Origin of the sequence: Phaeovulum vinaykumarii (genome assembly GCF_900156695.1) — a bacterium.
GTDB lineage: Bacteria > Pseudomonadota > Alphaproteobacteria > Rhodobacterales > Rhodobacteraceae > Bieblia_A > Bieblia_A vinaykumarii.
Map to the genome: position 1 here is coordinate 55,758 of NZ_FTOM01000008.1, position 90,810 is coordinate 146,567.

The following is a 90,810-nucleotide window of genomic DNA, read 5'->3' on the forward strand; positions in this document are numbered from 1 at the left end:
GATTGTAGATCACCTCGATGTTGTTGACCTCGAGCAGCGTCTCGACCTGCGTCTCGGGCGTGGGCTTGGCGTCGAACATGGGGCCTCCGGGCGATGGGCGCGCCAGATGCGCGCCGGGTTCGGAAGGCACCGCCCGGGGGTCCGGGCGGTGCGAATGGCAGACGCGCCGCTTACTGGCAGCGCGGGGTGATGTTGTTCTCGGCCGCGAAGGCCGCCGAATCCTCGGCCACCAGCGGGTCGAGCACCGCGTCATCGGGCGCGATGAAGCCGGTGATCGAATTCCACGTGCCGGCCGCGGCATCCCATTGCTGGATCATCGCCGCGCCGGGGCCACCGTGGTCGGTGCACGAGGCCGCGAAGGGCGGACCGAATTGCGGCAGGCCCAGTTCGGCCATGCGCTCCTCGGTGATCTCGAGGTTCTCGAACCCGTCGCGGACCTGCGCGGCATTCACCGCCGAAGTGCCGTGGATCTCCTGACCCTTGCGGATGGCCTCGGCGATCACCATCGCCGCATACATCCCGCGCGAATAGAGCACGGTGCCGACCATGTCGCCCGCGCCGGCGGCCTTGCCCGCATCGACGACATATTTCTGGATGTCGGCATAGATCGGGTAATCCATCCCGGTGCCGTGCATGGTCAGCGCCTTGTAGCCGTTGGCGCCGTCACCCGCGGGCTTCACGTCGTTTTCCGAGCCCGACCACCAGATGCCGATGAAATGATCCATCGGATAGCGGATGTTCACCGCCTCCTGGATGGCGACCTGGTTCATGACGCCCCAGCCCCACATCAGCACGTAATCGGGCTTGTCACGACGGATCTGGAGCCACTGGCTCTTCTGCTCCTGGCCGGGGTGATCGACCGGCACCGCCTGCAGCTCGAAGCCGTGTTTCTCGGACAGCGCCTGAAGGGTGCGGATCGGCTCCTTGCCATAGGCCGAATTGTGATAGAGCAGCGTGACCTTCTTGCCGGCCAGATCGCCGCCGTTCTCGTCCAGAAGATACTTGATCGCCACCGAGGCGCCGTCCCAGTAGTTGGCCGGATAGTTGAACACCCATTCGAACACCGAGCCATTGGCCGCCGAGGTGCGCCCGTAGCCGGGGGTGTAGAGGGTGATGCCGTCGGCGGTGACCTTGGGGATCAGCTGATAGGTGATGCCGGTCGACAGCGGGTTATAGGCCAGCGCACCCATGCCCTTGGTCGACTCATAGCATTCGACGCCCTTTTCGGTGTTATAGGCGGTCTCGCATTCGGGCACCTGCACGATCTCGCCGCCGATGCCGCCGTCGCGCTCGTTCAGAAGCGTGAAATAGTCGTTGAAGCCGTCGGCATAGGGGATGCCGTTCGCCGCATAGGCGCCGGTGCGATAGCTCAGGTTCGGGACGACCAGATCGGCCATCGCCGGGCCCGCCAGCGCGATCGCGGTCACCACCGCGGTCGTGAACTTGGACTTCATGGATTCTCCTCCCAGAGATGTTGGTGTGCACGCCGCCTTGGGGCGGTCTTCGTCTTGGGCGGCCCCCGTCAAAGGGGGCCCCCGCCTAGTGCGGGAAGGGCCAGAGCCGGAGTTTCTCCTTGGTCAGGCGCCACAGCTGCGCCAGCCCGTGCGGCTCGACGATCAGGAAGATGATGATCAGCGCGCCGACGATCATCAGCTCGATATGGGCGGCCAGGTCGGTGGGCCATCCCAGCGTGCCGACCAGAACGTTCTTGAGAAGCACCGGCAGCAGCACCAGGAAGGCCGCGCCCGCGAAGCTTCCGAAGATCGACCCCAGCCCGCCGATGATGACCATGAACAGGATCAGGAAGGACTTCTGGATGCCGAAGGATTCGCCCACCTCGGCCGCGCCCAGATAGACCGAGAAGAACAGCGCCCCCGCCACCCCGATATAGAACGAGCTGACCGCAAAGGCCGACAGCTTGGTGGTCAGCGGGTTCACCCCGATGATCTCGGCGGCGATGTCCATGTCGCGGATGGCCATCCACTTGCGGCCGGTGGTGCCGCGGGTCAGGTTGCGCGCCACCAGCGCCAGCACGAAGACGAAGGCCAGGCAGAACAGGTATTTCGCCGAAGCCGAGGTCTGCGCGCCGGTCACGAACTGGCCCAGGAAGGTGCGTTCGGGCGCGGTGATCTGGCCCGAGGCCGAGTTGTTGTAGAACCACGGCACCTTGTTGAAGAGCCAGACCAGGAAGAACTGCGCCGCCAGCGTCGCCACGGCCAGATAGAACCCCTTGATCCGCAGGGACGGCAGCCCGAACAGCACCCCCACCCCGGCGGTGACCAGCCCCGCCAGCAGCACGTTGAGCACCATCGACATCTCGGGGAAGGCGGTCATCAGCTTGTAGCAGGCATAGGCCCCCACCGCCATGAACCCGCCCGTGCCCAAGCTGACCTGCCCGGCATACCCGGTCAGGATGTTCAGCCCCAGCGCCGCGATCGCATAGATCAGGAAGGGCACGAAGACCGCATTGGCCCAGTAGTCGTTGATGAAGAAGGGCACCACGGCAAAGGCCGCCGCGACGGTGGTGTAATAGGCGATCCGGTCGAAGCGGATCGGGAAGGTCTGGTTGTCCTCGCGGTAAGTGGTCTTGAAATCGCCGGCTTCACGGTAAAGCATGATGGACCTCCCTCAGACCCGTTCGATGATGCGTTCGCCGAACAGCCCCTGGGGCCGGAAGACGAGGAAAAGGAGCGCCAGCATGTAGGCGAACCAGTTTTCGGTGGCGCCGCCGATCATCGGACCGATGGAGAATTCGAAGAGCTTCTCGCCCACGCCGATGATGAGCCCGCCGACGATGGCGCCGGGGATCGAGGTGAAGCCGCCCAGCATCAGCACCGGCAGCGCCTTGAGCGCGATCAGCGACAGCGAGAATTGCACCCCCGACTTGGTGCCCCACATGATCCCCGCGACCAGCGCCACGAAGCCCGCGATCGACCAGACCAGCACCCAGATGAAGCGCAGGCTGATGCCGACCGACAGCGCCGCCTGGTGGTCATCGGCCACCGCACGCAGCGCCCGGCCCTGCTTGGAATACTGGCTGAAGACGGTCAGCGCCGTCACCAGGGCCACGGCCACGACCGTCGCCACGATGTCGAGATTGTCGATGAAGAAGCCATAGCCGAACCAGTCGGCGGTCACGCTCTCGATGGTCTCGGAGATGCCCTGCGGCAGGCCCACGTCCAGCTTCTTGATGTCGGCGCCCCACATGACGTCGCCGAAACCCTCAAGGAAATAGGCCAGCCCGATCGTGGCCATGAACAGGATGATCGGCGCCTGGTTGACCAGATGCTTGAGCACCAGCTTCTCGACCGCGATCGCCATCAGCACCATGACCCCCGCGGTCAGCGCGATCGCCACCACCGCCGGCAGGTGCCAGCCGAAATGGTGCAGATCGGTGCCGAAGACGGCGTTGATCAGATGCGCGAAGGGCACCTGGCCCTGTTGCAGGCCCACCAGCGTCAGCGCCGCGAACAGCGCCAGCACGCCCTGGGCGTAGTTGAAGATCCCGCTGGCCTTGAAGATCAGGACGAAACCCAGCGCCACGAGCGAATACATCACCCCGGCCATGAGGCCGTTGAGCGTGACCTCCATCGCATAAACGAGTTGATCCGGCATGCTGTCCCCCCTAGTCGTGCGCCACGCCGAGATAGGCGTCGATCACATCTTGATTGTTGCGCACCTCCTCGGGCGGCCCGTCACCGATCTTGCGGCCGTAATCCATGACCACCACGCGGTCGGACAGGTCCATGACCACGCCCATGTCATGCTCGATCAGAACGATCGTGGTGCCGAATTCGTCGTTCAGGTCGAGGATGAAGCGGGACATGTCCTCCTTTTCCTCGACGTTCATGCCCGCCATCGGTTCATCGAGCAGCAGAAGCTTGGGCTCGGCGGCCAGCGCCCGGGCCAGCTCGACCCGCTTCTTGAGGCCATAGGGCAGCCGGCCGACCGGCGTCTTGCGGATATTCTGGATTTCCAGGAAGTCGATGATGCGCTCGACCTTCTCGCGGTGCGCGATCTCCTCGCGCTCGGCCGCGCCATACCACAGCGCCTGTGACAGAAGCCCCGCCTTCATCCGCGTCAGCCGGCCGGTCATGATGTTGTCCAGCACCGTCATCCCGTCGAACAGCGCGATGTTCTGGAAGGTGCGGGCAACGCCCAGCCGCGCCACCTGATAGGGCTTCATCGGCCCGCGGCGCACGCCCTTGAACCAGACCTCGCCTTCGGTGGGCACATAGAACCCCGAGATGACGTTCAGCATCGAGGACTTGCCGGCGCCGTTCGGGCCGATGATCGCGCGGATCTCGCCGTCGCGGATGTCGAAGCTGATGTCCTTGATCGCCACCACGCCGCCGAAGCGCAGGGTGATGTTCTTCATCTCCATCAGCACGCCGCCGATCTGGCGTCCGTCTGCGGTGACGTAGCCTTCGCTCATGTCCTTCATTCCGCGGCCATCCTTCCCTCGGGGGCCACCACGGCGTCGGCGATGCGCAAGGTGGCCTTGATGGCACCCTTGCGACCGTCCTCATAGGTGACTTCGGTCTCGGTGTAGATGCTGTCGCGCCCGTCATAGAGGGCCGCGATCAGATCGGCATATTTCTCGGCGATGATGTTGCGGCGCACCTTGCGGGTGCGGGTCAGCTCGCCGTCGTCGGCATCCAGTTCCTTGTGCAGCACCAGGAAGCGGTGGACCTGGCAGCCCGACAGCATCGGATCGCGCGCCACCGAGGCATTCACCTCGGCCACATGTTCCGAGATCATCTGATAGACCTGCGGATGCCCGGCCAGCTCCTGATACGAGGCATAGGCGATGTTGTTGCGTTCAGCCCAGTTGCCCACCGCCGTCAGGTCGATGTTGATGAAGGCGGTGCAGCGGTCGCGCCCGGCGCCGAACACCACCGCCTCGAGGATGGCGGGATAGAACTTGAGCTTGTTCTCGACGTATTTGGGCGCGAACAGCCGCCCGTCGGACAGCTTGCCCACGTCCTTGGCGCGGTCGATGATGCGCAGATGGCCGGTGTCGTCCTCGAAGAAGCCCGCGTCACCCGTCGCCACCCAGCCCTCGGGATCCTTGGTCGAGGCCGTGCTTTCGGCATTCTTGAAATATTCGACAAAGGTGCCGGGGCTTCGGTAATAGACCTCGCCGCTATCGCCGATGCGGACCTCGACGCCGGGGCTGGGCACGCCCACCGTGTCCGAACGCACCTGGCCGTCGGGCTGCTGGGTGATGAACACCGAGGCCTCGGTCTGGCCATAGAGCTGCTTGAGGTTGATCCCCAGCGAGCGGTAGAATTCGAAGATCTCGGGGCCGATCGCCTCGCCGGCGGTATAGCCCACCCGGATGCGCGAGAAACCCAGCGTGTTCTTCAGCGGTCCATAGATCAGAAGGCCGCCCAGCGCATAGTTCAGCCGGTCCAGCACGCCCACGGGCTTGCCGTCCAGAATGGCCGGGCCGACGCGGCGGGCCAGCGCCATGTAGCGGTCGAACAGGCCCTTCTTGAAGCGGCCGGCGTCCTCCATGCGGATCATGACATTGGTCAGCTGGGTCTCGAACACCCGCGGCGGCGCGAAGAAATAGGTCGGCCCGATCTCGCGCAGGTCGGTCATCATCGTGCCGGGGCTTTCGGGGCAATTGACGCAAAAGCCCGTCCACATCGCCTGCCCGATCGAGAAGATGAAATCGCCCACCCAGGCCATCGGCAGATAGGCCAGCACCTCGTCGAGCGCGTTCAGGTTGTCGAAGGCGGCGGAATTCTTGGCCGTCTCGATGATGTTGCGGTTCGACAGCACCACGCCCTTGGGCCGGCCCGTGGTCCCCGAGGTATAGAGCATCACGCAGGTGCTGTCATAGTCCAGCTCGGCCATGCGCGCGTCCAGTTCCGCGTCATAGCGGTAATGGCCCGCCCGCCCCTCGGCTTGCAGGTCCGACAGCGCATTCATGCGGGAATGGTCGTATTTCCGCATCCCGCGCTTGTCGGTGTAAAGGATATGCTTGATCTCGGGCACGCGATCTTCGACCTCAAGCACCTTGTCGACCTGTTCCTGATCGCCGCAGACCACGAAGCGCGCGCCGCAATGGTCCAGCACATAGGCCATCTCCTCGGCCACCGCGTCCTGGTAAAGCGGCACCGGAACCGCGCCGCACATCTGCGCGGCCACCATCGACCAGTAATGCATCGGCCGGTTGCGCCCGATGATGGCGACGTGGTCGCCCCGCTCGACCCCGATCGACAGCATGCCCAGCGCCAGCGCGCGGATCTCTTCGGCGGCCTGGACCCAGGTCCAGCTCTGCCAGATGCCGAATTCCTTTTCGCGGTAAGCCGGCAAGCCGCCATGCAACTTCACGTTGCGCGCCAGCAGCGCCGGAATGGACCGGGGGGTGTCCCCGTCCGGATGTCGGTTGGCCAAGTTGTCCTCCCTCGCGCCGTTGACCGGCGTCCTCGCGCGCGCCCTGCGCAAGGGGGAAGGGCCCCTCCAGACCCTTCCCCTCGCGTGCCGCCGGGTTCCGTCCTCCTCCGGTTCCCGACAGCCGGCGCCTCCTCCGGGGATCACGCTCGCGGGAAAAACTTGCGTGATTTTTTCCCAATTCTTACGAATTCTTTCAGCCGCATTCCGGCGCTGGCGGCCCTGCGCGCGCGGTGCTAGCCATGACGCGGGAGGGCGGTCACATGGGCAATGACGACGGACGCGAACGGCTGATCCAGGCGGGGCTGAACCTGATCCAGCAGGCCCTGTCGATCTTTGACAGCGACCTGCGGCTGGCGGCGGCGAATCGCCCCTATCAGGTGATGTTCGACCTGCCCGACGCGCTGACCCAGCCCGGCACCAGCTTCGAGGACACGATACGCTTTCTGGTGATGCGCGGCGAATACGGGCCGCTGTCGGACCCCGAGGCGATGATCGCCGAGCGCGTCGAACAGGCCCGCACCTTCCGCGCCCATTACATGGAGCGCACCCGCGCCAACGGCCGCACCATCGCCGTCGAGGGCGCGCCGCTGCCGCAGGGCGGCTGGGTCACGGTCTATACCGACATCACCGACATCAAGGCGCAGGAAGCGCTGCTGCACGCGCGCTCGGAGGTGCTGTCGAGCCAGCTTCTGGCCCATGCCGAACGTCTGGCGCAGGCCAACCGCGAACTGGCCGCGACCAATGCAGCACTCGAGGAAGCCAAGCGCGAACTGACCGAGATCGAGGCCCGCACCCGGCAGGTGACCGAGATGATGCCGGCCCATATCGCGCATATGGACCGCGACTTCCACTATACCTATTCCAACCGCCAGCTCACGGCGGTGATGCCCGGATCGCTGTCCGAGATCGTCGGCCGGCCCGCGATCGAGGCCCTGGGCGCGGACACCTTCCACCGGATCGAACCGGGCCTGCGCCGCGCGCTGGAGGGCGAGGCCAACGTGATCGAGATCAGCCACACGCCCTCGGGGCGGCGCATCCGCATCGCGCTGACCCCGGACCGGGTGGGCGAGGGGGCGGTGAACGGCGTCTATATCCTGTCAACCGATGTCACCGGCGAGGCCCAGGCCCGCGCGGCCCTGGCCCAGAGCGCCAAGCGCGAGCTGGCCGCGCAGCTCACCTCGGGGCTGGCGCATGATTTCGCCAATCTGCTGACCATCATCCTGGGGCTTCAGGGGCGGCTCGAGCGCAGCCCCGGCCTGGGCCCCGAGGCGCTGGAACTGGTGCGCGCGACCCTGGCCGCGGCGCGGCGCGGCGGCACGCTGCTGGACCGGATCGCGGCGATTTCCGGGCCGCGGGCGCTGCGCCCCCAGCCCACCGATCTGCGCGCCTTCCTGGCCGATCTGGTGGCGATGGCGGCACCGACGCTGGGCGACGGGGTGCAGGTGCGCCAGGACGTGCAGGGGCTGGACGGCCCGCTTCTGCTGGACCCCGGCCCGCTTCAGGACAGCCTGCTGAACCTGATGCTGAACGCGCGCGACGCGATGGCCGGGCGCGGCGCGATCACCATCGCCGCGCATCCGGTGCGCGACACCTGGGTCGAGATCGCCGTCGCCGACAGCGGGCCGGGGTTTTCCCCCGAGGCGCTGGACCACGCGCTGGATCCGTTCTTCACCACCAAGGGCGGCGAGGGCTCGGGGCTGGGGCTGTCGATGGTCTATGACCAGACCAAGCTGGCCGGTGGCACCGTCAGCCTGGCCAATGCCCCCGGCGGCGGCGCCGAGGTGACCTTGCGCCTGCCGCTGCGCCCGGCCGAACCGCCGCCCCCCGAAATGCTGGTGCTGCTGGTCGAGGACAACGAGGACATCCGCCAGAACGTGCGCGAGATGCTGTGCGAGATGGGGCATTCCGTGCTCGAGACCACCTCGGCCGCCGAGGCGCTGGACCTTGCGGCCGTCGCCAATCCGGGCTTTGTTCTGTCCGACATCCAGCTTGCCGGCGGGCTGACCGGGCTGACCCTTCTCGAGGCGCTCGAGGCCGGCGGCATCGCCTGCGGGCGCGGGCTGATGACCTCGCTGCCGGCGGGGCATCCGCTGCGCGCGCGGGCGCCCTGCCCGGTGATCTCGAAACCCTTCGGGCCGGCCGAGCTGGCCAGCCTTCTTGCCGCCGGAGCCAATCGTTGAAAGCCCCCCATATCGCCATTCTCGACGATGAACCCGAAATCCGGCGGATGCTGTCGGATGCGCTCGAGGAAGCGGGGTTCCGCACCACCGCCTATGCGCGGGCGGGCGAGTTCGAGGTGGGGCTCAAGCGCTCGGCCCCCGATGTCTGTCTGGTGGATCTGGGCCTGCCCGACCGCGACGGGCTGGCGCTGGTGCATCGGCTGGCGCTCGAATCGGGGGCGGCGATCATCATCATCTCGGGGCGCGCGCAGGTGCAGGACCGGGTGACCGGCCTCGAACTGGGCGCCGACGATTACATCATCAAGCCCTTTGATCCCGCCGAGGTGGTGGCCCGCATCCGCGCCCGGCTGCGCAAGGGCCGCACCGAGGCCGCGCCCAGCCTGCAACGCGCGCGTTTCGCCGATTGGGTGGCCGAATTCGACCGCTATGTGCTGATCGCGCCCGACGGGACCGAAACCCCCTTTTCCCATGCCGAGGGCGAGGTGCTGCGCCTGTTTCTCGACAGCCCGAAACGCCTGATCTCGCGCGCGCAGATGCAAGAGGCGCTGGGCGGCGGCGCGGGCGAAAGCTTCGACCGGGCGATGGATGTGCGCATCTCGCGGTTGCGCACCAAGCTGGGCGAAGACCCCAAGAACCCCCGCCTGATCAAGACGATCTACGGCGCGGGCTATATCTTCCTGGGCGACGTGAGCTGGAACTGAGCCCCGACCTGGAGCTGAGCCGGGGCCCGGATCTGCGCCCGGCAGTTGAAAGGGCCGGAAGCGGTCGCCCGCCCCCGGCCCCTTTTTCTCGACACGATCTTCATCGCGCGGTGCGCGCGGGGCTCAGTGCACCGGCGCCCCTTCGCGTTCGGCCGCGGCCGCAACCGGCCGGCCGTTGAGCGTGAGCCCGCCCAGATCGGCGCCGACCGTCAGCACCTCGCCATCCTTGAGCCCGCCCGAAAGGATCATCTCGGCCAGCGGGTCCTGGATGTTGCGCTGGATCACCCGCTTGAGCGGGCGCGCCCCGAAGACCGGATCATAGCCCTCGTCGGCCAGCCACTTGCGGGCGTCGTCATCAAGCTCCAGCGCGATCTTGCGCGCCGCCAGCCGTTTTTCCAGCCGCTTGAGCTGGATCGTGACGATCCCGTCCATATCGGCCCGCGTGAGCCGGTCGAAGATGATCGTCTCATCCAGACGGTTCAGGAATTCGGGGCGGAAATGCATCCGCACCGCCTCCATCACCTCGGCACGGGCCGCGGCGCTGTCGGTGCCCTCGGGCAGCTGGCTCAGCGCCTGGCTGCCCAGGTTCGAGGTCAGCACGATCAGCGTCTGCTTGAAGTCGACCGTGCGCCCCTGCCCGTCGGTCAGCACCCCGTCGTCAAGCACCTGCAACAGCACGTTGAAGACATCCGGGTGCGCCTTCTCGACCTCGTCGAACAGAAGCACCTGATAGGGCCTGCGGCGGACGGCCTCGGTCAGAACGCCCCCCTCGTCATAGCCGACATAGCCGGGCGGCGCCCCGATCAGCCGGGCGACGGCATGTTTCTCCATGAATTCCGACATGTCGATGCGCACCATCGCCTGGTCGTCGTCAAAGAGATATTCGGCCACCGCCTTCGTCAGCTCGGTCTTGCCGACGCCGGTCGGCCCCAGGAACAGGAAGCTGCCCAGCGGGCGGTTCTCGTCGTTGAGCCCCGCACGCGCCCGGCGCACGGCATTGGCCACCGCCTTGACCGCCGCCGCCTGACCGACGACGCGCTTGTGAAGCTCCTCCTCCATCTTGAGGAGCTTCTCACGCTCGCCCTCCAGCATCTTCGACGTCGGAATGCCGGTCCAGCGTTCCACCACCTCGGCGATCTGCTCGGGGCGCACGGCTTCCTCGACCATCAGGCCGTCGGGTTCCTTCTCGGCCTCGGCCAGCTTCTTCTCCAGCTCGGGGATGCGGCCATATTGCAATTCGCCGGCGCGGCCGAAGTTGCCCTCGCGCTTGGCGGCCTCAAGCTCGGCGCGCGCCCGGTCGAGCTGCTCCTTGATCGTGCGCGCGGCATCCAGCCGGTCGCGTTCGCCCTGCCAGCGCGCCGTCATCTCGGCCGAACGCTGTTGCAGGTCGGCCAGTTCCTTCTCGAGCGTCTCGAGACGGTCCTGCGAGGCCGCATCGTCTTCCTTGCGCAGGGCCTCGGCCTCGATCTGCATCTGGAGGATCTGCCGATCCAGCGCGTCCAGCTCCTCGGGCTTGCTGTCCACTTCCATGCGCAGCCGCGACGCCGCCTCGTCGACAAGGTCGATCGCCTTGTCGGGCAGGAAGCGGTCGGTGATGTAGCGATGCGACAGCGTCGCTGCCGCCACCAGCGCCGAATCCGAGATCCGCACCCCGTGGTGAAGCTCGTATTTCTCCTTGATGCCGCGCAGGATCGACACCGTGTCCTCGACGGTGGGTTCCGCGACGAAGACCGGCTGGAAACGCCGGGCCAGGGCTGCGTCCTTCTCGACATACTTGCGGTATTCATCGAGCGTGGTCGCCCCGATGCAGTGCAATTCGCCCCGCGCCAGCGCCGGCTTGATGAGGTTGGCGGCATCCATCGCGCCGTCGGACTTGCCGGCGCCGACCAGGGTGTGCATCTCGTCGATGAACAGGATGATCTCGCCGGCGGCGGCCTCGATCTCCTTGAGGATGGCCTTCAGACGTTCCTCGAATTCACCGCGATACTTGGCCCCCGCGATCAGCGCGCCCATGTCCAGCGCCAGCAGCCGCTTGTTGCGCAGGCTCTCGGGCACGTCACCCGAGATGATGCGCAGCGCCAGCCCCTCGGCGATGGCGGTCTTGCCGACGCCGGGTTCCCCGATCAGGACCGGGTTGTTCTTGGTGCGCCGCGACAGCACCTGCATGGTGCGCCGGATTTCCTCGTCGCGGCCGATGATCGGGTCGATCTTGCCTTCCTCGGCGGCGGCGGTCAGGTCGCGGGCGTATTTCTTCAGCGCGTCATAGCCTTCCTCGGCCGAGGCCGAGTCGGCCGTGCGGCCCTTGCGGATGTCGTTCACCGCCGCGTTGAGCTTTTGCGCAGTCACCGCGCCGGCATCCAGCGCATCCTTGGCGCGGGTGTTCACCATCGCCAGCGCCATCAGCAGCCGTTCGACCGGCACGAAGCTGTCGCCGGCCTTCTTGGCCAGCTTCTCGGCCTCGTCGAGCACGCGCACCATCGAAGTATCGACATAGACCTGCCCGTCACCGCCCGACACCTTGGGCAGCCGCGCCACCGCGGCATCCACTGCCTCGGCCACGCGCTTGGGCTCGCCCCCGGCCCGGCTGATGAGATTGGCAGACAGGCCCTGGTCGTCATCCATCAGGGCCTTGAGAAGATGCTCGGGCACCACGCGCTGGTGACCTTCGCGCATCGCAATGGTCTGGGCGGATTGCAGGAAACCGCGCGACCGTTCCGTGAACTTTTCCAGGTTCATCGGCTACTCCTTCCATTGAAGCCCCCGAAGCTTCGTGCGCCCGTCATGGCACGCACTTCTCCGGGTCTTGAGGCAAAGGTGGCGATGCCGGCGCCCCGCTTCAAGAGGGGGGCAGGCTTGACCCGCACGCCCCTTCGGCGCAAGGGAAGGGCGCAACAGGGGACCACGCGAGGGAGATGACCCGATGAGCCGAACCGACGACCGCCTGATCGTGGCACTGGACGTGCCGGATGCGCATTCCGGGCTGGAGCTGGCCGCGCGGATCGGGGATGCGGTGTCGTTCTACAAGATCGGGCTTGGCATGCTGACCGGCGGCGGTCTGGCGCTGGCGCGCGAGCTGAAGGACGAGCACGACAAGCGCATCTTCCTGGACATGAAGCTCTTTGACATCGGCGCCACGGTCGAGGCGGCGGTGCGTGGCCTGGCCCGCTTCGATCTGGATTTCCTGACCGTGCACGGCGACCCCCATGTGGTGCGCGCCGCGCGCGAAGGGGCGGCGGGCAGCGCCACGAAGATCCTGGCGGTGACGATCCTGACCTCGCTTGATCGCGGGGATCTGGACGCCAGCCTGATCCGGGCGGGCGATCTGGCCGATCTGGTGGTGGAACGCGCCGGGCGCGCCTTCGAGGCCGGCGCCGATGGCGTGATCGCCAGCCCGCGCGAGGCGGCGCTGATCCGTGCCTTGCCGCAGGCCGCGGGCAAGCTGATCGTCACGCCGGGGGTGCGGCCCGCGGGGGCGGCGCTGGGCGACCAGAAGCGGGTCGAGACGCCGGCCGCCGCGATCGGGGCGGGCGCCGATCATATCGTGGTGGGCCGCCCGGTCTGGCAAGCCGCCGATCCGCGCGCCGCGGCGCAGGCGATCCTGGCCGAACTGCCCTGACCGCGCGTCTGCCCCCCAGGCGGCGTCAGGACGGGGGGTGGTCGTCGTTGATGTCGCGGGTCCAGATACGCGTCTGGCCCCGCGTCACCCCCATCACCCGGCGCAGCACCGCCCAGGCCAGCGCCGAGGCCAGCGCCAGCACCACCAGCGCCACCGGCAGCGAAGGGCCCAACACCCCGGCCCACAGAAGCCCCGCAACCCCCAGCGCCCCGATGCCGAAGCCCAGCAGGATCTGCCCCGGCATCACCATCTCGAGGCCCGCCAGCACCAGCCCGGCCACGGCCCAGACCCACGGCTGCTGCCAGATCATGCGCCCTTCCTCCCCTTGAGCAGGCCAAACGCATCGCCAAAGGCCTCGAGCGCCGAGGTCGGCATCAGCACGGTCTGCCGCCCCGCGCCATCGGCCACCTTGGCGATGGCCTCGACCTGTTTCAGCGCCACCTGATATTGCGCCGCTTCAAGACCGTTTTCCTTGATCGCCGCGGCCACGACACCGGTGGCATAGGCCTCGGCCTCGGCCAGGATGCGGCGCGCCTTGGCCTGCTGTTCGGCGGCATAAAGCTCGGCATCGGCGGCCAGCTCGACCGACCGCTTCTTGCCCTCGGCCTCGGTGACCTGCGCGCGCCGGGCGCGTTCGGCATTGAGCTGCTGGAGCATCGCCGCGCGCGTGGCCTCGTCAAGGTTCACGTCCAGGATCTCGGCCCGCGTCACCTCGATCCCCCAATCGTCCACGATATTGGCCAGATGCGCGCGGATGGATTCGATCAGCGCCGCGCGGTTCGATTGCACCGCATCCAGCTCCATCCGCCCGATTTCCGAGCGCACGATCCCGGCCACGGTGGTGGCGATCGCGGCATCCACGTCGCGGATGCGATAGACCGACTTCTCGGGTTCGATGATGCGATAGAAGACGCTCGTGTCCACGGCCACCAGCACGTTGTCCGAGGTGATCGCATCCTGCCGGTTGGTCGGCAATTGCCGTTCCAGCACCGAGATGCGATGCGCCACGCGGTCCAGGAAGGGCACGATGAAGTTGATCCCCGGCCCCAGCACCGACCGCAGCCGGCCAAAGCGTTCGACCACGTATTTCTCGGATTGCGGAACGATCCGCACCCCCTTGAAGACGGCAAGGATCACGATCCCCGCCAGAACCAGCAACGTCAGATCGCCGCCGCCCAGAAAAGCGCTCATCGGGTCCATGCCCGTCTCCTCGTTTCCAGATCCGTCGCTCAAGGATAGGACAGGTGACAATGGCGCAAAATGGGCGGGCATGCGAAAACTGCGCCATCCGGGGGAAAAGATGCCTGCATTGTGCCGAGATTGCCTGTCCACCTTCGAGACGCGGCCGCCGCGCTGTCCGCGCTGTGCCGGCCGGCGGCTGGTGGATGACCCCGAATTGCTTGATCTCGGCATCGCGCATCTGGATTGCGACGCCTTCTATGCCAGCGTCGAAAAGCGCGACGACCCCGCCCTGGCCGCGCGGCCCGTCATCGTGGGCGGGGGCGCGCGCGGGGTCGTGGCCACCTGCTGCTATGTCGCGCGGATCGCGGGCGTGCGCTCGGCGATGCCGATGTTCCGGGCGCTGAAGCTCTGCCCCGATGCGGTGGTGATCCGCCCGCGCATGGCCCATTACGCCGCCGTCTCGCGCCAGATCCGCGCGCGGATGGAGGCGCTGACCCCCGCGGTCGAGCCGCTCTCGCTCGACGAGGCGTTTCTGGACCTGCGCGGGACCGCGCGGCTGCATGGCGCGCCGCCGGCGGTGCTGCTGGCGCGTCTTGCGCGCGAGATCGAACAGGATCTGGGCGTGACCGTCTCGGTCGGGCTGTCGCACAACAAGTTCCTGGCCAAGATCGCCTCGGATCTCGACAAGCCGCGCGGTTTCTCGGTGATCGGGCAGGCCGCAACCCGGGACTTCCTGCGCGACCAGCCCGTCAGCCTGATCTGGGGCGTGGGCGAGGCCACCCGCCGCGCGCTGGCCGGGGCGGGGCTGCGCCGGCTGGCCGATGTGCGCGCGCGCGATCGCGCCTGGATGCAGGGGCGTTTCGGGGCCTCGGGGGCGCGGATCTGGGATCTGGCGCAGGGCCACGACAGCCGCCGGGTCGACCCCCGCCAGCCGATCAAGTCGGTCTCGCACGAGACCACCTTCGAGACCGACATCGGTGAGCGCGCCGCGCTCGAGGCGCATCTGTGGCACCTGTCCGAGAAGGTCTCGGACAGGCTCAAGGCGCGCGATCTGGCCGGGAACGTGGTCACGCTGAAGCTGCGGCGGGCCGATTTCAGCCTGTTGACCCGCCAGCACCGGCTGGCCGAGCCCAGCCAGCTGGGCGACACGATGTTCCGCACCGCGCGCGATCTGCTGGCCGCGCTGCCCGAGACCGGGCCCTTTCGGCTGATCGGTGTGGGCATGTCGGATCTGGGCCCCGCCACCGGCGATCCGGCCGGCGATCTGCTGGACCCGCAGGCGGGGATGCGTGCGCGCGCCGAACGCGCCCGCGACGCGATCCGCGCGCGGTTCGGGGCGCAGGCCATCACCACCGGCCGCGGCTGGCGCCCCGAGCGCGACTAGCCGCCCCCCGCGGGCGCCCCCTGCGTCATCCCGCCACACCTCCTCCGAAAGGCCGTGTTAAACACGCGCGTCCCAGAGTGTCCGCCGTGGGAACGAACGGATGAAGGGGGACACCATGTCCGAACATTTCGAAGACGGGATCAAGGTGGTGAAGCTGCACGACAAGCATCCCGTCCATGAGCTGGACGCCGAACAACGCGCCATCCTGGCGATCTGGCGGCAGATGAACGGCGCGCCCGATTTCGAGAACACCGCGGCCGACAAGCCGCAGGGCTGAGCCGGCCTCTGGGCTGAGGCCAGGCGCCCGCCGTCAAGCGGCCCGCCACCGGAACGCCCGCCGCCCGAACGCCAGTCATCGAAGAGCCAGTCATCGAAGAGCCAGGCGCGCGGGCGCGTGACGTTCCGTCATCTGCCCGCGCCCGCTCTTGGCGCCCCCCGCCCCGCCCGCCTAGTCTCGTCCGGCAAGGGATAATGGGAAGGGGGGAGCACCATGTCCGATATCGTCATCCTGTCCGGGGCGCGCACCGCCATCGGCACCTTTGGCGGCAGCCTGGCCGGCCAGCCGCCGATCGAGCTGGCCACCATCGCCGCGCGCGCCGCCATCGCCCGCGCCGGGCTCGAGGCTGCGCAGATCGACCAGGTGGTCTTCGGCCATATCCTGAACACCGAACCGCGCGACATGTATCTGTCGCGCGTGGCCGCCATGCAGGCCGGCGTCCCCGAAACGAGCCCCGCGATGAACGTCAACCGGCTGTGCGGATCGGGCGTGCAATCGGTGGTCTCGGCGGCGCAGGCGCTGGCCTTGGGCGAAGGCCAGATCGCGCTGGCCGGCGGCGCCGACGTGATGAGCCGCGCCCCCCATATCCTGCCCGCGGCCCGCTTCGGCCAGAAGATGGGCGATGTCTCGGCCGTCGACATGATGACCGGGGCGCTGTCGTGCCCCTTCGGCACCGGGCACATGGGCGTCACCGCCGAGAACATCGCGCGCGAGATGTCGATCAGCCGCGCCGATCAGGACGCCTTCGCGCTGGAAAGCCAGCGCCGGGCGGCCGCCGCCATCGCCGCGGGCCATTTCCGAGACGAGATCGTCCCCGTCGAGATCCGCAGCCGCAAGGGCGTGGTCATCTTCGACACCGACGAACACCCCAAGACCACCAGCCTCGAGGCGCTGGCCGCGCTCCGCCCCGCCTTCCAGCGCGACGGCACCGTCACCGCGGGCAATGCCTCGGGCCTGAACGACGCCGCCGCCGCGGTGGTGCTGGCGCGCGCGGATGCCGCGCAGGCGGCGGGGCTGACCCCCATGGCGCGGATCATCGGCTGGGCCGTGGCCGGCGTCCGCCCCGAGGTGATGGGCTATGGCCCGATCCCGGCGGTGCGGCTTCTGTGCACGCGCACGGGCCTTTCGGTTACGGATTTCGACGTGATCGAATCGAACGAGGCCTTCGCGGCACAGGCGCTGGCGGTGACGCGCGGGCTCGATCTTAACCCCGAGAAGGTCAACCCCGACGGCGGCGCCATTGCGCTGGGCCATCCGATCGGGGCCACCGGCACGATCCTGATCGTCAAGGCGCTCCATGCGCTCCGGCGGCGGGGCGGCGGGCGCGCGCTCGTGACCATGTGCATCGGCGGCGGGCAGGGCATCGCGCTGGCACTTGAGCACGGCTGACCCTGCGCGCTTGCAAGACGCCGGGGAAAGGCACAGACTTCCCCGCAGGGGGCCCGGCATCGCGGCCCCGGACAAGGGGGGAACATGCTTCCGATCAGCCCGGCCAAGGTGGCCCATGTCATCATCCGCGCGCGCCAGTTCGACGCCGGGATGGGGGCCTTCGAGGGGGGCGGCAGCCGCGCGGCCGGTGCCGAGCTGGCCGCCTTCGTCAAGGGCCTGAACGAGGAGGAGAAAGCCGCGCTGGTCGCGGTCTTCTGGATCGGGCGCGGCACCTATGGCCCGGACGAGCTGGCCGAGGCCATCGAGACCGCCCGCGCCGAGGCCAGCACCCCCACCGAGGATTACCTGATGGGGGTGCCGCTTCTGGCCGATTACCTCGAGGACGGGCTCGAGGCGCTGGGCCTCTCGGTCGAGGACGCCGAGGACAGCGTCCTGCGCATGACCTGAGCGGGCCGGCGCAGCCGGCACCTGCGCAGGGAGCCGGATCGGGCCTCGAACGGGGGCCCGCTCAGGCCCCCGGCACCGCCATGTGACGGGCGAATTCCGCCCGCGCCCGCGCCCAGATCGCCGAATTCGGATCGGCCAGTTCGCGCAGCGCCGGCAGCAGTTGGGCGGCGTAATCCTCGCTCGATTCCCGCGGCAGCATCGAGGGCAGGTTGTCGATGGCCGTCACGTCCAGCACCGGCTCGGTTGCCACGCGCAGCGCCGGCGCGGCCCAGTCGGTGGTGCGGTCATAGACCTTGACGGGCGAGAAATCCGAGGTCGGGTCGCAGGCGATATCGCCGATCACCCGCAGCGCCCGTGGCACCGTCAGCGCCGAACGCGGCACGAAGACCGGACAGCCCGGCCGCGCCAGGATGCAGTTGAGAAAGATCTCGTGGGCCAGAACTTCCGGGAAGGGGCCGCCATGCGCGGTCTCGGCCATGTCCCAGCGCGTGACCGGGGCGCCCATCTCGGTGCACAGATCCGCCGCCCCTGAGCCCACCCGGCCCAGCGCCCCGATGACCAGCGCGCGCGGCCGCGGGCCGTCGCCCAGATCGCGCGCCAGATCGGCCAGAAGCGCCGCCTTGTCGGGATAGGCCGCAACCGCCCCCGCAATGTCGCCGCGCGCCTGCGTCGCCCAGCATTTCAGCGCCACCGCCGCCCCGGCATAGCCCGCCCAATAGCCAAAGGCCGCCACCCGGCGCCCGGCATCATCGACCAGATATTCCAGATCCAGAAGCGTGCCGCCCCCGGCCCGGAACCGGCGCAGCAGCACCTGTCCCGCGGGCTGGCCCTTGAAGGCATGGCCGAACATGATGTGGACATGCGGCAGGGGCGTGCCATCCTCGGGCAGCTCCTTGAGGCCGAAGATGATGGCATCGCGCGGGGCCTCGGGCCAGCTTGCAAAGGGCGCGATCTCGCAGCCCGCCTCGGCATAGCCCGCGGTGGGGATCACGCGGTGGGGGCTGTCCTCCACCGTCACGCGCAGGCCCTGCGCAATCAGCGCCGCCGCGCCCGCAGGCGTCAGCCCCACGCGTTCCTCGTTGGGGCGCTGCTCGCCCCGGACCCACAGATGCACCATGTCGCCCCCCCCTGATTTGGCCCCTTCCTAGCCCGGCCCGCCCGCGGCCGAAAGGGCTCAGCGGGTCTGCGCGCGTTGCAGGGCGGGACGGGCGCGCATCCGCGCGAGATACTCCGACAGCCGCGCCTCCACGATCGGGAAGCGCGCCGAGATCGCCCAGATCCCGCAATGCGTCAGGATGATGTCGGGCACCGTCATCACCTCGCCCATGATGAAGGGCCCCTCGCCCATGCGCTGGACCAGGATGCGCTGGCTGCGCTCGAATTCCCAGCGCAGGGAATTCTTGATGCCGGCCATGCGCAGCTCCTCGGGCAGAACGAAGGAATGGCGCGCGGCCAGCCACAGCGCGGCGTCGAATTCGTCCAGCAGGAATTGCGTCAGGCTGTCCTGACGGGCGCGCTCCAGCGTGCCGGCGGGATGGGTCAGCGCGCCGTGGCGGTCGGCCAGGAACTGGATGATCGCAGTGGAATCGGTGATCGGCGTGCCATCGGCGATCAGCACCGGCACCTTGCCGGCGGGGTTGAAGGCCACGACCCCCTCGCTCTGCGGATTGGCGGGCACATGGGCGTAGTCCACGCCCAGCTCCTCGAGCATCCACAGCACGCGCAGCGCCCGGCTCTGGGCCGTTCCGATCACCTGATACATGGCAGTTCTCCCTTTGGGCCCATTGGGCCATGTCCGCGCGCGCAAGACAAGCCGCGCCCCGCAGCGTCACAGCCGGCGCGCGCGCGGCCCGCGCCCCCCTCGATGGGGGGCCGGGGCGCTCCTCCCCCCGCTTTCCGCCCCGCGCGAGGGGCCCGCCTTTCCGCCCCACGCCGCGCCATTGTCACCGGCACAAATCCCGCGTTGACGGCACGCGCCGCGATGCCCCACCCTCTCGACCTCAAATCATTCCAGGGCTGCCCGCCATGCATGCTCCGGCCAAGACACCCCTCTTCACGCCCGTCCTTCTGGCCGGGGCGCTGATCCTCATGCTGGGCTTTGCCGTGCGCGCCTCCTTCGGCGTGTTCCAGATCCCGATCGCGGCCGAATTCGGCTGGCCGCGGGCCGAATTCTCGCTGGCCATCGCCATCCAGAACCTGGCCTGGGGGATCGGCCAGCCGATCTTCGGCGCCCTGGCCGAGCGTTTCGGCGACCGCCGCGCCATCCTTCTGGGCGCGCTCTTCTATGCCGTGGGGCTGCTGGCCTCGGCCCATGCGATGACGCCCCTGGCCCATCAGCTGCTCGAGATCCTCGTGGGTTTCGGCGTCGCCGGCACGGGCTTCGGCGTCATCCTCGCGGTCGTGGGCCGCGCCAGCTCCGACGAGAACCGCTCGCTCGCGCTGGGGATCACCACCGCCGCGGGCTCCGCCGGGCAGGTCTTCGGCGCGCCGGTCGCCGCGGCGCTCCTTCAGGTCATGCCCTGGCAGACGATCTTCATGATCTTCGCCGCCGTGATCCTGGCCTCGATGGCCGCCCTTCCGGCCCTGCGCGCGCCCGAAGACACCGCCGATCCCACCGCAACGGGCCACCCCGCCGACCCCGAGCCGATGGGCCGCACCGTTGCCCGCGCCTTCCGCGACCCTTCCTTCACGCTGATCTTCCTCGGCTTCTTCTCCTGCGGCTATCAGCTGGCCTTCGTCACTGCCCATTTCCCCGCGCTGGTGACCGAGATGTGCGGCGCGGTCGATCCCACGGGGATGCTGGCGGCGCTGGGGATCTCCTCGACCAGCGCGCTGGGGGCGGCCTCGATCGCGCTGATCGGGCTGGCCAATATCGCCGGCACGATCACCGCCGGCTGGCTGGGCAAGCGGCACTCGAAGAAGCTTCTTCTGGCCGGGATCTATGCGCTGCGCACGCTGATCGCGGCGGCCTTCATCCTGGCGCCGATCACGCCTGCCAGCGTGCTCCTGTTTTCACTGCTGATGGGGCTCTTGTGGCTGGCCACGGTGCCGCTGACCTCGGGGCTCGTGGCCCAGATCTACGGGCTGCGCTACATGGGCACGCTCTATGGCTTCGTGTTCCTGTCCCACCAGATCGGGTCGTTCCTGGGCGTCTGGCTGGGCGGGCTGCTCTATGACATCTACGGCAATTACACGCTGGTCTGGTGGGTGGGCGTGGCGGTGGGCGCCTTCTCGGCGCTGGTCCACCTGCCCGTGCGCGAAACCCCGCGCCGCTTCGCCCCCGCCTGACGCAGGGCGCCAGCCCCGACACCCCGCGCCGGCCGGCCCCGCTGGGGCTGGCCCCGGCCCGAGGGCTCTCGATGGGCCCGAGGGGCGGCCCCCGCCCCCTCGCCCACCGGGGATCAGCCGCGCGCGACCTCCAGGATATGGCGCGCCATCATCAGATCCAGATGCGCCCCGCCGCCATTCTTGGCGACCGTGATCTCGTCTTCGGAACGGCGCGCAAAGCCCCCGCCCGGCAGATCATAGAAATCGGCCACGATATCTTCGGGCGTGATCACCCCGCGGCGCAAGGGATCCTCGATCTCGCCGATATGACCGATGGTCGTGGCGCGCGCGTCGACGAACAGCCGCGCCCGGCGCAGCACCGCGTCATCGGCCTCGCGCATGTCGGGCCGATAGGCCCCGATCAGATCGACATGCGTGCCGGGGCGCAGCCATTCGCCGTGCAGGACGGGGGTCGTCGACATCGTGGTCGTGGCGATGATCTCGGCCGCCGCCACCGCCTGCGCCAGATCCCCGGCCACCTCGGCCCCGATCCGCGCGGCCAGATCCTCGGCCGTGGCGCGGGTGCGGTTCCACAGCGTCACCTGCGCCCCCGGAAAGCCCGCCCGATAGGCCGCCGCCATCGACGCCGCCACCTTCCCCGCGCCGATGATCAGCACCCGCCGCGCCTCGGGCCGCGCCAGCCGCCGTGCCGCCAGCAGGCTGTCGGCCGCCGTCTTCCAGCGCGTCAGCAGGTGGAAATCAATGATCGCTTCCAGAAGCCCGGTCCGGTCGTCATACAGCGTCACGCCGCCGTTGACCTGCCCCAGCCCCTGCGCGCCATTGCCCGGAAAGATCGTGGCCGCCTTGACCGCCAGCCCCAGCCCGTCGATCCAGGCCGAACGCGTCAGCAGCGTGTCCTTGCCGCGATAGAGAAAGCTGTCGGCCACCTCGGCGCGCGGCAGCGCATGGCCCGCCGCCAGCGCATCCGAGGCCGCAATCCAGTCCATCCGGGCCTCGACCTCGGGCCCCACGATCGTCATGCTCATCAGATGTCCCCCGGCTCGAGCACCCCTTCCGCCACCAGCCGCGCGACCAGACCCTCGGCGCCCTCGAACAGGTGCCCGCGCCAGCCCCGCGCCTCGGCGGCGGCGACATTCTCGGGCTTGTCGTCGGTGAAGAAGAGCTCTGCCCCCGCATAGCCGGTTTCCCGTTCGAGCACGGCATAGATCTCGGGGTCGGGCTTGAGGGCCCGCAGATGCGCCGAGATGAAGCGCGCGTCGAACTCGCGCAGGGCGGGATACATGCTTTCGGCGCGCGCGAAGCTCTCGTCGCCGAAATTCGACAGCGCAAAGACCGGCACCCCGCGCCGGCGCAGGGCCCGCAGGGCCGCCACCGACCCCGATATCTCGGGGGCGAACATCTCGCCCCAATGGCTGTCCCACATCCTGATCAGCGCGGCATGCTCGGGATGCGCGGCGGCAAAATCGGCGATGGTCTGGGCAAAGGGCGCACCGGCGTCGATCGACAGGTTCATCGCATCGACCCCCACGACCTTCAGCAGATGCCGGCGCGCCGTCTCGCCGATCAGCGGATCATAGACGCGCTCGGGGTGCCATTCGACCAGCACATTGCCGATGTCGAAGACGATGGCGGCGGGCGGACGGGTCATGCCCACAGCGCCTCGGCATGGAAGCTCACATGGTCGGGCATGAAAGTCGAGATCATGAAATAGGAATGGTCATAGCCCTTCTGCATCCGCACCGCACCGGGCTGGCGGCGGGCACACATGGCCTCGGCCAGGGCCTCGGGCATCAGCGCATTGACGAAGGGATCGGTGGTGCCCTGATCGACCAGCACCTCGCCGTCGAAGCCGCGCTCGCGCATCAGCAGCGTGGCATCATGGCCCGCCCAGCCGCTTTCCTCGGCGCCCAGATAGTTCAGGAAATGCTTGCGCCCCCAGTCCGAGGCCGTGGGATGCGCGATCGGCGCGAAGGCCGAAACCGACCGATAACGCCCCGGCAGGCGCATGGCCAGCGTCAGCGCCCCATGCCCGCCCATCGAATGGCCGCAGATCGACTGGCGCTCGGGGTCGATGGGGAAGGTCGTGTCCAGAAGGCGCGGCAGATCCTCGGCGATGTAATCCCACATCTGGTAATGCTGCGCCCAAGGGTCTTGGGTGGCGTTGACGTAGAAGCCCGCGCCCTGGCCCAGGTCATAGGCCGGATCGTCGGGCACGTCGGTCCCGCGCGGCGAGGTATCGGGGAACACCAGCGCGATCCCGGCCTCGGCGGCCCATTTCTGCGCACCGGCCTTGGTCATGGCGTTTTCATGCGTGCAGGTCAGGCCCGACAGATACCACAGCACCGGCACCGGCGCGATCTCGGCCTCGGCGGGCAGGAACAGACCAAAGGTCATTTCGCAATTCGTGGCCGAGGAGGCATGGGCATAGACGCCCTGGACCCCTCCGAAACAGCGGTTTTCCGAAATCGTGCGCATGGGCCTCTCCTTCAGGAATGGATGGCGAGATGGGCAATCACCCAAGGAACCGTCAGGATGCTGACGGCGGTCGAGATCAGGATCGAGGCCGACACCCGCGACGGTGCAACCCCGTAATGGGCGGCCAGGATATAGACATTGCCCGCCACCGGCAGGGCGGCCGCGGCCACCATCACCCCGGCGTCGAAGGGGCGGACATCGAAGAGCATCGTCGCCGCGATCCAGACCGCGGCCGGATGCGCCACCAGCTTGAGCAGCGACAGCCACATCGCCGGGCGCAGCCGCTCGGCCGCGCGCGCCGCCAGCGAGGCGCCGATGGCAAAGAGCGCGCCGGGCGTTGCCGCCGCGCCCAGGATGGACACGAATTCCCCCAGCGGGCGCGGCATCGGCAGATCGGCCGCCGCCCAGGCCAGGCCGGCCAGCATCGACACGATCATCGGGTTGCGCACCAGCCCCAGGCCCAGCGCCGCAAACAGCGACGGCGACACCCGCCCGTGCCGGGCCTTGGTGACCAGCAGCGTGAAGACCGACGAGAACACGATCAGGTCGATGGCCAGCACCATCAGCACCGGCCCCACCGCATCGGGGCCCAGCAGCACGACCAGCATCGGCACGCCCAGAAAGCCCGTGTTCCCGGTCATGCCGGTATGGGCCTCCATCGCCGCCTCGGCCAGGCCCAGCCGGCGCCCCATCGCCCCGACCAGCCCCAGCAGCCAGACCGCCCCCGACCCCACCAGATAGGCCAGCACGAATTGCGTGTCGTAAAGCTCGCGCAGCGACAGGTTCGCCGAGAACGAGAACAGCATCGCCGACAGCGCGAAATAGAACACGAATTTCGTCAGCCAGGCCGTGGCCTCGGGCGGAAAGAAGCGCGTGCGGCCGGCGCCATAGCCGACCGCGATCAGACCGAAGAACGGCAGGGTCTTGAGAAAGATCTCCAGCATGCGAAAGGGCTAGCACGCGCCGGGCCCGCCGCCTAGGCCCCCCGGCGTCAGCCGGCGCCGATCAGGGCCCCCGCGGCAAAGACCAGCGCGCCGCCCAGCACCACCTGGAAGACGGCGCGGAAGAAGGGCGTCTCCATGTAGCGGTTCTGGATCCAGGCAATGGCCCAGAGCTCGACGAAGACGATGATCATGGCGATCGTGGTCGCGGTCCAGAAATCGGGGATCAGATAGGGCAGCGCGTGCCCCAGCCCGCCCAGCGTCGTCATCACCCCCGAGGCCAGGCCCCGCTTGACCGGCGAACCGCGCCCCGAGATCACGCCATCGTCATGCGCGGCCTCGGTGAAGCCCATCGAGATCCCCGCACCGACCGAAGCCGCAAGCCCGACCAGGAAGGTGGTCGAGGTGTCCTGCGTGGCAAAGGCGGTGGCAAAGATCGGCGCCAGCGTCGAGACCGACCCGTCCATCAGCCCCGCCAGGCCCGGCTGCACCCAGGTCAGCACGAACTGGCGATGCGCGGCGCGGTCTTCCTCGGCCTTGGCGTCTTCGTCCAGATGCCGTTCGACCAGCTTCTCGGCGCGTTTCTCGTGCCCGGCCTCGGCCGCGGCCAGATCGCCCAGCAGCTTGCGCGTGTCGGCATCGCTCGAGCGCTGCGCGGCGCGGGTGTAGAAGCGGGCCGAGGCGCGCTCCATCTCCTCGGCCTCGCCGCGGATCGTCTCGAGCGGCAGGTTCTCGGTCAGCCAGACGGGCCGGCGCGCGTAAAAGCCCGCGACATGCTCGCGCCGGATCGGCGGGATCACGTCGCCGAACCGCTTGCGATAGCGGTCGATCAGATGGCGGCGGTGGATGTCCTCTTCTTCGGCCATGCCCTCGAAGATCTTGGCCGAATCCGGATAATCCTCGCGCAGTTTCTCGGCGAAGAGGCGGTAGATCTGCGCATCTTCTTCCTCGGACGAGATCGCCAGCGCGAGAACCTCGCGTTCGGAGAGGTCGGAGAAGCGGCGGCGGGAGGCGAAACCAGGGATCATGCGTCACCTTTTCTGGAACGATTCCAATCTAGCGGCCCGAGCGCGCTCCGGCAAGCCGTCGTGAAATCCATGCGGGTCGATGCGCCCCGGCCACAAAGGGCCCGCGGGTCGCGTGGTCCATGCCGCGAAGGGGGGAGGAAGGCACCCCGCCCCGCGAATCGCCGGCAAATATGAGATGAATACTCACCTTTGTCGCGCGCCGCGCGCCGGGGGTGCGGTTTTGTCGCCCGGACCGGCGGCGCGCCGGGCCCGCGTTTTGGCCCATGGCCCGAATTTTCGGCAAGGATGCCCGCCGCTTGCGCGCCCTGCGACCCGCGGGCGGGGGGCGTGGCGCGGTTTCGCGGCCGGCGCCGGGCCCGACCCCGCCGCCATGGGCATGCGGCACGGCCGGGCATTGACGCCCGGTCCCGCCCCCCCTTAGGTGGACATCGGACCCGGCAAGCAAGGGAGGGGAAGATGCCCGCACCCCACGACGCCCTGATCGTCATTGATCTGCAAAACGATTTCTGCCCCGGCGGCGCGCTGGCCGTCAGCGGCGGCGACGAGATCGTCGGCCCTGTGAACGCGCTTCTGGATCAATATCCGATCCGCGTGCTGACGCAGGACTGGCACCCGGCCGATCATGCCTCGTTTGCGTCGAACCACCCCGGCGCCGCGCCCTTTTCGGTGACCGAAATGCCCTATGGCGCGCAGGTGCTCTGGCCGGGCCATTGCGTGCAGGGAACCCAAGGGGCGGCCTTCCATCCCGACCTGCACAGCGACCGCGCGGACCTGATCCTGCGCAAGGGCTTTCGCGCCGGGATCGACAGCTATTCGGCCTTCTTCGAGAATGACCGCGAAACGCCCACCGGCCTTGAGGGCTATCTGCGCACGCGCGGCGCCACGCATCTGACCTTTGTCGGACTGGCGCTGGATTTCTGCGTGGGCTGGTCGGCGATCGACGCCGCGCGGCTGGGCTTTTCGGTGACCGTTCTCGAAAGCGCCTGCCGTGCGATCGACCTCGACGGTTCGCTGGCCGCCGCACGCGCGGCGATGATCGAGGTCGGCGTGGTTCTGGAACCGGCCCATGGTTGATATTGCCAAGCGCGTCTACGACCACCGCTGGAAGATCGACCCGGTGGTGCGCTCGTTGCTGGACACCGACTTCTACAAACTGCTGATGTGCCAATCGGTGTATCGCAACCACCCCGACGCCGAGGTCACCTTCTCGCTGATCAACCGCTCGACCGACATCCGCCTGGCCGAGCTGATCGACGAAGGCGAATTGCGCGAGCAGCTCGACCATATCCGCACCTTGCGCCTGACCCGCGGCGAAAGCACCTGGCTGCGCGGCAACACCTTCTATGGCAAGCGCCAGATGTTCCGGCCCGATTTCATGGAATGGTTCGAGGGGCTGCAACTGCCGCCCTATCACCTGGAGATCCGCGACGGCCAGTTCGAGCTGACCTTCGAGGGGCGCTGGCCCGAGGTGATGATGTGGGAGATCCCGGCGCTGGCGGTGCTGATGGAGCTGCGCTCGCGCGTGGTGCTGGAGCGGCTGGGCAAGTTCGAGCTTCAGGTTCTCTATGCCCGCGCGATGACCAAGCTGTGGGAGAAGATCGAGCGCCTGCGCCAGCTGGACCACCTGAAGGTGGCCGATTTCGGCACCCGGCGGCGGCATTCCTTCCTGTGGCAGGATTGGTGCGTGCAGGCGATGATGGAGGGGCTGGGCCGCGCCTTCATCGGCACGTCGAATTGCCTGATCGCCATGCGCCACGACATCGAGGCCATCGGCACCAATGCGCATGAATTGCCGATGGTGACCGCCGCACTTGCCGAGACCGACGAAGACCTGCGCGAGGCCCCCTATCGCGTTCTGGCCGACTGGCACGAGGAACACGACGGCAACCTGCGCATCATCCTGCCAGACACCTATGGCACGAAAGGTTTCCTGGAGCATGCGCCCGACTGGCTGGCCGGCTGGACCGGCATCCGCATCGATTCGGGCGATCCCGCCGAGGGGACCGAGGCCGCCATCGCCTGGTGGAAGGCCCGCGGCGAGGATCCGACGCGCAAGCTGGTGATCTTCTCCGACGGGCTCGATGTCGAGAAGATCGAGGAATTGCACGCGCAATTCGCCGGAAGGGTGAAGGTGTCCTTTGGCTGGGGCACGCTTCTGACCAATGATTTCCGCGGGCTGGCGGCGGGCGACGGGCTGGCGCCCTTCAGCCTGGTCTGCAAGGCGGTGCGCGCCAACGGGCGGCCCACGGTCAAGCTGTCGGACAATCCGCTGAAGGCGATGGGCCCGCCCGAGGAGATCGCGCGTTACAAGCGGGTGTTCGGGGTCGGCGATCAGGTGGCGCGACCGGTCGTGGTCTGAGAGAGCCCCGCACGGAAGAGCGGCCCTTGGCCCCATCGAGGGGCCGCGGCCCGCGCGCGGCGGGGCCGGACGGCCCCACGCGCCGCCCGGACCGACGGGCGCGCGCATGTCAATCGACGCAGCGGCCCCAGAGGTCGTATTCGCCGGCCTCGTCCACCTCGACGGTGACGATCTGGCCGGGTTCCAGCCCCTCGAACCCTTCGTCGATGAAGAGGTTGCCGTCGATCTCGGGGGCGTCCCACATGGTGCGGCAGGTCGCGCCCTCGGCATCGACCGCATCCACGATCACCTCGATCCGGCGGCCCACCTTGGCGGCCAGGCGCGCCTCGGAGATGGCCTGCGCCTTTTCCATGAACCGCGCCCAGCGCTCGTGCTTGATCTCGGCCGGGACGTGATCGGGCAGGTCGTTGGCCGCTGCCCCCGCCACGTTCTCGTATTGGAAGCAGCCCACACGGTCGAGCTGGGCCTCCTCGAGCCAGTCGAGCAGATGCTGGAATTCGGCCTCGGTCTCGCCGGGGTAACCGACGATGAAGGTCGAACGGATCGCAAGGTCGGGGCAGTCACGCCGCCAGGCGGCGATCTCGTCGAGGGTCCTTGCCGCCGCGGCCGGGCGCGCCATGCGCCGCAGCGTGTCGGGATGGGCATGCTGGAACGGGATGTCGAGATAGGGCAGCACCAGCCCTTCGGCCATCAGCGGGATCAGCTCGCGCACATGCGGATAGGGATAGACGTAATGCAGCCGGACCCAGGCGCCCAGGCTGCCCAGATCGCGCGCCAGATCGGTGATATGGGCACGGTGGCCGCGGTCCTCGGCGTGGCGGATGTCGACGCCATAGGCCGAGGTGTCCTGCGAGATCACCATCAGCTCGCGCACGCCCTCGGCCACCAGCCGCTCGGCCTCGCGCAGGACGGCATGGGCGGGACGGCTGACCAGACGGCCGCGCAGATCGGGAATGATGCAGAAGCGGCAATGGTGATTGCAGCCCTCGGAAATCTTGAGATAGGCGAAATGCCGGGGCGTGAGCCGCACCGACGAGGCCGGCATCAGATCGACGAAGGGGTCGGGCGCGGGCGGCAGCGCGGCATGGACCGCGTCGATCACCGCCTCGTATTGATGCGGGCCCGTCACCGCCAGAACGCCCGGATGCGCGCCCGAGACATACTCGGGCTCGGCGCCCAGGCAGCCGGTCACGATCACGCGGCCGTTCTCGGCCAGGGCCTCACCGATGGCCTCGAGGCTTTCGGCCTTGGCGCTGTCGAGAAAGCCGCAGGTGTTGACGATGACGACGCCGGCGCCCTGATAGTCGGGGCTGATCGCATAGCCCTCGGCGCGCAGGCGGGTCAGAATGCGTTCGGAATCCACCAGCGCCTTGGGGCAGCCCAGCGAGACCATGCCCACCCGCGGCTGGCCGGGGCGGGGGGCGGTGTCGAAGCGCGGCGCGGGCGCCAGGTCGGGGCGGAGATTCGGAGGGTTGGTCATGGCGCGGCTATAGCCCGAGCCGGCGCGCGCGCCTAGCCCTTCAGATCCGGCCCCGCCAGACCCGGCGCGACGTTGGCCCAAGGGAAACAATGCACGCGCGCCGTGCCGCCGTCACGGGAACAGCGGCGCCAGGATGCCGGAGACCCAGAGCGTCAGCCCGTCGGCATGCATGATCCAGGCCCCCAGCTGTTCCAGCGCATTGCCCTGCGCCAGCTGATCCACCCGCAGGTCATAGACGCGCGCGCCCAGCCCCGCATGCATGCCGCCCTTGAACAGCAGGAACCCCGCCAGAAGCAGCGCCATAGGGCGCATCCACAGCCCGTCGCGCCGCGGCGACACGATCTGATCGAAGTCGGCACGGCTCAGCGCCCCGGATGCCTCGAACCCGCCGCCCGCGGCATGCGTGCGGTCGATGCGTTGCAGGCGGCGCTCAAACTCGGTCAGATCTCGATCCATCACATTACCCCACTGCGGCTTTCGCCGAACGCCCCTGACGGGCATTTGGCGTTAGCATTCGGTTAAGGAAATGTAACACGTCCGAGAGAATGACGCGAAAGGATCAACCGCCCAATCACGCGCTACTGTTTCCGCTGCATGACCAATGTCGACCACTCGCCCAGATCTTCGCGGGCATTCTGGTTAAAGCCCGCAGCCTCATAGGCGGTCACCACCTCGGGGGCTTGCTCGCACAGGATCCCGGAGAGAATCACCCGCCCGCCGGGCGCCACGGCCGCCGCCATCGCCGGGGCCAGCGTGATCAGAGGCCCCTTCAGGATATTGGCCAGCACCAGATCATAGGGCGCCGCGGCCTTCAGGCGGGGATGGTCGAACCCCGCCGCCTCGAGACAGATCACCCGCCCGCCCAGGCCGTTGGCCTCGACATTGGCGGCCGCGGTCTCGACCGCCACCGGGTCGATGTCCGAGGCCAGCATCTCGCCCGGCCAGAGCGTGGCCGCCGCCATCGCCAGGACCGCGGTGCCGCAGCCGATATCGGCCACCGCCTTCGGGGTCACCCCTTCCGCGGCCAGCCGGTCCAGCGCCAGCAGACAGCCCTTGGTGGTGCCGTGGTGCCCGGTGCCGAAGGCCATCGCGGCATCAATGCGCAGCGCGGTGACACCCGCGGGCACCTTGTCGGCGTCATGGCTGCCATAGACGAAGAAGCGCCCCGCCTCGACCGGGCAAAGCTCGCGCTTCACATGCGCGACCCAATCGGTCTCGGGCACCTCGGACAACGCAAAGGGCTCGGCCCCGAAGGCCGCCGCGGCCAGCGCCAGCGCGGTGTCGTCGGGGGCCTCCTCGTCGTAATAGGCGCCCACCTCGTAGCGGCCCGAGCCGTCCTCGATCTCGAAGACGCCAACCCCCAGCGGCGTGGGCTCCATCTCCTCGAGAAACTCGCCCAGCCGCTCGGCGGCATCGCGGGAAGCAAGCGTGGTCAGCGCGGTCCAGGTGGTCATGGCGTCTCCTTTGGGGTTGCCCGCTTAGAGCCCGCCCCGGCCCGTCCGTCAAGCCGGGGGACCGATCACCAGCAGATCGCGCGCGGCCAGCGAGACCGACACCTCCTCGCCCACGCGCGGGGGCGCCTTCTGCGAGGTGTTGAACGTGTCGAAGGCCAGCACCTCGCCGCCCAGTTCGGCCTTGAGACGGATCACCGCGCCCAGAAAGTCCACCTCGACCACGCGCCCGCGCAGGACGGTTTCACGGCCCGGCGCGGGCCCCAGCGACACCATCTCGGGGCGCAGGCCCAGCGTCACCTGCCCCGCCGGCAGCGCCCGGTCCAGAACGGCCTCGGTGCCGGCCAGAAGCACGCGCCCCGTGCCGGGGTCGATCACCTCGGCCTGAACCGTGTTGAGCGCGCCGACAAAGCCCGCAACAAAGCGGGTGGCGGGGGTGTTGTAGATCTGGAAGGGGGTGCCCACCTGATCGGCGCGGCCCTGATGCATGACCACGATGCGGTCCGACATGGACAGCGCCTCCTCCTGGTCATGGGTGACATAGATCGTGGTGATGCCCAGCTTCTTCTGGATGGCGCGGATCTCGGCGCGCAGCGACACGCGGATCTTGGCGTCAAGCGCCGACAGCGGCTCGTCCAGCAGCAGAACCTGCGGGCGCACCGCCAGCGCGCGCGCCAGCGCCACGCGCTGCTGCTGCCCGCCCGACAGCTGGAACGGATAGCGCCCCGCCAGATCCGGCAGGCCGATCATCTCCAGCATCTCGGCCACGCGCGCCCGGATCAGCGCGCGCGACGCCCCCGCCACCTTCAACCCGAAGGCCACGTTCTGCCCCACCGTCAGGTTGGGAAACAGCGCATAGCTCTGGAACACCATGCCGATGTTGCGCTGGTTGGGCCTGAGGCGCACGATGTCGCGGCCGTCGATCTCGATACGCCCGGCGGTAGGGGTCTCGAAGCCCGCCACCATGCGCAGGGTGGTGGTCTTGCCGCAGCCCGACGGGCCAAGGAAGCTGATGAATTCGCCCTGCTCGACCGCAAGCGAGAAGTCGTGCACCACGCGCGTGGGGCCAAAGGATTTTTCCAGGTTGGAGATGTTCAGAAAGCTCATGTCACGCGGTCCGGCCATGTCGGGTGAAGCGGCTGACAAGCTGGATCAGGCCCATGCAGGCCCAGGTGATCGCAAAGGCGATGACCGCCAGCGCCGCCGGTTCATAGGCGCGGTTGGCGCCCATCAGTTGCAGATAGGGCCCGAAGGCCGGGCGATTGAGAAGCGCCGCCAGCACGAATTCGCCGATCACGATGGCAAAGGTCAGGAAGGCGCCCGACAGCACCGCCACCAGCACGTTGGGCAAGATCACGCGCGCCAGGATGGTGACCCAGCCCGCCCCCAGCGATTGCGCCGCCTCGGTCAGGGTGCCCACGTCGATGCTGCGCAGCCCGGTGTCCACGGCGCGGTACATGTAGGGCAGCGACAGCGTGGCATAGCCGAACATCAGCAGAAGGTTCGTGCCCATCGTCGTGCCGGTCAGCGGCAGCCAGCTCGAGGTGTTGTAAAGCCGCAGGTAGCCAAAGACGATGACGATCGGCGGAATGACCAGCGGCATCAGCGTCAGGAACTCGACGTAGGGCCGCAGCCGGGGCAGCTTGAGGCGCACCCAATAGGCCGTGGGCACCACCAGCAGGACGCCGAAGACGATGGTGGCCAGCGCCATCACCACCGAATAGCTGAACGTCTCCTGGAAGCGGGGATCCGCGAGCACCTTGCGATAGGCGTCGAACGAATATTCCCCCCGCCGCATCCGCAGCGAGAATTCCACCGTCCCGATGAGCGGCAGCGCGAAATAGATCAGCCCGAAGGTCAGCGCGATCCAGGACCAGATGCGGGTCATTTCATCCACCTTTCGCTGCGCGCCCGAAGCCAGACGTAAAGCCCGTTGGCGATGCCCGTCACCACGATCATGCCGAAGGCCAGCGCATAGCCCAGATGCGGATCCTGAAGGACATCGCCGCGGATCTGCGCGAACAGCACGATCGGCACGATCGACAGCGACGATCCGGTCAGCGCATAGGCCGTGGCCACCGCACCGAAGGCATTGGCGAAGAGAAGCGCGAAGGTGCCCAGAAGCGCCGGCGTCAGGATCGGCAGCGCCACCATGCGCCAGTATTGCAGCCCCGAGGCGCCCAGGATCTCGGCGGCCTCGCGCCACTCGCGCTTGAGGCCGTCGAGCGCGGGCGTGATGATCAGGATCATCAGCGGGATCTGGAAGAACATGTAGGTCAGCGTCAGCCCCGAGAAGGACAGCAGGTTGAAGCTGATCGGAGGGGCATAGATGTTGATGCCGAACCAGTCGCGCAGCAGCACCGTGACCAGCCCCAGCCGCCCCAGCGTGGCCAGGAAGGCAAAGGCCAGCGGCACGCCGGCAAAGTTCGACGCCACCCCCGAGAATGTCAGCAGCGGCGCCCGGATGCCCCGCGGCAGCCCCCCCAGCGTGATCGCGGCGGCCATGGCAAAGCCGATCAGGCAGCCCATCGCCGAGGACGCCAGCGAGATCTTGATCGAGATGAGGTAATAATCCGGGATCGGCCCGTCGAAGAGCTGCATCACATGGGCCAGCGTGAAGCCGCCGTCGGGGGCCTCGAACGCGCCCAGCACGATCTTCATCGTGGGAAGCAGCAGGAACAGCGTGGCAAACAGCACGAAGGGCACGATGCCCAGCCAGCGCAGGGCGCTGCCGAGGGCCTGGCCGGGCGGGGCGGTCGGGGGGCTCTGGGTCATGCGTGCAGGGGGCCTTTCGTCGAGCCGAGGGGGAACACCCGCCCCCCTCGGCCCCGGTTCACGCGTTACTGGACGTTGGCGCCCACCACGGCATCCCAGCCGCCGGTGACCACGTCCTTGTTCGCCGCCTGCTCGTCGAGCGTCGGGAAATAGGCCGCCTCGTAGCTGGCCGCGGGGGGCAGCGCCTCCAGAAGCTCCTGCGGGATCTTGCCGTCGGCGGCCATCGCGTTGAAGCGCGCCGGGTGGCAATAGCCCTTAAGCCACAGTGACTGGCCTTCGTCGGAATAGAGATATTCCATCCACAGCTTGGCCGCGTTGGGATGCGGCGCATGGGCCGAGATCGCCTGCACATAGACACCGGCCAGAACGCCCGTCTTCGGGACGACCACGTCCACCGGCGGGTTGCCGCCCAGCGCATCACGCCACGACAGCGCGTTGTAATCCCAGGCGATGACGATCGGCGTGGCGCCCTGGGCCAGGGTGCCAGCCTTGCCGATGACCGGGACGAAATTGCCGGCCTTGTTCATCTCGGCAAAGAACTCGAGGCCGCGCGCGCCGGCTTCGGCGCCGGGCGCACCGCCCATGGCCATGCCCGCCGCCAGCACGCCCGAGATCGCCTGGTTCGAGGCGCGCGGATCGCCCGCCAGCGCCACCGAAGCCGCCAGCTCGGGCTTGAGCAGGTCGGACCAGTCGGCCGGGGTCTCGGCCACGATGTCCTTGTTCACCATGAACGACAGCACGCCGTAATAATCGCCATACCAATAGCCGTCGGCATCCTTGATCGAGGCCGGGATCTCGTCCCAGGTGGCGACCTTGTAGGGCTGGAGCAGCCCCTCTTCCTTGGCCGCCGGGCCATAGGACAGGCCCACGTCGATGACGTCGGGCGCCTGCGGGCCGGTGTTGCCGACGTTGGCGCGGATCGCTTCCAGCTCGTCGGCCGAGCCCGCATCGGGGTTCAGCTCGTTGATGGTGATCTCGGGATATTTGGCCTTGAAGCCCTCGATCACGGCGCCATAGCCGCACCAGTCATGCGGCAGGGCGATCGTGGTCAGCATGCCCTCGGCCTTTGCGGCTTCTTCAAGGGCGGCCATGTCCCCGGCCTGGGCAAGCGTGGTGCCCGCCATCAGCAGCGCCAGCGCGCTCAGGGCATGGATCGGTTTCGGTGTCATCTGACATACTCCCCGTTGTCGGTGATCGCGGGCCAGAACACTGGCCCCCGCGACGGCTCTAGGCCCGCGACGTGACAGTTTCACGACGCCGGGCGGCAGGGCCCTCCGACAAGCGCATGGCGCGCGCCACGGACGGGTCCGGCGCGGGCAAGCCTTGATTCGAATCCGCGCCGGCGCAACGATTCCGTTACGCGATTGTCACATTTCGGCGCCCGTCGGCCGGAATTGCCTCAGGGCGCGGCAGTTCCCTCTGGCTCGGCCTCGCGGGCGGCCCTGGCTGCGGCTTCGACCGCGGCACGGTCGGCCTCGATCGCGCGGGTATCGCTTGCCGGAACCAGATAGCCGGTGGACAATTCGACCATCTCGCCTTCCATCTCCAGGCTCTCGGCACGGGTGCGCACCTTGACCGGCGTGCCCAGCGGCACCTCGTCATACATGTCGATGATGTCCTGATTGAACAGCCGGATGCAGCCTGCCGAGGTCGCCTTGCCGATCGAGGTCGGGTCCATCGTGCCGTGAATGCGGTAATAGCTGTCCTTGCCCCCGCGGTAGAGATAGAGCGCGCGCGCCCCCAGCGGGTTGTCGAGCCCGCCCGGAAGCCCCGCCGCCACCGGCCCGTAAAGCGCGGGATCCTGGCGAATCATGTTCCTGGTGGGCGCCCAATAGGGGTATTCCTCCTTGCGCCGGATCACCGCCCGGCCGCGGAAGCCGCGCCCCTCGCGGCCGACGGCGATGCCAAAGCGCATGGCCTTGCCCGGCTCGACGATGTGATAGAGCACGCGCGCATAGGGATCCACGACCACCGTGCCCGCGGGTTCGGGGCCGTCGTAATTCACCCAGCGCCGGCGGTTGCGTTCGACCAGATACTTCGGATTGACCGCGGGCACCGTGCGGTCGCCGTCCTCGCGGGCGGCATATTCGGGCGGCACAATGCCGGGCGCCATCCCCGGACCGGCCGGGGCACAGCCCGCAAGCACCAGCGCCAGCGCCCCCATCCCCAGAACCGCGCGCAGAGGACCGCCGCCCCCGAACAGGCGCGGACCACGGACACGCGGGGCAGACACGGGCACGGACGGGGCGTTCGCGCGACGGCGCAGGGCAGCAATCAGGGGCAAGGGGCTGATCCTCGGGCAAAATCGGTTGGGGCATAGGAAACACCCCCCGCCCCGAGGTCAAGCCCGCTTGGCCGCATGTGTCCCTCTGGACCGCCCCGCGCGGCCCGTCTAGCCTGCGCAAAGACCACCGAAGGCGCGACAGGGAGACGGCACGCGAACATGGCACGCATCGTGATCCGGCGACTGGCGATCTTCGCGCTCAGCCTCTGGGCGGCCAGCGTGATCGTCTTTGCCGCGATCGAGGTGGTGCCGGGCGATCCGGCGGCGCTGATGCTGGGCCTCAATGCCACGCCCGAGACGCTGGCCGCCGCCCGCGCGAGCCTTGGCCTCGATCAGCCGCCGGCGCTGCGCTATCTCGACTGGGTGGGGGGCTTCCTGCGCGGCGATCTCGGGCAATCGTGGACCTACAAGGTGCCGGTGGCCGATCTGGTGGCCGACCGGGCCGCGGTGTCGGTGCCGCTGGCCGCGATCGCGCTGGGTCTGTCGACGGCGCTGGCGCTGCCCCTGGGGCTGATCGCGGCGGCGCGGCGCGGGCGGGCGGCCGATGCCGCGGTGATGGGGGTGACGCAGCTGGGGCTGGCGGTGCCCAACTTCTGGTTTGCCATGCTGCTGGTCCTTCTCTTCGCGCTGCATTGGCGGGTGCTGCCGGCGGGCGGCTTTCCGGGCTGGAGCGACCCGGCCACGGGCCTGCGCGCGCTGATCCTGCCGGCGGTGGCGCTGGCGTTGCCACAGGCGGCGATCCTGGCGCGCGTGCTGCGCTCGGCGCTGATCGAGGTGCTGGCGCAGGAGTACATCCGCACCGCCCGCGCCAAGGGCCTGAGCCGGGGGGCCACGCTCCTGCGCCATGCGCTGCGCAATGCCGCGCTGCCGGTGCTGACCATCCTCGGCATGCAATTCTCGTTCCTGCTGGCCGGCACGATCATCATCGAGAACGTGTTCTACCTGCCGGGGCTGGGGCGGCTGGTCTTCCAGGCGATCACCCAGCGCGACCTGATCGTGGTGGAATCGGTCGTCATGCTGCTGGTGGTGGCCGTCATCACCGTGACCTTCCTGACCGAGATCGCCTATGCCCTGGCCGATCCGCGGCTGCGGGGGCGCGCATGAGGGCGGCGCCGGGGCTGATCGCGGGCGGCGTGCTGAGCGCAGCCGCGGCGGCGGCGGCGCTGGTGTCGCTGGTCTGGACCCCGCATGACCCGCAGGCGATGCAGATCGCCGCGCGCCTGGCCCCGCCTTCGGCCGCGCATTGGCTGGGCACCGATCATTTCGGCCGCGACATCGCCGCGATGCTGATGGCGGGCGCGCGGGTGTCGCTGGGCGTTGCCGTCGTGGCGGTGGGGATCGGCGTGGGGCTGGGCGTGCCGGCGGGGCTGTGGGCGGCGGCGCGCGGCGGCTGGGTGGACGAGGCCGTGATGCGCCTCAACGACGTGGTCTTCGCCTTCCCGGCGCTGGTCTCGGCGATCCTCATCACCGCGGTCCTGGGGCCCTCGGCCACCAATGCCATCGTCGCCATCGGCATCTTCAACATCCCCGTCTTTGCCCGTGTCGCGCGGGCAGGCGCGCTGTCGATATGGACGCTGGATTTCATCCGCGCCGCCCGCCTGGCCGGCAAAGGAAGGGCGCGGATCTCGGTCGAACATGTCCTGCCCAACATCGCCGGGCTTCTGATCGTGCAGGCGACGATCCAGTTCTCGCTGGCGATCCTGGCCGAGGCGGGCCTGTCCTATGTGGGCCTGGGCGTGCAGCCGCCCGCGCCCAGCTGGGGCCGCATGCTGGCCGAGGCCCAGACCATGGCCGCCATCGCCCCGCATGTGGCGATCTTTCCGGGGCTGGCCATCGTGACCGCGGTGCTGGGGCTGAACCTGCTGGGCGACGGGCTGCGCGATGCGCTCGACCCGCGCCTGCGGCCGGTGAGGACGGGCGGATGAGCCTTCTGTCGCTGCGCGGGCTGACGCTGGATCTGGACGGGCGGCGGCTGCTGGAGGGCGTCGATCTTGACCTTGCCCCCGGCGAGAGGCTGGGCCTTGTCGGCGCCTCGGGGTCGGGCAAGTCATTGACGGCGCTGGCCGCGCTGGGGCTGGCGCCCGATCGCGCGCGCGTCACCGGCTCGGTCCGCCTGGAGGGGCGCGAGATCCTGGGTCTGCCCGACCGGGCGCTCTGCGCGCTGCGCGGCGGGCGCATCGGCATGGTCTTTCAGGAGCCGATGACCGCGCTCAACCCCACCATGCGGATCGGCGCGCAGGTGGCCGAGACCGTGCGCCTGCACCGCCACGCCAGCCGCGCCGAGGCCGCCCGCATCGCCCGCGACCGGCTGGCCCGCGTCGGCATCGCGGACCCCGACCGTTATCCCCATGCGCTGTCGGGCGGGCAGCGCCAGCGCGTGGCCATCGCCATGGCCATCGCCTGCCGCCCCGCGCTGCTGATCGCCGACGAGCCCACAACCGCGCTCGATGTCACCACCCAGGCCGAGGTGCTGGACCTGCTGCGCGGTCTGTGCACCGACGAGGGCATGGGCCTTGTCCTCATCACCCATGACCTGGGCGTGGTGGCCGGGCTGACCGGGCGCGTTTCGGTGATGGAGGCCGGGCGCATCGTCGAGACCGGGCCGACCGCGCAGATCTTCGCCCGGCCCCAGGCCGCGATCACGCGCCGTCTGATCGCGGTGCAGCGGCCGCGCGTCGCCCCCGCCCGTCCCCGTGGCGCGCCGCTCCTGCAGGTGCGCGGGGCGGTGCGGCTCTATCCGCAGCCGCGGGCGGGGCTGGTCGGGCCGCGGCCGCATCTGCGCGCGCTCGACGGGGTGGAGCTGACGCTCCATGCCGGGGAATCGCTGGGGCTGGTCGGGCCCTCGGGCTGCGGGAAATCCACGCTGACGCGGGCGCTGGTCGGGCTCGAGCCGCTGGACGCGGGCCAGGTGACCCTTGACGGTGCGCCCGTCGGCCCCGAGATGGCCCCGGCCCTGCGCGCGCGCATGCAGATGGTGTTCCAGGACCCCTACGGCAGCTTCAACCCCCGCCACCGGGTCGCCCGCCTTCTGGCCGAGCCCTTCCACCTGACCGGCCGGCCCGCCGACTGGCGCGACCGCGTGGCCCGTGCGCTGACCGAGGTGGGCCTGACCCCCGCGGACGCGGATCGCTACATCCACCAATTCTCGGGCGGGCAGCGCCAGCGGCTGGCCATCGCCCGCGCGCTGATCACCCGCCCGCAGCTGATCGTTCTGGACGAGGCGGTCTCGGCGCTTGATGTCGAGGTGCGCGCGCAGGTGCTGGACCTGCTGGCGCGGCTGCGCGACAGCCACGGGCTGGCCTATCTGTTCATCAGCCACGACCTGTCGGTGGTGCGCGCGCTGGTTTCGCGCGTGGCGGTGATGGAGGCCGGCCGCATCGTCGAGGACGGCCCGACCGAGGCGGTCTTTGCCAACCCCCGCCACCCGCTGACCCGGCGCCTGATCGCCGCCATTCCCGAAATACCCGGTCAAGATATCCCGCCGCCCGCGTGACAGGAGGAGGCCACGCATGAGACACGACACCAAAGCGCCCCTGTGGTTCGACCCCGGCCAGATGCTGATCGGCGGCGAATGGGGCACCCCGCGCGCGACGCTTCCGGTCGAAGACCCCTCGACCGGCCGGGTCTTCGCCGAGATCGCCCGTGGAACCCCCGAGGACATCGACGCCGCCGTCGAGGCCGCCCGCACCGCCTTCGAAGGCGAATGGGGCGCGCTGCCGGCCTTCGAGAGGGGGCGGCTTCTGGCGCGGCTGGGCGATCTGGTCGCGGGCCGGGCCGAGGCGCTGGCCGAGATCGAATCGCGCGACGTGGGCAAGCCGCTGGCGCAGGCCCGCGCCGATGTGGCCGCGCTGTGCCGGTATCTGGAGTTCTACGCCGGGGCCGCCGACAAGCTGATGGGCGAGACGATCCCCTTCCAGCCCGGCTATACCGTCTACACCTTGCGCGAACCCCATGGCGTGACCGCCCATATCGTGCCCTGGAACTATCCGATGCAGATCATCGGCCGGTCGGTCGGGGCGGCGCTGGCGGCCGGGAACGCCTGTGTCGTCAAGCCCGCCGAGGAGGCCAGCCTGACCGCGCTGGCCTTCGCCCACCTGGCCGAGGAGGCGGGCTTTCCTCCCGGCGCGCTCAACATCGTGCCCGGCCTGGGCGAGGAAGCGGGTGCGGCCCTGTCCGCCCATCCCGGCATCGACCATGTGTCCTTCACCGGATCGGTCGGCGTGGGGCAGATGGTGCAGGCGGCCGCGGCGGCCAATGTGGTGCCGGTCACGCTCGAACTGGGCGGGAAATCGCCCCAGATCGTCTTTGCCGATGCCGATCTGGACCGCGCGCTACCCTTTCTGGTCAACGCCGGCCTCCAGAACGCGGGGCAGACCTGCTCGGCAGCCTCGCGCATCCTGGTGGCAGCGCCGATCCTCGAGGAGGTGCTTGCGCGCATGGCCGCGCGCTATGGCGCGCTGCGGGTGGGCCCGGCGCTGTCGGGGGCCGATGTGGGCCCGCTGATCTCGGCGCGCCAGAAACGCACGGTCGAGGGTTATCTCGCGCTGGGCCGCGATCTCGAGACCGTGGCCCAGGCCCCGCTGCCCGCCGATCTGCCCGCGGGCGGGCATTACGTGGCGCCGCGGCTGATGCGGGCGCCCGACCCCGGCCACCGCCTTGCGCGCGAGGAAATCTTCGGCCCCGCGCAGCTGGTCATCCCCTTCACCGACGAGGACGCGGCCGTAGCCATCGCCAATGGCACGGGCTACGGCCTTGTCGCCGGGGTCTGGAGCCGCGACGGCGGCCGCAGCATGCGGCTGGCGCGGCGACTGCGCGCGGGTCAGGTGTTCCTGAACAACTACGGCGCCGGCGGCGGGGTCGAGCTGCCCTTCGGCGGCCGCGGCCTGTCGGGGCACGGCCGCGAAAAGGGGTTCGAGGCGCTCTATGGCTTCACCGCGCTCAAGACCGTGGCCGCCTGGCACGGATAGCGCGCGAACGGGGCGCCACGCGCATCTCGGGCTTGCCTGACAGATCGCGTTTGGTGAATATCACGCGCGACAGCGGCGCCGGGATCGGGAGACGGCGCGCCCGTGCATCGGGCGACAGGGGGGGGAGAGCGCATTCATGCGACTGGCAGGCAAGACCGCGATCGTGACCGGCGCGGCCTCGGGGTTTGGTGCGGGCATCGCCCAGCGCTTCGTGGCCGAGGGCGCTCAGGTGATGATCGCCGACATCAACGCCGCCGCCGCCGAGGCGCGGGCCGAGGAGATGGGCGCGATGGCCTGCCCGGTGGATGTGGCCGACGGCGTGTCGGTCGCGGCAATGGCCGCGGCGGCGCAGGCCGCCTGGGGGCGCGTGGACATCCTGGTCAACAATGCCGGCGTCACCCATCTGCCGCAGCCCCTCGAGGAGGTGTCCGAGGACGACTTCGACCGGGTGTGGCGGGTCAACGTGCGCTCGGTCTATCTGACGGCGCGCGCCTTCGTGCCGATGATGAAGGCGGCCGGGACGGGCGCCATTCTCAACGTGGCCTCGACCGCCGGGCTATCACCGCGCCCGCGGCTGAGCTGGTACAACGCCTCCAAGGGCTGGATGCTGAGCGCCACCGAAGCCATGGCCATCGAACTGGCCCCCGACGGCGTGCGCGTCAACGCGCTGGCCCCCGTGGCCGGCGAGACCCCGCTTCTGGCGTCCTTCATGGGCGGGGACACCCCCGAGATGCGGGCGAAATTCCTGTCCACCATCCCGATCGGGCGCTTCTCGACACCGGCCGACATGGCCGCGGCGGCGACTTTCCTGTGCTCGGACGAGGCGGCCATGATCACCGGCGCGGTTCTGCGTGTCGATGGCGGCCGCTGCATCTGACGGGGGGACAGGCTCATGCAACCAGGCGCGCGCAACCTGATCACCGACATCGAGGGCCTTCGGGTCGGCAATGCCGCCGATGAACGCTTGCGCTCGGGGACCACGGTGCTTGTGGCCGACCGGCCGGTGATGGCGGCGGTGCAGGTGATGGGCGGCGCCCCCGGCACCCGCGAGACCGACCTTCTGGCCCCCGACCGTCTGGTCAGCGCGGTCGATGCACTGGTGCTGTCGGGGGGATCGGCCTTCGGGCTGGAGGCCGCGGGCGGCGTCATGGACGGGCTGCGCGCGATGGGCCGCGGCTTTGCCGTGGGCCCCGTGCGCGTGCCGATCGTGCCTGCCGCGATCCTGTTCGACCTGACCAACGGCGGCGACAAAAACTGGACCACGAACCCCTATCCGGCGCTGGGCCGCGCCGCCCTGGCCAATGCCGCGCCAGCGTTCGAGATCGGCACCGCGGGCGCCGGCACCGGGGCGATCACCGCCAATCTCAAGGGGGGGCTGGGGTCGGCCTCGGCGGTGCTGGACAGCGGGCTGACCCTGGGCGCGCTGGTCGCGGTCAACAGCCTGGGCGCCGTGACCGTGGGGGAAAGCCCGCATTTCTGGGCCGCCCCCTGGGAGATGGAGGCCGAATTCGGCGGCCTCGGCCCCGCGCCCGATCTTTCCGGGATCGCCGCGGCCGAGCCGATGCCGCTCAAGCGGCTGCGCGAGGCCACGACCATCGCCATCGTCGCCACCGATGCCAAGCTCGATCAGGGGCAGTTGCAGCGGCTGGCCGTGGCCGCCCATGACGGCATGGCGCGCGCCATCGTGCCCAGCCACACGCCCTTCGACGGCGATCTGGTCTTCTCGGTCAGCACCGGGGCGCGCCCGCTCTGCGATCCGCTGGCCGATCCCTTCGTGCTGGGCCATGCCGCCGCCGCGTGCCTTGCGCGCGCCATCGCCCGTGCGGTCCACGCCGCCCGGCCCCAGCCCGGCGACATGTCCCCGGCCTATCCCGCCTACCACCGCGCGGCGCTTGCCGCACGCGGCCTGCGCGCCTAGGCTGGACGCATCCCAGGCGGAGGAACCCCACCATGACACCGCGCAGTTTGCTGCCCCAGTCTCGCCTTTTGCCCCTGTCCCTGATCGCCGCGACGCTGGCCCTGCCGGCCACCGCGGCCCGTGCGGACGAGGTCACCGACACGCTGAACGCCGCGCGCGCGGCCTATGAGGCCGGCGATATCGCCGCGGCCACCGAAGAGGTCGCCTTTGCCAGCCAGCTTCTTCAGGCGATGAAGGTCGAGGGGCTGGCGGCCTTTCTGCCCGCCGCCCCCGAGGGCTGGACCCGCGAGATCGACACCGAGATGAATGCGGGCCTTGCGATGATGGGCGGCGGCGCGGGGGCCGCGGCGCGCTATGACAACGGCACCGACAGCTTCACCATCACGCTGATGGCCGACAATCCGATGGTGGCCGCCATGTCCGGCATGCTGGGCGGGGCGATGATGGGCGCCATGGGCAAGATCACCCGCATCGGCCGCGAGAAATTCGTCCAGCAGGACGGCGGCGATCTGGTCGCGCTGGTCGGCAACCGCGTTCTGGTGCAGGCCGAGGGCGCCGATCTCGAGGTGATGCGCCCGGTTCTTGCGGCCATCGACTTTCCCACCCTGGCCGACTGGGGCCGCTGACGGGCGACGCGCCCGATGCCAGACGCTCAGGGCCCCGCGCGCCCCAGCACCGTATCCAGAAGGGGCGCGGGGCCCGCAAGCCCCTCGATCACGTCGAAATGGTGCCGCCCGGCCTCCTCGGTCAGCGGCACGCCCCAGGCCTGCGCCAGATCGCGGCTTTGTTCCAGAAAGGCGGGGCGTTCGTCCGCGCCCACCCACAGATGCACATCCGCCCCCGGCCGCGGCACCAGCAGCGCGGGGCTTTCGGCGGCCACCTCGGCGGCGTCGATCCTCAGCTGGGCGTTCATCGAGGTGCGCATCAGGGGCGCCAGATCCCCCAGCCCCGAGATCGGCACGATCCGCCCCAGCCGCGCGGCCACCCCCGGCGGCAGCGCCGCCCCGGCCCATAGACCAGCCCCGGCGTCAGCCGCGCCCCCAGCGCCCGACGAAAGGCCGCCGCCTGCGCCACCCAGCGGTCGGGATAAAGCGCGCCCTCGGGGATATGGGCGGCGTTGGCATAGGCGTCGTCCAGGTCCATCAGATCACGGGCTCTTGCAGGGGGAACGGGGGCCGCCGTGCTGGACAAGCACCGGCGGGAATGCTCAACCTCTAGCACGTTCTGACCCGAGGTGCACATGACCGATTCCGCGACCCGCCTGAAAAGCCTGCTCAAAGACCCCTCGCTTCTGGCGACGCGCGCCTATGTGGCCGGCGAATGGATCGCGGCCGACGACGGCGCCACCTTCGCCGTGACGAACCCCGCCCATGGCGACGTGATCTGCGAGGTGCCCGACCTTGGCCGCGCCGAGACCGCCCGCGCCATTGCCGCGGCACAGACGGCAATGACGGATTGGGCCGCGCGCACCGGCAAGGAACGCGCCCAGATCCTGCGCCGCTGGTTCGAGCTGATGATCGAGAACCAGGACGATCTGGCCGCGATCCTGACCGCCGAGATGGGCAAGCCGCTGGCCGAAGCCAAGGGCGAGATCGCCTATGGCGCCAGCTTCATCGAATGGTTCGGCGAAGAGGCCAAGCGCATCTACGGCGAGACCATCCCCGGCCACATGCGCGACAAGCGCATCACCGTGCTGAAACAGCCGATCGGCGTGGTGGGCTCGATCACGCCGTGGAACTTTCCCAATGCGATGATCACCCGCAAATGCGGCCCGGCGCTGGCGGCAGGCTGCGGCTTTGTCGCCCGGCCCGCGGCCGAGACCCCGCTTTCGGCGCTGGCGCTGGCGGTGCTGGGCGAACGCGCGGGCCTGCCGGCGGGTATCCTGTCGGTAATCACCTCGACGCAATCCTCGGCCATCGGCAAGGAATTCTGCGAAAACCCCGTGGTGCGCAAGCTCACCTTCACCGGCTCGACCGAGGTCGGGCGCATCCTGTTGCGCCAGGCCGCCGATCAGGTGATGAAATGCTCGATGGAGCTGGGCGGCAACGCGCCCTTCATCGTCTTCGACGACGCCGATCTGGACGCCGCCGTGCAGGGCGCCATGGCCTCGAAGTTCCGCAACAACGGCCAGACCTGCGTCTGCGCCAACCGCATCTATGTGCAATCCGGCGTCCATGATGCCTTCGCCGCCAAGCTGGCCCAGGCCGTGGCCGCGCTGCGGGTGGGCGACGGGCTGGACGCCGGCGTCGAGACGGGCCCGCTGATCAACGAAAAGGCCGTCGAGAAGGTCGAGGAACATATCGCCGATGTCGTCGCCGGCGGCGGACAGGTGCTGACCGGCGGGCGCCGGCATGCGCTGGGCGGCACCTATTTCGAACCGACCGTGGTGACCGGCGTCACCCAGGACATGAAAGTGTCGACCGAGGAAACCTTTGGCCCGCTGGCGCCGCTCTTTCGCTTCGAGACCGAGGAAGAGGTGATCGCGCAGGCCAATGCCACGATCTTCGGGCTGGCCAGCTATTTCTACGCCCGCGACATCGGCCGGATCACCCGCGTGCAGGAAGGGCTGGAATATGGCATCGTCGGCGTGAACACCGGCATCATCTCGACCGAGGTCGCCCCCTTCGGCGGGGTCAAGCAATCGGGGCTGGGCCGCGAGGGTTCGCGTCACGGGATCGAGGATTACCTCGAGATGAAATACGTCTGCCTGTCGATCTGAGCACGGCCGCGCCGATCTGCAATGACGAAGGGCCGCCCCTCGGGGCGGCCCTTTGCATTTCCGCGGACCCGTGCGGGGACTGGCTCAGCGATGATCGTCGTCGTCGTCATCGGCATCGCCGTCGGGAAGGTTGAAGAAGCTGTCCGCATCGGAATAGTCGCGCGGGTTTTCCTCTTCCTCGCCCTCGGCGCCGCCGCCCAGGGTGAAATTCTCCAGCCCGGCGATGGCGGTCGGCAGGCGCGGTTCGGTCGACATGGCCAGCGAGGATTCCGTCGACACCAGCTTGCGCCGTTCGTCGTCGGTCATCATGCCCCCCTCGGCGGCCTTGCGGCGGGCGGCCTTCTGCACCTCGGTGTCCAGCTCGGACTGGCGGCACAGCCCCAGCGCCACCGGGTCGATCGGCTGGATATTGGCGATGTTCCAATGCGTCCGCTCGCGGATCGAGGCGATCGTGGGCTTTGTCGTGCCGACCAGACGCGCGATCTGGGCATCGGCCAGCTCGGGGTGGAACTTGACCAGCCACAGGATCGCGGCGGGGCGGTCCTGACGCTTGGACAGCGGCGTATAGCGCGGCCCGCGGCGCTTTTCCTCGCCCACGGCGGCGGGGTTGAACTTGAGCCGCAGCTTGTAGAGCGGGTCTTTCTCGCCCTTCTCGATCTCGCCGGGGTCAAGCTGGTTCGAGGCGACCGGGTCAAAGCCCTTCACGCCCGCGGCCACGTCACCGTCAGCGATGCCCTGCACTTCCAGCTCGTGCATGCCGCAGAAATCCGCGATCTGCTTGAACGTCAGCGTGGTATTGTCCACAAGCCAGACGGCGGTGGCCTTGGACATCAACGGCTTCGAGGTCATGGGACTCTCTCCATTGCACAAACCTTTCCCGCGCCGGGAAAACGGCTGCGGCCGGGGCCGCGGGTCCACTTTCGGGGGGATTGCGCCCGTGTATAGTGGAGAAAGGCGTTGGAGGAAAGTGAAAATGCGTATGGGAATGCGGGCGGCGGCGGGGCTGGCGGCGCTGGTGCTGGCGGTTTCGGCGGCCCTGGCCGAGGGCGAGAGGGCGGGCGATTTCGACCATTACGTGCTGGCGCTGTCGTGGTCGCCTTCGTGGTGCGCGACGACCGGCGCGACACGGGGCGACCCGCAATGCGCGCCCGGACGCGCGGCGCGCTTCGTGCTGCATGGGCTCTGGCCGCAATACGGCGATGGCGGCTGGCCCAGCTTCTGTCACAGCCCGGCGCCGGACCCGAGCCGGGCGCAAACCGCCGCGATGGCCGACATCATGGGCAATCCGGGCGCGGCCTGGTACCAGTGGAAGAAGCACGGGCGCTGTGCGGGCCTGGCCGCGGCGGATTATTTCAGTCTGGCGCGCCGGGCGCTGGCCGGAGTGACCATCCCGCCGGTCCTGCAGGAGATCGACCACGACGTGCGCCTGCCCGCGTCGGTGATCGAGGCGGCCTTTCTCGAGGTCAACCCCGCGTTTCGTCCGGACATGGTGACGATCACCTGCAAGGGCGAAAGGATCGCCGAGGTGCGGCTGTGCCTGACGCGCGATCTGGCCCCGCGGCCCTGCGCGGGGCCCGCCGCGCGCGACTGCCGGGCGCAATCGGCGCTTCTGGCCGCGCCGCGCTGAGAGAGCCGCACACGGCAGCCCCCGCGCGCAACCGGCCCCGTGCGCAACCGCCCCGCGCGCCGGACAGCGCCCGCGCGGGCGGCTCAGATGTAGCCCGCGCCCCGGAAGCTCAGCTCGCGGCTCTTGCCCACGATCAGGTGGTCGTGCAGCACGATCCCCAGCACCTGCACCGCATCCATGATCTGGTTGGTCAGCGCGATATCGGCTTCGGAGGGGGTGGGGTCGCCCGAGGGGTGGTTGTGCACCAGGATCAGCGCCGAGGCGTTGAGTTCCAGCGCCCGCTTGACCACCTCGCGCGGGTAGACCGGCACATGATCCACCGTGCCGCTGGCCTGCGCCTCGTCGGCGATCAGCACGTTCTTGCGGTCGAGATAGAGCACGCGGAATTGTTCGGTCTCGCGGTGCGCCATCGCCGTGTGACAATAATCGACCAGCGCATCCCACGACGACAGCACCGGCCGGTGCATCACCTTCGCGCGGGCCAGACGATGCGCGGCGGCCTCGACGATCTTGAGCTCGGTCACCACGGCCTCGCCCACGCCATCGATCTGCATCAGCCGGCTGACGGGGGCCGAGATCACCCGGTTGAAATCGCCGAAGGCATCGAGCAGCGCGCGCGCCAGCGGCTTCACGTCCATGCGCGGGATCGCCCGGAACAGCACCAGCTCCAGCAATTCGTAATCCGGCATGGCCTGCGCGCCACCCTCCAGGAAGCGCGTGCGCAGACGGCGGCGATGGTCGCGGATATAGGAGGGGGGCCGCCCGTTGGGCAGCGGGGACAGGGCCTGCACCTCGTCGGGATCGGCGGGCGATCCGAACAGGGGCATGGGGGCTTCATGAAAGGCGCGATGCTGACTCATGGAGCCAGCATCGCCATTCTTGGTGAAACAAGAGTTAACGCAGGCGCGCGGGCTCAGCCCTTCATGCCATCCCAGAAGCTCTTGACCTTCTTGAAGAAACTCGAGCTTTCGGGGCTGTTGTCGGCCTCGATCCGCTCGAATTCCTGCAACAGTTCCTTTTGCCGCGCGGTCAGGTTCACCGGCGTCTCGACGGCCAGCTCGATGACCATGTCGCCGACCCCGGTGCCGCGCAGCGCCGGCATGCCCTTGCCGCGCAGGCGCATCTGTCGGCCCGACTGGCTGCCCGAGGGGATCTTCACCCGGCTCTTGCCGCCGTCGATCGTGGGCACCTCGACCTCGCCGCCCAGCGCGGCCGAGGCCATCGACACCGGCACGCGGCAGAACAGGGTCTGCCCGTCACGCTGGAAGATCGCGTGTTCGCGCACCTCGATGAAGATATAGAGATCGCCCGTCGGCCCGCCGCGCAGGCCCGCCTCGCCCTCGCCGGCCAGACGGATACGGGTTCCAGTTTCGACCCCCGCGGGGATGTTGACGGCCAGTTGGCGGTCCTTCTCGATCCGGCCGGTGCCCTGACAGGACCGGCAGGGGTTCTTGACCACCTGGCCCACACCGCCACAGGTCGGACAGGCGCGCTCGACGGTGAAGAAGCCGTTTTGCGCGCGCACCTTGCCCATGCCCGAACAGGTCGGGCAGGTCACCGGCTCGGCGCCGCCCTCGGCCCCGGTGCCGTTGCAGGCGGTGCAGGCCGACGACCCCGGAACGGTGATCGTCTTCTGCACGCCCTTGAAGGCTTCCTCGAGGGAGATGCGCAGATTATAGCGCAGGTCCGATCCCCGCGAGGCGCGCGAGCGCGGGCCGCCAGGCCCCCCGCGTCCGCCCATGAAGTCGCCGAAGAGGTCTTCGAACACATCCGAGAAGGCCGAGGCGAAATCACCCTGCCCGGCATAACCACCGCGCGGACCGCCCCCGCCCATGCCACCTTCGAAGGCGGCGTGACCGAAGCGGTCATAGGCGGCCTTCTTCTCGGCATCCTTGAGCACGTCATAGGCCTCGTTCACTTCCTTGAAGCGGGCCTCGGCGTCGGCATCGTCCTTGTTGCGGTCGGGGTGAAGTTCCTTCGCCTTCTTGCGATAGGCTTTCTTGATCTCGTCGGCCGAGGCGCCCCGGGCCACGCCCAGAACCTCGTAGAAGTCACGCTTTGCCATGCCATTCCCCCGGCAACGAAACAGAACAGCCGGCCCCCGTCATCGCAGGGGACCGGCCACGTCGGTTCCGGCGCTTACTTGCGCTTGTCTTCGCCCAGATCCTCGAAGTCGGCATCCACGATGTCGTCATCGACGCTGCGCGGGCCTTCTTCCTCGTCATCCGCGCCGGTCGACTGACCGGCCTTGGCAGCCTCGGCCTTGTAGATGGCCTCGCCCAGCTTCATCGCGGCATCGGTCAGGTTCTGGATCGCGCCCTTGATCTTGCCGGCGTCTTCCGACTTGAGGGCTTCTTCCAGCGCGTTGCAGGCCAGCTCGATCGCCTCGACGGTCGAGGCATCGACCTTTTCGCCGTGCTCCTCGAGCGACTTGCGGGTCGAATGCAGCAGGCTCTCGCCCTGGTTGTGGGCTTCGACCAGCTCCTTGCGGGCCTTGTCGGCCTCGGCATTGGCTTCGGCGTCGCGGATCATCTTCTCGATGTCCTCGTCCGACAGGCCGCCCGAGGCCTGGATGGTGATCTTCTGTTCCTTGCCGGTGCCCTTGTCCTTGGCACTGACCGACACGATGCCGTTGGCGTCGATGTCGAAGGTCACCTCGATCTGCGGCATGCCGCGCGGCGCGGGCGGGATGTCTTCCAGGTTGAACATGCCCAGAAGCTTGTTGTCCGCGGCCATCTCGCGTTCGCCCTGGAACACCCGGATCGTCACGGCGTTCTGGTTGTCCTCGGCGGTCGAGAAGATCTGGCTCTTCTTGGTCGGGATGGTGGTGTTGCGGTCGATCAGACGGGTGAACACGCCCCCCAGCGTCTCGATGCCCAGGCTCAGCGGCGTGACGTCCAGCAGCACCACGTCCTTCACGTCACCCTGAAGCACGCCGGCCTGGATGGCCGCGCCCAGCGCCACCACCTCGTCGGGGTTGACGCCCTTGTGGGGCTCCTTGCCGAAGAACTTGGTCACTTCCTCGATGACCTTGGGCATGCGGGTCATCCCGCCGACCAGAACCACCTCGTCGATCTCGTCCTTGGAGACGCCGGCATCCTTGAGCGCGGCCTTGCAGGGGTCGAGCGATTTCTTGATCAGGTCGCCCACCAGGCTTTCCAGCTTGGCGCGGGTCAGCTTCATGACCATGTGCAGCGGCGTGCCCGAGGTCGCATCCATCGAGATGAAGGGCTGGTTGATCTCGGTCTGCTGGCTCGAGGACAGTTCGATCTTGGCCTTCTCGGCGGCTTCCTTCAGACGCTGAAGGGCCATCTTGTCCTTGGTCAGGTCGACGCCGTGCTCCTTCTTGAACTCGTCAGCCAGGTAGTTGACGATCCGCATGTCGAAGTCTTCGCCGCCCAGGAACGTGTCCCCGTTGGTCGATTTCACCTCGAACAGGCCGTCGTCGATTTCCAGGATGGTGATGTCGAAGGTGCCGCCGCCAAGGTCATAGACGGCGATGGTCTTGGTGTCCTTCTTGTCCAGACCATAGGCCAGCGCGGCGGCCGTCGGCTCGTTGATGATGCGCAGCACCTCGAGCCCGGCGATCTTGCCGGCGTCCTTGGTGGCCTGACGCTGGGCGTCGTTGAAATAGGCCGGAACGGTGATGACCGCCTGGGTGACGGTGTCGCCCAGATAGCTTTCGGCGGTTTCCTTCATCTTCTGCAAGATGACGGCCGAAACCTGCGCGGGGCTGAATTTCTCGCCCTTGACCTCGACCCAGGCGTCGCCGTTGCCCCCGTCCACGATGGAATAGGGAACCAGCTTCTTGTCCTTCTCGACTTCCGCATCGGTGGTGCGGCGGCCGATCAGGCGCTTGACGGCGAAAATGGTGTTGGTGGGGTTGGTGACAGCCTGACGCTTGGCGGGCTGACCGACCAGACGTTCGTTGTCGGTATAGGCGACGATCGAGGGCGTGGTGCGCGCCCCTTCCGAGTTCTCGATGACGCGGGGCTGCGACCCGTCCATGATGGCAACGCAGCTGTTCGTGGTCCCGAGGTCGATCCCGATGACTTTGGCCATGTGCTTACCTCTCTTCGGCGATGTTGTGGAACGCAGGCCCGAGCGCGGCTCCTGCCTTCCGATCCCAATCTTGAGTTCCGTCCGGGCCGGGACCGCATGGCCCCGATCCGGCTTCCCGGGGTATATAAGGAGGGGGGCGCAGTGCTGCAAGCGTGCCCCCCCGTCCAAATCGGAGGGAAAAACCTGAAAACTTCGCGCGAATATCCCCCGTCCGATCCCGCTGCACAGACCGCGGGCGCCGACGCCCCGCGCCCGGCCCCGCAGGCCCTGCGCGATTTCCGGCATTACCCCGGCTGGTTCACCCCCGACGAACAGCGCACCCTGGTCGACGAGATCCGCGCGGTTGCCGCGGCGGCGCCCTTCGTGACCCCGGTCACCCGGCGCGGACAGCCGCTGAGCGTGCGCATGACCTCGGCGGGGCGGTTCGGCTGGATCGGCGACCGGCGCGGCTATCGCTATGCCGAAACCCACCCCGCGGGCATGGGCTGGCCACCGATCCCGCCGCGCCTTCTGGATCTGTGGGCCGCGGTGGCGCCCGATGCGCGCCCGCCCGAATCGTGCCTGATCAATTACTATGGCGAGGGCGCGCGCATGGGCCTGCACCAGGACCGCGACGAGGCCGACCTGAGCCAACCCGTCGTCTCGGTCTCGCTGGGCGATGACGCGCTTTTTCGCGTGGGCAACGTCGCGCGCGGCGGGTCCACCGAAAGCCTGTGGCTGCGCTCGGGCGATGTGCTGGTGATGGGCGGGCCGGGGCGGCTGCGTCACCACGGGGTGGACCGGATCGCCTTCGGCACATCGGCGCTTCTGGCGCAGGGCGGGCGGATCAACCTGACGCTGCGGGTCGTGACCTGACCCGCGCGCTTCCCGTCAGCCGCCGTGCCGTCAGCCGCGCAGGGCCGGCAGGAAGATCTCGGTCACCAGAAGCGGCACCTGCTCGAAGCTGAACAGGCTGCGGCGCGCCCAGACGCCCGGCGCCTCGGGGGCGGCGCGCGCGATCAGCGCATCAAGCGGATGCAGCGCATCGAGAAACGCCCCCTGCCGCAGCGAGAAGGGCGCCGCCCGCCCGCCGGCAAAGAGCAGCGCGCCCAGGGGTTTCGTGCCCAGGCTTTCCAGCGTCTCGGCCCGCGCCGATGCCGGCCAGATCGTGCGCGCCGCCAGCAGCGGGCCGCGCGCGGCCGACAGGATGACCTCGCGCGCGATGACGGGGGCTTGCAGGATCGCGGTCTCGTCGGGCAGCGGCTGGGCGGGGCCCTGGGCCACCAGCTCGACCGTGACCGGCCCGGCCGCGACCTCGAGAGCGGCGGTCATCGAGGTCTCGAGCCCCATCCAGCCGCGCATGTCCACCGGCAGCGCGGCCAGATGCGCCGCGTTCAGATCCTGCCAGGTCTCCGGTGCGGACAGATCGCCCGGACCATGAAAAAGCCGCGCACCCAAATCCGTCTCCCCTGATTGCCTGCGTGATGCGCGCGCACCATGCCCCAAGCGCGGGCCGGGGAAAAGGGGGCGGCGGCGCCGGGACCAGACCAGCCGTCAGAGCAGACGTTCGGGCAGCACCAGCCCGCGCAGAAGATCCTGCGCCTGCATCGGGCGCTTGCCCTCGCGCTGGGCCTCGAGCACCTCGACCGCGCCCGACCCGCAGGCGATGCGCAGCCCCGACAGCACCGTCCCCGGCGCGCCCTGCCCGTCCACGACCCCCGCGCGCAGAAGCTTGAGCCGCTCGCCCGCCACCTCGACCCAGGCGCCGGGAAAGGGCGACAGGCCGTTGATGTGGCGCGCGACCTCGGCCGCCGGGCGGGTGAAATCCACCCGCGCCTCGGCCTTGTCGATCTTGTGGGCATAGCACACGCCCGCCTCGGGCTGGGGCGCGGGCTCCAGATCCTCCAGCCGCTCCAGCGCCTCGAGGATCGCCGCCGCGCCCAGATCCGACAGACGGTCATGCAGCTCGGCCGTGGTCTCGCGGTCATGGATCGGGATCGCGCGGCGCAGGAGCACCGGCCCGGTGTCGAGCCCGGCCTCCATCTGCATGATGCAGACGCCGGTTTCCGTGTCGCCCGCCATGATCGCGCGGTGGATCGGCGCCGCCCCCCGCCAGCGCGGCAAAAGCGAGGCATGGATGTTCAGACAGCCGCGCGCCGGCGCATCCAGCACCGCCTGCGGCAGGATCAGCCCATAGGCCACGACCACCGCCAGATCGGCCCCCAGCGCGGCGAATCCGGCCTGCTCATTGGCGCCCTTGAGGCTGCGCGGATGGCGCACGGGCAGGCCCAGCGCCTCGGCCCGCGCCTGCACCGGGGACGGGCGGTCCTTCTTGCCGCGGCCAGCCGGGCGCGGCGGCTGGCAATAGACGGCCAGCACCTCGTGATGGGCGTGAAGCGCCTCGAGCACCGGCACGCTGAAGTCGGGCGTGCCCATGAACACCACCCGCCGCTTCATTTGCGCGCCCATTTGGCGGATTTCTGCACCAGCATCTTGCGGCGCAGCGGCGACAGGTGGTCGACATAGACCTTGCCGTTCAGGTGATCGATCTGGTGCTGGACGCTGGTCGCCCAGAGCGAGACGAAATCGCGCTCCTCGATCTCGCCCTGATCGTTGAGATAGCGCACCGTCACCGCCCGCGGCCGCGAGACCTTGGCCGACACGCCCGGCAGGTTGGGGCTGGCTTCCTCGTAGCTGCGGAATTGCACCGAGGCATGCAGGATCTCGGGGTTGGCCATGCGGATGACCTGGCCGCGCGCCTCGGAGCAATCGACCACGGCCAGACGCAGCATGATGCCGATCTGCGGCGCGGCCAGTCCGACGCCCTGGCCGGGCATGGCCTCCATCGTGTCGATCATGTCATCCCAGATCATCCGCACCGATTCGGTGATCGCGGGGACCGGATCGGCGGGCTTGTGCAACCGCGGGTCGGCATAGGGCAGGAACGGACGGATGGTCATGGCTGATAGGCGGCCTCGGCATTGGCGCGGGCGGCGGGATCGAGCCGGTCGAGCGTCAAGATCCCGTCCAGATGATCGGCCTCGTGCTGCACGCAGGCAGCGGTAAAGCCGGTGAAGGTCTCGTCATGGGCGGCGCCATCCAGATCGCGCCAGCGCATCCGCACCCGCGCGGGCCGGGTGACAAAGGTCTGGATGCCGGGGATCGACAAACAGCCCTCGGCGCGGCCGGCGGTGTCATCGCCCAGCGGCTCGAGCACGGGGTCCAGCACCACGCGCGGGCTGGCGGGGCCGTCCGTCCAGTCGGTGTCCATGACGAAGAGGCGCAGCCCCACGCCCACCTGCGGCGCGGCCAGACCGCGGCCGGGCGCGGCATACATCGTCTCGAGCATGTCGGCGGCCAGTTGCCGGACCGCGTCGGTCACCGTGCCCACGGGGGCGGCCGCCTGCGACAGGCGCGGATCGGGCCAGCGCAGGATCGGCAGAAGGCTCACGCCAGGCCGCGCGCGCGGTCGCGCTTGAGCTTCTCCATCTTGCGGGTGATCATCTTGCGCTTGATCGGCCCCAGATAGTCGATGAAGAGCTTGCCCTCGAGGTGGTCGAATTCGTGCTGCGCGCAGGTCGCCCAGAGATCGCCGAATTCCTGCTCGTGCTCCTTGCCGTCCACGTCGAACCAGCGCATCCGCACCATCTGCGGGCGGGTCACGTCGGCAAAGGTGCCGGGGATCGACAGGCAGCCTTCCTCGTAGATGCCGGTTTCCTCGGAGGTCCAGGTGATCTCGGGATTGATGAGGACCATCGGCTCGGGCAGGCCCTCCTTCTCCTTCTTGCAATCCATCACGAAGACGCGCTGCATCACGCCCAGCTGCGGCGCGGCAAGGCCGATGCCGGGGGCGTCATACATGGTCTCCAGCATGTCATCGGCAAGCTGGCGGAGATCGGCGTCGAAGCTGGCGACGGGGTCGCAAACCTTCTTGAGCCGCGGGTCGGGATGGATCAGGATCGAGCGCACAGACATGGGTCTGATTTAGGCCAAGGGCGCGGCGCGCGCAATGGATAGGGTGCCGCAGCACATTCGTTCCGCATTGAAGTGAATATTCAAAACAACGTCCTGCAAAATCGCACTTCAACAGAACCTTCGTTCGCAGTATTGAACGATCATAAGAACACAGTTACGGCCGGAGGCCTTCATGTCCAGCACCCCCGATTTCGACGAGATCATCCCCCGTCTCGGCACCCATTCCATCAAGTGGGACGGGATGGAGCCGATCTATGGCGTCCCCGCCGCCGACGGCATCCCGATGTGGGTGGCCGACATGGATTTCCGCCCGCCCAAGGCGGTGCAGCGCGCGCTGCAAGGCATGCTGGATCATGGCATCTACGGCTATTGGGGCGACAATGCCGCCTATGAGGCCGCAATCGGCTGGTGGATGCAGACCCGCCACGGCTGGCAGGTGGACCCGTCGTGGATCTTCACCACGCATGGGCTGGTCAACGGCACTGCGCTCTGTGTCGACGCCTTTACCGCGCCGGGCGACGGCGTGGTGCTGATGACGCCGGTCTATCACGCCTTTGCCCGCGTGATCCGCGCTGCGGGGCGGCAGGTGGTGGAATGCCCGCTGCGGCTGGAGGACGGGCGCTATCAGATGGATTTCGACGCCTGGGAAACGCAAATGACCGGCGCCGAGAAGATGCTGATCCTGTGCTCGCCGCATAACCCCGGCGGCCGCGTCTGGACCGCCGAGGAACTGCGCGCCACCGCCGAATTCTGCGCGCGACACGACCTGGTGCTGGTCTCGGACGAGATCCACCACGATCTGGTCTTCCCCGGCGCGCAGCATCAGGTGATGGCGACGGCCGTGCCCGAATGCCGCGATCGGCTGGTGATGATGACCGCCGCCACCAAGACCTTCAACATCGCCGGCTGCCATTCCGGCAATGTCATCATCGCCGACCCCGACCTGCGCGCGCGTTTCGCGGCGCGGATGGGGGCGATGGGGATCTCGCCCAACAGCTTTGGCATGGCCATGACCACAGCCGCCTACAGCCCCGAGGGGGCCGCCTGGGTGGATGCGCTGGTCGGCTATCTGGACGGCAACCGCAAGCTGTTCGACACGGCGGTGAACGCGGTGCCGGGGCTGCGCTCGATGGCGCTCGAATCGACCTATCTGGCCTGGGTGGATTTCTCGGGCACGGGCATGGAACCGGCCGAATTCATCGCCCGCGTGGAAAAGACCGCGCGCATCGCGGCCAACCACGGCGCCACCTTCGGCACCGGCGGCGAAAGCTTCCTGCGCTTCAACCTGGCCACGCCGCGCGCGGTCGTGGCCGAGGCGGTCGACCGGCTGGCCGCGGCCTTTGCCGATCTGCAATGATCCGGGACAGGGCGGCGCGCGCTACTTGCGCGCGCCCCAGCTCAGCGACGCCCGCTGGCGGGTGTAGAATTCGCCCATCATCCCGATCATCAGCAGCGCCAGCCCGACATAGAGCGGATAGCTGACCGATGAATAATGCGGGTTGTAGTTGATGAAGGTATAGCCGCGCGCCTGGTCGATGGTGTGAAAGAGCGGGTTCCACGAGAACAGCACCAAGATCTTGTGCGGCAGCGCATTGGCCACGAACATCTTGCCCGAAGCGACCATGTTGGCCCGCGCATAGACCGCGGCGACGATCCCCACCACCTCGGGCGACCAGGGCTTCACCGCCAGAAGCACCGTGCCGATGGCCGCGCCCGTGAACCACGCCAGAAGGAACATGCCGAAGGCGCCCACCGGGTCTTCGATCGTGATCGGGTTGAAGGCGGCGTGATAGATATAGAGCACCACCAGCATCGACAGCGTCTGGATATAGAGCGCCCCCAGCGCCGAAGACGCGATCGCCACGGCCGTGTTCATGGGCGAATGCTTCATCATCGCCGAGGTGGGCCCCTCGGCGCCCATGACCGCGCCCAGCGCCTTGGTATGCGTCAGGAACAGGAAGATCCCGCTCATCACGTAAAGCAGGAAATCGCCGCGGATCGCGTTGCCGCGCAGGCCCAGAATGTGGAACATGATATAGAAGGCCACGACCAGCAGCACGGTCTGGACGATGGCCAACAGCAGACCGATGACGGCATTCCCGTGGCTCTTGCGGATCGAGCGCACGGTCGAATGATAGATCAGCTCCATCAATGCGAAGGCCGATCCGAGCGTCGAGCGCTTGCGCTCCGCGGTGAACATGCGCTGCCTTTCCGGGGGGCCTTCCCCCTGATCTGCCGTCGTCCCTTCTATTTTTCCCCGGAAAACTTGCTGTTCCCTTTAGCGCCAAGCATAAGGGTGGGGGGAAGCGCGTTCAATCGCCGCGCAGGAACAAGGGAGTGATGGCCTTGGATTTTGACCGTCTTGTGGCACAGATGCGCCGTCTTGCGCTGGAGGCGGGGGATGTGATCCTCGAGATCTATGAAAGCCCCGATTTCGAGGTGCGCTCGAAATCCGACGAAAGCCCCGTGACCGCCGCCGACGAGGCCGCCGATGCCCTGATCTCGGCCGGGCTGCGCGCGGCCTTCCCCGAGGTGGCGCTGGTCACCGAGGAACAGGCCGCCAGCCACGACCAGCAGGTGTCCACCTTCCTGATCGTCGATCCGCTGGACGGCACCAAGGAATTCATCAAGCGCCGCGGCGATTTCACCGTCAACATCGCCTATGTCGAAGACAGCGTGCCGGTGCGCGGCGTGGTCTATGCGCCCGCCAGGGAGCGGCTGTTCTACACGCTGGCCGATGGCCGCTCGGTCGAGGAAATCGGCCCCTTCGACAAGGACGCCCCCGGCGAGACGCGGCCGCTGTCGGTGTCGATCCCCGACAACCGCGCGCTGATGGTCGTGGCGTCGAAATCCCACCGCGATCAGGCCACCGACGATTACATCGGCCGTTACGCGGTCAAGGACATGACCTCGGCGGGATCGTCGCTGAAATTCTGCCTGGTCGCCACCGGCGAGGCCGATCTCTACCCCCGGTTGGGGCGCACGATGGAATGGGACACGGCGGCGGGGGACGCGGTGCTGCGCGGCGCCGGCGGGCGGATGATCCGTTTCGAGGACCACGCCCCCTTCGCCTATGGCAAGCCGGGCTTCGAGAACCCCTTCTTCATCGCCTGCGCGCCGGGCGTTCTTCTGGCCGAGCCCTGAATGTCGGTCCTGATCGTCATTCCCGCGCGCTATGCCTCGACCCGCTATCCGGGCAAACCGCTGGTGGAATTGCGTGGCGCCTCGGGGCAGGCGCGCACGCTGATCGAGCGCAGCTGGCGCGCGGCCTGCAAGGTGGCGGGCGTGGCGCGCGTCGTCGTGGCCACCGACGACGCCCGCATCCGCGACACCGCCACGGCCTTTGGCGCCGAGGTGGTGATGACCTCCTCCGAATGCCGCAACGGCACCGAACGCTGCGCCGAAGCCCATGCCGCGCTGGGGGGCGGCCATGACATCGTGGTCAACCTGCAAGGCGACGCGCCGCTGACCCCGCATTGGTTCATCGAGGCGCTGGTGGACGGGCTTGCCGCCGACCCCGCCGCCGAGATCGCCACCCCCGTGCTGCGCTGCGAGGGCGCCATGCTGGCCGCCCTGCGCGCCGACCGGGCCGCGGGCCGGGTGGGCGGGACGACGGCGGTCTTCGGCGCCACGGGGCATGCGCTCTATTTCTCGAAGGAGGTCGTGCCCTATACCGGCTGCGATTATCCCGACGCGGCCCCCACGCCGGTCTTTCACCATGTCGGGGTCTATGCCTATCGCCCGGCGGCGCTGGCGGCCTATCCCGGCTGGCCGGTGGGGCCGCTCGAAACCCTCGAGGGGCTCGAGCAGCTGCGCTTCCTGGAAAATGGCCGCGCCGTCGCCTGTGTCGAGGTCGAGGCCCGCGGCCGCCAGTTCTGGGAGCTGAACAACCCCTCGGACGTGCCCCGCATCGAGTCGATGATGGCCGAGATGGGGCTGGACTGACACAGCCCACCCCACCGCATGATCCTGCAAGGGCCGCCCCCGCCGGGGCGGCCCTTTTCATGCCGCCGCGCCCCGCGCAAGCCCCCAAAAGGCGAAACGCGCCCCCCGAAGGGAGGCGCGTTCCACGATCACGTCAAAAGATGCGCGACGGCGGTGCGTCAGGCCTTCTTCTTGCCCTTCACCGGCGCCCAGAGGGTCTTGTTGGTGAAGTAGAGCAGGACCGACAGCACGACCAGCATCAGCACGCCGATGTAACCGGCCTGCTTGCGGGCGTTCAGCTTGGGCTCGGCGGCCCACATCAGGAACGCGGAGACGTCCTTGGCCAGCGCATGCGCATCGGTAGGCGAGCCATCCTCGTATTCCACGATGTCATCGTAGATCTGCTGCGGCATGGCGATCCAGCCGTTCCCGCGGGTGAAGGCGTGGTTCTCGTAGTAGAGCGAGCCCGCTTCTTCCTTCATCTCGCCAGTGTAGCTGGTCAGGATCGTGTAGATGTATTCAGGTCCGCCAATCCCGTTGAAGAACTGGTTCAGACCCGTGCCCAGCGGCCCCGAGAAGCCGGCGCGCGCCTTGGCCATCACCGACAGGTCCGGGCCCATGCCGTCGCCGGTCACGGTGGGGAAGTTGTCGGAGATCTTGCGCGGACGCCAGTCGTCCAGCTCGGGGTCGAAGATCTCGAGGTTGGACGCATATTCGCGCACCTCTTCGGGCGACAGTTCGGGGCCGCCCGGCTCGCCCAGGGCGCGCAGGGGGACGAACTTCATGCCGTGGCAGGCCGAGCAGATCTCGGTGAAGATCTGAAGACCGCGACGCAGCTGCGCCTTGTCGTAGGTGCCATAGGGCCCTTCGAAGGAGAAGTTGACGTCATGGACGGCGCCACCTTCGCTGGCCAACAGCGGAGCCGAGCCGAGGGCAAGGGCCGAGATGGCGGCGTAAACGAGTTTCCTCATCTTTGGAACCTTTCCCTTACTCGGCCGGATTGCCGTAATGCTCGTTGAAGTCTTCCTCGATCGTCGCCGGCTCGGGCAGCGGCGTCTCGAAGATGCCGAGCGCGGGCAGGCCGATCAGGAAGTAGGCGAACCAGTAGGTCGAGCCAATGAGCGCAATCGTCGGATAGGGCTCTTCGGTCGGCATGGCGCCCACCCAGGTCAGGATCACGAAGTCGGCCACGAACAGCCAGAACCAGATCTTGAAGGCCGGACGATAGCGCCCCGAACGCACCGGCGAGGTGTCCAGCCAGGGCGCCAGGGCCATGACCAGGATCGCGCCGAACATGGCGATCACCCCGAAGAACTTGGCGTCAACGATGCCGAAGGTCACGAAGTTGGTGATCTGCACGATCCAGACATCCGAGGTAAAGGCGCGCAGGATCGCGTAGAACGGCAGGAAGTACCATTCCGGAACGATGTGCGTCGGCGTCTGAAGCGGGTCGGCCTGGACGTAGTTGTCCGGGTGGCCCAGGTAGTTCGGCATGAAGGCCACGATGGCGAAGAACACCGCCAGAACCACGGCCAGCGCGTAGAGATCCTTGATCACGAAATACGGCCAGAAGGGCAGCGTGTCCTTCTCGGCGTCGGCTTTCGAACCGCGGCGGACCTCAACACCCGTGGGGTTGTTGTTGCCGGTGGTGTGGAAGGCCCAGATGTGCACCGCGACCAGGCCCACCAGGATGAAGGGCAGCAGGTAATGCAGCGAGAAGAAGCGGTTCAGCGTGGCGTTGTCCACAGCCGGGCCGCCCAGCAGCCAGGTCTGGATCGGTTCGCCGATGCCGGGGATCGCGCCGAACAGGCCGGTGATCACCGTGGCGCCCCAGAACGACATCTGGCCCCAGGGAAGCACATAGCCCATGAAGGCGGTGCCCATCATCACCAGGTAGATCAGCATGCCGACGATCCAGGTGACTTCGCGGGGCGACTTGTAGCTGCCGTAGTAGAGACCGCGGAAGATGTGGATATAGACCGCCACGAAGAACAGCGACGCACCGTTGGCGTGCAGGTAGCGGATCATGTGGCCGCCGTTCACGTCGCGCATGATGTGCTCGACCGAGGCGAAGGCCAGGCTGACGTGGGGGGTGTAGTGCATCGCCAGAATGATGCCGGTCACGATCTGGAGAACCAGCGTGAAGGCCAGGACGATGCCCCAGATCCACCACCAGTTGAGGTTCTTCGGCGTGGGGATCATGATCGTGTCATAGGCCAGCGCCACGATCGGCAGACGCTTGTGCAGCCAGGTCTCGGCGCCCGTGCGGGGCTCGTAATGGTCGTGCGGAATACCAGACATTCCCTCTATCCCCTTCAGCCCACGAGAATCGTGGTGTCATCGACGAATTTCGCCACCGGAATATCCAGGTTGCGCGGAGCGGGACCCTTGCGGATGCGGCCTGCCGAGTCGTAGTGCGACCCGTGGCAGGGGCAGAACCAGCCGCCGAAATCGCCCGACATGTTGCCGATCGGAACACAGCCGAGGTGGGTGCAGACGCCGATCATCAGCAGCCATTCGCCGGCTTCGTCCAGCGTGCGGTTCTGGTCGGTGGCCTTGGCAGTGCTGGGAAGGTTCGCGTTCTCGGCGTTCTGGTCGACAAGATCCCCGAGATCGACGGCGCGGGCCATGTCGATCTCTTCCTGGCTGCGGCGGCGCACGAACACGGGCTTGCCGCGCCATTTCACGGTCAACTGGGTGCCGACCTCGACCGAGCTGACATCAATGAAGATGGCCGAAAGAGCCCGGACATCCGCCGACGGGTTCATCTGGTCGATCAGCGGCCAGACGGCGGCCCCGGTCACAACGGCCCCGGCCCCGGCGGTGGTGTAATACAGAAAATCCCTTCGGCTGGACGCGTGGTCTTCTGCTTGGGACATGCGTGTTCTCCCTTCCCTGGCCTGGGTCCAGACCATGTCATATTCAGGCCGTGGAATGCCATGGCCCTGCCCGGCGCGTTTTAGCAACCGTGCCCTTACACGTCCAGCGGACATTAACGCGCAGAACCTTGAAACACGGATCGTTCAGACTGGTTACGCCAACGCTCTTGCCAATTGTAGCGCGTTTTTATCGCGTGTCACTCGGGGCTGAACACGTAACCGGCGCCCCGCACCGTCTGGAGATAGCGCGGCTCGCGCGGGTCGGGTTCGATCTTGCGCCTGAGTCGCGTGATCTGCACGTCGATGGCGCGGGCCTGGGCGCCGCCCTCGTCGCCTCCCTCCTCGGACAGGCCCCTTTCGCGGCCCAGATCCTCGATCAACTCGGCGCGACTGACCACCTCGCCGGCGCGCGCGGCAAAGATCCGCATCAAGGCGGCCTCGGTCGCGGTCAGCCGCACCGGCCCCTGTTCCGAGCACAACTCGCCCCGCTGCGCATCATAGCGCAGCCCGCCAAAGGTCAGCGGCTGCCCCTCGCGCGGGGTCTCGGGCGGCACCCGGCGCAGGATCGCGTTGATGCGCGCCAGCAATTCGCGCGGATCGAAGGGCTTGGCCAGGTAATCGTCGGCCCCCGCCTCCAGCCCCTCGATGCGTTCATGGGTCTCGCCCCGCGCGGTCAGAAGCAGGATCGGCGTGGCCAGCCGCGCACGCAGATCGCGCGTCAGGCTGATCCCGTCCTCGCCCGGCATCATCACGTCGAGCACGATCAGCGAAAACTCGAGCCCCGCCACCAGCCGCCGCGCATGCGCCGCGTCCCGGCCAACCGTGACCAGGAAGTCGTTGCGCACCAGAAACTTGCGCAGCAATTCGCGGATACGTTCGTCATCATCCACGATCAGGATATGGGCCGGCGCCTGCATGTCTCTCCCGCTCAATCGTCCGTGAGCATGAGATACTGCCGTTTGAGTTCGGGGTCCATCATCGCTTCGAGAACCTGCCGGAAGCCCGCCACCGCCTGCGGCCCCGCCGCGCGATAGGCCGCGCGCATCCGCGCCCGCTGCGCCTCCGACAGCTTGCGTTCCAGCGCCGCGCCGGTCTCGGTCAGGTAGAGATGGCGTTCGCGCTTGTCCTTGCGCCCGACCCGGCTTTCCACCAGCCCGTCCTCGATCAACGTGCGCAGGACGCGGTTCAGGCTCTGCTTGGTCACACCCAGCACCGACAGGAGCCGGTTCACCGTCAGTCCTGGCTGGCGGTTGATGAAATGCAGCGCGCGGTGATGCGCACGCCCGTAATGCAGCCCGTCGAGAATCCGGTCGGGGTCGGCGGTGAAGCCGCGATAGGCGAAGAACATCGCCTCGATCCCCTTGCGCAATTGCTCGTCCGTCAGAAACAGCAGGCTTTCGCCGCCCGCCACAGCCGTTCCGCCTTCGGCCATGCCCTCTTCCTCTTGCCCATCTCGTCGCTTTTCCGCGACTTTATGTCAGCCTTATTGACTTTCCAAGAATCAATCGTTACCCAGCGGCAGAATTTGCGCAACTTTATGCCCGATACGGACCGACGCTACGCAATATTCGCAAATTCCGACGCAAGGAGTTCTCCCATGGACGGAGCATATGACGATAGAGACGGCAAGATCTGGATGGACGGCAAGCTGGTCGACTGGCGGGCGGCCAATGTCCACCTGCTGACCCACGCGCTGCATTACGCCTCCTCGGTGTTCGAGGGCGAGCGCTGCTATTCGGGCAAGATCTTCAAGTCGCGCGAGCATTCCGAACGGCTGCTGCGGTCGGGCGATCTGCTCGACATGCCGATCCCCTATACCGTCGACCAGATCGAGGCCGCCAAGGCCGAGGTGCTGGCCGCCAACAACCTCAAGGACGCCTATGTCCGCGCCGTGGCCTGGCGGGGTTCGGGGATGGACATGGGGGTTGCCGCGCGCCGCAACCCGGTGCGCATGGCCGTCGCGGTCTGGGAATGGGGCGCCTATTACGGCGACGCCAAGTTCAAGGGCGCCAAGCTGGACATCGCGCGCTGGAAACGCCCCAGCCCGGAAACCATCCCCACCGCCGCCAAGGCCGCCGGGCTCTACATGATCTGCACCATGTCGAAGCACGCCGCCGAGGAGAAGGGCTGCTCGGACGCGCTGTTCTTCGATTATCGCGGTTACGTGGCCGAGGCGACGGGCGCCAACATCTTCTTCGTCAAGGACGGCGAGGTGCACACCCCGCTTCCCGACGCGATCCTGAACGGCATCACCCGCCAGACCGTCATCGGCATGCTGCGCGATCAGGGGATCACGGTGCATGAACGCCATATCGAGGCGCGCGAGCTCGAGGACATGCAGCAATGCTGGCTGACCGGCACCGCGGCCGAGGTCACGCCCGTGGGCCAGATCGGCGATTACACCTTCGAGGTGGGCGAACTGACCAGGAAGATCGCCACCGATTACGAAAAGCTGGTGCGGAGCTGAGACACGCCGGCGGCGGGGCGGCCGCGTCACCCCCCGCCGCACGGCCGGGCCGGGCCCGGACATCAAAAGACCCACGCGCGGCCTGCGCGTGGGTCTTTCCGTTTTCAGCAGGCCCCGCGGTTCACAGGGCGCGCCCGCGCGGGGATCAGCCTTCTTCCCCGCGTTCGATACGGGCGAATTCCTCGACCCGCTTGCCTTCGCCGGTGACCCCGGTCGGGCGCTTGTTCAATTCCTTCACCGCCGGGTGGACCCCTTCGCGGCGTTCGATCTCGGCATAGGCCTTGGCGCGGTCACCTTCATGCGTGCGGTCGTGGTCGGTGATATGACGGCTCATCTGTCGGCCCTCCTCTTCGGTTGGACACTCAATATAGCACGAAACCCATCCGATTTCACCCCTGGGGTGTCATCGCCTTGCGCGCACGGGCGCGGGCCAGGCCCAGCTGGCGTTCGCGCCAGATGATGATCACCCCGGCCCCCACGATCAGCCCCGCGCCCGCGAGCATCACCGCCGAGGGCGTTTCGGCAAAGACCAGATAGCCGATCGCCAGCGCAAAGAGCATCGAGACATAATCGAAGGGCGCCACCACCCCGGCGTCGGCATGGCGATAGGCCGAGGTCAGGCAGATCTGGCCCACCCCGCCGAAAAGCCCCGCACAGATCAGAAGCGTGGCCTCGGCCGGGTCGGGCCAGACCCAGCCGAAGGGCGCCGTCAGCAACGCCAGCCCCGCCGAGGTGACCGAGAACCAGAAGACGATCGCCGAGGTGGTCTCGGAGCGCACCAGCTTGCGCACGAAGACCTGCGCCAGCGCCGCGCAGACCGCGCCCATCAGCGTGACCATGGCGCCCAGCGCCTCGGTCTCGTTGCCGTCGGTGGCGCCCAGCCGCGGCGACAGCACGATCAGCACCCCCGCCAGCCCCAGCGCCACCGCCGACATGCGGAAGAGACGGACCTCCTCGCCCAGGAACATCGCGGCAAAGATCACCGTCAGCAGCGGCGCGGCATAGCCGATGGCCGTCACCTCGGGCAGCGGCAACAGGCCCAGCCCGGCAAAGCCCAGCCCCATCGCCGCGGTGCCGACGAAGCCGCGCCAGAAATGGCCAAGCGGGTTGGACACTTTCAGCCCCGTGGCCAGCCCGCGCGAGGCCGCCAGCCAGATCAGGATCACCGGAATGGCAAAGGCCGAGCGGAAGAAGACCGCCTCGCCCGGCGGCACCCGCCCCGAAGCCGCCTTGATCAGCGCGGCCATGGCGGCAAAGGCGCTGACCGATACCAGCTTGAACAGGATGGCGCGGGACGGGGATTGGGGCGTGGACATGCCCCCTTCTATCAGGCCTCCGACGCGCCGGGAATTGCGCGATACGCAGGGCCGCCCAACCGCGCCAGCGCCCAGCGTGCGGCATCGGCCACGGCTCGGTCGTCGGCGTCCCGATGCGCCGCGGCCAGCGGTGCAAGCGCGGGCTGGCCGGAATTGCCGATCGCATAGAGCACGTTGCGCAGGAACCGCGCATGCCCGATGCGCTTGATCGGGCTGCCCGAGAAGGCCGCGCGAAAGGCGGCCTCGTCCAGCGTGACCAGATCGGCCAGTCGGGGCGCATCGGCAAGAAGGGCATCGGCGCGGGGCGCATAGCCCGGCTCGGTCATCGGCGCGGCAAACTTGTTCCAGGGACAGGCCGCAAGACATTCGTCGCAGCCATAGATGCGGTTGCCCAGCGCCGGGCGCAGATCCGGGTCGACCGGCCCGCGATGCTCGATCGTCAGATAGGAGATGCAGCGCCGCGCATCCATCCGCCCCGGCGCGACGAAAGCCGCGGTCGGGCAGGCATCCAGACAGGACCGACAACTGCCGCAATGATCGGTCTCGGGGGCGTCGGGCGGCAGCGCGAGCGAGGTGAAGATCGCGCCCAGAAAGAACCAGTTGCCGATCTCGCGGCTGACGACATTGGTATGCTTGCCCTGCCAGCCCAGCCCCGCCGCCTGCGCCAGCGGCTTTTCCATCACCGGCGCGGTATCGACAAAGACCTTGATCTCGCCGCCGGCCTCGGCGATCAGCCAGCGCCCCAGCCGCTTGAGCCGCTTCTTGACCAGGTCGTGATAATCCCGCCCGCGGGCATAGACCGACACCGCCCCCAGATCGGGACAGGCGGTCACCGCGCGGGGATCTTCGGCCGGGCTATAGCTTTCGGCCAGCATCAGGATCGACCGCGCCTCGGGCCACAGCGCCGCCGGATTGCCGCGCCAGTTCATGCGGTCTTCCATCCAGCGCATCTGGCCGTGATAGCCCGCCGCCACGAAGGCGCGCAGCGCCGCATCGGCGTGGGGGATTGCGTCGGGCGTGGTCAGCCGCGCGGCGGTAAAGCCCTCGGCCAGCGCCTGCGCCTTGAGCCGGGCGGCCAGATCAGAAGTCAAGGAGCGCATATTGCGGCGACGGCGGAAGGCCCGGCAGCTGGTCTGCCAGAAGCGACCGGAAGGCCGGGCGCGACTTGATCTTGGCATACCAGTCGCGGACATTGGCCGAGCGGTTCCAGTCCACATCCGAGATATAGTCGAGGCACGACAGATGCGCCGCCGCCGCGAAATCGGCCAGGGTCATCACGTCGCCGGCCAGCCAGCGCCGCTGATCCAGAAGCCAGCCCATGTAATCAAGGTGGAACTTCACCGCCGCCAGGCCCGATTTCACCGCACGGCTGTCGGGATAGCCTTCCTTGCGGATCTTCTTCCAGACGCGCTCGTTCATGATGGGGCGGGTCACTTCCGCGTTGAACTTGTCATCGAACCAGAAGCACAGGCGCCGCACCTCATAGCGGGCTTCCGGGTCGGCGGGGATCAGCGCCGGGTTGGGCAGCGTCTCGTCGAGATATTCGCAGATCGCCTGGCTTTCGGCCATCAGGCGGCTGTCCATGCGCAGGACCGGCACCTTGCCGGCGGGGTTGCGGCGCAGGAAATCGGGGCTGGGATCCCAATAGCGTTCCTCGACCAGTTCGACCTCGATCTTCTTTTCCGCCAGGGTCAGGCGGACCTTGCGGCAAAAGGGCGAGAGGGCGACGTGATACAGACGATTCATGACATTTCCCGTGAGATCGGGCGCGGGGGAACCCGGTCGGTCGGCCCGCGCCTCTTGCCCCGGTGATACGGGGACAGGGGGGCGGGATCAATCCCCGCGGGTCTCGTGGGCCTTAATCCGCCGGCGCAAAGCAGCGCGCGCGCCCGTCGGCGGCGATGGTCGCGGCCCCGTCGGCAATGGCGGCGGCGCGGCGGCGCATGAAGTCATTGGGCCGCGCGGCGTTGCGGGCCTTGGGCGCGGGCAGGACGCTGGCCAGAAGCGCCGCCTGCTCGGCCGTCAGCCGGTCGGGCGAGGTGCGGAAATAGCGAAACGCGGCAGCATTGATGCCGAAGACGCCTTCGTCGAATTCGGCGACGTTGAGATAGATCTCGAGGATGCGGCGCTTGGACCAGACCAGTTCGATCATCGGCGTCAGCACCGCCTCGAGCGCCTTGCGCCCCCAGGACCGCTCCTGCCAGAGAAAGACGTTCTTGGCCACCTGCTGGCTGAGCGTCGAGGCCCCGCGCCGGGCGCCGTCGTCGATGGCGGCGCGGATCGCGCGCATGTCAAAGCCCCAGTGCAGGCAGAAATTGGCGTCCTCGGCGGCCACGACCGAGCGCGCCATGACGGGGGCGATTTCCTCCATCGGGGTCCATTGGCGGTCGACCTTGCCCAGCCGGCGTGACTCGGACCAGATCGTGGGCGTCGTGGGCGGATTGATGAGCGAAAACAACACCACCAGCGCCAGAAGCGCCGCCACCCCCGCCAGCGCCAGCCGCCCGATCCAGACCGTGACCGTGCGCATCAGGCGGCGCACGCGACCGGGCGCCGGCGCGGACTGTGCGGTCTTGCGCTTGCCACGGGCGCGGCCTTTCGCCGAAGCGGCCGTTGAAGGGGGTTTGCGAGCCATGCCGTCATAAGTCATGGCCGGGCCGCGCGGGTCAAGGGGCGGGGCGCCGCATCGCGCGCGCCCTCCGCCCCGCCATGGGCGCAGTCAGGGCCGCCGATGCAAAGGGGGCGACTGGATCGCACCTGCCGCCCCCGTTTCTTCCGTCTTCGCCCTGCGCGGCGGGCCTTATTCGGCCGGCACCGCCGCAGTCGCGTCATCCTCGGTCAGCGGATAGGGCAGATGCGCCAGCATCTCCTTGGGGCAGACCTGCACGAAACGGGTGCGCTCGACGTCCCAGTTCTGCAAGATCCCCTGCGCCTTGAGGCTGCCGGTCTCGGTCGCGTGACGCTGGATCAGCGCGCGCAGCTGGCCGTCCCAATGCGGATGGCTGACCGGGCTGGTCACCAGGCTGTCCATGTTCATGTAGTCATGGGCCACCCCGTCGGGGTCGTAGAGATAGGCCATGCCCCCGGTCATCCCGGCGCCGAAGTTGGCGCCGATGCGGCCCAGGATCACGGCCACGCCGCCGGTCATGTATTCGCAGCCGTTCGAGCCGCAGCCCTCGACCACGACCTTGGCGCCCGAGTTGCGCACCGCGAAGCGTTCGCCCGCACGGCCCGCCGCGAACAGATAGCCATCCGTCGCCCCGTAAAGCACGGTGTTGCCGATGATCGTGTTGTCGGCGGCTACCAGCGGCGAGGACATCGGCGGACGCACCGTGACGATGCCGCCCGACAGACCCTTGCCGACATAATCGTTGGCGTCGCCCGACACTTCGATCTTGAGGCCCGGCGCGGCAAAGGCGCCCAGCGACTGCCCGCACGAGCCCGTCAGCTTCACCGTCAGATGGTCGGGCTGAAGCGCGTTCTTCATCCCGAAGTTCTTGACGATCAGGCTGGAGACGCGCGTGCCGATGGTGCGGTCGGTGTTGCGCACGGCATAGCTGAGCTGCATCTTCTCGCCATCCTCGAAGAAGCGCGCCCCGTCGCGGATGATCTCGGCATCGAGCGTGTCCGGCACATGGTTGCGCGGCCGCGAGCGGTCATAGACGATCTTGTCCGAGCCATCGACCGTGATGAGCAGCGGGTTGAGGTCCAGATCGTCCAGATGCGCCGCCCCCCGGCTGACCTGGGTCAGCAGGTCCGCACGGCCGATGATCTCGTCCATCGAGCGCGCGCCCAGCGACGCCAGCAATTCACGCACCTCCTGGGCGTAGAAGGTGATCAGGTTGACCACCTTGTCGGCCGTGCCGGTGAAGCGGGCGCGCAGATATTCGTCCTGCGTGCACACGCCCACCGGGCAGGTGTTCGACTGGCACTGGCGCACCATGATGCAGCCCATGGCGATCAGCGCCGCGGTGCCGATGCCGTATTCCTCGGCGCCCATCATCGCGGCCATGACGATATCGCGCCCGGTCCGCAGGCCGCCGTCGGTGCGCAGCGTCACCCGGTCGCGCAGCTTGTTCATCGCCAGAACCTGATGCGCCTCGGTCAGGCCCATCTCCCACGGCAGACCGGCATATTTGACCGAGGTCGCGGGGCTGGCGCCGGTGCCGCCGTTGTGCCCCGAGATCAGGATCACGTCGGCCTTGGCCTTGGCCACGCCGGCCGCGATCGTGCCGACGCCGCTCGAGGCCACCAGCTTCACCGTCACCTTGGCGCGCGGGTTGATCTGCTTGAGGTCATAGATCAGCTGCGCCAGATCCTCGATCGAATAGATGTCGTGGTGCGGCGGCGGCGAGATCAGCGTGACGCCCTTGGTCGAATGGCGCAGCCGCGCAATCAGGTCGGTGACCTTCATGCCCGGAAGCTGGCCGCCCTCGCCGGGCTTGGCGCCCTGGGCCACCTTGATCTCGAGTTCCTCGCAATGGTTGAGGTATTCGGCGGTCACGCCAAAGCGCCCCGAGGCCACCTGCTTGATCTTGGCCGACGGGTTGTCGCCGTTCGGTTCGGGCAGGAAATGCGCCGGATCCTCGCCGCCCTCGCCGCTGTCGGACTTGGCGCCGATGCGGTTCATGGCCACGTTCAGGATCTTGTGCGCCTCGGGCGACAGCGCGCCCAGGCTCATGCCCGGCGTCACGAAGCGCTTGCGGATCGAGGTGATCGATTCAACTTCCTCGATCGGGACGGGCTTGCCCAGGGGCTTCACGTCCAGAAGGTCGCGGATGTGGATCGGCGGGTTCGACCGCATGACCGCGGAATATTGCTTCCACAGGTCATACGAGCTTTTCGCGCAGGCATCCTGAAGCAGCTTCATGTTCGACGCCTGCCAGGCGTGGGTCTCGCCCGAGCGGCGCATCTTGTAGAAACCGCCCACCGGCAGCAGATCCTGACCCGACAGCCAGCCCTGGGCGTGAACCTGCTCCAGCTTGTGCTGGATGCCGTGCACCCCGATCCCCGAGATCCGCGACTGCATGCCGGGGAAATATTCGGCAACCATCGCGCGCGACAGGCCCACGGCCTCGAAGTTGAGCCCGCCGCGATAGGACGAGATCACCGAGATGCCCATCTTGGACATGATCTTCAGAAGGCCCGCGTCGATGGCGTCGCGGAAACGGCGCATCGCGTCTTCCAGCGTGCCCTCGATCAGGCCGCGCGCCATGCGGTCGGCGATCGTGTCCTGGGCCAGATAGGCGTTGACCGTGGTGGCCCCGGCGCCGATCAGCACCGCGAAGTAATGCGGGTCGATGCATTCGGCCGAACGCACGTTGAGCGAGGTGAAGGTCCGCAGCCCCTTGCGCGTCAGCCACGAATGCACCGCGCTGGTGGCCAGGATCATCGGCATCGGCACGCGGTCGGCGCTCTGGTATTCATCGGTCAGGATGATGTGGTTGGCCCCCGAACGCACGGCGTCCTCGGCCTCCTGACGGATGCGCGCCAGCCCGTCGCGCAGCGCCTCCTGCCCCGCGCCCACGGCGAAGGTGCAGTCGATGCGCGCGACCGACTCGCCGAATTGATGCACCATCACCTCGAATTCCGCGTTCGCCACGAAGGGGCTCTCGAGGATCAGGATCTCGGTCTGGCTGCCGTCCTCGTCGAGCACGTTCTTGAGGTTGCCGAACCGCGTCTTGAGGCTCATCACGCGGCTTTCGCGCAAGCTGTCGATCGGCGGGTTGGTGACCTGGCTGAAGTTCTGGCGGAAGAAATGCGACAGCGGGCGATATTTGCGCGACAGCACCGCGGGCGGCGTGTCGTCGCCCATCGAGGCCACGGCTTCCTTGCCGTCATCCACCATCGGCATCAGGATCTGTTCGATCTCTTCGGTGGTGTAGCCGGCCGCGATCTGGCGGCGGCGCAGATCCTCGCCCTCGAACATCGCCTTTTCGGGGACGTCGCGCAGGATCGCGTTGAGATCGGTGACCTTCTCCAGCCATTCGCCGAAGTTCTGGCTGCCGGCCAGCAGGTTCTTCATCTCGGCGTCGTGGTAGAGCTTGCCCTCGCCCATATCGACGGCGATCATCTGGCCCGGCCCCAGCGCGCCCTTCTCGACCACGGTCGCCTCGTCGGTGGGCACCATCCCCACTTCCGAGCCGGCGATGACCAGCCCGTCACCGGTCACGACATAGCGCATCGGGCGCAGGCCGTTGCGGTCCAGCCCGCCGCAGACCCAGCGGCCGTCGGTCATGGCCAGCGCCGCGGGGCCGTCCCAGGGTTCCATCACCGCGTTGCAATAAGCATACATGTCCGCCCAGGCCTTGGGCATGTCGGTCGAGGTCTTGGAATAGGCCTCGGGGACCAGCATGGTCTTGACCATCGGCGCCGAGCGGCCCGAGCGCACCATCACCTCGAACACCGCATCAAGCGCGGCCGAGTCCGAAGAGCCCTGCGCGATGATCGGCTTGATGTCCTCGGCCGCGTCCCCGAAGGCCGTCGAGGCCATGCGGATCTCGTGGCTCTTCATCCAGTTGAGGTTGCCCTTGAGGGTGTTGATCTCGCCGTTGTGGGCCAGCATGCGGAAGGGCTGGGCCAGCCACCATTGCGGGAAGGTGTTGGTCGAATAGCGCTGGTGATAGATGGCAAAGGCGCTCTCGAAGCGGTCATCCTTGAGGTCGGGATAGAATTCCGCGACCTGCTCGGCCAGCATCATGCCCTTGTAGATGATCGACCGGCACGACAGCGAACAGATGTAGAGCTGCGGGATCTGCGCGGCGGCGGCGGCCTTCTCGATCCGACGGCGGATGATGTAGAGCTCGCGCTCGAATTGTTCCTCGTCGATGTCCTTCTCGCAGCGGATCAGGATCTGCTCGATCTCGGGACGGGTGGCATTGGCCTTCTCGCCCAGCACTTCGGTGTTCACCGGAACGTGGCGCCAGCCGTAGATGTAATGGCCCATGCGCAGCACTTCGGTTTCCACGATCGTGCGGCAACGCTCCTGCGCGCCGAAATCGACGCGCGGCAGGAACACCTGGCCCACGGCGACCAGCTTGCTCATGTCGGGCTCGTGGCCGGTGCGGCGGATCTGGTCATAGAAGAAGGGAACGGGGATCTGGACATGGATGCCCGCGCCGTCGCCGGTCTTGCCATCGGCATCCACCGCGCCGCGGTGCCACACCGCCTTGAGCGCGTCGATCCCGTTTTCCACCACCTTGCGCGAGGGCTGGCCGTCGATCGCCACGACAAGGCCCACCCCGCAGGAGGCGTGCTCGTCCTCGGCACGGTAAAGCCCGTTCTCGGCCATCCATTTGCGCTTGGTCTCTTCGGCGGCAACCCAAGCGGCGTCGTATCTGGTCATGTCTTTGCCTCCTCAGAGAGTGGGTCGGGGAAATTTCGCAGGCACGCCGGTCATCTGCGTGGTGCAATCATATTCGGGTTCGGCGGCGCCGAAGCCCTCTTCGCCCGGCAGGGCGAAGGTGACGGGCGCCTCGAGCGTATCGACCTGATCGCCGAAGGCGTTCTCGTAATGCTCGCGGTCGCCAAAGAAGATCCGCCAGTCGCGGCTGATGAACTGGCTGCCGGTGCGGCGCGAGATGAAGCTTCCGTCGGCGGCCAGGGTCTCGATCTCGAATTCGGCGCGTTCCAGCGTGATGCCGTCGATCACGACACGTTCGCCGGTCAGCCGGTCGACGCCGCGATAGCGCCGGCGTTCGCCCGCATTCGACAGCGTCTCGAAATCGTAGGTGTCCACCCCCGTCGCCAGCAGCGTCGAGAACGAGGCATGATCGGCCGCATCGGGCAGAAGCCGGTCGATCTCGCCGGTCTCGTGGTCGGTGCTCTCGATCCAGCGGGTCTCGCGGTCGATATGCGAGGTGAAGAACACCCCCTCGCCGTCGGCATAGCTGGTGCGCCGGTCGCCCGGCGCATCGGACACGCAGGAATAGGTGTTCGACACCACGCAGCCGTGAAGCTGGGCGGTGAAGGCAAGCGTGCAGCCCGCGGGCGGAACGAAATCCGCCGCAGCGGCGGGGCTTGCCAGAAGAAGGGCAAGCGCGAGCGGTCTCATTCGGCCGCGACCTCGGCGCGCCGGGCCAGCAGCTCGAGGATCGACTGTGCCGCCTCGCGCCCGTCGCGGATGGCCCAGACCACCAGCGAGGCGCCGCGCACGATGTCGCCCACGGCAAAGACGCCCGGCATCGAGGTGGCGTGACGCGCATCGGCGCGCAGCGTGCCCCAGCGCGTGACCTCGAGCCCGTCGGTGTTCCACAGCTTGGGCAGATCCTCGGGCTCGAAGCCCAGCGCCTGCACGACCAGCTCGGCGGGCTCGTCATAGAGCGCGCCCTCGACCGGCTCGGGCGAGCGGCGGCCCGACTTGTCCGGCGCGCCCAGCCGCATGCGCTGCACGCGCACCGATTTCACCGGGGTGCCGTCAAAGCCCACCGGCGCGGCCAGCCAGACGAATTCGACGCCCTCTTCCTCGGCGTTCTGCACCTCGCGCTGCGAGCCGGGCATGTTCTCGCGGTCGCGGCGGTAGAGACATTTGACCGAGGCCGCGCCCTGGCGGATGGCGGTGCGCACGCAGTCCATCGCCGTGTCGCCGCCGCCGATCACCACGACATTCTTGCCGCGCGCGTCAAGGGTGCCGTCCTCGACCTCGGGGACGGTGTCGCCGAAGCTGAGCTTGTTCGAGGCGGTCAGGTAGTCCAGCGCCCGCACGATGCCCTTGGCGTCGGCGCCGGGCTCGCGCAGCTCGCGCACCTTGTAGACGCCCGTGGCGATCAGCACCGCATCATGTTTCTGGCGGATCGCGTCGAAGGTGATGTCCACGCCGACATTGCAGTTCAGCACGAATTCGACGCCGGCCTGGGCCAGCTGGTCGACGCGCTTCATCACCACGTCCTTTTCCAGCTTGAAGCCGGGGATGCCATAGGTCAGCAGCCCGCCCGCGCGGTCCGAACGTTCGTAGACCGTCACCTTGACCCCGGCGCGGCGCAGCGCGTCGGCCGCGGCCATCCCGCCCGGACCCGAGCCGATGATGCCCACGCTTTCGGCGCGTTCGACCGCCGGGCGGATCGGCTTGACCCAACCCATGTCCCAGGCGGTGTCGGTCACGTATTTCTCGATGGCGCCGATCGTCACCGTGCCGTGGCCCGATTGCTCGATCACGCAATTGCCTTCGCACAGACGGTCCTGCGGGCAGATGCGGCCGCAGATCTCGGGAAAGGTGTTGGTGGCCTGGCTGGTCTCGTAGGCTTCCTGAAGGCGGCCCTCGGCGGTCAGGCGCAGCCAGTCAGGGATGTTGTTGCCCAGCGGGCAATGCGCCTGGCAATAGGGCACGCCGCATTGGCTGCACCGGCTGGCCTGTTCGTTGGCCTTCTGGGCCGCGAATTCGGCGTAGATCTCGTTGAAGTCGGTGGCGCGCTCTTTCGCCTCGCGCTTCTCGGGCATTTCCTTGCCGAGTTTCACGAACTTGAGCATGCGTTGCTGGGCCATGGCTGCGCCTCCCGTTTCGGGTTCAATAGGTGCGCCTTGTTACCCTTCGTTGATTGCAAATAAAAGTCAGCAAGATTGACATAAATGGCGTAATTCGACAGGGCGCATGCGATTTCGCACCCAAAATCGGATTTTTTAGGGAAGACCTGCTGACCTATCTATCAATATCCGGCCAACAGAGCGGCCAGAGCCACCCCGCCGACGATGATTCGCCACCAGCCGAAAAGCGCGTAGCCATGCCGGCTGACATAGGCCAGAAGGCCCTTGACCACGATCACGGCCGCGAAGAACGCCAGAACGAAGCCCACCGCAATGTCGCCCAGCGCCGCAGCGTCCAGCACGTCGCGGTTCTTGTAGAGATCATAGGCAAAGGCGCCCGCCATCGTCGGCATGGACAGGAAGAACGAGAATTCCGCCGCCGCCCGCTTCGACGCCCCCATCGCCAGCGCGCCGACGATCGTCGCCCCCGAGCGCGAGACGCCGGGGATCATGGCCAGACATTGGATGAAGCCGATCACCAGCGCCATCGGCAGCGGAAAGCGCATCGCGTCCTGATGGCGGGGTTTCAGCGGCAGCCGGTCCACCCAGATCAGAACCACCCCGCCCAGGATCAGCATCACCGCGATCAGGATCGGGGTCTCGAACAGCACCTGCTTGATGATGTCATGGGCCAGAACCCCGATCACCACCGCCGGCGCAAAGGCGATCAGCACCGAGGCGATGAACTTGCGCGCCGCCGGATCATGGGGTGCCGCGGCAAAGACCTGCACCAGCCGCGTGGCATAGACCCCCAGGATCGCCAGGATCGCGCCCAGCTGGATCACCACCTCGAAGGCCTTGCCGGGGCTGTCGAACCCCATGAAATGACCGGCCAGAAGGATATGGCCGGTCGACGAGACGGGGATGAATTCCGTCAGCCCCTCCAGCACGCCCAGAATCGCGGCTACAAGCGTGCTGTCGGTCATCATGTCAGTGTTTCTCGCGCATCAGTTTCGCCGAAGCCTTGATCTCTTCATATTGCCCGTCGGGGCGGAAACGCCAGAGGTACTCGGGCAGGATGGCGTCCATCGGCGTGGGCTCGACCCCCAGATCGCCCAATCCGCGGGCATCGGCGGCCACGATATTGTCACGTCCCAGATTGGACAGCTGATCCAGCGTCAGGATGCGGTTGACGACGAAGCCGCCGGTCAGCCCCGACAGGATGTCGAGCGTGGCCGCCATCGGCCAGCCCAGCGGCGCCGGGATCGACAGCACCAGCCGGTCACGCTTGATGATGCGCAGCATGCGTTCGATCAGGCGGGCAAAGGTCTCGACCTCGGGGCCGCCCAGCTCATGGACGCCCGAATGCCCGTGCAGCAGGCAGGCCTTCGCCGCCGCGGCCACGTCGCCCACATAGACCGGCTGGAAGCGCGTGCCCCCGCCCACCAGCGGGATCACCGGCATCAGCCGCGCCATGGCGGCGAAGCGGTTGAAGAACTGGTCCTCGGGGCCGAAGATCACCGACGGCCGCAGGATCGCGGCGCTGGGGAAATGTTCCAGAACGGCAGCCTCGCCGCGGGCCTTGGTGCGCGAATATTCGCTGGGCGCCCCCTCGACCGAACCGATCGAGGACAGATGCACCAGCTGCGCCACCCCCAGTTCGGCGGCCAGCCGCGCGATGGTGGCCGCGCCTTCGGCCTGCACCTCGCGGAAGCGGTTGCGCCCTTCGGGGACCAGGATGCCGACGCAATTGACCACCGCATCCGCGCCTTCCATCGCGGCGCGCACGCTGGCGGCATCGCGGATGTTGCACAGGATGGGCTCGACCTGCCCCGGCGCGCCATAGACGCGGGTGAACAGCGCCTCGTTGGGGCGGCGCACGGCGACGCGCACGCGCCAGCCCTCATGCGCCATCGCCTGCGCGACATAGCGCCCCACGAAGCCCGAGCCCCCGTAGATCGTGACCAGTTTCGACATCGCCTCTCCCCCGGCTCGTGTCTCCCTTTGACTGGCCGAGACTTAGCGCTGCACCCTGGGGCCGACAAGAAAAAAGCCCCCCGGAAAGGGCCCCGGACCCGCCCGCGACAGCCCCGCGACACCGCGATGACAAAAATCTTTTCAGACCCCGTTGACACCCCCCGCGGGTCGGGATACTCAGCGCCTCACGACACCGGCCCAGGTGGCGGAATTGGTAGACGCGCACGGTTCAGGTCCGTGTGCCGCAAGGCGTGGAGGTTCGAGTCCTCTCCTGGGCACCAATAAAAAGCCGTCCAAGCTCAATAGCTTGGGCGGCTTTTTCGTATCCCGCCGCGGCCACGTCAGGCGCCGCCCGCCCCACCGCCCGCCGCCCCGGCGCAGCCATTGCGGGGCCCCGATCCGGGGCGGCCGCGCGGGCCCGCCAACACCCACCCGAGAGAGAGGAGCCACGATGAACCTGCCGGTCTTTCTTGCCGGGCTGAGCATGGGGCTGAGCCTGATCGTGGCCATCGGCGCGCAGAACGCCTTTGTGCTGCGCCACGGGCTGCGCGGGCATCATGTGCTGGCCGTCTGCCTGGCCTGCGCGCTGTCCGATGCGGTGCTGATTCTCGCCGGGGTGGCGGGGTTCGCGCGGCTTCTGGACCTGTTCCCCTGGATCGACCCGGTGATGCGCTATGGCGGCGCGGCCTTCCTGATCTGGTATGGGGCGCGCAGCCTGATGGCGGCCCTGCGCGAGACCGGCGCGCTGGCGGCCGAAGGAGGCGCGGCAGGCACGCTGCGCGCCACCGTGACGGCGTGCCTGGCGATCACCTGGCTGAACCCGCATGTCTATCTGGACACGCTGGTCCTTCTGGGCACGATCTCGACCCAGTTCCCCGGTGCCGAAGGCTGGTTCGGCGCCGGCGCGGTCAGCGCCTCGTTCGGCTTCTTCTTCGCGCTCGGATATGGCGCGCGCCTGCTGCGCCCGGTCTTCGCCCAGCCCGCCGCCTGGCGCCTGCTGGAAGGCGGGATCGCCGTGATCATGTGGGCGATCGCGGCGCGGCTGATCCTGGGCGGCTGATGCGTGCGGGGGGCCGAAAATGGAAACCGGGGCGCGTCCTGCGACGGCCCCGGTTACCGGAAGAATGGTGGGTGATAAGAGATTCGAACTCCTGACATCTTCGATGTGAACGAAGCGCTCTACCACTGAGCTAATCACCCGTTGGCGCGGCTTTTAGCGTTGCGCTTCGGCCTGCGCAAGCCCCCATGTCATGCTTTTCGCGCTATTCTTCCGCGTCGTCGTCGGCCCCCTCCGACGGCCCGGCCCCGGCCTTGCGCCGCAGCTTGAGCGTCAGCATCTCGCCGTCGGGCTTGGCCTGGCGGCGGCTGACACGCATCTTGCCCAGACCGGGCAGGTTGACCTCGTCCCCGGCGGCCAGCGCGGCCCCCAGAACCTCCAGAACCGCCTCGGCCAGGGGCTTCACGTCGCGCTTCTTCTGGCCGGTCTGCGCCACGACCCGGTCCACGATGTCCTTCATGCGCAACATCGTCACCTCGGAGGGTTCGGGCACGGACAGATCGGCCCCGCCCCCCTGCCCCACCAGCGTGATGCCACCGCCGATGGCCAGACCGGGCCGGGGCCCGTCCGAGGCCAGCGTGGGCAGCACGCCCGAGGCCGCGGGGCCGGGCTCGGGCGGCGCCGTGGTTTCGGGCGCCACCTCTTCCGAGACAGCGGCCTCGGGCGCCGTGGCCTCGGCAGCGGCGGTGTCCTTGCGGGCCGGGCCGTCGGCTTCGGCCTTGCCATGCCCGGCGGTCTGCTTGCGGGATTTGCTCATTCCGGCTCCCTTGTCGGTTTCCCTGCGCATCATCCCCCGAAGACTAGCCCCACGGCGGGCCCGAATCCACTGCCGCGATGCGGCGGGTGGGGGCGGGCAACGCACAGTGCCGGCCACGCCTGAAGGCGGGCCGGCGCCAGGATCGGGAATGCGATCAGATCTCAGTGTGCCAGCGCGGTTCCCTCGCCCGCGCCATTCTCGCCCGAGACCAGGGCGGCTTCCTCCGCCTCCTCGTCCCATTCGACGGGCTCGGGCGCCCGCACCAGCGCGCGCGCCAGCACCTCGCGGACATGGGCCACGGGAATGATCTCGAGCCCCGCCTTCACGTTATCGGGGATCTCGGGCAGATCCTTGGCGTTTTCCTCGGGGATCAGCACGGTCTTGATGCCGCCGCGCAGCGCCGCCAGAAGCTTTTCCTTCAAGCCCCCGATCGGCAGCACATTGCCGCGCAACGTGACTTCGCCGGTCATGGCGATGTCCTTGCGCACCGGGATGCCGGTCAGCACCGACACGATCGAGGTCACCATGGCGATGCCCGCGCTGGGGCCGTCCTTGGGCGTGGCGCCTTCGGGAACGTGGACGTGGATGTCCACCTTCTCGAACTTGGGCGGCTTGACCCCGATGTCGGGCGCGACCGAGCGCACGAAGCTTGACGCCGCCTCGATCGATTCCTTCATCACGTCGCCCAGCTTGCCGGTGGTCTTCATCCGGCCCTTGCCGGGCAGCTTGAGCGCCTCGATCTGCAGAAGGTCGCCGCCGACGCTGGTCCAGGCCAGCCCGGTGACCACGCCCACCTGATCTTCCTTCTCGGCCAAGCCATAGCGGTGGCGCCGCACGCCCAGGAAATCCTCGAGGCTTTCGGGCGTCACCTCGACCTCGCGGGTCTTGCCCTTGACGATCTCGGTCACCGCCTTGCGCGCCAGCTTGGCGATCTCGCGCTCGAGGTTCCGCACCCCGGCCTCGCGCGTGTAATAGCGGATCACGTCGGTCAGCGCGGGATCGGTCAGGGCAAATTCACCCTTCTTGAGACCATGCGACTTGACCTGCTTGGGGATCAGGTGCTGCTTGGCAATCTCGCGCTTCTCGTCCTCGGTGTAGCCGGCCAGGCTGATGATCTCCATCCGGTCCAGAAGCGGGCCGGGCATGTTGTAGCTGTTGGCCGTGGTCAGGAACATCACGTTCGAGAGGTCATATTCCACCTCGAGGTAATGATCGACGAAGGTCGCGTTCTGTTCGGGATCCAGCACCTCGAGCATCGCGCTGGCCGGGTCGCCGCGGAAATCCTGACCCATCTTGTCGATTTCGTCGAGCAGGATCAGCGGGTTGGTGGTCTTGGCCTTCTTCAGCGCCTGGATGATCTTGCCCGGCATCGAGCCGATATAGGTGCGCCGGTGGCCGCGGATTTCCGATTCGTCGCGCACGCCGCCCAGGCTGATGCGGATGAACTCGCGCCCGGTGGCGCGCGCCACCGACCGCCCGAGCGAGGTCTTGCCGACGCCGGGCGGACCGACAAGGCACAGGATCGGGCCCTTGAGCTTGGTCGAACGCGCCTGCACGGCCAGATATTCGACGATGCGTTCCTTGACCTTCTCAAGGCCGTAATGATCGTCGTCGAGCACCTTCTCGGCGGCAAACAGATCCTTCTTGACCCGGCTCTTGACGCCCCAGGGAAGCGCCAGGATCCAGTCGAGATAATTGCGCACCACGGTGGCCTCGGCCGACATCGGGCTCATCGAGCGCAGCTTCTTCAGCTCGGCCTCGGCCTTCTCGCGCGCTTCCTTCGACAGCTTGGTCTTCTTGATGCGCTCTTCCAGCTCGTTCAGCTCGGACTGGCCGTCCTCGCCGTCGCCCAGCTCGCGCTGGATCGCCTTCATCTGTTCGTTGAGGTAATATTCGCGCTGGGTGCGCTCCATCTGCGACTTGACGCGCGACTTGATCTTGCGCTCGACCTGAAGGACGCTCATCTCGCCCTGCATCAGGCCGTAGACGCGTTCCAGCCGCTCGGCGACGTCGAGGGTTTCCAGAAGCTCCTGCTTCTGCGCGACCTCGATGCCCAGATGCCCCGAGACCAGATCCCCCAGGCGGTCGGCCTCGCGGGTTTCCGAGATGGCGCTCAGGGCCTCCTCGGGGATGTTCTTCTTGATCTTGGCATAGCGTTCGAATTCCTCGGCGACCGAGCGCAGCAGCGCCTTGATCGTATCCTCGTCGCCGGCGGTTTCGTCCAGAAGCTCGGCACGGGCCTCGAAGAAGCTTTCGTTTTCAAGATATTCGGCGATGCGCACGCGCGCGCGCCCTTCGACCAGCACCTTGACCGTGCCGTCGGGCAGCTTGAGCAATTGCAGCACGTTGGCCAGGACGCCGACGCGGTAGATCCCCTCCCGATCGGGGTCGTCCTCGGCCGGGTCGATCTGGCTGGCCAGCAGGATCTCGCGCTCCTCGCCCATGACTTCCTCGAGCGCGCGGACGGATTTCTCGCGTCCGACGAACAGGGGAACGATCATGTGGGGGAAGACCACGATGTCGCGCAGCGGCAGCACCGGGTAGGAGGCGGAGAGTTCGTTCATGTCAGATCCTTTGTGGCAGGCGCACCCGGTCCCAGACGCGGCAACCTGGCGCACCCCGGTCAAGCCCCCAATCTAGGGCCGCCGCGAAGCGGGTTCAACCGTCCGCCCATCCTGCCCCCTCGGGCATTCACCCGAAAGCGCCGTGCATCTGGCGGAAATGGCACGGAGTTCGGAAAATCGTTACAATTCTATCTGCCCTTGTCTTGACGCAAAGACGCCCCAGTCGCTTGTTAGCTATTCTTTAAGGTGTGAGCCGCACTCTCGGGTCACGGGTGGCACGGCGCGTTTGCGCGCCCGGCGCCACGAACAGGGGGATATCGCCATGAGTGTGGTTCCGATCAAGACCGCAGATCTGCCGTCCCGGCGCGCGCAGCCCGCCCGCCCCGCCGCGGCGGGGCAAGCCATGTCCGCCGGCTGGTGGATCCTGCCTGCCGCCGTCGCCGGCCTGGGCTTCTGGGGCGGTGTCATCTACCTGCTGGTGGCGCTCTGACTGTTGGCGCCCTGACGGCCCCAAGGGGCATTCGGGCCGCGGGCGCGGGATCGACGCGCGCCCGGTTCACCGCGGCAGCGTGAGTTCGACGCGCAGGCCGCGCAGCCTCAGACCGTCGGTCAGACGCAGCGTGCCGCCGTGGCTGCGCAGGATCTCGGCGGCAATGGCCAGCCCCAGCCCGACCCCCTGCCCGCGGTTCTGATTGCGCGCAGGATCCAGCCGGGTGAAGGGCCGCAGCGCCTCCTCGCGCCGCTCGGGCGGAATGCCGGGGCCGTCATCCTCGACCGCGATCTTCAGCATCCGCGCCCCGACCGTCAGCGTCACCTCGGCCTGGGTGCCATAGCGCACGGCATTGCCCAGAAGGTTCTCGACCGCGCGGCGCAAGGCCTGCGGGCGCAGCGTCACAAGATCCCCGTCCGCCGCCCCCGGCTCGACGATCAGCCGCACCGCCTGACCCGCACGCCGGGCGTCCTCGACGATCCCGCCCAGCCAGTCCGCCGGCACGACATCCAGCGCCGGCTCGTCGGCATTGTCGTCGCGCGCAAAGGCGAGAAAGGCGTCGATCATCCGCCCCATCTCGTCCACATCCTTTTCCAGCGCAGCGACATCCTCGTCGCCGGGCAGCATCGACAGCCCCAGACGAATCCGCGTGAGCGGGGTGCGCAGGTCATGGCTGATCCCCGACAGCATCAGCCGGCGCTGTTCGGATTGCCGCTCGATCCGGCCGCGCATCTCGACGAAGGCCGACCCCGCCGCGCGCACCTCGGTCGCGCCGGCAGGGCGATAGGGCACCACCCGCCCGCGGCCGTAATCCTGCGCCGCCCGCGCCAGCCGGCGGATGGGCCGCAGCTGGTTGCGCAGGAACAGATAGGCGATGACCGTCATCAGCAGCCCGGTGAAAACCATCAGAACCAGAAGCTGATGCGGGTTCGACGCCGACACCCGCGCCCGCGGAAAGGTCACGAACATCGGCCCGTGGCGCGTCTCGATCCACAGCCGCACGCGCCGTTCGTCCGACAAATCCACCCGCGACACGCCGCCAAGACCGCCGCGCAGCGTGGCAATGACCACCCGGCCCGAGAAATCGTAGAAGGCGCGCGGATCGGGCCCCTCGGGCGGCGGCGGCGCATCCCCGGCCAGCGCCACCCCCAGGTTCAGCGGATCGGCCACCATGCGCAGCCGGATGCGCGCCTCGCCCGGCGTGTCGGCCTTCTGCACCACGGTGTCGAGAAAACGCATCTCGCGCAGCATCACCGCCGTCATCTGCCGCGTCACCCCCTCGAAGTGGCGTTGCAGAAACACGACCGACACGACAAGCTGAAGCGAAAAGATCGGCAGGATCAGGATCAGCGCGGCCCGCCCATAAAGCCCGCGCGGCATCATGCGTTTGAGCCAGCTGAATGTCATGGCGTCACTCTAGACGCGAAGAGCGAACGAGGAAAGTCAATGTCCCCTCCCCGTCCCGGCGCGCCGCGGTGGCTGGCCCCCGGCCTGCGCGTGGTCCTGGCACCCAATCCGGGGCCGATGACGCTGCATGGCACGAACACCTATATCCTGGGCGAAGGCGCGGTGGCGGTGATCGACCCCGGCCCCGACGACCCGCACCATCTGGCCGCGATCCTGGCCGCGCTGGCGCCCGGCGAAAGCGTCAGCCATATCTTCGTGACCCATGCCCATCTCGACCATTCGCCGCTGGCCGGGCCGCTGGCGCGCGCGACCGGCGCACAGGTCCATGCCTTCGGCCCGCCCGAGGCCGGCCGATCCCCGCGCATGGCCGCCCTGGGCACGCGCATCGGCGGCGGCGAGGGCGTCGACACGGGCTTTCGCCCCGACATCTGCCTGCCCTGCGGCGCGCGCATCGAAGGGCCGGGCTGGTGGCTGCGCGCGCTGCACACGCCGGGGCATTTCTCGAATCATCTGTGCTTCGAAAGCGCGGTCGGCACCTTCAGCGGCGATCACGTGATGGGCTGGGCCTCGACGCTGATCTCGCCGCCCGATGGCGATCTCTCGGCCTATTTCACCGCGCTCGACCGGCTCGAGGCGCTGACCAGTCCGCGTCTCTTTCCCGGTCACGGCGACCCGGTCGAGGCCCCCACCGCCCGCATCGCCGAGTTGCGCGCGCACCGGCAGACGCGCACCGCGCAGATCCTGGCCGCGCTGGCAGACGGCCCCGCCAGCGCCGAGGATCTGGCACGCCGCATCTACACCGACACGCCGGCTGCGCTGATGGGCGCGGCTACCCGCAACGTTCTCGCGCACCTCCTTGATCTTGAAGAGAAAGATCAGATCCGCGCCGCCGGAGACCCCGCCCCCGAAACCCGTTTCACCCGGCTCGAAAATTTGTGACAGGAAGGCAAAAAAATCCGCATTCCCCCTCTGGACGCGCCCGAGACGGAACGCTATACAGCCCGCGTGTTCCGGCGTAGCTCAGCGGTAGAGCAGTTGACTGTTAATCAATTGGTCGTAGGTTCGATCCCTACCGCCGGAGCCAAAAATCCCAAGAAAATCAGGTAGATGTGAAAGCGCCCCGCTCGGGGTGCGCTTTGAAGCGTGCTCGGGGTAACGTTTGGGGTAACGAAAAAGGCCGCCGGGGTGCGGCGGCCTTTCGTGGTTCTCGGGCTCTCGCCCTATCCGTGCCTTGCGTGCCTTCCGCCCGTCACCGGCCGGTGAGTCGCCCCGCGCAGCACCGAGTCGCACGCCGATCGCGAGTAGCCGACAAGCTCGCCAATCTGGCGGGCGTTCATGCCCTCGCGCCCGAGCCGCCGGATCAACGCTACCGTCTGCAAGGGCATGGCACCGCGCTTGCGGCTCGCGTAACCCGCTGCGACGAGCGCCTCGTGCACGGCCGCCACGTCTTCGACGGGAAGCGCGAGCGCCTCGGCTATGGCGCGGTGCGCGGCTCTCACGCCATGCCCTCGCTCGCGGCCGAGGCGGCGGGCTCGCCGCGCGGCGACCAGCCTTCCACCTCGCGCACCTCGTCCACCGTGAGCACGCCCGCCTCGATCGCGATCTTGTGCGCCGCCCACCGGGCCGCGTGATCGCCGCGCAGAAGCCCGGAGAGGTCAACGTCGATCTCGTGGCGTTCGCGCTCGGCGTCGGTCAGGATGGAGCGCGAGAGTTCCGTTTCGAGCTTCCGCGCCCAATGCGCCAAGGTGCTTTGCGCGAAGTGCCGCAAGAGCGTCTCGGAGTTCGTGAAGCTCGCGTGATCGAGGATGCCGACAAGCGGCGCGGGCACGCCGAACGCCCGGGCGATCTCTTCCGTCGAGAACCGGCGGGCGGCGAGAATCTCGGCGTCTTCCGGCGAGATCGTCGGGAAGGGCTCGAACTTGAGTCCCTCTTCGAGCACGGCGGGTGCGCCACGGTTGACACCGCCGAAGCGCGCCATGAACGACTCCTTGAGCCGCTTCGCCGCGCCTTCGGAGAGGTTCTTCTCGTGCATGAGCACACCCGACGGCCGATCGGCGTTCTTCCAAAGCGAGCGCGCGTGCGCGTCGATCTCGACGGCGCTCTCGGCCGCCGCGAAGGCCCGGCGAAGGGGGGAAACCCCTATCACGCCGTCGTCGGTGCGGGCGCGCAGATGGAGCACCTCGGAAGGCAAGAGCCGCCGCGTCGTGCCCATAGGCGCGGAGAGGTCGTCGCCGGTTACGTGGTAGATCACGCGCCCGGGATTGACGAGTTCGACGCGGACGAGGCCCCACCGGATCGGGCGAAGCTCGACGACGCGGCCCGCACGATCGGTGACGACTTCGGCGAGCCCGTTGCCATGCAGAAGCGCCGAGGCCGCCAGCCATTCCACGAAGTCGGGCCACGACTGCCACGGGTTCGGCCCGCGCCGCACGAGGCGGGCGAACGGGTGCCCGGCGGCCTCGTGGCGCTCGTCGCCCTCGAAGCGGTAGAGGCGCACCGGAAGGCCCGCCAGTTGTCCCGAGATCACGCCAACGCACGCAGCGGTGACGGCGAGTTGCTCGGCCGGATACTTGCCCGACGGCGTGCCGAGCCAATGCGCGCCGAGAGCCGCGAGCGTCTCGTTGGACGCGGCCGAGCGCGTCTCGACGTGGCGGCGGCGGAAGAGGTCAGCGAATCCCATGATAGCCTCGCAGGTGATCGAGATAGAGCGCACGGCGGCGGGCTTCGTCGGCCACGTCGAGCGAGCGACGCGCGACGACGGTTGCCGGATAGGCCGGGCTCGGGGTGATGGTCACGTCGAGAAGCTCGACTTCGAGAAGCTCGCGCGTCGCGGGCTTGGTGGCATGGTTCCAGCGATCGCGGATCGCCCGGAAGCCGAAGCTCGCGCCGGTGATATCGCCGCGCCCGACGCTTTCCAGAACGTCGCGCCCGGCCGAGGTGTTCGCCACGTCCAGAGCGAAGAAGAGGCCCTTGCCGTCTTCCTTGAGGCGCAGCGTGCCCGCCTTGGAGCGGCCGAGCACGGCGCGCGTGTCGTGGTGGAAGAGCGCGAGAACGTCGTCGCCCCGCTTGAGCGAGGCGGCGAAAGCCCCCGGCGCGATCGTCTCGACGAAGCCGCCGAGATCGTGCGAGGGCGAGTTGAAGACGGCGGCGTAACCCTCGATCCGGCCGCCTTCAACGGCGCGGAGTTCGAGGGCACGCCGCTCTATGTCGGCGTGCCCTTCCATGTTACGCGGCCTTGATCTTCATGAGCTTGATCGCGGCGTCGTCGGTGACGATCCCGCCCACGCGCTTCGAGAGGTAGAAGCCCGTGTAGCCCTTGCGAGTCACCTCGTCGCGGATCAGGCGAACGCCCGTGCGATCCGCGATCGTGTAGCCCGCGCGGAAGTCGCCGAACGCGATCGGGAAGGCACCCACGGCGATCGAGGGCATGTCTTCGGCGATCACGACGGGGTAGCCGAGAAGCCGCGCAGGCTGGCCAGCCGCCAGAGAGTCGGCCCACATGAACCGGCCTTCGGCGTCCTTGAGCTTGTGCACGACGGCGGCCGTCGTCGAGTTCATGACGAAGGTGCCGTTCGCCCGGTAGCCCGCCCGCAGCTTGTAAACGAGGTTGATGAGATCGTCGGCGACGATCACACCGGCGGCCGCCGTCTCGACGAATTGCAGCGCACCGGCGGTGCGCGTCGCGTCGTCGGCGGCCTCGGGCGTCACGGCGAGGAAGCCCGTCGGCTTGTTCGTGCCGTTGCCGCTGATGAAGGCCGCGCCCTCGGCTTCCGCGAAAGCTCGACAAGCTGCAACAGCAAGGCCATCTGCCGAGGAAACTACAGTTTGTCGGAAAGTATGTTGGTCACGTAAGGAACGCGGCAAACCACGGGTTGATTCTGACATCGGCGCAGCTTGGGACATGCCAGATGCGACGGGGCGAAACTTCGTATTTGTGGCTGCGCAGTTTATCCGGGCGACCGTGGCCCATCGCAATCAGCGGCATGAAGTTTAGTGGTAGCTGCGCCGCCTAGACGTGCGGCACATCCGCGCGACCATCGCCCGCCAGTTCGACACGCAGTCAGCCCTGTATGATCCGCATTCGCAGGTCGCGATGATTTGTTCGTCCGGCTCGACGTGCGGCACGGGCTTTTCCTCAAGTTCCAGTTTGAGGGCTTCTTGCGCCGCGTCAAAGGTCAGCCTCTGCGTGCCCTCCAACAAGTCGCAACGAGCCTTTCGGGACAACTCGACAAGGCCACCGGCACGGCGGGCCTTCATGCCCCCTAGCAACGCGCCAAGGCCTGGCCGATCTCGTCAGCGGTCTCCCTCTCTCGGGGGTTCGGGCGCGGCGGGGTCGGGCGCGCGGAAATCGTATGTTGCGGCGCTGGGGCAGCTTCCGCCGCAGCCGGCACAGCCCGAACAGGCCGGTGCGAGGGGCGTTGCGCGATTTCGCCGAAACAGGCGGCGGCGGAACAGGAACGCCAGCGCGAGCAGGGTCACGGCCCCGACCACCGCCAGATCTGCGCCCGACATCGCCGTTTCCCCCGCGATGTCGATCGCCGGCGTCGCGGGGGGGGTGGGGGCTTCGGTCATGGGGTCTCTCCCGTCGGCTGGATCGCGGCGCGGCGCCAGGGCTTGGGCAGCGCCACCAGCAGCAAGAGCACAAGCGCGGTGACATAGACCGCCGTCATCGCCTCGAGCCCGGTCAGATCGAACATCGAGCCCAGGGTAAAGACGGCACTGGCCACACCCAGCCCCAGGATCGTCGGGAAGACGATCGAGAACCCCATCCAGGCGTAGCTGTCGGTCTGCACCCGCACCATGATCACCGTGGCAAGGCAGGGCGGATAGAGCGCGAAGAACAGCATCAGCGCCACGGCCGACAGCGCCGTGCGCCCGCCGGCCTTCTGCTCGGCGCCCATACGTTCTTCCAGGGTCACGTTCTGGCCCTCGTCCTGATCGAAGAGAACGCCCAGCGTCGACACCGAGCTTTCCCGCGCCGCAAAGGACGCCAGAAGTGCGACGTTGATCTTCCAGTCGAAGTCGGCGAATTGCGTCACCGGCTCGAGGCTGCGCCCGACCATGCCCAGAAAGCTGCTTTCGATCCGGTCCTTGCGCATCTCGCCGCGCAACGCGCTGCGAGCGTTGGCCAGCGTCCGCAGCGCGCGGGCCGCGGCCTTGTCCTCGGCGGCGCGCGCGCGCAGCACGAAGGGCGCGAAATCGGGATGCGCGGCGCGGATCCCGGCATCCAGGGCCTCGACCGCCGCGCGGCTCTGCGCGTTCAGGCGCGCGGCCTTGTAGTCGGTATAGACATTGACCAGATCGACCAGCGCCGCCTGATCGGGCACGGCGGCCAGGTTGGGGTTACCCTGGAGCGTGTCGTAGAACTGCGCGATCGCGGCTTCGGCACGGGCGTCATAGCTCGCCTGGCGGGTTTCGGGAACGCCGGGGAATTGCAAAAGCACATAGATCACCACGGCGATCGCCATCACCACCGTGCCGACCTTCTTGATGTAGAGCCAGGTGCGGTCGAAGGCGCGGCGCAGAACGCCGGTGATGGTGGGGACGTGATAGGCCGGCAGGTCCATCACGAAGGGCGCGGTGTCATAGCCGCGCAGGACGGTCCCGGTGAGAAGCCGCGCGACCAGCAGCGCCGCCAGCATCGTGAAGGTGGCCAGATAGAACAGCATCAGCCCCTTGGATTCGGGAAAATATATGTTGATCAACAACGTATAGAGCGGGATCTTCGCCATGCAGTTCATGTAGGGAACCGTCAGGATCGTCGCCATGCGCGCGCGGGCATCGGGAATGCCCTTGGTCGCCATGACACCGGGCACGGCGCAGCCACCGGCAAAAACCCCGGCCAGGATGAATGGCAGCGTCGATTGCCCGTGCAGGCCGAAGCGATGCAACACCCGGTCCAGGATGAAGGCGATCCGGGCCATGTAGCCCGAATCCTCGATGATGGCGATCAGCGCGAACAGGATCAGGAAGATCGGCACGTAATTGAGCAGCGTATTGGCGCTGTCGACCAGCCACAGACCCAATGCGCGGATCTGCGGATCGGCCAGAAAGCCCGCATCGGGCAGAAGATCGGCCACGAACATCCGCATGCCGGCCAGGAAGGGCCAGGTGATCTTGGTCAGCTCATAGCCCTGCACGATCGACAGCTGATAGATCGCCCAGACCGTCGCCACCAGGATCACCGGCGCCAGAAGCCGGTTCAGAACCAGCCGGTCGATCCTTTCGGACAGCGGCACGTGATCGTCGCGGGTGGGAACGGCCGCCGTCTGCGCCAGTTGCGCAGCCTGCGCGTCGCGCGCCGCGAAAAGCTGATCGGCAAGGCCATGCGGCGCGTCTTCTGCCGACGCCGCGCAACGGGCCTCGAACGGCGCGGGATCGACACCCCGCGCCCGCAGGATCTGCGCGGCCTCGGGGTCTTCTTCCAGAAGGGTGGTCGCCAGCCAGCGGGCGGGCAGATCGGACACCGCGGGGATGCGCGCCAGATCCGCCGTCAGCTCCGCGATCAGCGGGTCGAGCGCACCATAGTGCGGCGGCGTGCCGGGACGGGCGGCATGCGCGATGGCCTCGCGCAGCGCCTCGGCGCCCTGGCCCTTGCGCCCGACCAGCGCCACCACCGGCACCCCCAGCGCGCGTTCCAGCGCCTGCGGGTCAATTCGAAGACCGTTGCGCGCCGCCACGTCCGTCATGTTCAGCGCCACCACCATGGGGCGGCCCAACTCCAGAAGTTGCAGCGTCAGGACCAGAGACCGGCGCAGGTTCGACGCATCGAGCACATTGACGACCACATCCGGGCGGTCCTCCAGCAGCGCCTGACGGGTCACCCTTTCCTCGGGCGAGAACGAGCTGAGCGAATAGCAGCCGGGCAGGTCCAGCACCCGCAGCCGCTGGCCCGCATGCGTATAGAGACCGGATTTCTTGTCGACCGTCACGCCGGGGTAATTGGCGATATGCTGGTGCAGGCCGGTCAGAAGGTTGAACAGCGTGGACTTGCCGGCGTTCTGCTGGCCGGCCAGCGCGATCAGACGGGGCTCAGACATGTTCGATGTCGATCTGTGCGGCCTCGCGGCGGCGCAGGACGATGAAGCTGTCGCCCACGCGCAATTCGATCGGGTCATAAAGGGGCGCCGAGCGCAGCACGATCACCTCGCGGTCGGGGCGAAGCCCCAGGTCGAGCAGGCGCCGCCGGATCGCACCGCCGCCCTTCAGGCGCAGGATGCGACAGACGGTTCCGATGGGGGCGTCGCGGAGCGTGCCGCAGAAACGGCATTCGTCGGGGTCTGCGCAGCCCGGCGCGCAGGTGGCCCGCGCCCCTCGTCCCAGCCCCCCGAGCCCAAGACCACCACGGCCCCGGCCCACACCGTCCGGCCCCCCGCCCGCATCGTCACGACCGAAACCGCCGCCAGCGCGGCCGAGTTGCCTCCTGAACATCCTGCGCGTCCTTTCGATGCCATGCGCCGGGGCGAGACCCCGCCCCGGCGCGCCAGTCCTTGCGCCCGTGCGGGCGGCGTCACTCCATGTCGGCTGCGGTGATCCAGATCACGGCATCCTGGGACAGTTCCTTGCCCTCATGCTCGGTTGCGGGACCGGATCCGAGCGCG

The 90,810-nt window shown here is 68.2% G+C and carries 88 protein-coding genes, 3 tRNA genes and 1 pseudogene (1 of these 92 cut by a window edge); 29 read left to right on the plus strand and 63 right to left on the minus strand.

Translation table 11 applies throughout. The features are described from left to right. The 6 genes from BW949_RS13770 to BW949_RS13795 all read right to left on the minus strand — a co-directional run. Positions 1–79, minus strand: the beginning of a protein-coding gene (locus tag BW949_RS13770; protein WP_076367082.1) for an ABC transporter ATP-binding protein. Its footprint begins 758 nt before the window's first position; 79 of the gene's 837 nt are visible here — the first part of the coding sequence; its start codon is at positions 77–79; the stop codon falls past the left edge of the window. 91 nt (positions 80–170) lie between these two features. After that, the gene (locus BW949_RS13775; RefSeq protein WP_076367084.1) at positions 171–1,454 is read right to left on the minus strand and encodes an ABC transporter substrate-binding protein; all 1,284 of its coding nucleotides are present in this window, start codon (positions 1,452–1,454) and stop codon (positions 171–173) included. A gap of 85 nt (positions 1,455–1,539) precedes the next feature. Further along, entirely contained in the window at positions 1,540–2,616 is a 1,077-nt protein-coding gene (locus tag BW949_RS13780; RefSeq protein WP_076367086.1) for a branched-chain amino acid ABC transporter permease, read from the minus strand. A gap of 12 nt (positions 2,617–2,628) precedes the next feature. After that, positions 2,629–3,615, minus strand: coding sequence for a branched-chain amino acid ABC transporter permease (locus BW949_RS13785; RefSeq protein WP_076367088.1), 987 nt, complete (start codon positions 3,613–3,615; stop codon positions 2,629–2,631). A gap of 10 nt (positions 3,616–3,625) precedes the next feature. Next, positions 3,626–4,444, minus strand: coding sequence for an ABC transporter ATP-binding protein (locus BW949_RS13790; protein ID WP_076367090.1), 819 nt, complete (start codon positions 4,442–4,444; stop codon positions 3,626–3,628). Beyond that, positions 4,441–6,408, minus strand: a complete 1,968-nt coding sequence (locus tag BW949_RS13795) for a long-chain fatty acid--CoA ligase (RefSeq protein WP_076367092.1) — start codon at positions 6,406–6,408, stop codon at positions 4,441–4,443. The genes BW949_RS13790 and BW949_RS13795 overlap by 4 nt, the downstream gene beginning before the upstream one ends. 260 nt (positions 6,409–6,668) lie before the next feature. On the opposite strand from BW949_RS13795, the gene BW949_RS13800 reads away from it, so the two are divergent. Together BW949_RS13800 and BW949_RS13805 are read left to right on the plus strand one after the other, a co-directional pair. After that, the gene (locus BW949_RS13800; RefSeq protein WP_076367094.1) at positions 6,669–8,588 is read left to right on the plus strand and encodes a hybrid sensor histidine kinase/response regulator; all 1,920 of its coding nucleotides are present in this window, start codon (positions 6,669–6,671) and stop codon (positions 8,586–8,588) included. Then, entirely contained in the window at positions 8,585–9,289 is a 705-nt protein-coding gene (locus tag BW949_RS13805; RefSeq protein ID WP_076367096.1) for a response regulator transcription factor, read from the plus strand. Before BW949_RS13800 ends, BW949_RS13805 begins: the two co-directional genes overlap by 4 nt. 123 nt (positions 9,290–9,412) lie before the next feature. Here BW949_RS13805 and clpB read toward each other — a convergent pair whose 3' ends face one another. Then, a complete protein-coding gene (gene clpB, locus BW949_RS13810; protein ID WP_076367098.1) occupies positions 9,413–12,025 on the minus strand; it encodes an ATP-dependent chaperone ClpB in 2,613 nt (870 codons plus the stop codon). 184 nt (positions 12,026–12,209) lie between these two features. Between clpB and pyrF the strand changes: the two genes are divergently transcribed. Further along, positions 12,210–12,905 carry an orotidine-5'-phosphate decarboxylase gene (gene pyrF, locus BW949_RS13815; RefSeq protein ID WP_076367100.1) on the plus strand — a complete coding sequence of 232 codons (696 nt, stop codon included), beginning with the start codon at positions 12,210–12,212 and terminating at the stop codon, positions 12,903–12,905. A 25-nt stretch (positions 12,906–12,930) separates the two neighbouring features. Here the strand turns inward: pyrF and BW949_RS13820 are convergent, their stop codons facing one another. After that, positions 12,931–13,215 carry an NfeD family protein gene (locus BW949_RS13820; RefSeq protein ID WP_076367102.1) on the minus strand — a complete coding sequence of 95 codons (285 nt, stop codon included), beginning with the start codon at positions 13,213–13,215 and terminating at the stop codon, positions 12,931–12,933. Continuing rightward, positions 13,212–14,105: an SPFH domain-containing protein gene (locus BW949_RS13825; protein ID WP_076367104.1), complete on the minus strand. Its 894-nt coding sequence runs from the start codon at positions 14,103–14,105 to the stop codon at positions 13,212–13,214. Before BW949_RS13825 ends, BW949_RS13820 begins: the two co-directional genes overlap by 4 nt. A 100-nt stretch (positions 14,106–14,205) precedes the next feature. On the opposite strand from BW949_RS13825, the gene BW949_RS13830 reads away from it, so the two are divergent. The 4 genes from BW949_RS13830 to BW949_RS13840 all read left to right on the plus strand — a co-directional run bounded on the left by BW949_RS13830 (position 14,206) and on the right by BW949_RS13840 (position 17,584). After that, entirely contained in the window at positions 14,206–15,471 is a 1,266-nt protein-coding gene (locus BW949_RS13830; RefSeq protein ID WP_076367246.1) for a DNA polymerase IV, read from the plus strand. Positions 15,472–15,586: 115 nt separating this feature from the next. After that, on the plus strand, positions 15,587–15,748 hold the full coding sequence (locus tag BW949_RS17075; RefSeq protein WP_159440069.1) for a hypothetical protein: 162 nt from the start codon (positions 15,587–15,589) through the stop codon (positions 15,746–15,748). 213 nt (positions 15,749–15,961) lie between these two features. Further along, positions 15,962–17,137, plus strand: a complete 1,176-nt coding sequence (gene bktB, locus BW949_RS13835) for a beta-ketothiolase BktB (protein ID WP_076367106.1) — start codon at positions 15,962–15,964, stop codon at positions 17,135–17,137. An 84-nt stretch (positions 17,138–17,221) separates the two neighbouring features. After that, positions 17,222–17,584, plus strand: a complete 363-nt coding sequence (locus tag BW949_RS13840) for a DUF3775 domain-containing protein (protein ID WP_076367108.1) — start codon at positions 17,222–17,224, stop codon at positions 17,582–17,584. Between the two features lie 61 nt (positions 17,585–17,645). Here BW949_RS13840 and BW949_RS13845 read toward each other — a convergent pair whose 3' ends face one another. Further along, complete coding sequence (locus BW949_RS13845; RefSeq protein WP_076367110.1) at positions 17,646–18,701, minus strand: saccharopine dehydrogenase; 1,056 nt, start codon at positions 18,699–18,701, stop codon at positions 17,646–17,648. A gap of 57 nt (positions 18,702–18,758) precedes the next feature. Beyond that, a complete protein-coding gene (locus BW949_RS13850) occupies positions 18,759–19,346 on the minus strand; it encodes a glutathione S-transferase family protein (RefSeq protein WP_076367112.1) in 588 nt (195 codons plus the stop codon). Between the two features lie 263 nt (positions 19,347–19,609). Here BW949_RS13850 and BW949_RS13855 point away from each other — a divergent pair, with 263 nt between their 5' ends. Continuing rightward, a complete protein-coding gene (locus BW949_RS13855) occupies positions 19,610–20,872 on the plus strand; it encodes an MFS transporter (RefSeq protein ID WP_076367114.1) in 1,263 nt (420 codons plus the stop codon). A gap of 113 nt (positions 20,873–20,985) precedes the next feature. On the opposite strand, the gene BW949_RS13860 is transcribed toward BW949_RS13855, so the two are convergent. Genes BW949_RS13860 through mbfA form a run of 5 tightly spaced genes read right to left on the minus strand, consistent with a single transcriptional unit; the run spans position 20,986 to position 25,316 of the window. After that, a complete protein-coding gene (locus BW949_RS13860) occupies positions 20,986–21,897 on the minus strand; it encodes an ornithine cyclodeaminase family protein (RefSeq protein WP_076367115.1) in 912 nt (303 codons plus the stop codon). Continuing rightward, a complete protein-coding gene (locus BW949_RS13865; RefSeq protein ID WP_076367117.1) occupies positions 21,897–22,520 on the minus strand; it encodes an HAD-IA family hydrolase in 624 nt (207 codons plus the stop codon). Before BW949_RS13865 ends, BW949_RS13860 begins: the two co-directional genes overlap by 1 nt. Next, the gene (gene fghA, locus BW949_RS13870) at positions 22,517–23,347 is read right to left on the minus strand and encodes an S-formylglutathione hydrolase (RefSeq protein ID WP_076367119.1); all 831 of its coding nucleotides are present in this window, start codon (positions 23,345–23,347) and stop codon (positions 22,517–22,519) included. The genes BW949_RS13865 and fghA overlap by 4 nt, the downstream gene beginning before the upstream one ends. 11 nt (positions 23,348–23,358) lie before the next feature. Further along, positions 23,359–24,291, minus strand: a complete 933-nt coding sequence (locus BW949_RS13875; RefSeq protein WP_076367121.1) for an AEC family transporter — start codon at positions 24,289–24,291, stop codon at positions 23,359–23,361. Positions 24,292–24,338: 47 nt separating this feature from the next. Next, a complete protein-coding gene (mbfA, locus tag BW949_RS13880; protein ID WP_076367123.1) occupies positions 24,339–25,316 on the minus strand; it encodes an iron exporter MbfA in 978 nt (325 codons plus the stop codon). Positions 25,317–25,772: 456 nt separating this feature from the next. Between mbfA and pncA the strand changes: the two genes are divergently transcribed. Together pncA and pncB are read left to right on the plus strand one after the other, a co-directional pair. After that, positions 25,773–26,390 (plus strand): bifunctional nicotinamidase/pyrazinamidase, encoded by a 618-nt coding sequence (gene pncA / locus BW949_RS13885; RefSeq protein ID WP_076367125.1) that lies wholly within the window; start codon positions 25,773–25,775, stop codon positions 26,388–26,390. After that, positions 26,383–27,675: a nicotinate phosphoribosyltransferase gene (gene pncB, locus BW949_RS13890; RefSeq protein WP_076367127.1), complete on the plus strand. Its 1,293-nt coding sequence runs from the start codon at positions 26,383–26,385 to the stop codon at positions 27,673–27,675. Before pncA ends, pncB begins: the two co-directional genes overlap by 8 nt. A gap of 109 nt (positions 27,676–27,784) precedes the next feature. Here pncB and rimO read toward each other — a convergent pair whose 3' ends face one another. From rimO to BW949_RS13930, 8 genes are all read right to left on the minus strand, one after another. Next, entirely contained in the window at positions 27,785–29,155 is a 1,371-nt protein-coding gene (rimO, locus tag BW949_RS13895; protein ID WP_076367129.1) for a 30S ribosomal protein S12 methylthiotransferase RimO, read from the minus strand. A 111-nt stretch (positions 29,156–29,266) separates the two neighbouring features. After that, positions 29,267–29,611, minus strand: coding sequence for a hypothetical protein (locus tag BW949_RS13900; protein ID WP_083947779.1), 345 nt, complete (start codon positions 29,609–29,611; stop codon positions 29,267–29,269). A gap of 122 nt (positions 29,612–29,733) precedes the next feature. Beyond that, the gene (locus BW949_RS13905) at positions 29,734–30,609 is read right to left on the minus strand and encodes a 50S ribosomal protein L11 methyltransferase (protein WP_076367131.1); all 876 of its coding nucleotides are present in this window, start codon (positions 30,607–30,609) and stop codon (positions 29,734–29,736) included. 48 nt (positions 30,610–30,657) lie between these two features. Then, positions 30,658–31,713 carry an ABC transporter ATP-binding protein gene (locus tag BW949_RS13910; protein ID WP_076367133.1) on the minus strand — a complete coding sequence of 352 codons (1,056 nt, stop codon included), beginning with the start codon at positions 31,711–31,713 and terminating at the stop codon, positions 30,658–30,660. 1 nt (position 31,714) lies between these two features. Beyond that, positions 31,715–32,494: an ABC transporter permease gene (locus BW949_RS13915; RefSeq protein WP_076367135.1), complete on the minus strand. Its 780-nt coding sequence runs from the start codon at positions 32,492–32,494 to the stop codon at positions 31,715–31,717. Further along, the gene (locus BW949_RS13920) at positions 32,491–33,381 is read right to left on the minus strand and encodes an ABC transporter permease (RefSeq protein WP_076367137.1); all 891 of its coding nucleotides are present in this window, start codon (positions 33,379–33,381) and stop codon (positions 32,491–32,493) included. The genes BW949_RS13915 and BW949_RS13920 overlap by 4 nt, the downstream gene beginning before the upstream one ends. 65 nt (positions 33,382–33,446) lie before the next feature. Further along, positions 33,447–34,550 (minus strand): ABC transporter substrate-binding protein, encoded by a 1,104-nt coding sequence (locus BW949_RS13925; protein WP_076367139.1) that lies wholly within the window; start codon positions 34,548–34,550, stop codon positions 33,447–33,449. Between the two features lie 230 nt (positions 34,551–34,780). Beyond that, positions 34,781–35,545 (minus strand): L,D-transpeptidase, encoded by a 765-nt coding sequence (locus BW949_RS13930; protein ID WP_076367141.1) that lies wholly within the window; start codon positions 35,543–35,545, stop codon positions 34,781–34,783. 279 nt (positions 35,546–35,824) lie between these two features. Here BW949_RS13930 and BW949_RS13935 point away from each other — a divergent pair, with 279 nt between their 5' ends. From BW949_RS13935 to BW949_RS13965, 7 genes are all read left to right on the plus strand, one after another. Then, complete coding sequence (locus BW949_RS13935) at positions 35,825–36,769, plus strand: ABC transporter permease (protein WP_076367143.1); 945 nt, start codon at positions 35,825–35,827, stop codon at positions 36,767–36,769. Continuing rightward, positions 36,766–37,590 carry an ABC transporter permease gene (locus BW949_RS13940; RefSeq protein ID WP_076367145.1) on the plus strand — a complete coding sequence of 275 codons (825 nt, stop codon included), beginning with the start codon at positions 36,766–36,768 and terminating at the stop codon, positions 37,588–37,590. Before BW949_RS13935 ends, BW949_RS13940 begins: the two co-directional genes overlap by 4 nt. Continuing rightward, positions 37,587–39,158 (plus strand): dipeptide ABC transporter ATP-binding protein, encoded by a 1,572-nt coding sequence (locus BW949_RS13945; protein ID WP_076367147.1) that lies wholly within the window; start codon positions 37,587–37,589, stop codon positions 39,156–39,158. The genes BW949_RS13940 and BW949_RS13945 overlap by 4 nt, the downstream gene beginning before the upstream one ends. Positions 39,159–39,174: 16 nt before the next feature. Continuing rightward, complete coding sequence (locus BW949_RS13950; RefSeq protein ID WP_076367150.1) at positions 39,175–40,632, plus strand: aldehyde dehydrogenase family protein; 1,458 nt, start codon at positions 39,175–39,177, stop codon at positions 40,630–40,632. Between the two features lie 136 nt (positions 40,633–40,768). Beyond that, positions 40,769–41,509 carry a glucose 1-dehydrogenase gene (locus tag BW949_RS13955; protein ID WP_076367152.1) on the plus strand — a complete coding sequence of 247 codons (741 nt, stop codon included), beginning with the start codon at positions 40,769–40,771 and terminating at the stop codon, positions 41,507–41,509. Between the two features lie 15 nt (positions 41,510–41,524). Next, positions 41,525–42,550: a P1 family peptidase gene (locus tag BW949_RS13960; protein WP_076367154.1), complete on the plus strand. Its 1,026-nt coding sequence runs from the start codon at positions 41,525–41,527 to the stop codon at positions 42,548–42,550. Between the two features lie 32 nt (positions 42,551–42,582). Beyond that, positions 42,583–43,176: a hypothetical protein gene (locus BW949_RS13965; RefSeq protein ID WP_076367156.1), complete on the plus strand. Its 594-nt coding sequence runs from the start codon at positions 42,583–42,585 to the stop codon at positions 43,174–43,176. A gap of 26 nt (positions 43,177–43,202) precedes the next feature. Here BW949_RS13965 and BW949_RS17675 read toward each other — a convergent pair whose 3' ends face one another. Beyond that, positions 43,203–43,475, minus strand: coding sequence for a hypothetical protein (locus tag BW949_RS17675; protein ID WP_328585830.1), 273 nt, complete (start codon positions 43,473–43,475; stop codon positions 43,203–43,205). Then, entirely contained in the window at positions 43,475–43,693 is a 219-nt protein-coding gene (locus BW949_RS17680; RefSeq protein ID WP_076367160.1) for a hypothetical protein, read from the minus strand. The genes BW949_RS17675 and BW949_RS17680 overlap by 1 nt, the downstream gene beginning before the upstream one ends. 97 nt (positions 43,694–43,790) lie before the next feature. On the opposite strand from BW949_RS17680, the gene BW949_RS13980 reads away from it, so the two are divergent. Beyond that, positions 43,791–45,269 carry an NAD-dependent succinate-semialdehyde dehydrogenase gene (locus tag BW949_RS13980; RefSeq protein WP_076367162.1) on the plus strand — a complete coding sequence of 493 codons (1,479 nt, stop codon included), beginning with the start codon at positions 43,791–43,793 and terminating at the stop codon, positions 45,267–45,269. Positions 45,270–45,353: 84 nt separating this feature from the next. On the opposite strand, the gene BW949_RS13985 is transcribed toward BW949_RS13980, so the two are convergent. Beyond that, positions 45,354–46,118 (minus strand): DUF1013 domain-containing protein, encoded by a 765-nt coding sequence (locus tag BW949_RS13985; protein WP_076367164.1) that lies wholly within the window; start codon positions 46,116–46,118, stop codon positions 45,354–45,356. Positions 46,119–46,242: 124 nt separating this feature from the next. Between BW949_RS13985 and BW949_RS13990 the strand changes: the two genes are divergently transcribed. Beyond that, positions 46,243–46,896 (plus strand): ribonuclease T2 family protein, encoded by a 654-nt coding sequence (locus BW949_RS13990; protein WP_235816313.1) that lies wholly within the window; start codon positions 46,243–46,245, stop codon positions 46,894–46,896. 83 nt (positions 46,897–46,979) lie between these two features. On the opposite strand, the gene radC is transcribed toward BW949_RS13990, so the two are convergent. From radC to dnaK, 3 genes are all read right to left on the minus strand, one after another. Further along, positions 46,980–47,756: a RadC family protein gene (gene radC, locus BW949_RS13995; RefSeq protein WP_076367168.1), complete on the minus strand. Its 777-nt coding sequence runs from the start codon at positions 47,754–47,756 to the stop codon at positions 46,980–46,982. A 53-nt stretch (positions 47,757–47,809) separates the two neighbouring features. Further along, positions 47,810–48,961, minus strand: a complete 1,152-nt coding sequence (gene dnaJ, locus BW949_RS14000) for a molecular chaperone DnaJ (protein ID WP_076367170.1) — start codon at positions 48,959–48,961, stop codon at positions 47,810–47,812. 74 nt (positions 48,962–49,035) lie between these two features. After that, the gene (gene dnaK, locus BW949_RS14005) at positions 49,036–50,958 is read right to left on the minus strand and encodes a molecular chaperone DnaK (protein WP_076367172.1); all 1,923 of its coding nucleotides are present in this window, start codon (positions 50,956–50,958) and stop codon (positions 49,036–49,038) included. Positions 50,959–51,225: 267 nt separating this feature from the next. Here dnaK and BW949_RS14010 point away from each other — a divergent pair, with 267 nt between their 5' ends. Then, positions 51,226–51,813: an alpha-ketoglutarate-dependent dioxygenase AlkB family protein gene (locus BW949_RS14010; RefSeq protein ID WP_268875856.1), complete on the plus strand. Its 588-nt coding sequence runs from the start codon at positions 51,226–51,228 to the stop codon at positions 51,811–51,813. Between the two features lie 30 nt (positions 51,814–51,843). On the opposite strand, the gene BW949_RS14015 is transcribed toward BW949_RS14010, so the two are convergent. From BW949_RS14015 to def (BW949_RS14035), 5 genes are all read right to left on the minus strand, one after another. Further along, on the minus strand, positions 51,844–52,395 hold the full coding sequence (locus BW949_RS14015) for a chorismate--pyruvate lyase family protein (RefSeq protein WP_159440070.1): 552 nt from the start codon (positions 52,393–52,395) through the stop codon (positions 51,844–51,846). Between the two features lie 96 nt (positions 52,396–52,491). After that, on the minus strand, positions 52,492–53,406 hold the full coding sequence (gene fmt / locus BW949_RS14020) for a methionyl-tRNA formyltransferase (protein WP_235816314.1): 915 nt from the start codon (positions 53,404–53,406) through the stop codon (positions 52,492–52,494). Next, positions 53,391–53,897: a peptide deformylase gene (gene def / locus BW949_RS14025; protein ID WP_076367176.1), complete on the minus strand. Its 507-nt coding sequence runs from the start codon at positions 53,895–53,897 to the stop codon at positions 53,391–53,393. Before def (BW949_RS14025) ends, fmt begins: the two co-directional genes overlap by 16 nt. Continuing rightward, positions 53,894–54,388 carry a peptide deformylase gene (gene def / locus BW949_RS14030; RefSeq protein ID WP_076367178.1) on the minus strand — a complete coding sequence of 165 codons (495 nt, stop codon included), beginning with the start codon at positions 54,386–54,388 and terminating at the stop codon, positions 53,894–53,896. Before def (BW949_RS14030) ends, def (BW949_RS14025) begins: the two co-directional genes overlap by 4 nt. Beyond that, on the minus strand, positions 54,385–54,912 hold the full coding sequence (gene def / locus BW949_RS14035; protein WP_076367180.1) for a peptide deformylase: 528 nt from the start codon (positions 54,910–54,912) through the stop codon (positions 54,385–54,387). The genes def (BW949_RS14030) and def (BW949_RS14035) overlap by 4 nt, the downstream gene beginning before the upstream one ends. A gap of 172 nt (positions 54,913–55,084) precedes the next feature. Between def (BW949_RS14035) and BW949_RS14040 the strand changes: the two genes are divergently transcribed. Continuing rightward, positions 55,085–56,269, plus strand: a complete 1,185-nt coding sequence (locus BW949_RS14040; protein ID WP_076367182.1) for a MalY/PatB family protein — start codon at positions 55,085–55,087, stop codon at positions 56,267–56,269. 21 nt (positions 56,270–56,290) lie between these two features. Here the strand turns inward: BW949_RS14040 and BW949_RS14045 are convergent, their stop codons facing one another. Next, positions 56,291–57,112, minus strand: coding sequence for an ABC transporter permease (locus BW949_RS14045; protein ID WP_076367184.1), 822 nt, complete (start codon positions 57,110–57,112; stop codon positions 56,291–56,293). Between the two features lie 140 nt (positions 57,113–57,252). Between BW949_RS14045 and cysQ the strand changes: the two genes are divergently transcribed. Both cysQ and BW949_RS14055 read left to right on the plus strand, forming a co-directional pair. Continuing rightward, positions 57,253–58,056 carry a 3'(2'),5'-bisphosphate nucleotidase CysQ gene (gene cysQ, locus BW949_RS14050; RefSeq protein ID WP_407947269.1) on the plus strand — a complete coding sequence of 268 codons (804 nt, stop codon included), beginning with the start codon at positions 57,253–57,255 and terminating at the stop codon, positions 58,054–58,056. Then, positions 58,057–58,857: a 3-deoxy-manno-octulosonate cytidylyltransferase gene (locus BW949_RS14055; RefSeq protein ID WP_076367186.1), complete on the plus strand. Its 801-nt coding sequence runs from the start codon at positions 58,057–58,059 to the stop codon at positions 58,855–58,857. A gap of 158 nt (positions 58,858–59,015) precedes the next feature. On the opposite strand, the gene BW949_RS14060 is transcribed toward BW949_RS14055, so the two are convergent. The 5 genes from BW949_RS14060 to BW949_RS14080 all read right to left on the minus strand — a co-directional run bounded on the left by BW949_RS14060 (position 59,016) and on the right by BW949_RS14080 (position 63,147). Continuing rightward, positions 59,016–59,807 carry a cytochrome c1 gene (locus BW949_RS14060; RefSeq protein WP_076367188.1) on the minus strand — a complete coding sequence of 264 codons (792 nt, stop codon included), beginning with the start codon at positions 59,805–59,807 and terminating at the stop codon, positions 59,016–59,018. 16 nt (positions 59,808–59,823) lie between these two features. Continuing rightward, positions 59,824–61,137 (minus strand): cytochrome b, encoded by a 1,314-nt coding sequence (gene petB / locus BW949_RS14065; RefSeq protein ID WP_076367190.1) that lies wholly within the window; start codon positions 61,135–61,137, stop codon positions 59,824–59,826. Between the two features lie 14 nt (positions 61,138–61,151). Further along, positions 61,152–61,715, minus strand: coding sequence for a ubiquinol-cytochrome c reductase iron-sulfur subunit (gene petA / locus BW949_RS14070; protein WP_076367192.1), 564 nt, complete (start codon positions 61,713–61,715; stop codon positions 61,152–61,154). Between the two features lie 197 nt (positions 61,716–61,912). Next, positions 61,913–62,632, minus strand: coding sequence for a response regulator (locus BW949_RS14075; RefSeq protein ID WP_076367194.1), 720 nt, complete (start codon positions 62,630–62,632; stop codon positions 61,913–61,915). Between the two features lie 11 nt (positions 62,633–62,643). Beyond that, positions 62,644–63,147, minus strand: a complete 504-nt coding sequence (locus BW949_RS14080; RefSeq protein WP_076367196.1) for a MarR family winged helix-turn-helix transcriptional regulator — start codon at positions 63,145–63,147, stop codon at positions 62,644–62,646. Between the two features lie 165 nt (positions 63,148–63,312). Between BW949_RS14080 and BW949_RS14085 the strand changes: the two genes are divergently transcribed. Then, complete coding sequence (locus BW949_RS14085) at positions 63,313–64,182, plus strand: branched-chain amino acid aminotransferase (protein ID WP_076367198.1); 870 nt, start codon at positions 63,313–63,315, stop codon at positions 64,180–64,182. 145 nt (positions 64,183–64,327) lie between these two features. Here the strand turns inward: BW949_RS14085 and BW949_RS14090 are convergent, their stop codons facing one another. The 10 genes from BW949_RS14090 to BW949_RS14135 all read right to left on the minus strand — a co-directional run bounded on the left by BW949_RS14090 (position 64,328) and on the right by BW949_RS14135 (position 76,934). Further along, a complete protein-coding gene (locus BW949_RS14090; protein WP_076367200.1) occupies positions 64,328–64,516 on the minus strand; it encodes a hypothetical protein in 189 nt (62 codons plus the stop codon). 55 nt (positions 64,517–64,571) lie between these two features. Continuing rightward, on the minus strand, positions 64,572–65,498 hold the full coding sequence (locus tag BW949_RS14095; RefSeq protein ID WP_076367202.1) for a DMT family transporter: 927 nt from the start codon (positions 65,496–65,498) through the stop codon (positions 64,572–64,574). Between the two features lie 11 nt (positions 65,499–65,509). Beyond that, entirely contained in the window at positions 65,510–66,589 is a 1,080-nt protein-coding gene (gene queG / locus BW949_RS14100; RefSeq protein WP_407947268.1) for a tRNA epoxyqueuosine(34) reductase QueG, read from the minus strand. After that, on the minus strand, positions 66,579–67,244 hold the full coding sequence (fzlA, locus tag BW949_RS14105) for an FtsZ-binding protein FzlA (protein ID WP_076367206.1): 666 nt from the start codon (positions 67,242–67,244) through the stop codon (positions 66,579–66,581). Before fzlA ends, queG begins: the two co-directional genes overlap by 11 nt. A 112-nt stretch (positions 67,245–67,356) precedes the next feature. Next, positions 67,357–68,028, minus strand: coding sequence for a monofunctional biosynthetic peptidoglycan transglycosylase (gene mtgA / locus BW949_RS14110; protein WP_235816315.1), 672 nt, complete (start codon positions 68,026–68,028; stop codon positions 67,357–67,359). Between the two features lie 270 nt (positions 68,029–68,298). Then, positions 68,299–72,843, minus strand: a complete 4,545-nt coding sequence (gltB, locus tag BW949_RS14115) for a glutamate synthase large subunit (RefSeq protein ID WP_076367210.1) — start codon at positions 72,841–72,843, stop codon at positions 68,299–68,301. 12 nt (positions 72,844–72,855) lie between these two features. Continuing rightward, complete coding sequence (locus BW949_RS14120; protein ID WP_076367212.1) at positions 72,856–73,551, minus strand: hypothetical protein; 696 nt, start codon at positions 73,549–73,551, stop codon at positions 72,856–72,858. Beyond that, a complete protein-coding gene (locus tag BW949_RS14125; RefSeq protein ID WP_076367214.1) occupies positions 73,548–74,978 on the minus strand; it encodes an NAD(P)-dependent oxidoreductase in 1,431 nt (476 codons plus the stop codon). Before BW949_RS14125 ends, BW949_RS14120 begins: the two co-directional genes overlap by 4 nt. 161 nt (positions 74,979–75,139) lie before the next feature. Continuing rightward, a complete protein-coding gene (locus BW949_RS14130; protein ID WP_097177060.1) occupies positions 75,140–75,946 on the minus strand; it encodes an undecaprenyl-diphosphate phosphatase in 807 nt (268 codons plus the stop codon). A 1-nt stretch (position 75,947) separates the two neighbouring features. Then, positions 75,948–76,934 (minus strand): complex I NDUFA9 subunit family protein, encoded by a 987-nt coding sequence (locus BW949_RS14135; RefSeq protein WP_076367216.1) that lies wholly within the window; start codon positions 76,932–76,934, stop codon positions 75,948–75,950. A gap of 196 nt (positions 76,935–77,130) precedes the next feature. Between BW949_RS14135 and BW949_RS14140 the strand changes: the two genes are divergently transcribed. Beyond that, positions 77,131–77,215 (plus strand) — tRNA-Leu (locus tag BW949_RS14140). A gap of 170 nt (positions 77,216–77,385) precedes the next feature. Continuing rightward, the gene (locus BW949_RS14145; RefSeq protein ID WP_076367218.1) at positions 77,386–77,994 is read left to right on the plus strand and encodes a LysE/ArgO family amino acid transporter; all 609 of its coding nucleotides are present in this window, start codon (positions 77,386–77,388) and stop codon (positions 77,992–77,994) included. A gap of 65 nt (positions 77,995–78,059) precedes the next feature. Here BW949_RS14145 and BW949_RS14150 read toward each other — a convergent pair. From BW949_RS14150 to lon, 3 genes are all read right to left on the minus strand, one after another. After that, positions 78,060–78,134, minus strand: a tRNA-Val gene (locus BW949_RS14150). A 62-nt stretch (positions 78,135–78,196) separates the two neighbouring features. Next, positions 78,197–78,748 carry an HU family DNA-binding protein gene (locus tag BW949_RS16575; RefSeq protein WP_083947782.1) on the minus strand — a complete coding sequence of 184 codons (552 nt, stop codon included), beginning with the start codon at positions 78,746–78,748 and terminating at the stop codon, positions 78,197–78,199. 161 nt (positions 78,749–78,909) lie between these two features. Then, entirely contained in the window at positions 78,910–81,312 is a 2,403-nt protein-coding gene (gene lon, locus BW949_RS14160) for an endopeptidase La (protein WP_076367220.1), read from the minus strand. A gap of 322 nt (positions 81,313–81,634) precedes the next feature. Between lon and BW949_RS17080 the strand changes: the two genes are divergently transcribed. Then, the gene (locus BW949_RS17080) at positions 81,635–81,802 is read left to right on the plus strand and encodes a hypothetical protein (protein ID WP_159440071.1); all 168 of its coding nucleotides are present in this window, start codon (positions 81,635–81,637) and stop codon (positions 81,800–81,802) included. 66 nt (positions 81,803–81,868) lie between these two features. Here the strand turns inward: BW949_RS17080 and BW949_RS14165 are convergent, their stop codons facing one another. Then, positions 81,869–83,209 carry an ATP-binding protein gene (locus BW949_RS14165; RefSeq protein WP_076367222.1) on the minus strand — a complete coding sequence of 447 codons (1,341 nt, stop codon included), beginning with the start codon at positions 83,207–83,209 and terminating at the stop codon, positions 81,869–81,871. Between the two features lie 39 nt (positions 83,210–83,248). Between BW949_RS14165 and BW949_RS14170 the strand changes: the two genes are divergently transcribed. After that, a complete protein-coding gene (locus BW949_RS14170; RefSeq protein WP_076367224.1) occupies positions 83,249–84,148 on the plus strand; it encodes an MBL fold metallo-hydrolase in 900 nt (299 codons plus the stop codon). A gap of 70 nt (positions 84,149–84,218) precedes the next feature. Then, a tRNA-Asn gene (locus tag BW949_RS14175) sits at positions 84,219–84,293 on the plus strand. A 411-nt stretch (positions 84,294–84,704) separates the two neighbouring features. Here the strand turns inward: BW949_RS14175 and BW949_RS14185 are convergent. The 8 genes and pseudogenes from BW949_RS14185 to BW949_RS17455 form a co-directional block, all read right to left on the minus strand. Beyond that, positions 84,705–85,889: a phage portal protein gene (locus BW949_RS14185; RefSeq protein WP_076367228.1), complete on the minus strand. Its 1,185-nt coding sequence runs from the start codon at positions 85,887–85,889 to the stop codon at positions 84,705–84,707. Further along, on the minus strand, positions 85,876–86,433 hold the full coding sequence (locus tag BW949_RS14190; RefSeq protein WP_076367230.1) for an HK97 family phage prohead protease: 558 nt from the start codon (positions 86,431–86,433) through the stop codon (positions 85,876–85,878). The genes BW949_RS14185 and BW949_RS14190 overlap by 14 nt, the downstream gene beginning before the upstream one ends. Position 86,434: 1 nt before the next feature. Continuing rightward, positions 86,435–87,094 (minus strand): phage major capsid protein, encoded by a 660-nt coding sequence (locus BW949_RS14195; RefSeq protein WP_235816316.1) that lies wholly within the window; start codon positions 87,092–87,094, stop codon positions 86,435–86,437. A gap of 105 nt (positions 87,095–87,199) precedes the next feature. After that, entirely contained in the window at positions 87,200–87,466 is a 267-nt protein-coding gene (locus tag BW949_RS14200) for a hypothetical protein (protein ID WP_076367234.1), read from the minus strand. Positions 87,467–87,502: 36 nt separating this feature from the next. Beyond that, a complete protein-coding gene (locus tag BW949_RS14205; protein ID WP_076367236.1) occupies positions 87,503–87,781 on the minus strand; it encodes a hypothetical protein in 279 nt (92 codons plus the stop codon). Continuing rightward, complete coding sequence (feoB, locus tag BW949_RS14210) at positions 87,778–90,249, minus strand: ferrous iron transport protein B (RefSeq protein ID WP_076367238.1); 2,472 nt, start codon at positions 90,247–90,249, stop codon at positions 87,778–87,780. The genes BW949_RS14205 and feoB overlap by 4 nt, the downstream gene beginning before the upstream one ends. Then, positions 90,242–90,640, minus strand: a complete 399-nt coding sequence (locus tag BW949_RS14215) for a FeoA family protein (RefSeq protein ID WP_083947784.1) — start codon at positions 90,638–90,640, stop codon at positions 90,242–90,244. Before BW949_RS14215 ends, feoB begins: the two co-directional genes overlap by 8 nt. Positions 90,641–90,719: 79 nt before the next feature. Next, positions 90,720–90,810, minus strand: a pseudogene (locus tag BW949_RS17455) (DUF4198 domain-containing protein); the annotation flags it as partial.

Coding starts and splice junctions, on each gene's coding strand:
- BW949_RS13820 (WP_076367102.1), bottom strand. CDS start 13,215: ATGATCTGGCAGCAGCCGTGGGTCTGGGCCGTGGCCGGGCTGGTGCTG.
- radC (WP_076367168.1), bottom strand. CDS start 47,756: ATGAGTCAGCATCGCGCCTTTCATGAAGCCCCCATGCCCCTGTTCGGA.
- BW949_RS13780 (WP_076367086.1), bottom strand. CDS start 2,616: ATGCTTTACCGTGAAGCCGGCGATTTCAAGACCACTTACCGCGAGGAC.
- BW949_RS13910 (WP_076367133.1), bottom strand. CDS start 31,713: ATGAGCTTTCTGAACATCTCCAACCTGGAAAAATCCTTTGGCCCCACG.
- rimO (WP_076367129.1), bottom strand. CDS start 29,155: ATGACCAACCCTCCGAATCTCCGCCCCGACCTGGCGCCCGCGCCGCGC.
- BW949_RS13845 (WP_076367110.1), bottom strand. CDS start 18,701: ATGGTGCATCTGTGGGTCCGGGGCGAGCAGCGCCCCAACGAGGAACGC.
- BW949_RS13850 (WP_076367112.1), bottom strand. CDS start 19,346: ATGTATCAGGTGATCGGAACGGCCCAGAGCCGGGCGCTGCGCGTGCTG.
- BW949_RS14095 (WP_076367202.1), bottom strand. CDS start 65,498: ATGTCCACGCCCCAATCCCCGTCCCGCGCCATCCTGTTCAAGCTGGTA.
- BW949_RS13965 (WP_076367156.1), top strand. CDS start 42,583: ATGACACCGCGCAGTTTGCTGCCCCAGTCTCGCCTTTTGCCCCTGTCC.
- fmt (WP_235816314.1), bottom strand. CDS start 53,406: ATGGGCGCGCAAATGAAGCGGCGGGTGGTGTTCATGGGCACGCCCGAC.
- BW949_RS13935 (WP_076367143.1), top strand. CDS start 35,825: ATGGCACGCATCGTGATCCGGCGACTGGCGATCTTCGCGCTCAGCCTC.
- BW949_RS14215 (WP_083947784.1), bottom strand. CDS start 90,640: ATGTTCAGGAGGCAACTCGGCCGCGCTGGCGGCGGTTTCGGTCGTGAC.
- pyrF (WP_076367100.1), top strand. CDS start 12,210: ATGAGCCGAACCGACGACCGCCTGATCGTGGCACTGGACGTGCCGGAT.
- mtgA (WP_235816315.1), bottom strand. CDS start 68,028: ATGCGCACGGTCACGGTCTGGATCGGGCGGCTGGCGCTGGCGGGGGTG.
- BW949_RS13840 (WP_076367108.1), top strand. CDS start 17,222: ATGCTTCCGATCAGCCCGGCCAAGGTGGCCCATGTCATCATCCGCGCG.
- BW949_RS13830 (WP_076367246.1), top strand. CDS start 14,206: ATGCCTGCATTGTGCCGAGATTGCCTGTCCACCTTCGAGACGCGGCCG.
- BW949_RS14040 (WP_076367182.1), top strand. CDS start 55,085: ATGTCCAGCACCCCCGATTTCGACGAGATCATCCCCCGTCTCGGCACC.
- BW949_RS17680 (WP_076367160.1), bottom strand. CDS start 43,693: ATGGACCTGGACGACGCCTATGCCAACGCCGCCCATATCCCCGAGGGC.
- BW949_RS14085 (WP_076367198.1), top strand. CDS start 63,313: ATGGACGGAGCATATGACGATAGAGACGGCAAGATCTGGATGGACGGC.
- BW949_RS13860 (WP_076367115.1), bottom strand. CDS start 21,897: ATGAGCATGACGATCGTGGGGCCCGAGGTCGAGGCCCGGATGGACTGG.
- cysQ (WP_407947269.1), top strand. CDS start 57,253: ATGGCCTTGGATTTTGACCGTCTTGTGGCACAGATGCGCCGTCTTGCG.
- BW949_RS14185 (WP_076367228.1), bottom strand. CDS start 85,889: ATGGGATTCGCTGACCTCTTCCGCCGCCGCCACGTCGAGACGCGCTCG.
- BW949_RS13905 (WP_076367131.1), bottom strand. CDS start 30,609: ATGACCACCTGGACCGCGCTGACCACGCTTGCTTCCCGCGATGCCGCC.
- BW949_RS14205 (WP_076367236.1), bottom strand. CDS start 87,781: ATGACCGAAGCCCCCACCCCCCCCGCGACGCCGGCGATCGACATCGCG.
- BW949_RS13955 (WP_076367152.1), top strand. CDS start 40,769: ATGCGACTGGCAGGCAAGACCGCGATCGTGACCGGCGCGGCCTCGGGG.
- petA (WP_076367192.1), bottom strand. CDS start 61,715: ATGTCCCAAGCAGAAGACCACGCGTCCAGCCGAAGGGATTTTCTGTAT.
- def (WP_076367176.1), bottom strand. CDS start 53,897: ATGACCATCCGTCCGTTCCTGCCCTATGCCGACCCGCGGTTGCACAAG.
- BW949_RS13920 (WP_076367137.1), bottom strand. CDS start 33,381: ATGACCCAGAGCCCCCCGACCGCCCCGCCCGGCCAGGCCCTCGGCAGC.
- BW949_RS13800 (WP_076367094.1), top strand. CDS start 6,669: ATGGGCAATGACGACGGACGCGAACGGCTGATCCAGGCGGGGCTGAAC.
- BW949_RS13925 (WP_076367139.1), bottom strand. CDS start 34,550: ATGACACCGAAACCGATCCATGCCCTGAGCGCGCTGGCGCTGCTGATG.
- bktB (WP_076367106.1), top strand. CDS start 15,962: ATGTCCGATATCGTCATCCTGTCCGGGGCGCGCACCGCCATCGGCACC.
- lon (WP_076367220.1), bottom strand. CDS start 81,312: ATGAACGAACTCTCCGCCTCCTACCCGGTGCTGCCGCTGCGCGACATC.
- petB (WP_076367190.1), bottom strand. CDS start 61,137: ATGTCTGGTATTCCGCACGACCATTACGAGCCCCGCACGGGCGCCGAG.
- BW949_RS13980 (WP_076367162.1), top strand. CDS start 43,791: ATGACCGATTCCGCGACCCGCCTGAAAAGCCTGCTCAAAGACCCCTCG.
- BW949_RS17080 (WP_159440071.1), top strand. CDS start 81,635: ATGAGTGTGGTTCCGATCAAGACCGCAGATCTGCCGTCCCGGCGCGCG.
- BW949_RS13960 (WP_076367154.1), top strand. CDS start 41,525: ATGCAACCAGGCGCGCGCAACCTGATCACCGACATCGAGGGCCTTCGG.
- BW949_RS17075 (WP_159440069.1), top strand. CDS start 15,587: ATGTCCGAACATTTCGAAGACGGGATCAAGGTGGTGAAGCTGCACGAC.
- BW949_RS14145 (WP_076367218.1), top strand. CDS start 77,386: ATGAACCTGCCGGTCTTTCTTGCCGGGCTGAGCATGGGGCTGAGCCTG.
- BW949_RS13865 (WP_076367117.1), bottom strand. CDS start 22,520: ATGACCCGTCCGCCCGCCGCCATCGTCTTCGACATCGGCAATGTGCTG.
- BW949_RS13990 (WP_235816313.1), top strand. CDS start 46,243: ATGCGTATGGGAATGCGGGCGGCGGCGGGGCTGGCGGCGCTGGTGCTG.
- BW949_RS13790 (WP_076367090.1), bottom strand. CDS start 4,444: ATGAAGGACATGAGCGAAGGCTACGTCACCGCAGACGGACGCCAGATC.
- dnaJ (WP_076367170.1), bottom strand. CDS start 48,961: ATGGCAAAGCGTGACTTCTACGAGGTTCTGGGCGTGGCCCGGGGCGCC.
- BW949_RS14170 (WP_076367224.1), top strand. CDS start 83,249: ATGTCCCCTCCCCGTCCCGGCGCGCCGCGGTGGCTGGCCCCCGGCCTG.
- BW949_RS13950 (WP_076367150.1), top strand. CDS start 39,175: ATGAGACACGACACCAAAGCGCCCCTGTGGTTCGACCCCGGCCAGATG.
- BW949_RS14130 (WP_097177060.1), bottom strand. CDS start 75,946: ATGATGACCGACAGCACGCTTGTAGCCGCGATTCTGGGCGTGCTGGAG.
- BW949_RS14165 (WP_076367222.1), bottom strand. CDS start 83,209: ATGACATTCAGCTGGCTCAAACGCATGATGCCGCGCGGGCTTTATGGG.
- BW949_RS13875 (WP_076367121.1), bottom strand. CDS start 24,291: ATGCTGGAGATCTTTCTCAAGACCCTGCCGTTCTTCGGTCTGATCGCG.
- BW949_RS16575 (WP_083947782.1), bottom strand. CDS start 78,748: ATGAGCAAATCCCGCAAGCAGACCGCCGGGCATGGCAAGGCCGAAGCC.
- gltB (WP_076367210.1), bottom strand. CDS start 72,843: ATGACCAGATACGACGCCGCTTGGGTTGCCGCCGAAGAGACCAAGCGC.
- clpB (WP_076367098.1), bottom strand. CDS start 12,025: ATGAACCTGGAAAAGTTCACGGAACGGTCGCGCGGTTTCCTGCAATCC.
- BW949_RS14080 (WP_076367196.1), bottom strand. CDS start 63,147: ATGGCCGAAGGCGGAACGGCTGTGGCGGGCGGCGAAAGCCTGCTGTTT.
- fghA (WP_076367119.1), bottom strand. CDS start 23,347: ATGCGCACGATTTCGGAAAACCGCTGTTTCGGAGGGGTCCAGGGCGTC.
- feoB (WP_076367238.1), bottom strand. CDS start 90,249: ATGTCTGAGCCCCGTCTGATCGCGCTGGCCGGCCAGCAGAACGCCGGC.
- BW949_RS13930 (WP_076367141.1), bottom strand. CDS start 35,545: ATGGGGGCGCTGGCGCTGGTGCTTGCGGGCTGTGCCCCGGCCGGTCCG.
- pncA (WP_076367125.1), top strand. CDS start 25,773: ATGCCCGCACCCCACGACGCCCTGATCGTCATTGATCTGCAAAACGAT.
- BW949_RS13825 (WP_076367104.1), bottom strand. CDS start 14,105: ATGGACCCGATGAGCGCTTTTCTGGGCGGCGGCGATCTGACGTTGCTG.
- BW949_RS13900 (WP_083947779.1), bottom strand. CDS start 29,611: ATGGATCGAGATCTGACCGAGTTTGAGCGCCGCCTGCAACGCATCGAC.
- pncB (WP_076367127.1), top strand. CDS start 26,383: ATGGTTGATATTGCCAAGCGCGTCTACGACCACCGCTGGAAGATCGAC.
- BW949_RS14135 (WP_076367216.1), bottom strand. CDS start 76,934: ATGTCGAAACTGGTCACGATCTACGGGGGCTCGGGCTTCGTGGGGCGC.
- BW949_RS14195 (WP_235816316.1), bottom strand. CDS start 87,094: ATGTCAGAATCAACCCGTGGTTTGCCGCGTTCCTTACGTGACCAACAT.
- BW949_RS14190 (WP_076367230.1), bottom strand. CDS start 86,433: ATGGAAGGGCACGCCGACATAGAGCGGCGTGCCCTCGAACTCCGCGCC.
- BW949_RS13915 (WP_076367135.1), bottom strand. CDS start 32,494: ATGACCCGCATCTGGTCCTGGATCGCGCTGACCTTCGGGCTGATCTAT.
- BW949_RS14120 (WP_076367212.1), bottom strand. CDS start 73,551: ATGAGACCGCTCGCGCTTGCCCTTCTTCTGGCAAGCCCCGCCGCTGCG.
- def (WP_076367180.1), bottom strand. CDS start 54,912: ATGTCTGTGCGCTCGATCCTGATCCATCCCGACCCGCGGCTCAAGAAG.
- BW949_RS14125 (WP_076367214.1), bottom strand. CDS start 74,978: ATGGCCCAGCAACGCATGCTCAAGTTCGTGAAACTCGGCAAGGAAATG.
- BW949_RS13775 (WP_076367084.1), bottom strand. CDS start 1,454: ATGAAGTCCAAGTTCACGACCGCGGTGGTGACCGCGATCGCGCTGGCG.
- BW949_RS17675 (WP_328585830.1), bottom strand. CDS start 43,475: ATGCGCACCTCGATGAACGCCCAGCTGAGGATCGACGCCGCCGAGGTG.
- BW949_RS13785 (WP_076367088.1), bottom strand. CDS start 3,615: ATGCCGGATCAACTCGTTTATGCGATGGAGGTCACGCTCAACGGCCTC.
- mbfA (WP_076367123.1), bottom strand. CDS start 25,316: ATGATCCCTGGTTTCGCCTCCCGCCGCCGCTTCTCCGACCTCTCCGAA.
- BW949_RS14090 (WP_076367200.1), bottom strand. CDS start 64,516: ATGAGCCGTCATATCACCGACCACGACCGCACGCATGAAGGTGACCGC.
- BW949_RS13945 (WP_076367147.1), top strand. CDS start 37,587: ATGAGCCTTCTGTCGCTGCGCGGGCTGACGCTGGATCTGGACGGGCGG.
- fzlA (WP_076367206.1), bottom strand. CDS start 67,244: ATGAATCGTCTGTATCACGTCGCCCTCTCGCCCTTTTGCCGCAAGGTC.
- BW949_RS14060 (WP_076367188.1), bottom strand. CDS start 59,807: ATGAGGAAACTCGTTTACGCCGCCATCTCGGCCCTTGCCCTCGGCTCG.
- BW949_RS14200 (WP_076367234.1), bottom strand. CDS start 87,466: ATGAAGGCCCGCCGTGCCGGTGGCCTTGTCGAGTTGTCCCGAAAGGCT.
- BW949_RS13985 (WP_076367164.1), bottom strand. CDS start 46,118: ATGACCTCGAAGCCGTTGATGTCCAAGGCCACCGCCGTCTGGCTTGTG.
- BW949_RS13940 (WP_076367145.1), top strand. CDS start 36,766: ATGAGGGCGGCGCCGGGGCTGATCGCGGGCGGCGTGCTGAGCGCAGCC.
- BW949_RS14045 (WP_076367184.1), bottom strand. CDS start 57,112: ATGTTCACCGCGGAGCGCAAGCGCTCGACGCTCGGATCGGCCTTCGCA.
- BW949_RS13855 (WP_076367114.1), top strand. CDS start 19,610: ATGCATGCTCCGGCCAAGACACCCCTCTTCACGCCCGTCCTTCTGGCC.
- BW949_RS14075 (WP_076367194.1), bottom strand. CDS start 62,632: ATGCAGGCGCCGGCCCATATCCTGATCGTGGATGATGACGAACGTATC.
- dnaK (WP_076367172.1), bottom strand. CDS start 50,958: ATGGCCAAAGTCATCGGGATCGACCTCGGGACCACGAACAGCTGCGTT.
- BW949_RS14055 (WP_076367186.1), top strand. CDS start 58,057: ATGTCGGTCCTGATCGTCATTCCCGCGCGCTATGCCTCGACCCGCTAT.